Annotated in this window: 51 protein-coding genes and 1 pseudogene (1 of these 52 cut by a window edge); 24 read left to right on the forward strand and 28 right to left on the reverse strand. The window is 70.3% G+C overall.

Features of this window, described 5'->3' with window-relative positions; genetic code table 11:
* On the forward strand, positions 1-189 hold the 3' portion of the coding sequence (locus tag FOF48_RS14870; RefSeq protein WP_143901993.1) for an outer membrane beta-barrel protein. 447 nt of this gene lie to the left of the window's left edge; 189 of the gene's 636 nt are visible here — the last part of the coding sequence; its start codon lies off the left edge, out of view; it ends in the stop codon at positions 187-189.
* Positions 190-313: 124 nt separating this feature from the next.
* Complete coding sequence (locus tag FOF48_RS14875; RefSeq protein WP_143901995.1) at positions 314-1,153, forward strand: FHA domain-containing protein; 840 nt, start codon at positions 314-316, stop codon at positions 1,151-1,153.
* A gap of 18 nt (positions 1,154-1,171) precedes the next feature.
* Here FOF48_RS14875 and FOF48_RS14880 read toward each other — a convergent pair whose 3' ends face one another.
* The 5 genes from FOF48_RS14880 to FOF48_RS14900 all read right to left on the reverse strand — a co-directional run bounded on the left by FOF48_RS14880 (position 1,172) and on the right by FOF48_RS14900 (position 11,252).
* Positions 1,172-1,612 (reverse strand): PH domain-containing protein, encoded by a 441-nt coding sequence (locus FOF48_RS14880; protein WP_143901997.1) that lies wholly within the window; start codon positions 1,610-1,612, stop codon positions 1,172-1,174.
* Positions 1,613-1,675: 63 nt separating this feature from the next.
* Positions 1,676-2,854 (reverse strand): lipopolysaccharide assembly protein LapB, encoded by a 1,179-nt coding sequence (locus tag FOF48_RS37535; protein WP_143901999.1) that lies wholly within the window; start codon positions 2,852-2,854, stop codon positions 1,676-1,678.
* A gap of 143 nt (positions 2,855-2,997) precedes the next feature.
* A complete protein-coding gene (locus FOF48_RS14890; protein WP_143902001.1) occupies positions 2,998-4,308 on the reverse strand; it encodes an adenylosuccinate synthase in 1,311 nt (436 codons plus the stop codon).
* A 12-nt stretch (positions 4,309-4,320) separates the two neighbouring features.
* A complete protein-coding gene (locus tag FOF48_RS14895; RefSeq protein ID WP_143902003.1) occupies positions 4,321-8,010 on the reverse strand; it encodes a UvrD-helicase domain-containing protein in 3,690 nt (1,229 codons plus the stop codon).
* Positions 8,007-11,252 (reverse strand): PD-(D/E)XK nuclease family protein, encoded by a 3,246-nt coding sequence (locus FOF48_RS14900; protein WP_143902005.1) that lies wholly within the window; start codon positions 11,250-11,252, stop codon positions 8,007-8,009. Before FOF48_RS14900 ends, FOF48_RS14895 begins: the two co-directional genes overlap by 4 nt.
* A gap of 448 nt (positions 11,253-11,700) precedes the next feature.
* Between FOF48_RS14900 and FOF48_RS14905 the strand changes: the two genes are divergently transcribed.
* From FOF48_RS14905 to FOF48_RS14920, 4 genes are all read left to right on the forward strand, one after another.
* Complete coding sequence (locus FOF48_RS14905) at positions 11,701-12,609, forward strand: phosphatase PAP2 family protein (protein ID WP_186001911.1); 909 nt, start codon at positions 11,701-11,703, stop codon at positions 12,607-12,609.
* Between the two features lie 162 nt (positions 12,610-12,771).
* Positions 12,772-16,194, forward strand: a complete 3,423-nt coding sequence (locus tag FOF48_RS14910; protein ID WP_143902007.1) for a response regulator — start codon at positions 12,772-12,774, stop codon at positions 16,192-16,194.
* Positions 16,191-17,030: a protein-glutamate O-methyltransferase CheR gene (locus FOF48_RS14915; RefSeq protein WP_255442178.1), complete on the forward strand. Its 840-nt coding sequence runs from the start codon at positions 16,191-16,193 to the stop codon at positions 17,028-17,030. Before FOF48_RS14910 ends, FOF48_RS14915 begins: the two co-directional genes overlap by 4 nt.
* A 170-nt stretch (positions 17,031-17,200) precedes the next feature.
* Positions 17,201-18,346 (forward strand): hybrid sensor histidine kinase/response regulator, encoded by a 1,146-nt coding sequence (locus tag FOF48_RS14920; protein WP_255442179.1) that lies wholly within the window; start codon positions 17,201-17,203, stop codon positions 18,344-18,346.
* Here FOF48_RS14920 and FOF48_RS14925 read toward each other — a convergent pair.
* Together FOF48_RS14925 and FOF48_RS14930 are read right to left on the reverse strand one after the other, a co-directional pair.
* Positions 18,336-19,271: a metallophosphoesterase gene (locus FOF48_RS14925; protein WP_143902010.1), complete on the reverse strand. Its 936-nt coding sequence runs from the start codon at positions 19,269-19,271 to the stop codon at positions 18,336-18,338. The genes FOF48_RS14920 and FOF48_RS14925 overlap by 11 nt on opposite strands.
* Before the next feature lie 84 nt (positions 19,272-19,355).
* Entirely contained in the window at positions 19,356-22,280 is a 2,925-nt protein-coding gene (locus FOF48_RS14930; protein ID WP_235685669.1) for a choice-of-anchor D domain-containing protein, read from the reverse strand.
* Between the two features lie 437 nt (positions 22,281-22,717).
* On the opposite strand from FOF48_RS14930, the gene uvrA reads away from it, so the two are divergent.
* Both uvrA and FOF48_RS14940 read left to right on the forward strand, forming a co-directional pair.
* Positions 22,718-25,591, forward strand: coding sequence for an excinuclease ABC subunit UvrA (gene uvrA, locus FOF48_RS14935; protein ID WP_143902014.1), 2,874 nt, complete (start codon positions 22,718-22,720; stop codon positions 25,589-25,591).
* A gap of 23 nt (positions 25,592-25,614) precedes the next feature.
* On the forward strand, positions 25,615-27,057 hold the full coding sequence (locus FOF48_RS14940; RefSeq protein WP_143902016.1) for a POT family MFS transporter: 1,443 nt from the start codon (positions 25,615-25,617) through the stop codon (positions 27,055-27,057).
* 23 nt (positions 27,058-27,080) lie between these two features.
* Here FOF48_RS14940 and FOF48_RS14945 read toward each other — a convergent pair whose 3' ends face one another.
* The 5 genes from FOF48_RS14945 to FOF48_RS14965 form a co-directional block, all read right to left on the reverse strand.
* Positions 27,081-28,709: a phosphatidylserine/phosphatidylglycerophosphate/cardiolipin synthase family protein gene (locus FOF48_RS14945; protein WP_186001912.1), complete on the reverse strand. Its 1,629-nt coding sequence runs from the start codon at positions 28,707-28,709 to the stop codon at positions 27,081-27,083.
* Positions 28,710-28,853: 144 nt separating this feature from the next.
* A complete protein-coding gene (locus FOF48_RS14950) occupies positions 28,854-30,242 on the reverse strand; it encodes a peptide MFS transporter (RefSeq protein ID WP_143902020.1) in 1,389 nt (462 codons plus the stop codon).
* A gap of 169 nt (positions 30,243-30,411) precedes the next feature.
* On the reverse strand, positions 30,412-33,354 hold the full coding sequence (locus FOF48_RS14955; RefSeq protein WP_255442180.1) for an ATP-binding protein: 2,943 nt from the start codon (positions 33,352-33,354) through the stop codon (positions 30,412-30,414).
* Positions 33,351-34,136 carry a methyltransferase domain-containing protein gene (locus FOF48_RS14960; RefSeq protein ID WP_186001913.1) on the reverse strand — a complete coding sequence of 262 codons (786 nt, stop codon included), beginning with the start codon at positions 34,134-34,136 and terminating at the stop codon, positions 33,351-33,353. Before FOF48_RS14960 ends, FOF48_RS14955 begins: the two co-directional genes overlap by 4 nt.
* Complete coding sequence (locus FOF48_RS14965; protein ID WP_235685668.1) at positions 34,136-36,598, reverse strand: PilZ domain-containing protein; 2,463 nt, start codon at positions 36,596-36,598, stop codon at positions 34,136-34,138. The genes FOF48_RS14960 and FOF48_RS14965 overlap by 1 nt, the downstream gene beginning before the upstream one ends.
* A gap of 373 nt (positions 36,599-36,971) precedes the next feature.
* On the opposite strand from FOF48_RS14965, the gene nadA reads away from it, so the two are divergent.
* Together nadA and FOF48_RS14975 are read left to right on the forward strand one after the other, a co-directional pair.
* Positions 36,972-37,904 (forward strand): quinolinate synthase NadA, encoded by a 933-nt coding sequence (nadA, locus tag FOF48_RS14970; protein ID WP_143902022.1) that lies wholly within the window; start codon positions 36,972-36,974, stop codon positions 37,902-37,904.
* Between the two features lie 86 nt (positions 37,905-37,990).
* Positions 37,991-38,602 (forward strand): hypothetical protein, encoded by a 612-nt coding sequence (locus tag FOF48_RS14975; RefSeq protein WP_143902024.1) that lies wholly within the window; start codon positions 37,991-37,993, stop codon positions 38,600-38,602.
* A 51-nt stretch (positions 38,603-38,653) separates the two neighbouring features.
* Here FOF48_RS14975 and FOF48_RS14980 read toward each other — a convergent pair whose 3' ends face one another.
* Positions 38,654-39,028: a metallothionein gene (locus FOF48_RS14980; protein WP_143902026.1), complete on the reverse strand. Its 375-nt coding sequence runs from the start codon at positions 39,026-39,028 to the stop codon at positions 38,654-38,656.
* A gap of 170 nt (positions 39,029-39,198) precedes the next feature.
* On the opposite strand from FOF48_RS14980, the gene FOF48_RS14985 reads away from it, so the two are divergent.
* Both FOF48_RS14985 and FOF48_RS14990 read left to right on the forward strand, forming a co-directional pair.
* Positions 39,199-40,761 (forward strand): hypothetical protein, encoded by a 1,563-nt coding sequence (locus FOF48_RS14985; RefSeq protein WP_186001914.1) that lies wholly within the window; start codon positions 39,199-39,201, stop codon positions 40,759-40,761.
* 23 nt (positions 40,762-40,784) lie between these two features.
* A complete protein-coding gene (locus FOF48_RS14990) occupies positions 40,785-41,963 on the forward strand; it encodes a hypothetical protein (RefSeq protein ID WP_143902028.1) in 1,179 nt (392 codons plus the stop codon).
* 21 nt (positions 41,964-41,984) lie between these two features.
* On the opposite strand, the gene FOF48_RS14995 is transcribed toward FOF48_RS14990, so the two are convergent.
* The 3 genes from FOF48_RS14995 to FOF48_RS15005 all read right to left on the reverse strand — a co-directional run bounded on the left by FOF48_RS14995 (position 41,985) and on the right by FOF48_RS15005 (position 47,050).
* Positions 41,985-42,791, reverse strand: a complete 807-nt coding sequence (locus FOF48_RS14995; protein ID WP_201756142.1) for a hypothetical protein — start codon at positions 42,789-42,791, stop codon at positions 41,985-41,987.
* Between the two features lie 158 nt (positions 42,792-42,949).
* Positions 42,950-45,724 carry a serine/threonine-protein kinase gene (locus tag FOF48_RS15000; RefSeq protein WP_143902030.1) on the reverse strand — a complete coding sequence of 925 codons (2,775 nt, stop codon included), beginning with the start codon at positions 45,722-45,724 and terminating at the stop codon, positions 42,950-42,952.
* Between the two features lie 237 nt (positions 45,725-45,961).
* A complete protein-coding gene (locus FOF48_RS15005) occupies positions 45,962-47,050 on the reverse strand; it encodes a hypothetical protein (protein ID WP_143902032.1) in 1,089 nt (362 codons plus the stop codon).
* A gap of 159 nt (positions 47,051-47,209) precedes the next feature.
* Here FOF48_RS15005 and FOF48_RS15010 point away from each other — a divergent pair, with 159 nt between their 5' ends.
* The 3 genes from FOF48_RS15010 to FOF48_RS15020 are packed head-to-tail and all read left to right on the forward strand — an operon-like array spanning position 47,210 to position 49,343.
* Complete coding sequence (locus FOF48_RS15010) at positions 47,210-48,028, forward strand: glycerophosphodiester phosphodiesterase (RefSeq protein WP_143902034.1); 819 nt, start codon at positions 47,210-47,212, stop codon at positions 48,026-48,028.
* Between the two features lie 12 nt (positions 48,029-48,040).
* Positions 48,041-48,790 (forward strand): deoxynucleoside kinase, encoded by a 750-nt coding sequence (locus FOF48_RS15015; protein WP_143902036.1) that lies wholly within the window; start codon positions 48,041-48,043, stop codon positions 48,788-48,790.
* A gap of 34 nt (positions 48,791-48,824) precedes the next feature.
* Complete coding sequence (locus FOF48_RS15020; protein ID WP_143902038.1) at positions 48,825-49,343, forward strand: acyl-CoA thioesterase; 519 nt, start codon at positions 48,825-48,827, stop codon at positions 49,341-49,343.
* 73 nt (positions 49,344-49,416) lie between these two features.
* Here FOF48_RS15020 and FOF48_RS15025 read toward each other — a convergent pair whose 3' ends face one another.
* Positions 49,417-49,800 carry an iron-sulfur cluster assembly accessory protein gene (locus FOF48_RS15025; protein ID WP_143902040.1) on the reverse strand — a complete coding sequence of 128 codons (384 nt, stop codon included), beginning with the start codon at positions 49,798-49,800 and terminating at the stop codon, positions 49,417-49,419.
* A 100-nt stretch (positions 49,801-49,900) separates the two neighbouring features.
* Here FOF48_RS15025 and FOF48_RS15030 point away from each other — a divergent pair, with 100 nt between their 5' ends.
* Positions 49,901-50,233 (forward strand): rhodanese-like domain-containing protein, encoded by a 333-nt coding sequence (locus FOF48_RS15030; protein WP_143902042.1) that lies wholly within the window; start codon positions 49,901-49,903, stop codon positions 50,231-50,233.
* 23 nt (positions 50,234-50,256) lie between these two features.
* On the opposite strand, the gene FOF48_RS15035 is transcribed toward FOF48_RS15030, so the two are convergent.
* Positions 50,257-52,479: a serine/threonine-protein kinase gene (locus FOF48_RS15035; protein WP_143902044.1), complete on the reverse strand. Its 2,223-nt coding sequence runs from the start codon at positions 52,477-52,479 to the stop codon at positions 50,257-50,259.
* Positions 52,480-52,509: 30 nt separating this feature from the next.
* Here FOF48_RS15035 and FOF48_RS15040 point away from each other — a divergent pair, with 30 nt between their 5' ends.
* The 6 genes from FOF48_RS15040 to FOF48_RS15065 all read left to right on the forward strand — a co-directional run bounded on the left by FOF48_RS15040 (position 52,510) and on the right by FOF48_RS15065 (position 58,772).
* The gene (locus FOF48_RS15040) at positions 52,510-53,310 is read left to right on the forward strand and encodes a hypothetical protein (protein WP_143902046.1); all 801 of its coding nucleotides are present in this window, start codon (positions 52,510-52,512) and stop codon (positions 53,308-53,310) included.
* A 224-nt stretch (positions 53,311-53,534) separates the two neighbouring features.
* Positions 53,535-54,809, forward strand: a complete 1,275-nt coding sequence (locus FOF48_RS15045; RefSeq protein WP_143902048.1) for a hypothetical protein — start codon at positions 53,535-53,537, stop codon at positions 54,807-54,809.
* 13 nt (positions 54,810-54,822) lie between these two features.
* Positions 54,823-55,542: a VTC domain-containing protein gene (locus FOF48_RS15050; RefSeq protein ID WP_143902050.1), complete on the forward strand. Its 720-nt coding sequence runs from the start codon at positions 54,823-54,825 to the stop codon at positions 55,540-55,542.
* A gap of 7 nt (positions 55,543-55,549) precedes the next feature.
* On the forward strand, positions 55,550-57,262 hold the full coding sequence (gene tmk / locus FOF48_RS15055) for a dTMP kinase (RefSeq protein WP_143902235.1): 1,713 nt from the start codon (positions 55,550-55,552) through the stop codon (positions 57,260-57,262).
* 5 nt (positions 57,263-57,267) lie between these two features.
* The gene (locus FOF48_RS15060; protein ID WP_143902052.1) at positions 57,268-57,969 is read left to right on the forward strand and encodes a DUF4956 domain-containing protein; all 702 of its coding nucleotides are present in this window, start codon (positions 57,268-57,270) and stop codon (positions 57,967-57,969) included.
* Positions 57,966-58,772 carry a hypothetical protein gene (locus FOF48_RS15065; RefSeq protein WP_143902054.1) on the forward strand — a complete coding sequence of 269 codons (807 nt, stop codon included), beginning with the start codon at positions 57,966-57,968 and terminating at the stop codon, positions 58,770-58,772. The genes FOF48_RS15060 and FOF48_RS15065 overlap by 4 nt, the downstream gene beginning before the upstream one ends.
* Positions 58,773-58,833: 61 nt before the next feature.
* Here FOF48_RS15065 and FOF48_RS15070 read toward each other — a convergent pair whose 3' ends face one another.
* From FOF48_RS15070 to FOF48_RS15090, 5 genes are all read right to left on the reverse strand, one after another.
* Positions 58,834-59,682, reverse strand: coding sequence for a hypothetical protein (locus tag FOF48_RS15070; protein WP_143902056.1), 849 nt, complete (start codon positions 59,680-59,682; stop codon positions 58,834-58,836).
* A 370-nt stretch (positions 59,683-60,052) separates the two neighbouring features.
* Positions 60,053-60,508: a hypothetical protein gene (locus tag FOF48_RS15075; protein ID WP_143902058.1), complete on the reverse strand. Its 456-nt coding sequence runs from the start codon at positions 60,506-60,508 to the stop codon at positions 60,053-60,055.
* Between the two features lie 219 nt (positions 60,509-60,727).
* The gene (locus FOF48_RS15080) at positions 60,728-62,197 is read right to left on the reverse strand and encodes an IS66 family transposase (RefSeq protein ID WP_143902237.1); all 1,470 of its coding nucleotides are present in this window, start codon (positions 62,195-62,197) and stop codon (positions 60,728-60,730) included.
* A gap of 58 nt (positions 62,198-62,255) precedes the next feature.
* Positions 62,256-62,621, reverse strand: coding sequence for an IS66 family insertion sequence element accessory protein TnpB (gene tnpB / locus FOF48_RS15085; protein ID WP_143902060.1), 366 nt, complete (start codon positions 62,619-62,621; stop codon positions 62,256-62,258).
* Positions 62,622-62,624: 3 nt separating this feature from the next.
* Positions 62,625-62,939: an IS66 family insertion sequence element accessory protein TnpB gene (locus tag FOF48_RS15090; RefSeq protein ID WP_143902062.1), complete on the reverse strand. Its 315-nt coding sequence runs from the start codon at positions 62,937-62,939 to the stop codon at positions 62,625-62,627.
* A gap of 77 nt (positions 62,940-63,016) precedes the next feature.
* On the opposite strand from FOF48_RS15090, the pseudogene FOF48_RS15095 reads away from it, so the two are divergent.
* Positions 63,017-63,367: pseudogene (locus tag FOF48_RS15095) on the forward strand (transposase); the annotation flags it as partial.
* 157 nt (positions 63,368-63,524) lie between these two features.
* Here the strand turns inward: FOF48_RS15095 and FOF48_RS15100 are convergent.
* From FOF48_RS15100 to FOF48_RS15120, 5 genes are read right to left on the reverse strand one after another with little or no spacing between them, the layout of a single operon-like run.
* Positions 63,525-63,929 (reverse strand): DUF6086 family protein, encoded by a 405-nt coding sequence (locus FOF48_RS15100; RefSeq protein WP_221938235.1) that lies wholly within the window; start codon positions 63,927-63,929, stop codon positions 63,525-63,527.
* Positions 63,920-77,782 (reverse strand): RHS repeat-associated core domain-containing protein, encoded by a 13,863-nt coding sequence (locus tag FOF48_RS15105; protein ID WP_143902066.1) that lies wholly within the window; start codon positions 77,780-77,782, stop codon positions 63,920-63,922. Before FOF48_RS15105 ends, FOF48_RS15100 begins: the two co-directional genes overlap by 10 nt.
* Before the next feature lie 8 nt (positions 77,783-77,790).
* On the reverse strand, positions 77,791-78,636 hold the full coding sequence (locus tag FOF48_RS15110; RefSeq protein WP_143902068.1) for a peptidylprolyl isomerase: 846 nt from the start codon (positions 78,634-78,636) through the stop codon (positions 77,791-77,793).
* Entirely contained in the window at positions 78,633-109,865 is a 31,233-nt protein-coding gene (locus tag FOF48_RS15115; RefSeq protein WP_143902070.1) for an Ig-like domain-containing protein, read from the reverse strand. The genes FOF48_RS15110 and FOF48_RS15115 overlap by 4 nt, the downstream gene beginning before the upstream one ends.
* A gap of 28 nt (positions 109,866-109,893) precedes the next feature.
* Positions 109,894-110,799 carry a peptidyl-prolyl cis-trans isomerase gene (locus FOF48_RS15120; protein ID WP_186001916.1) on the reverse strand — a complete coding sequence of 302 codons (906 nt, stop codon included), beginning with the start codon at positions 110,797-110,799 and terminating at the stop codon, positions 109,894-109,896.
* A 179-nt stretch (positions 110,800-110,978) separates the two neighbouring features.
* Here FOF48_RS15120 and FOF48_RS15125 point away from each other — a divergent pair, with 179 nt between their 5' ends.
* The gene (locus FOF48_RS15125) at positions 110,979-111,935 is read left to right on the forward strand and encodes a peptidylprolyl isomerase (protein WP_143902074.1); all 957 of its coding nucleotides are present in this window, start codon (positions 110,979-110,981) and stop codon (positions 111,933-111,935) included.
* Positions 111,936-112,483: the final 548 nt, after the last annotated feature.

A 112,483-nucleotide genomic window follows, 5' to 3' on the forward strand; every position in this document is an offset into this window, starting at 1 on the left:
CCGGTGGGCGCGGGCCTGCGCCTGCACATGGGCAGCTTCACCGCCGACGCGCGCGTGAACTACAACTTCCTGTTCGACCAGGAGTTCGCCCTGGCGGTGCCGCCATCCGATGTGAACCTCGGGGGCGACGAGACGTTCAGCAAGGGCGGCCGGTACGTGGGGACCCTCAACCTGGGCGCCACCTTCTAGCGCGCGGCGGTCCGCCGTCCCGTCCTCCGGACATGGGGGGCCGGGGATGGATGGGAGCGCCCGGGCAACCTCGCGAAAACGCAGCGCCCGGCGGCAGGCGTGACGCTTGCTGCCGGGCACTCGCATGCGCTTCGAATTCGAGCACCTGGGCACCCCCACCCCGTTCGAGCTGACCGAAGGCCTCCACCAGTTGGGCGGTGGCCCGGAGGACCATGTCCACCTGGAGGGCCTGCCTCCAGGGCTGTTGACCCTGCGCATCGAATCCCAGCGCCTCATGGTGGAGGCGGTGCGCAGCTTCACCGTGAACGCGGTGCGCGTGCTGCCCGGCGTGGCGCGACTGGTGCTCCCAGGGGAGGTGCTGGGCCTGCCCGACGGCATGTGTCTGCGGGTGCTCGCCGAGCCAGGTGCCCCCGAGCGAGGCGTGGGCACCGTCGCGGTGCTCAAGGGCCTGCTGACGGATTCGGAGACCCGCCCCTCCCGCGCCGCCACCCTCACCTGTCTGACCGGCTTGGACGTCGGACGCGCGCATGCGCTCGCGGAGGCCTGCACGAACATCGGCCGGGGCGAGGGTGTGGCGCTGCGGCTGCGCGACCGCGCCGTGTCCCGGATGCACGCGCGGATCCTCCGCGAGGACTCGGGGTTCGTGCTGGAGGACCTGGGCACGCCCAACGGCGTGTTCCTCAACGGCGTCCGTTTGGAGGCGCCCGCGCGGCTGGCGGATGGCGACGTCGTGGAGTTGGGGCGCTCGCTGCTCCGCTTCCAGGCGGCGTTCGATGATGCATCGGGCGCGAACCCAGATGCTCCGGAGCCCGTGGAGGACGCGGCAGCGGCCCGGAACGGGGCTCAAGCGCTGCTGCCTCCCGAACGAAGGCCCCCTCGCTCGGACGGGTGGATCATCGCCCTGGGCGTGCTGCTGGCCCTGAGTGGACTGGTGCTCACCTACGCGCTGACAGCGGCCGGGTGAGGCTGTGCGGCGCGGGCGTCACGCGGGCAGCGGGGAGAGGCCGGCGCGCTCCACCAGGAGCCGAGCCAGGTACCGGTGGTGACGGAAGAAACTGGTGAAGTGCACGAAGCCCTTGCTGCCCCGGATGGCGTAGACCGTCACGGGACCCGGGAGCACATCCAGCTTGCGGATGTCCGCGAAGGAGAAGCGCCGGGTGCGCACCATGCCCCGGCAGGTGATTCCCCGGGCGTCCACCTCGATGCGGGTGCGCCCGTAGTAGGTGACCGACACCGCGAAGAAGACGACGAAGAAGGCCGCGGACAGGAACGTCTCCAGCGGCACGCCGTCGAAGTGGAAGAGGTAGACGAGCACCCCGACCCACAGCAGGCCCGCGGCCGCCATCACCGCGGCGAGCACACGCCGGGGGCGAAAGACCTGCTGCGACTGCTTCCCCTCCACCGTCCGTTCGCGTCCGTCCATGACCTCAAAATAGTGGCCTGGACAACCCCTCCAGCAGTGACTGTCCGCCTACCTGCCAGGCGGTCAGCGCAGGCGCTCGGCCTTCTGGCGGGATTCCTCCTTCAGTTCAGGACGGACATCGGAGGCGGTGGAGCGGGCATAGCGCTCATAGAGGTCGCGCGCTTCCAGGTTGCGGCCCAGGGCGCGGTACGCCTCGGCGAGCCCGTACAGCGGCGAGGCCGAGTCCGGCTCCAGCTTCAGCGCGAACTGATAGTCGGCCGCGGCCTCCGCGTAGCGCCTGAGCCCGATGTTGGCGCTGCCCCGCGCGATGTAGGCCACGGTCAGCAGCGGCTCCTGTTGCAGGGCCTGTGTCAGCGTCTGGAGCGCGGCCGCGTAGGCGCGCTGGCCGATGTGCTGGACGCCCTGCTCGTAGGCGCGACGGGCCTGGGCTCTCGTCGTGTCCGCCACCGGACCCGAACCGGGAGCCTGGCCCGTGGCCTGCGGCGACGTGCCGGACTCCTCCTGCTTCGCGCGCGCCCGGGCGATGTTGTCCTGGGCGCTCTGGCGGATGGCCGCGTCCTGGGTGAGGCGCGAGGCGTGCTCCCACTCCTCGATGGCTCGCCCGTAGTACCCGAGCACCGCCAGCGCGTTGCCCAGCTTGAAGCGCGCCTCCACGTGGTCCGGCGCCGCGTGCTCCGCGTCGAGGAAGGCGAAGGCCGCCTCTCGGTAGCGGCGCTCACGCATCAGCGCATCCCCGTCGCGGATCCGCGTGGCCGCCAGCACCGGCTGCGACGTGCGCACGGGCTCGGGGCTCCCCCGCTGCGTTTCGGAGGCAGAAGCCTGCGCCCTTGAGGCGGGCTGCGCTTCGGCCCCCGCGGCCTGCGTCCTCGCGCCCGGCTTCGCTTCGGGGACAGAGGCCTGCGTCATCGACACCAGGGCAGCGGGCTTCGCTTCCGAGCCAGGAGCTTGCGTCTTCGCGGCGGGGGCAGCGGGCTTCGCTTCGGGGACAGGGGCCTGCGCCTTCGCGGCGGGGGCAACAGCCGGCTTCGCTTCGGAGCCAGGAGTCTGCGCCTTCGCGGCGGGGGCAACGGCCGGCTTCGCTTCGGGGACAGGAGTCTGCGCCTTCGCGGCGGGTGCACCGGCCGGCTTCGCTTCAGCGGTCGGAGTCGGTGCACCCGTGCCCTGCGCCCAGGCGGACGTCGCCGCCGTGCCAAGACACACCACCGCCGAGACCACGAGCTGGAACCTGCGCGTGCGAACCATGTCCCTCTCCCGTCCTCGCCCCCGGCGGGCCAGGACCACTACCGCTACCGCCGGTGTCCATCGGCGGACACCGGCGCCCCGGACGGACCTGCGAGGACCCGGAAGGCCCTCCCCACAAGCCCGCCGGGCATCCGCGATCCTTCCTAGCTGCGGAAGGGGTTCTGCAGGAGCACCGTCTCGCCGCGATCCGCGCCCACGGAGACGCACACCACGGGCACACCGCTGACCTCTTCCACCCGGCGCACGTAGCGCTTGGCGGCTTCCGGCAGCTCGTCGAAGGTGCGCACGCCGGCGAGCTTCTCGTCCCAGCCGGGCAGCGACTCGTAGATGGGCTTCACGCGCGCCAGGTCCTCGTAGTCACCGGGCAGCTCCGTGACGCGCTGACCATCCAGCTCGTACGCATTGCAGATGCTGAGCGTCTTGATGCCGCTGAGCACGTCCAGCTTGGTGAGCGCCAGACCCCAGAGGCCGTTGACGCGCACCGCGTAGCGCAGCACCACGCCATCCAGCCAGCCGCAGCGGCGGGGCCGGCCCGTGGTGGCGCCGAACTCGTCGCCCACCTTGCGCAGCCGGTCTCCCAGCTCGTCGCTGAGCTCCGTGGGGAACGGACCTCCGCCGACGCGCGTGGTGTACGCCTTGCTGATGCCCATCACCTTGTCGATGGCCGTGGGCCCCAGGCCCGAGCCCACCGCGGCGTTGCCCGCCACGCAGTTGGAGCTGGTGACGAACGGATAGGTGCCGTGGTCCACGTCCAGCAGCGTGCCCTGCGCCCCCTCGAAGAGGATGCGCGCGCCGCGGCGCACCTGCTCGGAGAGGAAGAGCGACACGTCGTGCACGTAGGGACGCAGCCGCTCGCCCAGGGCGGAGAACTCCGCCAGGACCTGCGGCGTCTCGATGCGCGGCACCTCCACACCCGCCTGGGCGCAGAGCTCCTTGAGCTCATCCAGGGCGGCGGGCAGGCGCTCGTCGATGCGGCGACGCAGGCGCTCCGGGTGGAGCAGGTCGCGCACGCGGATGCCCCGGCGGGCCACCTTGTCCTCGTAGGCCGGACCGATGCCCCGGCCCGTGGTGCCAATGGCGCTGCCCCCGCGCGCCTTCTCGCGGAAGCTGTCCAACAGCTTGTGCCACGGGAAGATGACATGGGCGTTGTCGGAGATGAGCAGCTGGGCGTCATCCTTCAGGAAGCCGCGCGGCTTGAGCGCGTCGATCTCCCCGACAAGGACGGCGGGATCCACCACCACTCCGTTGCCAATGACACACGTCTTGCCCGGGTGAAGGATGCCCGAGGGAATCAGGTGCAGGACGGTCTTCTGTCCCCCGACCACCAGCGTGTGCCCTGCGTTGTTGCCGCCCTGGAAACGGACGACCACCTGGGCATGCTCGGTGAGCAGGTCGACGACCTTGCCCTTCCCTTCATCTCCCCACTGCGCTCCGATGACGACGACGTTCGGCATGGTGCCCGCCGCTTAGCACGCGGGAGGGGCCGGGTGACAGTGTTCCGCGAAGCCGCAGTGGAGGGCCTGGCAGGCCGCTTTGTCCCACCCCGGCCAACCTCCCGTGGATTCCTCCTGGACCAGCGCCCGGACACCCTGGGCCAACCGCCGCACCGCCCCCGCGTCGGCGGATCCGGCCGGGAGGAATTCCGGTTCCGGAGACGGCTCGCCCAGGAAGGCCACGCCCACCCGCACCGGGACCCCCTCCCGCACCATCCGCGCCGCCGCCAGGGCCAGGACTGTCAGCTCGTGAGCGCACGCGGCCGGCCCCAGGGGGTGGCGAGCACCCGGGCGCAGGAGCACCGCCACGGCCTCGCCTTCGGGTGACTCCCACAACAGGTCGACCGCCCCCTCCACGCTGGCGCCGTCCTCCAGGTCCAGCACGAAGTCCAGGCTCCGGTGGATGGAGGACGAGGGCGTGGCCGCGAGCCGCCGCGCGAAGGCCGTGCCCAGGAAGCCCTCCACCGAGGTCAGGACAGCGGACAGGCCCTCCTCCTCTGGATCCCGCCCCGCGTCGCGCAGCAGACCCTCCAGGTGCGCGCGACGTTCCGCTGCCTCCACCTCCGGCCCCGCGAGCGACAAGTCCACCTCTCGCAGGAGCCGACGGACGAGCTGATCCGGACGCTCCACCGGCAGCCAGCTGTCGGGTTCGACGAAGAGCGGCGCCGCGCTCGCGGGTGACTCCCACGGCTCGGATCCGACCGCGAGCCCCAGTCGGTGGAGATGGTGGTAGCGGCGTGGACACGTGAGGAAGTCCTGCACCGCGCGCATGGAGGCGACCACCGGTGAGCCCTCGCCCGCGGGCTCCACGTGGACCAGCGCGGAGTCCTCGCCCGCCGCGTCCGTGGACAGGCGCTCCAGCGCGGACTCGACGCGCAGCCGCGCCTGCTCCCGCTGTTCGTCGGTGGGGGGCTCCGGATCCGCGGGTGGAGGCAGCTGCTCCACGTTCACGTCGACGGCGAGCGCTCGCAGCTCCGGATCCACGTCCAGACGGCGATCCACGCGGTGCCACCACGTGTCGGTGCCCGCGCGCTTCTCCTCGCCTCCCGACAGCACCAGCAGGTCCCTGGCGCGCGTGAGGGCCACGTAGAGCAGGCGCAGGTACTCCGCGTCCTCGCGGGCCTTCAGCTCCGCGCGCACCGCCTCGAAGCGCTCGGAGGTGAAGCTGTCCAGCGAGTCCGGCATCCACGGCCGCAGCGCCACCCCGAACGAACGTTCGAAGGACGCGCGGGCCGACGTGACGCGCCTGCGTCCGCCCATCCCGGGCACCACCACCACCGGCCATTCCAGACCCTTGGCCCGGTGGATGGTCAGCAACTGCACGGCGCGAGGGTCGCCTTCATCCAGCAGGTCCGCCTGCGCCTCGTTGGGGTCGGAGTCCGCCAGCTGGCGCAGCTCCCTGGCGAAGGCCACGCACCCGCCCGTGCCGCGCTCGTCCCGGCGCGACGCCAGCGACAGCAGCTTCTCCACGTTCGCGCTCGCCTGCTCCGCGTAGGGCGAACCCGCCAGCGCCTCGCGGTAGCCCGTCGCCTCCAGCGCCGCCTGCAACAGGGCGTGCACCCCCAGCCGATCCCGCTCCCTCCGCAGCACGGGGATGAGCTCCAGGAAGCGCGCCAGCCGTGCCTGCTCCCGCCCGGACATCGCGGCGCGCACGTCCATGTCCACCAGCCGCGGCGACCCGAGCGACAGGGGCAGGTCCCCCGCGAGCCGGAACAGCGATGCATCCGACAAGCCCACCAGCGGCGAGCGCAGCACCGCGGCGAACGCCAGCGCGTCATCCGCGTCCGCGAGCAGCGCCAGCAGCGAGGCGAGGTCCCGCACCTCCTGCGCCCCGTAGAAACCACGGCCGCGCAGCACCCGGTGCGGCACGCCGTGGCGGATCAACGCCTGCCGGTACTCCTCCAGGTGGGTGAAGGTCCGGAAGAGGATGGCCACGTCGCCACCGCGCGCGGGCCGCAGGCCCTTCTTGTCCTCCGCCATCACCGTCGCTGGAGCCCCGGGCGCGAGCATCACCCGCAGCCTGCGGGCCACCGCGTCGGCTTCGTACTCGCGCAGCTCCGGCGCGGTATCCGCCTCCGGCAACGCAAGCCGCTCCACCCCGGGGCCCTCCGCCAGCGCCGGACGCGTGGACGACAGGTCGTCCGTCGCCGCGTCGTAGATGACCTCAAACGGACGGGGCTCCGCGTCGCGCGCCACGAGCAGCCCGGCGAACGCGCGGTTGAGGAAGGTCAGGACGCCCGGCAGCGAACGGTAGTTGTTCTGGAGGAAGCCGCGCGCGCCGCCCTCCGCTTCGATCTTGTCCGCCAGCACCTTGAACACGGACACGTCCGCGCCGCGGAACTCGTAGATGGACTGCTTGCGGTCCCCCACCGCGCATAGGAACGCGGGCTCCAGCGGCAGCGCGGCCACCAGGTCGGCGTCCGGCGTCAGCTCGCGAGGACCGCCTTCGCGCCGCTCCGACAGCAGCAGCACCAGCTCCAGCTGAAGCCGGTTGGTGTCCTGGAACTCGTCCACCAGCAGCGCACCCAGCCGCTCCTGCACCTGCTGGCGGAACTCCGGATGGTCGCGCAGCAGGTCGCGCGCCTTCACCAGCAGCGACGTGAAGTCGAACACGTTGCGCCGCGACAGCTCCGCGTCGTGCCGTGCCTCCACCTGCCCCAGGAGGTCGCGGAAGGTGGCCTCGAAGGGCGCCGTGCGCCACGCGGCGTACGCATCCTCCAGCCGCCGCACCGATCCGTCGCTCTTGCCCTTCACCCTCCAGAGCAGCTCCTTCAGGCACGCTCCCGCGCCCTTGCGCAGGTTCGCCAGGTTGCGCGGCTCCGACAGCAGCGCGTTGCGGAGCGAGGGGAAGTGCTCCGGCTTCAGGAACGTGTCCGGCGTCATCCCCACCAGCGCCCGCTCGCATACGGACAGCAGGGAGCTCCACTCGACCTTGAGGTCCTGGGCCCGGGCCTCGGCGCACAGCCGGTGGCAGTCCTGGATGAGCCCTTCGAGCTGTGCCTTGTCCGCCGCGCCGTCGCCCACGCGCGCCGAGGCCGCCTTGAGGCCCTCCTCGCGCAGCTTGCCGTAGACGTCCATCAACGCGGCGACGAGGCCGTCGGAGAACCCGGAGCCGGAGAAGCCCAGCTCCGCGCACAGCTCGCGCACGCGCGCATCACCGCCCTCAAGGGCATCCAGCACCACGCGCTCGGTGACGTCTTCCAGCAGGCCCGCGGACTCCAGCTCGTCCAGCACCTCGAAGGCGGGATCGATGCCCACCGAGGGCGGGGCGCGGCGCAGGAGCTGGCCGCAGAGCGAGTGGAACGTGCCCACCGTCGCGGCGCCCAACTCCTCGCGCACCTTGCGCCAGGCGTCCTGCGTGGGGAACGGACGCTCCAGCCGCGCGAGCGACGCGCGCAGGTCCTTCTCCGCGTCCAGGGGGACGTCCCCCTGGGCCAGCATGTCCAGGCGCTCCCGGACGCGCCTGCGCATCTCCGCCGCGGCCTTGTCCGTGAACGTGAGCATGCACAGCCGCGACGGCCGCAGCGCGGCGACCGCCTCCCGCGCCCCCGCGAACAGGTGCAGCGTCATCGTCACCAGGCTGTACGTCTTGCCCGCGCCCGCGCCCGCCATCAGGGCCAGGTTCTTCTCCAGCGCGAGCATGTGGGGCGCGGTGTCGCTCATCCGCTCCCCTCGTCCGTCACGCGCCGCTCGGTGATGCGGCACACCGCGCGGTAGCCACACCGGCCGCAGTCATTGGGCCGCGCCGGGAAGTCGCCCTTGCGCAGGCGCTGGACCAGCGTCTCCACCGCGTTGGGCAGGTTGAGTCCGGCGGCATCCGCCACGCGCTGGCGCACCTCCGGGTCGGTGGACAGCAGGTCCTCCAGCTCCGCGGGAGGCAGCACGTCCGACAGGTGGATGGCCGCGCCCGTGCGCAGGGAGAACCACGCCGCGTTGCGCGCGCCCACGTGGCCCGCCTCGCGCGCGGCGTAGAGGTACAGCGGGAGCTGGAAGTCCGAGCGCAGCAGGTTCTCCTTCAGCGTGCGCTTGTCCAGGCGGCCTGTCTTGTAATCGATGACGCCCACTTCCACGCCGGCCGTGTCCAGCCGGTCGATCTGCCCTTCGAAGACGATGGCGTCGTCCGCCACCATCAGCTTCACGTCGCTCCAACGCGGATCCTTCGCGGCGGGACCGAACTGCAACTCGAAGCCCTCCGGGACCAGCGGGTCGAACGGCAGGCCCCGCCCCTGATCCGCGAGGATGCGCCGCACCATCGCCTGCGCCTTCTCGCCCGCGAGCTTCCACAGCTCGTGGTGGCCCACGTGGTGGAGCTCCGCGAAGTGCCGGCTGGCCTTCTTGACCGCCTTCTCCAGCACCTCCTCGGGGATGTCCTCCGGCGCCTGCCCCAGGAGCTTCTGGTCCTTGAGCGCCTGGAACACCTCCTCCATCACGCGGTGCCAGAAGGTGCCGCGCCCCCGGGCGTCGAAGTCCTCGCCGGGCACCACGGGCTCGGCCACCTTCAGCCCGTACGCGACGAAGCCCTGGAACCCGCAGTTGCCGAAGCGGGCCAGGGCGCTCGCGGACAGCGGGCGCTCCAGGCCGAAGTGGAAGGTCTCCCGCAGCTTCTTCTCCAGCTCCGGCCCCTGCACCCCACCGGTGAACTCCCCGGGCGGCTCCTCCTCGCGGCCGAAGAAGCGCAGGCGCGCGGCCTCCATGTGGGCCAGCTCGCGCGCGGTGCGGAACCAGTCGTCCGTCCCGAACTGCTCCTTGAGCAGGGGGCCCGCCGGATCCGGCTCGGTGACGCGGAGGCTGGGGAAGGACAGGCCCGCCAGCGCCTCCAGCGCCACGGTGCGCCGCAGCTCCGCGCGCGTCAGCACCTCATCCAACGGCAGCACCGGCGGCAGCGTGCGCGTCGCCCACGTGTGGCCCGTGAGCCGCCGCACCTCCTCCAGGAACGCGGAGGGCACCTGCTCCTGTCCGCCCGCGGCCTTCGCCGCGAACGACAGGCTCAACGACCCCTCCGCCGCCGCGAGCGCGCTGGCGAAGAGCAACCGGTCCTCGGTGAGCCGCCACGGCGCGCGGTCGTCGAACTCGCCTCCGGTGAGGCGGAACACGTCCCGGCCCAGGTGCTGGTTGAGCGCCACGCGCTCCGCGTCCCCCAGCAGCGGCGACGGCGGATCGCGCCCGGGAAGCCGGCCCTCCGTGAGCCCCGCGACGAAGAGGTGGCGGAAGGTGCGGCCCGGCACATCGCCCAGGTCCAGCACCTCCACCGCGCCCGTGGCCGAGCCCCGCGCGGGCAGGTGCACGTCCCGCAGCGCGTCCGACAGCCACCGGCCCAGCGTGCGGCGAGGGATGCGCGGCCCACCGCCCGCTGCGCGCAGCGAGCGCAGCAGCGCTTCCACCCGCTGGCGGAACGCCGCGAGCGCCGCGTCGTCCCGGGCCCTGGCGTCCTCGATGCGCGCGCCCAGCACGCCCGGCGCACGCGGCTCCCGCGGCCCGGCGGAGTCCAGCAGCCCCAGCCGCTCCACCACCTTCCACCACGCGGAGATCGACTCCGCGGCCGGGGCCTCGTGGGGGATGTGCCGGCATTCGTCGATGAGCCGCATCACCCGGTCGCGCAGCGCGCGCACGGCCATCACCTTGACCGCGTCCTCCTTGCGCTTGCCGCCCTGCGCGGCCATCCGGCGCGCGAGCCCATCCAGCCGCACGTCGTAGGCGCCCTTGCCCCGCGTCGCGCCCAGCCGGTCATCCCGCGCGGCGGCGAGCGCGAAGAGCGCCGCGGGCGCGTCCGGCCCTCCTCGCGACAGCGAGGGCACGTAGCGGCTGGAGACGAGCTCCGCCACGCGCTCCGCCGGGAAGCCGTCCTCCGTCAGCACCGGCAGCTCCAGCGCCAGCCGCACCGGCCCCGCGAGCGCGAGCGGTTCCCCCCAGGGCAGCCGCACCGGCACGCCCAGCTCCCCCAGCGCCTCCGCCAGCCACCCGGCCTCCGAGCCCAGGTCGCGGTACGCGATGGCGATGTCGCCCGGCGCGCTGCCCGCCGCGATGAGCCGCCGCACGTCGCGGGCCACCACGCGAGCCTCCTCGCGCGCGGACGTCGCGTTCCACACCGACAGCCCCTCCACCGCGCCCTTCAGCACGTCGCGCGCCGCGCGAGGGGAGAACAGGTGCCGCCCCAGGTCCGTGAAGGGCCGGCCCTCGAAGGTGACGTCCGCCTTGAAGAGGTCCACGTGGGGCATCGTCTCGCCCCGGTTCTCGAAGGCCCGGAACAGCGCCGCGAGCGCCGCGTCCGCCACGGGCGAGCCGCCCACCGGCGTCTCCACGCGCAGCGACACCCGCCGCGCCTCGCACGCCGCCGCCAGGCCCATCAGCAGCTCCAGCTTCGACGGCCGCACGTCATAGACGCCGTGGAGCACCAGCCCCGTCACCCCATCCCAGCCGGCCGGCCACGCGCCCCGGGCCATCGCCTCGCGCGCGCCCCGGAGCACGTCTTCCCGGTCCGCGAGCCCCAGCTCCGCCAGCCGCTGCTCATAGAGGTGGTAGAGCCGGGCCAGGACGCGCGCGCGGGTGCGGCGCTCCGGCGGCAGCACCTCCGCGGCATCTTGAAGCTCGCGCGCGGAGAGCCGGCCCGCCTTCAGGTCCAGCAGCACCTCCGCCGCGGCCCGGGCGAACGCGGGCTCGCGCACGTAGTCGCCGAACGGCGTCGCGCCCAACAGGCTCCCCAGGCCCGCCACCACCGCCCGCGCCGTCATCGCCGGACAGGGGCGCCGGTTGAGTTCGCCCGCCCCACCCAACGCGTGGACGAAGTCGCCCCACGTGAGCAGGTGGGTCCCCACCGAAATCCCCCGCGCACGCCCCTCCGCCCGCAGGGCGGCCTGACGGCGCGCGGCATCGGGGAAGACGTGGAGTGTGCGGCCAGGACGGGACATGCGGGGCGAGGACTCTAGAACGGCCAGGGGCGCCGTTTTCATGCTCCTTTCGCTGCATTCCCACACCCTCACCCGTTGTCCGCCCGCCTGCTGACCTCTGGAACCCGGGAAGTCCAAGGACGCGGGGCTTCCACCCGACCTGGGACAGCCCCGCTCAGCCCGGGGTCCTTCCGCGCAAGGCCCGCTTTTTCAGCGCGCGGAGAGGAACGCGTCCACCTCGCGAGCAAGCAGCGCGGGTGCGCGGACGTGGGCCACATGGGGCGCTGTCCCGCAAGCTCGCGCGAGCCCCTTGGGCGCGGCGCCTTCGTCAAGCCGCGCGGGTTCGCGCCAGGAGCACGTGAGGGCGCTGAGCGCTCAGGAGCACGCGGGTCGGCGTGTCCACGATCGCGCTGGGCGCGGATGTTGAGTCCAGGCATCCGGGATTGCCGGAAAGGGTGGGAGCCCCCTTATGCTCCGGCGCCTCATGCGCGCCTCCTGCCGGACCCTCGTCACTCTCTGCCTGCTGCTCCTGACGCCGCTGTCGCCCGCGTTCGCGCAGGACGCGTCGGACACGCCGCGCGCGCTGCGCTTCGACTGGACGCGGGACGGCATCATCACCGGCACCGCGGGCGTGCTGTGGATCTCCAGCGAGACGGTGTTCAAGGACAGCCTGGCCCCGGCGCGGTGCCACTGGTGCGACCGCGCTCCGGACGGCACCGACACGCTCAACCGGCTGGACCGCTGGGGCCGAGGCATCCGGGGAGGCACCGAGGCGTCGCGCAAGCGGGCGAACACATGGAGCAACCTCATCGGGTTCGCGGGCCTGCCCCTGGGAATGCTCGGAGCGCAGTACGCCGTGGGCCGCTCCAGCAACGCGTCCGGGGAGCTCTTCGCGCAGGACGCGACCATCATGGTGGAGAGCGCCGTCCTCTCCTCCGTCGTCAACCAGGCGGTGAAGTTCAGCGTCGGCCGCGAGCGCCCCTTCGTCCACGCGCTGCCGGAGGCCGAGAAGGCCCTCACCGCCCACCCCAACGACAACAACCTGTCCTTCTACAGCGGACACACCAACCTGGCCTTCTCCCTGGTGGTGTCCGCGGGCACCGTCGCCGCGATGCGCGGCTACAAGCACCAGGGCCTCATCTGGGGCGTGGGGCTCCCGCTGGCCGCGTCCGTGGGCGCGTTGCGCATGGCCGCGGACAAGCACTACCTCACCGACGTGCTCACCGGCGCGGTGGTGGGCTCCGCGTTCGGCGTCGCCGTGCCCTTGCTCCTGCACGGCCGCACGGACGACGCCTCCTCGTCCGCCGCGCGGCGGTCCTCGCTGTCGCTCAACCCGGCCATCGGCCGGCAGATGGTGGGCCTGACGGGCTCGTTCTAGGCCCGCAGGGCCGCCGGCCGCGCACAAGCCGACACTTCGGCCTCCACGCCCCCTGGAGGCACGCGGCCGGCATGGTAGGCGATCCGTTCACCTTCGTCGGACGGGTCCCTCCGTGCGCTCCATCCTGATCGTCCTCCCTCCGTGCTCCTCGGGGCGGTGCCCATGAGCCCGTCCCACGCGAAGGACGCACCGCGCTTCGGGCCGGCCCTGCCCCCATCCACGTTCGCGGGCTTCGCGGTGGCGGCGGTGGCCATCCTCGCCATCGCCTTCCTCTCCTACCGCACCCTCCAATCGCGCGCGGTCGCGGGCGAGCTGGTGACGCACACCCTCTCGGTCGTGGAGCAACTGGAGGGCCTGCTGTCCGCGATGAAGGACGCGGAGACCGGCCAGCGCGGCTTCCTCCTCACCGGCGCGGAGAGCTACCTGGAGCCCTACCTGGGCGCGAAGAAGTCGCTGCCGGGCCAGTTGGAGCGCCTGCGCGAGCTGACCCGCGACAACGGCCTCCAACAGCAGCGCCTGGAGGCCCTGGAGCGCGCCGTCACGGAGAAGCTCGCGGAGCTCCAGCAGACCATCGACCTGCAACGGCGGGGAGAGAGCCGCGCGGCCATCGCCGTCGTGAAGGAGGACCGCGGCATCGCCGCGATGAACGCCCTCCGCGCCGTCGTCCGGCAGATGGCGACCGAGGAGCAGCAGCTGCTCGCGGAGCGCACCGCCGAACTCCAGGCCTCCGCCACGCTGTCCCTCGTCGTCACCTGGGCCGGCTCCGCCCTGCTGTTCGCGCTGATTGGCATGGCGGCGTACATCGCGTCGCGCGACTTCCGGGCCCGGAGCATCGAGGCGTGGGTCCAGGCCGGGCACAACGCGCTCGCCACGCGCATGCAGGGTGAGCAGCGCCTGGACCAGCTGGGCGACAACATCCTGCGCGTCCTCGCCGACACGCTGGATGCCCAGGTGGGCGCGCTCTACCTCGCGGACGCCACGAGCCGCTTCCGCCGCGTCGCCAGCCACGCGCTGCCCGCTGACTTCGCGACGAAGCACGCCACCCTGAGCCCCGGCGAGGGTCTGGCCGGACAGGCCCTCAAGGACGGGCGCGCCATCCACCTGCGCGACGTCCCCGAAGGCTACCTGCCCATCGCCTCCAGCCTGGGCCACGGACGACCACGCCATGTCCTCATCGCCCCCGCCCAGGTGGACGGGCAGGTCAACGCGGTGGTGGAGCTGGGCTTCCTGCACCCGGTGTACCCGTCGGACCTGGAGCTGCTCCGACGCGTGTCCGACTCCATTGGCGTGGCGGTGCGCGCCTCGCATGATCGCACCCGCCTGGAACAACTCCTGGAGGAGACGCGGCGGCAGGCCGAGGAGCTGCAGGCCCAGCAGGAGGAGCTGCGCGTCTCCAACGAGGAGATCGAGGAGCAGAGCCGCATCCTCAAGGAATCCCAGACGCGGATGATGACCCAGCAGGCGGAGCTGGAGCAGACCAACGCCCAGCTGGAGGAACAGGCACGCCTGCTGGAGACCCAGCGCGATGACCTGGCCCTGGCGCAGGTGACGCTCACCCAGAAGGCCACGGAGCTGGAGCGCACCAACCGCTACAAGTCCGAGTTCCTGGCCAACATGAGCCATGAGCTGCGCACGCCGCTCAACAGCTCGCTCATCCTCGCGAAGCTGCTGGCGGACAACAAGGAGGGCAACCTCACCGCCGAACAGGTGACGTTCGCGCGGACCATCGGCTCCGCGGGCGACGACCTCCTGGCCCTCATCAACGACATCCTGGACCTGTCGCGCATCGAGGCGGGCAAGGTGGAGGTGCGGCCGGAGCCGGTCGCGATCCAGCGCCTCGTCGAGAGCCTGGGCCGCACCTTCGAGCCCGTGGCGAAGCAGAAGGACCTGCACTTCTCCTTCACCGTCGCACCGGACGTGCCCCCCACCCTGGAGACGGACCCGCAGCGGCTGGGGCAGGTGCTCAAGAACCTGTTGTCCAACGCCTTCAAGTTCACCGAAGCCGGCGAGGTGGCCTTCACCATCGCCACCGCGGGCCCGGGGCTCGTGGGCTTCTCCGTGCGCGACTCCGGCATCGGCATCCCCCGCGAGCTGCACGACGCCATCTTCGAGGCCTTCCGGCAGGCCGACGGCAGCACGCACCGCAAGTACGGCGGCACCGGCCTGGGCCTGTCCATCTCGCGCGACCTGGCGCGCCTGATGGGCGGTGACGTCACCGTGCGCAGCACCCCGGGCGAGGGCAGCACCTTCACCCTCACCCTGCCCCTGCGCCCGGGCGCCGCCATCCCGGTCCGAGACGCGGCGGCCTCCGCCCGCCCGGCGCCTCGAGCCTCCGCCCCGCTGCCGCCCCCTCCCGCCGGCCTGGAGGACGACCGCGAGCACCTCACGCCCGGCTCGCGCGTGCTGCTGGTGGTGGAGGACGACGCGCGCTTCGCCCGCATCCTGCGCGACGAGGCGCACGAGCTGGGCTTCCAGTGCCTCCTGGCCTCCACCGCCACGGAGGGCCTCGAGGCCGCCGTCGGCCACCAGCCCCACGCCATCCTGCTGGACATGAACCTGCCGGACCACTCCGGCCTCTCCGTGTTGGATCAACTCAAGCGCAACCCGCGCACGCGCCACATCCCGGTGCACGTGCTGTCCGTGGAGGACCAGACGCGCGAGGCCCTGGAGCTGGGCGCGGTGGGCTTCGCGCTCAAGCCCGTGCAGCGCGAACAGCTGCTGGACGTCTTCCGCAAGCTGGAGACGAAGTTCACGCCCGGGACCCGCCGGGTGCTGGTGCTGGAGGACGACGCCCGCCAGCGCGAGAGCATCCAGAAGCTGCTGGAGACCGAGGACGTGGAGGTGGAGGGCGTGGCCACCGCGAATGACGCGCTCCAGCGGCTGCGCGAGCGCACCTTCGAGTGCATGGTGATGGACCTGCACCTGCCCGACCTGAGCGGCCACGAGTTCCTGGAGCGGATGGCCGCCGAGGAGGGCGTGTCCTTCCCCCCCGTCATCGTCTACACCGGGCGCGCGCTCAGCCGCGACGAGGAGCAGCGCCTGCGCCGCTTCTCCCGCTCCATCATCATCAAGGGCGTGCGCTCCCCGGAGCGGCTCCTGGATGAGGTGACGCTGTTCCTGCACCAGGTGGAGTCGCGCCTCCCGCCGGATCGCCAGCGCATGCTCCAGGCCGCGCGCGACCGCGAGTCCGCGCTGGAGGGCCGCCGCATCCTGGTGGTGGAGGACGACGTGCGGAACATCTTCGCCCTCTCCAGCGTGCTGGAGCCCCGGGGCGCGAAGGTGGAGATCGCCCGCAACGGCCGGGAGGCCCTGGCGCTGCTCACGAAGAGCCTGGCCCAGCCGCAGCTCGCGGTGGACCTGGTGCTGATGGACATCATGATGCCGGAGATGGACGGGCTCACCGCCACGCGAGAGATCCGCAAGCGCACGGAGTGGAAGAAGCTGCCCATCATCGCCCTCACCGCGAAGGCCATGCGCGATGACCAGGAGCAGTGCCTCCAGGCCGGCGCCAACGACTCCATCGCCAAGCCGCTGGACGTGGAGAAGCTCCTGTCGCTGCTGCGCGTGTGGATGCCCAAGGCATGAGGACGGGCATGCTCGACGTGGCCTCGAAGGACTTCGACATCGAGCTGCGGCTGCTGCTCGAAGCGCTCTACCTCAAGTACCACCACGACTTCCGTGGCTACGCGGTGTCGTCGCTCAAGCGACGGCTGGCCCAGGCCGCGGAGCACTTCGGCTGCGCCACGCTGTCCCAGCTCCAGGACCGGGTCCTGCACGAGCCCCCGCTCTTCCCCGCCCTGCTCGACTACCTCACCGTGCAGGTGAGCGAGCTGTTCCGGGACCCGTCCTACTACCGCGCCCTGCGCGAGCAGGTCGTGCCCGTGCTGCGCACCTACCCGTCACTCAAGGTGTGGATCGCCGGGTGCAGCACGGGAGAGGAGGCCTGGTCGCTGGCCATCCTGCTGCGCGAGGAGGGGCTGCTGGAGCGCACGCTCCTCTACGCCACGGACATCAACCCCACCGCCCTCCAGCGCGCGGAAGCCGGCGTGTACGCGGTGGACCGCATCGCGTCCTTCACCCAGAACCACCGGCTGTCGGGCGCGCGCACGTCACTGTCGGACTACTACACGGCCGCGTACGGCGGCGCGGTGTTCGACCGCTCGCTCAAGGCCCACATCGTCTTCTCGGACCACAGCCTGGCCACCGACAGCGTCTTCGCGGAGGTGCAGCTGCTGTCGTGCCGCAACGTGCTCATCTACTTCAACCGCGAGCTGCAAGAGCGCGCGCTGGGCCTGTTCACGGAGTCGCTCTGCCACAAGGGCTTCCTGGGCCTGGGGGCCCGCGAATCCCTGCGCTTCTCCTCGCACGAGTCCGCGTTCGCCCCCCTCGTCCCCGAGGACCGGCTCTACCAGAAGCGCTAGGAGGAGCCCTTCGTCCATGAGCCCCCCGAGCCACCGCTCCGAGCATCCCCCGGGCCGCGTCGACGCCATGGCCGTGGGCGCGTCCGCGAGGACGCCAGCGGACGCCGTGCTTCCTCTTGAACAGATGCCCGACGTCCTTCAGGCAGGGGGAGCGGGTGGTGCTATCTGACGTGTCCGTCCTCAGCAAGGAGTCGCGGCCCGTGGCCTCCCGGGTGAAGTGCCTGGTCGTCGATGACCTGGAGGAGAACCTCCTCGCGCTGTCCGCCGTGTTGCGGGGCGACGACGTGGAGGTGCACTGCGCGCGGTCCGGCGCCGAGGCGCTGGAGCTGCTGCTGCGGCACGAGTTCGCGCTCGCGCTGCTGGACGTGCAGATGCCGGAGATGGATGGCTTTGAACTCGCGGAGCTGATGCGCGGCTCGGAGCGCACCCGCGACGTGCCCATCATCTTCGTCACCGCGGGCACGGGCGACCCCCGGCGCGTCTTCAAGGGCTACGAGGCCGGCGCGGTGGACTTCCTCTACAAGCCGCTGGAGGCGCACGTCCTGCGCGGCAAGGCGGGCGTCTTCTTCCAGATGCACCGGCAGAAGCAGCAGCTGGCCCAGCAGCTGGACACGCTCGCGGAGACCCTGCGCCTCAACGAGATGTTCACCGCGGTGCTGGGCCACGACCTGCGCAACCCGCTCTCCGCCATCCTCACCGCGGCGGACCTGCTCCAGCGCCGCTCGGAGGACGAGGCCGTGAAGAAGACGGCCACGCGGATGCTCGCCGCGGGCAAGCGCATGGGCCGGATGATTGAAGACGTGCTGGACCTGGCCCGCGCGCGGCTCGCGGGCGGCATCCCCCTGAGCCGGGGCGAGACGGACTTCGGGCAGCTGCTGCAGCGCATGGTGCAGGAGCACCAGACGGCGTGGCCTCGGCACCGCATCGAGGTGCAGCAGGACGGCGACCTCGTGGGGGACTGGGACGCGGACCGGCTGGCGCAGGTGGCCTCCAACCTCATCGGCAACGCGCTCCAGCACGGCGACGCCGCGGAGCCCGTGCGCATCCGCGTGGACGGCACGCGCGACGACGCCCTGCGCTTCACCGTCACCAACGCGGGCGTCATCCCGCCCGGCCTGCTGCCCTTCCTCTTCGATCCCTTCCGGGGAGGCCAGCAGCAGCGGGGGCGCAAGGGCGGGCTGGGCCTGGGCCTCTACATCGTCCAGCAGATCATCCAGGCCCACCAGGGCGGCGTGGAGGTGCACTCCGGCACCGGGCCCTACACGGAGTTCCGCGTGGAGCTGCCGCGCAAGGGCGTGGACGTCGTCAAGCTGTAGCGCCGTCGCCCCGGGGCTCGCTGTCCGTCCCGTTGCCAGGCCCGGACTCCGGCACTCCCGGGGGCAGCGTGTGCAGCCCCCAGCGCTGCCCCGCCTCCCAGGCGGTGACGCCCGTGATGCCCCAGCCGGCGCGCTGGGCCTCGCGGCCCTCGAACTCCAGCCAGAACACGGAGGTGTCCGGCCGGGACGCCTGGTCCATGCAGGCCACGCGCGACGGCGCGCGCCCGTGCGACTCCAGCGACACGGCGAAGGGCTTGTGGGAGTGCCCGCAGAGCACCCACTTCGGTTGCACCGCGTCCACCAGCTTGCGCGTCACCGGGTTGCCAATCCACGGCGACGGCAGGGGGCGCGGCGGCGAGGGCGGCTCGTCGCGGGCCTTCTGCACGATGCCTCGGGGCCACTCGTGGACGAGCAGCAGGTCCACGTCGCGCGCGGCGGACACCCGCTCCACCTCGGACGCGCGGAAGTAGCCCGCCTGCTTCGAGGTATCCAGCGACGTGGGGCGCCGCAGCGGCTGATCGATGAAGCGCGGCGCGTGGATGCCGGACAGGTACGCCACCCGCAGGCCGTCCAGCTCCCGCAGGCCCGCGCGGCCCAGGTAGTGGACGTCCGGGGCCAGGTCTCCGCCGTCCTGCAGGTCGTGCAGCGCCTCGAAGTCCTCGTTGTTGCCGCCAATGAAGTACAGCGGCCGCTTCACGCGGCGCAGGCCGTCCGCGTACTCGGCGAACTCCGCGGGCATGGAGCGCTTGGCGGCCTTGCGCCGGTGGTCGTCCGCGCGCCGGAAGGCCTCCACGTCCCCCACCGCCAGCACCAGGTCCACCCGGCGTCCGCGCGCCTGCTCGAGCGCGTCCAGCCAGGCCTCCACCCGGTGGAAGCGTCCGTGGATGTCACCCAGCGCGGCGACGAGGAGGGAGTCCTGCGGCATGCCCTTCACTCAAGGCCCCCCGCCGCGCGCTGTCGAGTCATCCCCCGCCGTGTCTTTCCAATGACGGACGATAGGCCGTCCAGGCTAGGGGCATCCCAGCGGATAGGTGATTTCCACCAGGGCCCCGGGGGCCGGCGCGCGCGACCGGTCGAAGATGACGGCGTTCGCGCGCCCGTCGTAGGACCACCCGCCCGTCGCCGGGACGCCGTCCACCCGGACGGAGATGGCGCCCGGGTTCGCGGGCGACTCCGACAGGGGGAAGGTGCGGTTGGGGCCGAAGGCGCTCTCCGACAGCTTCTCCAGCGACGTGGCCCAGTTGGGCGTGCAGATGCTGTCCACCACGCCGCCCAGCTTCCGGGCGAGCTCCATGTAGCGGGTGCCGGAGCTGCTGGAGGTGGGGCAGGTGGACAGGTCCTCCGGGCCCACCACGGCGTTGAAGGTCACCTTGGAGGGGTCGTTCCCCTTCAGGGCCAGGAAGTACGTCTCGTAGAAGTCCACCGGCTGCGAGCTGAAGTCCTCCTCGTCCGACAGCGCGATGATGGCCAGCTTCGCGTCCTCGCGCAGGAAGCCGCCGTTGCCGTCGTTCGGCTGGGGCGTGCGCGGGTCGTCCAGGTTGTAGAGCAGCGGCTCCGACAGGGCGCGGTACGCGGCGTCCAGGCCCTGCTCGTTCCAGTGGCACACGCCCACGTGCGTGTTGTTGGCGAAGACCTGCGCCGCGTTGGGCGTCTGCGGCGTGATGATGCGCGGGCTGGAGTTGTCCACCGGGAACAGGCGCCCGTTCTCACCGCCCTGGGCGCCGCCGGGGCACTCGGACCAGCCGCCCGGAGAGGGATCCAGGCCGGTGGTCGTCACGCCGATGCGGTAGTCCACGTGCGCGGCGGAGGCCGCGGTCAGGAAGGCCGCGAAGTTCTCCCCCAGGCTCTGCTGCTCCTCCATCATGGAGCCCGAGTTGTCGACGACGAAGAGCACGTCCACGCGCGCCTCCGCGTCCTGGATGAAGCGGTCCGTCTGGTTCGTCTTCGCGAGCCCCCGCCCCACGAGCCCCGCGTTGAAGACGGAGCCATCCTTGAGCGTGAAGCGCACCGTGGCCGCGTCGTCCCCCTCCTCCGCGGGCGTGTACTTCGCGGTGAGCTTCGCCCGCCCGCCCGCCGGAATCGTGGCGGGCAGCGGCCCCGCCACCGAGAACTCCCCGCCGGGCTGCGACAGCGTCATGCCCGCCACCGTCACGGCGTCCGTGCACTGGTTGTAGGCCACCAGCTCGCGGGTGCGCGCACCGCACGCCAGCCGGGCGGTGCCGAAGTCCACCGTGGTGGGCTGCACGGAGAAGCACCCGTGCACGCCCTGGCCTGACAGGTTCACCAGCGGGTGGCCCCGCGTGGGGTGGCTCACCCAGCCCTCCGCCAGCCCCTGGAAGTCCCCGTCCGCGGGGGGCTGGAAGCGCACGACGAGCGTCGCCTTCTTGCCGGGCGCCAGCACGCCGTTCGCCACGGGCTCCGCGCGGAACGCGGGGTCCGACCCGGACGCGAGCTGGAGGGCCGACAGGTAGCAGGGCTCCACGCCCGTGTTGCGCAACGTCACGCCCAGCGCCATCTCCGACCCCACCGGCACCCGGCCGAAGTCCAGCGACGCGGGCAGCAGGTACTCACACGGAGGGAAGGTGCGCCCCTCCCCGGACAGCGTCACCCCATCCGTGGCGCTGGAGCCACCCTGATGGGTGGTGACGGCCAGCTGACCGCCGCTCGCGCCCGTGACGCCCTCGCGCGGGCTGAAGGTGATGCCCACCTTGAGGTTGGCGCCGGGCGCCAGGGGCTGGCTCGCCGGCGGCTGCGCGAGCGTGAAGTAGCCCCCCGTGTGCGTGGTGAGCACCAGCTGGCTGACGGCGACCTCCTCGCGGCAGCGGTTGTGCACGGTGACGTTGCGCGTGGCCGTCATCCCGAAGGCCACCTGCCCGAAGGACAGGTGCGCGGGCGTCACCTCCACGCACGACGCGCCGCCCTCCCCCGTCAGCGAGACCTTGGGGCCCGGCGTCGTCGTGGACGGCTTGCGCACGGCCACCTCCACGCGGCCGTCGCGCACCCGGCCCGTCGCCACGGGCTTGAAGGCCACGCGCAGCTCCACCATGGCCCCTGGCAGGAGCGCGTCGTTGGGGAGCACCGGCGCGCTCACCACCTGGAACACGCCCGACGGATCCTCCAGCAGCGACGCGCCTTGATAGCGCAGCATCTCATTGCCCTGGTTGCGCACGGTGATGCGCGCCTCGGCGGTGGCGCCCACCGCCACCCGGCCGAAGTCCACGCGCAGCGGCGTCACCTCCAGCATGCTGGCGACCCCCGTGCCCGTCAGCGTCACCAGCGCGGGCTCGCAGCCGTCGCACACCGTGACCTGCAGGGCCGCCTGCGCGGTGCCCAGCCGCACCGGGCTGAAGGCCACCGGGACCTTGCGCGTCTCATGCGGCGCCAGCGAGGACGGCAGCCCCGCCCCCGCGGAGAATTGATCCGCGTCCGCGCCCGCCACGGACAGCACCAACGGGCTCTCCACGTCGGAGGGGTTGCGCACCGTCACCTCGCGCATCTCCACCAGCCCCAGGTTCACGTTGCCGAAGTCGAGCGCCGACTCCGTCACCTCCACCAGCGCCTTCACGCCGCGCCCGTTGACGGGCACCTGCGCGGCCGCTTCACCCGAGGCGTCGGTGAGCACCTCCACCTGCCCCTGCACCGCGCCCTCCACGTCCGGCGTGAAGCGCACCTCCAGCTCGTGCTCCGCGCCCGACGACAGCGTGAAGGGTTCGAAGGCGGGGATGCTCACGTTGGCCAGCGACGAACGGGCCCCCTCCACGCGGTACGACGCGCGTCCCTGGTTCGTCAGCCGCAGCGTCATCGTCTTCGTGCGGCCCACCGCGGCGGCGCCGAACTCCAGGACCTCCGGCCGCGCGGCGAACCCCGTATGGGCTTGCTGGAAGGTGGGCCGCTCACACGCCGTCCACGCCGCCACCGCCAAAGCCAACGACATCCATCGCAGTCCACGCATACGGAGTCCCGTCTTTCCCACATACGGCACCGGTGTCCCCCCACTCAGCCCTGCACGTGGATCCGGCCGTCGTGGAAAGGTGCAACCCAGGTGCCTGGGCGCTCCAACGAGGCGACGTCACACCGCCAACACGGCAAACAGGCGCCCACTCAAGGGAACGACCCTAAACAAGCAAAACGTGCGATTCGACATTTCGTGGAATCGACTGAAAAAGCTTCACAAACGGTGGCTGCTTCACCGACCTCCTGCCCTCGTGTGCCGTGAGACGGCTGGGAGGGGGCGGTGGTGTGTGCAGGACGGCCGCGCGCTGGCCTGGACGGAGGGATGCGGGGGGCGGCGCCCGGTGTTCCCCCAGAATCCTCCCGGGCGTACGCCTTTGCGTGCACCGGAACACCCTTTCAGTGATAAAGCGCGCCCCCATGTCCGAGCCCGACGTCATCTCCATCCGTGGTGCCAGGGAGCACAACCTCAAGACCGTCTCCCTGGACATCCCGAAGAAGAAGCTCGTGGTGTTCACCGGCGTGTCGGGCTCCGGCAAGAGCTCGCTCGCGTTCGACACGCTCTATGCGGAAGGCCAGCGCCGCTACGTGGAGAGCCTCTCCTCTTATGCCCGCCAGTTCCTGGGGCAGATGGAGAAGCCCCGCTACGACACGCTGCGGGGCCTGTCGCCCACCATCTCCATCGAGCAGAAGGCGGCCAGCAACAACCCGCGCTCCACGGTGGGCACGGTGACGGAGGTGCACGACTACCTGCGCGTGCTCTACGCCTCCATCGGGGTGCAGCACTGCCCCAACTGCGGCCGCAAGGTGGGCAAGCAGAGCGCGCAGCAGATCGTCGATGAGATCATGAAGCTGCCCGCGGGCACCAAGCTGCAGGTGCTGGCGCCCATCGTCACGAACCGCAAGGGCGAGCACAAGGACCTGCTCGCGGAGGCGCAGAAGCGCGGCTTCTCCCGCGCGCGCGTGGACGGGAAGCTGCGGGAGCTGGAGGAGCGCATCGAGCTGGACAAGAAGTCCAAGCACGACATCGCGCTCGTCATCGACCGGCTGGTGCTCAAGCCGGACCTGCGCACGCGCCTGACGGACTCCGTGGAGACGGCGCTGCGCGAGGGCAAGGGCACGCTCATCATCACGGATGAGAAGGGCACGCCCGCGTCCGACCGCGTGATGAGCGAGCTGAACGCGTGCCCCGCGTGCGGCCTGTCCTTCGGGGACCTCACGCCCGCGTCGTTCTCCTTCAACAACCCGCTGGGCATGTGCACGGACTGCAACGGCCTGGGCACCCGGCCGGAGATGGACGCGGACCTGCTGGTGCCGGACCAGGGCCGCAGCATCCGCGACGGCGCCATCGAGCCGTGGGCCAGCGGCATGAACCGGGGCGAGGGCTGGACGGCGGACTTCGTGGAGAGCCTGGCGGGGGCGTTCAAGATCGACCTGGACGTGCCGTACGCGAAGCTGTCCAAGCGGGAGAAGGACGTCCTGATGAACGGCGTGAAGGGCAAGTCCTTCACCGTGCAGTGGGGCGACAGCGGCCAGTACACCATGGAGTGGGAGGGCCTGCTCGCGCGCACCATGCGCAACTTCAAGACGACGACGTCGGAGGCGCGCAAGGCGGAGCTCCAGAAGTACTTCAGCGACAAGCCCTGCCCGTCCTGCAAGGGCGAGCGCCTGCGCCCGGAGAGCCGCGCGGTGAAGGTGCACGAGCGCACGCTGGTGGAGCTGAGCCGGCTGACCATCACGGACACGCGCGCGTTCCTGACGAAGCTGGACTTGAGCAAGCAGGAGGAGAAGATCGCCCAGGAGCTGCTCAAGGAGATCCGCAGCCGCCTGTCCTTCCTGGTGGACGTGGGCCTGGGCTACCTCACGCTGGACCGCACCGCGTCCACGCTGTCCGGCGGCGAGAGCCAGCGCATCCGGCTGGCGTCGCAGATGGGCAGCGAGCTGACGGGCGTCATCTACATCCTGGACGAGCCCTCCATCGGCCTGCACCAGCGCGACAACGGCAAGCTGCTGACGACGCTCAAGCGGCTGCGCGACCTGGGCAACTCCGTCATCGTCGTGGAGCACGACGAGGAGACGATGGAGGAGGCGGACTACCTGGTGGACTTCGGTCCCGGCGCGGGCGAGCTGGGCGGGCAGGTGGTGTCCCAGGGCACGCCGAAGCAGGTGATGGCGGACGAGAACAGCCTCACCGGCGCGTACCTGTCCGGGCGTCAGGAGATTGAAATCCCCGAGTCGCGCCGCGAGCCGAACCCGAAGCATCAGATCTCCATCGTGGGCGCGACGGAGAACAACCTGAAGAACGTGGACGCGGACATCCCGCTGGGCATCTTCACGGCGGTGACGGGCGTGTCCGGGGCGGGCAAGTCCACGCTCATCAATGAAATCCTGTATCCGGCGCTGGCGCGGGCGCTCTACGACAGCCGCGAGCCCATGGGGAAGCACAAGGCCATCAAGGGCCTGGAGCACCTGGACAAGGTCATCGACATCGACCAGCGGCCCATCGGGCGCACGCCGCGCAGCAACCCGGCCACGTACACCAAGGTGTTCGACGCCGTCCGCGAGGTCTTCGCGATGACGCCGGAGGCGCGCACGTTCGGCTACGGCCCGGGCCGCTTCAGCTTCAACATCAAGGGCGGCCGCTGCGAGGCGTGCGAGGGCGACGGCGTGAAGCTGGTGGAGATGCACTTCCTGGCGGACGTGTACGTCCCGTGCGAGGTCTGCAACGGCAAGCGCTTCAACGAAGCGACGCTGCGCGTGCGCTACAAGGGCAAGAACATCGCGGAGACGCTGGACCTGAGCGTGCGCGAGGCGATGGACCACTTCAGCGCGCACAAGGACATCATGCGCGTGCTCCAGACGCTGGGTGACGTGGGCCTGGGCTACCTGCGGCTGGGCCAGCCCTCCCCCACCCTGTCCGGCGGCGAGGCGCAGCGCATCAAGCTGGCGCGCGAGCTGGCGCGCGTGGCGACGGGCCGCACGCTCTACATCCTGGATGAGCCCACCACGGGCCTGCACTTCGAGGACATCCGCAAGCTGCTCTCCGTGCTCAACCGGCTGGTGGAGGCGGGCAACAGCGTGCTCGTCATCGAGCACAACCTGGATGTCATCAAGAGCGCGGACTGGCTCATCGACCTGGGGCCGGAGGGCGGCGCGGGCGGCGGGCAGGTGCTGGCCACCGGCACGCCGGAGCAGGTCGCTCGGGTGGAGGCCAGCCACACGGGCCGCTACTTGAAGCACGTGCTGGGCAAGGCGCGCCGGGCCCGCATTGGCAAGCGCGTGGACGCGGCCTGAGGGGCCCCGGTAGGGTGGAGGTCATGGCCGAGACCTCCTCCCCGACCAACCGCTTCCCGCCCCAGATTCCCTACATCATCGGGAACGAGGCCTGCGAGCGCTTCAGCTTCTACGGGATGCGGAACATCCTGACGGTGTTCTTCATCGACTACCTGTTGCGCACGCACGTGCCCGACGTGGGCGCGCGCGAGGCGCAGGCGAAGGGCCTGTTCCACCTGTTCATGGCGGGGGTGTTCTTCTTTCCGCTCATCGGTGGCTACCTGGCGGACCGCTTCTTCGGGAAGTTCCAGACCATCTTCGCGCTGAGCCTCGTGTATTGCGCGGGGCACGCGTGCCTGGCGTTCTTCGAGGACAACGCCACGGGCTTCTACACGGGCCTGACGCTCATCGCGGTGGGCAGCGGCGGCATCAAGCCGTGCGTCGCCGCGATGGTGGGTGACCAGTTCACGGCGGGCAACAGCCACCTGGTGAAGAAGGTCTTCGCCATCTTCTACTGGACCATCAACTTCGGTTCGTTCTTCGCGTCGCTGTTCGTGCCGCTGTTGATGACGAAGTTCGGGCCGGCGGTGGCGTTCGGCGTGCCGGGCGTGCTGATGTTCCTGGCGACGGTCATCTTCTGGGCGGGCCGCAAGCACTACGTGCTGGTGCCGCCCACGGGCCCCAACCCGCACTCCTTCCTCAAGGTGGTGGCCAGCGCCTTCAAGGGCGACGCGCCCCGGGGGGGCCACTGGCTGGACCGCGCGAAGGCGACGCACCCGGCGGAGGCGGTGGAGGGCGTGAAGGCGGTGTTCCGGGTGGCGGGGCTGATGCTGCCCTTCATCCCCTTCTTCTGGATGTTGTTCGACCAGAAGGCGTCCACCTGGGTGGTGCAGGCGCGCTCGATGGATCCGCACGTGGGCAGCCTGGTGTTCCAGCCCAGCCAGATGCAGTTCATCAACCCGCTGCTGGTGATGTTGCTGATTCCGTTCCTCACCGCCGTCATCTACCCGCTCTCCCAGCGGCTGGGCTGGGAGCTGACGCCGCTGCGGCGCATGCCCCTGGGGCTGGTGTTCGGCGCGGTGTCGTTCCTCATCGCCGGCTTCTTCCAGGTGGCGATGGAGGGCGGAGCCACGCTGAACATCACCTGGCAGTTGTTGCCGTACATCGTGCTGACGGTGGGGGAGATCCTCGTGTCCACCACGGGCCTGGAGTTCGCGTACACGCAGGCGCCCCGGGAGATGAAGGGCACCGTGCAGAGCGTCTGGCTGGTGACGAACACGCTGGCCAACGTGGCGGTGGCCATCGCCGCGGCGCTCAACGTCTTCACCGGCGCGGGGCAGTTCTTCTTCTACGCGGGCATGGCGCTGGTGGCCGCGGTGGGCATGGCGCTGGTGGCGCGCCGCTTCGTCGTGCACGACTACTTCCAGGCGGACGCGAAGGCCCCGGTGGCTGGCCACGCGCCGGCGGTGGAGCCCAAGCCGGCGTAGCCCACGGGGACCGGGGCCCGCCGTCAGATGAAGGTGTGGTTGATCTTCTTGTACGACGGGTCGTCCGGGAGGACGCGGGGGAAGTCGTTGACCGTCAGGGCCACGAGCCCGTGCGCCCTGGAGGGGACGTCCTCCTTCCGCGCACGGACATAGCGGCTGTCCGCGATCCACGCGCACTTCGTGGGGTTGTAGCCGTCCACATAGTGGCCATACAGCGCGTCGCGGATGCTCCGGGCCGAGGCCTCGTCGCGGATGAAGGCGCTGAGCTCCCCGTCGTAGACCATGCTCCGGTAGGTGAAGTTGGCGGAGCCCACCACCGCGACCCGGTCATCGAACAGCGCCAGCTTGGAGTGGATGTAGATGGCCGTGTCGCCATGGAACGGCGCGAGGAAGCGCACCCGGTCGCCCTCGAAGCCCTCCAGTGACAGCAGGGGCACCGTGGTGGAGGTTCCCCCCTGAGGGTGGAAGGTGAAGCTGTCCTTCTCCAGCCAGGTGTTGCTGACCATCGACGTGATGCTGCGCAGCGTGCTCCACGCGTTGAGGCTCTCGTTGATCTTCCAGACGGAGCAGTCGTCCCGCGCCACCCGCTTTCCCGCCACGGTGACGTGCGTGCAGCCCGCCAGGGACAGCTTCGCGAAGGAGATGTAGTTCAGGTAGTCGAAGGGGAACGGGTTGCCCTTGTAGGGATAGGGCACCATCACGCAGACCTTCGGCGGGCGGGGCTTCTTGAGCCGGGCGACCAGCTCGGTGACGAGCGTCGGGTCACTGAAGGCGAAGCCCTCGAAGTAGATGCTGTCCTGGGCCTTGCGGATCTCCTCCACCAGCAGGGACTGGATGTCCGTGGAGCGGCCCAGGTAGCTCTCCGAGTTGGTGGTGGCGATCTGCACCGACACCTTCTGGCTCTTGTGCAGTTGCTCATCGCGCCGGGCGCGCGGCAGCTCGTCGTACTCGGTGGGGTCGCTGATGGGCGACGTCGCCCTGCCCGCCTGGCCCGTCAGGGTGCCGACCTCGTAGAAGCGCTTCTGCCAGCGGCGCAGCCACTCCGTTTCGATGTCCACGGCGCCGGGGCCCCGGAGGAGCAGCGCGGTGTCATGCACCGTGTTCTCCAGCGGGGGTTCGCCCATGCCGCCGCCCTCGTCCCCGTCGTGGGCCTCGTTGTCCCAGTAGAAGTTCGCCAGGTTCAACCCGCCAATGAGCGCGGTCAGCTTCCCCGCCACGCTGAACAGCGCGATCTTCTGGTGGACGGACGAACCATTCCACCCGTTGTAGACCTCCAGCAGGCAGCGGATCCGTCCGTCCGGCCGCTTCTTGTTCTTGCTGTCGTAGCGCCCCACCTGGGCGGCCGTCTTCTCGTTCACGGCGAGGATGCCGGCGCTCATGTTCTTGTCGAAGCGCACGTCGAGCCGGGCCGGGCACCACATGATGAGGTCCACCGGGTGGCCCTGGTCCGCCACCCCCTTGAGCTTGGGGACGAGCGTCGTGCCGCTGGGAAGCCGGAGGTCCTGGCTGATCTCCCAGTAGGCCAGCCGCACGTAGGTGTCGGGCCCCGGCTCCGCCTTCGCCACCGTGTCGAGCAGGTCCTCCAGGGCGCGGAAGAAGTTCTCCCCGTCGAGCACCAGTTGCACCGCATTGCCTTCACTGACCGCATTCATCGTCGAACGCTCCACCGGTGGACGCCACGCAGTGAGCATAGGCGAGCCCCTGAGCAGGGACGTGGGGCGAGGGAGAAATAGACAAACGCCGGAGTGCCCCAGGGGCGCTCCGGCGTTCGTGCTGCTCACGGTGTCCCGCCCGGCTCAGGTGGCCGCGTGCGCCGCCCCACCCTGCTGCGGGGCGGCCGGCACGGGCGTCACTTCATCCGTGCCGTGCATCATCCGCTTCAGCATGGGGGCGAGGAACAGCAGGATGACGCCCGCCAGCCCCGCGCCGATGACGATGGTGAGGAACACGCTGAACTCACCCATCTTCTCCGAGTAGCCACCCAGCACGCCGGACAGCTTGTTGGCCACCGCGTTCGCCAGGAACCACACGCCCATCATCGCGGAGGTGACGCGCTGGGGCGCCACCTTGCTCACCATGGAGAGGCCCACCGGCGACAGGCACAGCTCGCCCATGGTGTGGAACAGGTACGCCATGATGACCCACCACGCCGCCGCCTTGCCGTCGCCCGCGCTCTCCTTGGAGGCGCCCAGCATGAAGGCGAAGCCCACCGCCACGCAGATGAGGCCCAGCGACATCTTCACCGGGATGCTCAGGTCCTTGCCCCGGGCCGCCAGCGCGCTCCACAGCATCGCGAACAGCGGCGCCAGCGCCACGATGAAGAAGGAGTTGAAGTTCTGGAACCAGGTGGTGGGCACCTCCCAGCCGAACATCACCCGGTCCACCTTCTGGTCCGTGTAGAGGTTCATCAGGCCGCCCGCCTGCTCGAAGCCCGTCCAGAACGCCACCACGAACAGCGCGATGATGAAGATGACGATGATGCGATCCCACTCCTCGCGGGAGAAGGTGTGGCGCTTGCCATCCGACGTCGCCGTCACCGACGGGGGCGGACGCGGCGCGGGCTCCAGGCCCACGTTGCCCAGCAGGCGGCGGGAGAAGGCCATGAAGACGATGACGCCCAGGGCCATGCCCACGCCCGCGGACCCGAAGCCCCAGTGCCAGCCCACGCGCTCACCCAGCGTGCCGCAGATGAAGTTGCCCAGCACCGCGCCCAGGTTGATGCCCATGTAGAAGATGGTGAAGGCACCGTCGCGCCGGCCGTCCCCCGCGGGGTACAGCCCGCCCACCATCGTGGAGATGTTCGGCTTGAAGAAGCCGTTGCCGATGATGAGGAAGCCCAGCCCCGCGTAGAAGATGGAGACGCCTGGCAAGGCCAACAACAGGTGGCCGATGATCATCAGCACACCGCCCAACAACACCGCCTTGCGCTGGCCGATGTAGCGGTCCGCGATGTAGCCGCCCAGGATGGGCGTCAGGTACACGAGGCCCGTGTACGTGCCGTAGAGGCTCAGGGCATCCGCTGTGGACCAGCCAAAGCCGCCCCGCACCTTGTCGGTGAGGAAGAGCACCAACAGGCCGCGCATGCCGTAATAGGACATGCGCTCCCACATCTCGGTGGCGAACAACAGGTAGAGGCCCGGGGGATGCCCCTTGCGGGCCTCGCCCGCGGCGACGGTGCTTTGCATGCCGTGAGTTCCTCGAACGGATTCTTGTGAGGGGGAACGAAAGACGCGCGACTGTAACAGAGTCATGCCAACAGCGAGGACAGAGGACACCGCGCGTGCAGGGGAATTCCCGCTCCCTGCGCGAGCAGCCCCTCGGGCCCCCGTGTCTCCCGTCCCGTGGCCGCGTGCGTCAGCTGATGCGCCGCGACCAGCGCCCCCAGCCTGACGTCCCGGCACCCGCACCAAGGGTGGAGGTCGCCGCCAGCGGCTCCGCGTGCGCCGGGCGCAGGGGCAGCCGCACCTCCACCCGCGTGCCCTGCCCCATCTGGCTGGAGATGTGGATGCGTCCGCCGTGCTGCAGGACGATGCGACGGCTGAGCGCCAGCCCCAGGCCGGTGCCCTCACCGGCCGCGCGGGTGGAGAAGAAGGGCTGGAAGAGCCGCTCCAGGTCCTCCGGGCGGATGCCCACCCCGGTGTCCACGATGGTGACGCGCGCCTCGTCGCCCTCCTGCGCCGTCTCCACCAGCACGCGACCGGTGGAGCCCACCGCGCGCAGGGCGTTGTCCAACAGGTTGAGCCACACCTGGTTGAGCATGCCGGGGTCGCCCCAGATGGGGTCCGCGCACTGGTAGGCGCGCTCCACCACCACGTCCGGGGGGATGCGCCAGCCCAGCACGCTGAGCGTGGAGTCGAGCGCCTGATCCAACCGCACCGCCACGGGCTTCTCCGCCGTGCGCACGAAGGACAGGAGCGACTCCGCCAGGTGGCGGATCCGCTGGCCGCACTCCTCCATCACCTCCAGCATCGCCGGCCCCATGTTCGGGTCGCCGCCGGACTGCCGGCCCTGGAGCACGTCCTTCAGCGGGATGAGCGCGTTCATCAGCCCGTTGAGCGGGTTTCGCACCTCGTGCGCGAAGCCGGAGGTGAGCAGGCCGATGGCCGCCAGCCGCTCGTTCTCCGCCGCTCGCACCGCCGCCTCGCGCAGACGCAGCTGCGTCTCCACGCGCGCCAGCAGCTCTCGCGGGCTGAAGGGCTTGCCCAGGTAGTCATTGGCGCCCGCGCCCAGGGCCTCCACCTTGGCGGCCACCTCCTGGCGCGCGGTGAGCAGGATGACGGGCAGGTCCACCGTCTGCGCATGGGCGCGCAGCTGCACCAGCAGGTTGAGGCCGGACAGCACCGGCATCATCACGTCCGACACCACCAGGTCCGGCCGCTCCTCCAGCGCCCGGCGCACGCCCTCCTCGCCGTTCGCCGCCTCCAGCACCCGGTAGCTGGGCGCGAGGATGTCCGCGATGAAGGCGCGGATCTCCGCGTCGTCCTCCACCACCAGGATGCGGGGGGCCTTGGAGTCCGCGCGCGTGTGGTCCTGCGGCTCCGTGGGGCGCTGCGTCCCCGCGACGGTGGCGGCCAGCACGGTGGCGAAGCGGCCGGAGCTGCGGCGCTCCCGGCGCGCGGGCAGGTCCGTGACCCGGCGCTCGCGCAGGTCCTCGCGCAGGTGCTGGGTGCCCTTGGGCAGCCGCACGCGGAAGCTGCTGCCCTGGCCCGGCGTGCTCGACACCTCGATGCCGCCCGAGTGCAGCTCCAGCGTCTCCTTCACCAGCGCCAGGCCAATGCCGCTGCCTCCGAAGCGCCGCGTGCCGGACGTGTCCGCCTGGGCGAAGCGGTCGAAGATGACGGACAGGTCCGCGGGCGCCATGCCCTGGCCGGTGTCCACCACCTCCACGTGCACGCTGGCCTCGTCCTCGCGCAGGCGCACGGCGATGCTGCCCCCGGGCGGCGTGAACTTGAGCGCGTTGGACACCAGGTTGTGGAACACGCCCTCGATGCGCTCCACGTCCACGTGCACCGGGGACAGCGGCCCGCCCTCCAGCGTGAGGTTCAGCCCCTGCTTCTCCGCCACGGAGCGGAAGGGCAACAGCTGCGACGTGAGGAAGGCGTGCAGCTCCAGCGGCTGGTAGCGCAGGCGCACCTTGCCCGCCTCCAGTTGCGCCAGGTTGAGCAGGTTGTCGATGAGGCGCAGGAGCCGCTGCGTGCTGCGGTCGAGCGTCGTCAGCTGCTGGCGCACCGACGTGGGCAGCGACTCCGGCTCCTTCTGGAGCGCGTCCAGCGACAGGAGGATGAGCGTGAGCGGGGTGCGCAGCTCGTGGCTCACGTTGTCGAAGAACTCCGTCTTCAGCCGGTCCTGCTCGCGCTGCTTGATGAGCGCCGCCTCCAGCTTCGCGTTGGCTTCCGACAGCTCCCGCGTGCGCGCCGCCACGCGGTCCTCCAGCGCCACGTTGCTGCCGAAGACCTCGTCGTAGCGCTGCTGCAGCTCGCGCAGCGAGCCCATGTTCGCCTGCGCCTGCGCGGCGAGCAGCTCGTCCTTGCGCTTGAGCTCGCGCCGCCGGTCCAGCCACCCGCCCAGCGCGAAGCCGCCCACGCCCAGCGACGTCACGGAGAAGAGCGCGTCCCCCCAGCCCAGGTGCGTGGCCAGCAGCCCGCTCACCATGCCCAGCAGGAGGCCCAGGTAGTGCCCCCAGAGCGTGGGCGGATCCGTCCAGGTGAGGTGGTAGCGGCACGCCTCGCCGCCCAGCACCTGGCACTCCGTCTCGCGCACCTCCGCGGGGGCCAGGCCCCAGATGGTGGGGAAGGACGCGAACTGCCCCATGCGCAGCTCGCAGATGTTGCGGGTCTGCTCCGGGGTGCTGCTGCGGTAGGACAGCTTGAGCCGCTTGTGCTCCAGCAGGTCCACCGTGAACATGCCCACCCGGTTGTAGCTGGGGGAGAAGTCGATGGTCTGTTTGTAGCAAGCCTTGGGGGAGCCGAAGGCGCGCAGCATGTAGAAGACGAAGCCCAGCGCCTGCGGTGACGCGGTGAACAGGCCCGCCTCGCGCATGAAGCGCGAGTCGCCGGACTCCTCGCGCAGCGCCGCCGCGGCGCGCTCCAGGAAGCGCAGCGAGACGTAGTTCGTCGGCGTGCGCATGTAGTCCAGCCCCAGGCTGAACCCGTGCTCGCGCCACACCTTCGCCAGGCGCTCGGCGCCGTAGCGGTGTTCGAAGTACAGCAGCAGCGTGGACGTGGCGCGGACGCTCACCTCCGGGGCGTTGTCCGGCGACACGTCCTGCACCTTCACCGCCGGCAGGCGTCCACTCACGTTTTGGTTCCTTCGGTGACCAGCGTCACCGCATATTTCAGTCCCTCCGGGTCCGCCAGCATCTCCAGGAACGCCTCGCAGTGCGCCTGATAGGCGGCGGGGCCGCCCAGGGCGGGCACGGCCACCGGCGCCAGGGCCTCGAAGCGCGTCTTCCAGTCGCGCAGCAGCCGCGCCTCCGCGGCGCCCGGCGCCAGGTAGAAGGGCATCAGGTGCACGCGCAGGTCGGTCAGCCCCGCGCGGCGGAACTCCGAGTAGAGCTTGCGCCCCACGTACAGGTCGAACCCCCGCGCCTCCAGCGCCTCCACGATGCGCTGCGTGCCTTCGCGCAGGGCCTCCGGGAACGGCCAGTTCTGGAAGCCCAGCCCGTCGATGTCGGACACCACGACCCGGCCCCCCGGCCGCGTCACGCGGACCAGCTCCGCGAGCGCCACGCTCCGGTCCGGCAGGTATTCGAAGACGTACTGACTCCACACGTAGTCGAAGGCGTCCGAGGGCAGGCCCGTGGTGCGCACATCCGCCTGGACGAAGGACAGGTGGGGCCGCTGGCCATTGCGCGCCCGCGCCTCGTCGATGCGGCCCGCGTGAAGGTCCACGCCGGTGACATGGCCGCCCTCCCCCACCACCTCCGCCATCAACTCGGCGATGCCTCCCGGGCCGCAGCCCGCGTCCAGCGCCCGGTGCCCCAGCTTGAGGCCCGTGCGGTGGAGCATCGCGCGCGTGTCCTGGGCCTGCTGCTGCTCCCAGAGGCGGCGGGACTCGTCAGCGGATTCCATCAGGTACATCACCGCGCCTCCTGATCATGCGCCGGGACCGGGGACGGGGACGGGGACGCGGCCGGGACCGGGGACCGGTGCGGCGCGCGCCGGGTGGGCACCTGCCGCTCGAAGAGCGAGCGCCAGGCCTCGCACCAGCGCCGCACCATGGAGCGGTGGAAGGTCCACTCGGAGAAGCAGCCCTGGTCCACGAACCCCGCCTCGCGCAGCACCGGCACGTCCAGCGCGTCCACCATGCCCAGCGCCGAGCGCCGGCCCCGTTCGAGCGCGTGCGCCATGCACCGCCCCGCCAGCGCCGCCACCGCGTCGCGCGTCAGGGGGTGCTCGCGGTCCGCGACCACCAGGTTGAACCCGTTGGTGACTTCGATGAGGCTCAGGCCGGGCGTCGCCTCTTCCTGGAGCGCCATCGCGACCGGCCCCGCCGCCCCGTCCACCACGAACATGCGCCGCTCCCGGTGCAGCCCCGCCCTCCGGAAGCGGTCTCCCAGGGCGGACTCGGCGCCCGGGTCCGCGCGCAGGTCCTCGCTGAGCAGGCGCACCATCTCCCCGCGACGGCGCAGGTACGACTCCAGCCACTGGCGATCCTCCGGCCCCGCCTCGCGCACGGCTGGCAGCACCCGCTCCGCCGCGACCGGCCTGGGCCCCAGGTCCGCGCGCAGGTAGTGGAACTGGCGCAGGTGACACAGCCCCTGGCCCTCCAGCACGCGCGCCAGCCAGGTCCCCAGCCGGTGCGGCCAGCGGTTGTCGGTGCGCCACATGTAGCGGATGAACTCCACGTCCTCCATCGCCTCGCCCACCTCCACCGCCAGCGACGTCAGCTCACTGGAGATCTGCTCGCCCCGCCGGACCCCCGGCAGCACGGCCAGGTGCTGCACCAGCCAGGTGCCGGAGTACATGCGCAGGCCGTTGACGTGCCCCAGGAGCCGGTGCGGGTCCGTGAAGACGAGCGAGCGCCCCAGGTCGCGCGCGCGGCCCAGTCGTTCGTGGGTGGCTTCCAGGACGGGCAGGACGCGGGACTCCTCGCCGAACGGGTGGTCCGGGTGGAAGGTGTAGCGGGCGTCCTCCATCATCCGCCAGAGGTCCGGGAAGCGGAACTCCGTGCCGTCCTTCACCTGGGGCGCCCGCGCCGACACGAACGCGTCCACGATGGCGTCGCGCACCGTCCGCGGCATGTCCAGGATGCGCACCCCACAGCGGTAGGGCCTGAGGCGCTGATCATGCCGGGCCTCGAAGGGGACGACGTCCACCGAGCGCACCTCCACCCGGCACGCCACCTCCGTGCCGTCCGGCAGCAGCAGCGTGGTGTCCAGGTGCGAGCCCGCGGGCAGCACCTCGCACGACGCGTCGATGGGGAAGGCGAAGCCGCGCGCGCCCAGGTCCAGCACCGCGCGGGTGATGCGCTGGCCGCCGAAGGGCGAGGTGAAGCGCACGAGGAAGCGGTGGTGCGCGCTGGGGCGGAAGCGCTGCTGGTCGCGCCGGTTCTCCACCGACAGCGAACGGGGCAGCCCCAACACCACGCCGTCCCGCGCGACGTGGAGCATGCTGGTGACGCCCGTGTAGCGCTGACCGCCCATCTCGAAGGAGAGGTGGACCACCTCGCCCACGCTCGTGGGCATCGCCGGGGAGACCTGACCGCGCAGGTGCCCGCGCTCCTCCGACGCCTCCACCGCGGCGGACTCCAACCGGAAGTGCGCCGCCTGGCGGTCCGGAGGGTGCAACCACAGGGGCAGCTCCCGCCGGAGCGCCTTGCGCAGCGCGGCCTGCACGGCCACCGGGTCCCGCAGCGTGCGCGGCGGGGCCGCCGTGGCCTCGCCGGGTCCGGGCCGCCAGGAGAGGCCCACGCGAAGGAAGGCCTGTGGCCCCTGCTGGACGGGCGTGGCGTGGCGCACGTACGCGCGGGCCACGTGCAGCACGGGGCGTCCGTCGCGAACCATGGACAGCCCCTCCAGGGGCGTCCCCGGAAGGAAGGCCGCCATCGACGCGTCCATGGGCACGAGCAGCGCGGCGCCGAAGTGGCCCAGGTCCTGGCACTCCGCGACGAAGGACCGCCCGTGCAGCAGGAAGTCCACCCGCATGCCCGCGTCCAGCGACACGCGCGTGGAGGCGCGCAGCTGGAGGATGTCCCGCAGGCGCGCGCTCAGCTCCCCTTCCGTCAGCGCGTCGTCCACGGTGCTGAAGACGTGGCCCTCCGCCGCCGTCTCCACCAACTCCTCCAGCCCCTGCTGATCCGACCGCGCGCAGACGAACACGCAGACGGCCTCCGGCGCGGCCCGGTCCACGTGGCGCAGGAAGCGGCGCGCGTTGTCCGCGGGCGCGATGATCAACGTGGGCACCGAGGACTCCATGCGGCGCGTGGCCTCCAACTGCGAGCCCACCGCCGCGACCCGGTGCGCGCCCAGCGCCGCCACCAGCGCGCCACGGCGCGCTTCGTCGGGGTGGACGATGAGGACTTCGTGAGTCGGCACGCTCATGGATTTTTCCCGACGCGCAAGAGCCACTCCGGCGCCCGTGCATGGCGCCATTCCCGTCGACGCGGGGCTCGCACGCGCCCCGTTCCCGCCATCCGCATGTCTTGAGTGTCCGAGCCCGGTGCTCTTCCGCTGCCAGCGGCCACGCTGCGACGCCCTCCCGGTGAGCCGCCGGCAAACAACCACCGCGTACTTTACCTGCTCCCATGGATTAGGTGATGTACGCGGGGGTGAGAGACTTTTCGGAATAGGTTAAAGCCGCGGAGTCATCCGGGACCCCCTACTGGGTAGGCCGGACGGCTGGGGTGTGGTGGAGCGCGCTGGCCCCCGCGTCGGGCGGCGGTTACAGAATGCGCGGGCGACGAGGAGGCCCCCCATGGGCGAGACGGTGGACTACGAGGCCGGCATCCGGGAGCTGAAGCGCTCCATGAACGCGGTCATCCTGGCGCACTACTACCAGGAGAGCGAAGTGCAGGACGTGGCTGACTTCGTCGGCGACAGCCTGGCGCTCGCCCAGGCCGCGGCGCGCACGGAGGCGGACGTCATCGTCTTCTGCGGCGTGCACTTCATGGCGGAGACCGCGAAGATCCTCAATCCGACCCGGCAGGTGCTGCTGCCGGACCTGAAGGCGGGCTGCTCGCTGTCGGACCGGTGTCCGCCCGCGGCCTTCAAGGCGTTCAAGGACAAGCACCCGGACGCGTTCGTGGTGTCGTACGTGAACAGCTCCGCCGCGGTGAAGGCGATGAGCGACGTCATCTGCACGTCGTCCAACGCGGTCCGCATCGTGAACCAGATTCCGAAGGACCGGCCCATCCTCTTCGCGCCGGATCAACACCTGGGGCGCCACGTGATGAAGGAGACGGGGCGCGACATGGTGCTGTGGCCGGGCAGCTGCATCGTCCACGAGATCTTCAGTGAGAAGAAGCTGGTGGGGCTGAAGGTGGAGCACCCGGACGCGGAGGTGGTGGCCCATCCGGAGTGCGAGCAGCAGGTGCTGCGGCACGCGGACTTCATCGGGTCCACCAAGGCCATCCTGGACCACGTGGTGAAGAGCCCGAAGTCGAAGTTCATCGTGGTGACGGAGGCCGGCATCCTCCACCAGATGAAGAAGAGCGCGCCGGACAAGACGTACATTCCCGCCCCCCCGGACAACGGGTGCGCGTGCAACGAGTGCCCGTACATGCGCCTCAACACGCTGGAGAAGCTCTACCGGTGCATGCGGGACCGGACCCCGGAGCTGGTGCTGCCGGCGGACCTGCAGCACGCGGCGCTCGCCCCCTTGCGGCGCATGCTGGAGTGGTCGGCCTGACGAGGCGTCCAGCGGACTGTCGTCCGCGTCCCAGGTTTGGAAACTCGCGTCTTGCGGATGGCGGGCCCAAGTGCCATGGAAGAAGCGTGGCCTTCCGATTCCTCGCAATTCCTGCCCACCGGCTGGTGGACTTCCCCAAGACGCTGCCGGACGACGAACGCCTCGAGCCGGACCTGCCGCCGGTGCTCGAGGCGGTGGAGCGCGCCCTCGCCGGCGCCGAGTTCCGCGACCTGAAGGCCAGGGACCGCATGCGCGCCCTGCTCCAGGGAGACCGGCCGCCCGCGCTGGGTTCGCCGGGCAAGGGCTTTGGCCCCAGCGCCGTCTTCGCCCAGCCGCCCCAGGACCTGCCGGCGCTCCTGCGCATGGCGGACGAGCTGGAGCAGCTGGCGCGGCGGGAGGCAGGCGAGCGCGCCCTGGTGTGGAAGTGCGGCGAGTGCAGCGCCCGCTACGCGGTGCCGGTCGCCCTGGTGCGCCAGGTGTCCATCCGCTGTGAGCGCTGCGGCCACCCGGTGCAGCTGTCCTCGCAGCAGAGCCTGGGCGAGGAGGCCCTCATCGACCCGTTCCAGGGCGCGGTGAACACCAGCCGGTACGAGCTGGCGGCCTTCTTCCGCGAGGCGATGGCGCGCGGCTGGCCCGTGCTCGTCGCCGAGGGTGGAACCCCCGCGCCGCGCGGCCGCTCGTCCAGCACCGCGGCCTGAAGCCGTCCGGGGCCCACGCGAGGGCCCCGGTGACGCACCTTCACTTCAACTTCAGATGAAGACGCCCGCGGACGCGTCGTAGCGCGCCTGCTGGAGTTCCTGCGTCGCGGGACGGCCGCGCAGCGCATCCGTCACCTGACGCGGCGCGGCGCGGCCCGAGCACTTCGAGCATTCGCACTTGCCGCGCTTGCAGGTGCAGTCCGCCTTGCTGCCGCACGAGCACTTCGCGGTCAGCAGCTGGTCCAGCTCCTCCAGGGGGCGGGGCGCCTCGTCCTGCTTCGCCTGGGGAGGCGTCGCGGAGGGCGGGGCCTTGTCCTGGGAGGCGGTCGCCTTCGCGTGGGCCTCGCAGGCATGGGCGGTGGCGGGCAACAGCCACAGGCCGCCCAGCAGCAATCCCGCGGTCATCAACGTCGCGCTGCGTGCCATGTCCGCTCTCCTTCGCGAGGACCGGTGAAGGCCCCCGCGAGTCCGGCCTATACCCCAGCCCACTCCCCCTGCCAAGGCATTCGCGCGCACCTTTACCCACCTATCAACAGAGCACACGGTGCGCTCGCCCGGCGCGGGGGCGCGCGCATACAGTCCGCGCCCTCCTGCCCGTGACGAACCGAACCGCCCGCATCGCCTTCGCCGCCGCGCTCGTGCTGGGCGCGCTGCCCCTCTGGGTGTCGCGCGTCCTGCCCATGGTGGACCTGCCGCAGCACCTGTACCTCATCTCCGTGCTGCACCGGCTGGATGACCCGACGACGCTGTACCCCTCGTTCTTCGAGGCGCGGCACGCGCTGACGCCGTACCTGGGCTACTACTACCTGGTCAGCGCGCTCAACTGGCTGCTGCCGCTGGAGGTGGCCAACCGCGTCTTCCTCACGGCGTACGTGGTGGGGATGCCGCTGGGGATGGCCTTCCTGCTGCGCGCCCTGGGCCGGCCGTCCTGGCCCGCGCTGCTCACGCTGCCCCTGGCGTACGGAGACAGCTTCGGGTGGGGCTTCATCAACTACCTGGCGGCGCTGCCGCTGACGCTGGTGTGCTGTGGCCTCTTCGTGCGGACGCTGACGGACGTGCCGCGCCGCCGGGCGTGGGGCGTGGGGCTCGCGGCGTGCGTGGTGGCAGTACTGCTCTTCCACGTGCAGGCGTTCGGGTTCCTGGCGTTCGGGCTGCCGTGGCTGCTGCTCACCACGCCGGTGCCGGAGGACGCGGGGGCCACCACCATGGGGGCCCGGCTGAGGGCCCGCGTGCCAGCGCTGGCGGGCGTGGTGCCCGGCGTGACGCTGTTCCTGGCGTGGGTGGTGCTGCGCTTCGGCGACCCGCCGGACATCCAGCCCGGGGCGCCGTGGAAGGCGTGGGGGCCCACGTTCTCGCCGCAGAACCTGGCGTGGAAGGGCTTCGCGCAGAACCGCGCGGAGTTCCTCCAGGTGCTGGCCAACACCTTCCACGACGGTTCGGACCGGTGGCCGCTGTACGCCGTGGGCGCGGTGGCGGTGGCGGGCTGGGTGCTGGGGCTCTTGCGGCCGGGGACGCGCCGCGAGGGACCGGTGGCGCGCTGGCGGCTGCTGGGGCTGGGGGTGCTGGCGCTGGCGCTGTTCTTCCTGCTGCCCTTCGACATCCGGGGGTACGTCTACTACCTCAACACACGCTACGCGCACCTGGCCGCGGCGCTCCTGGTGGTGAGCATGCCGGCCACGCGCGTCGAGTGGCGGCGGCCCCTGGGGCTGGCGGCGGCGGCGAGCGCGCTGCTGCTGGCGTTCGTGATGGGCCGGGGCTTCCGCGACTTCGCGGAGGAGGCCCGCGAGTGGGACGCGCTCGCCGACGTCACCGGCGCGCGGCCGAAGGTGATGGGGCTGGTGTTCGACGCGGGCTCCCGGGTGGTGCGCTTCCCCGTCTTCCTGCATGGCGCGGCGGAGCTGGCGCGCGAGCGCGGTGGCGTGCCCAACTTCACCTTCGCCAGCACGCCGCATTCGCCCCTGCGCTACCGGGGCGAGGTGCCCCCCACCTTCCCCTCCGAGTGGCGCCCCCAGGAGCTGGACTACGCGACGCAGGGCGTCTGGTACGACCACTTCCTCGTGCGCGGAGCGCATCCCTCCCGCGTGTTCGGCGGACGACTCCAGTCGGAGTTGGTCATCGTGGGACAGTCCGGGAGGAGCTGGCTGGTGCGGCGGCGGTAGCGCGTGAAGTAGAAACCCGGCGCATGAGCCCTGTCTCCACCGAGCCCCGCCCCCTGCTGGACGCGCTGCGCGCCGGCACGCCCCTGCCCTCCTTCCCCGAGGCGGACGTCGAGCAGGCCCGCGGGCTCGCGAACGACGTGGCCGCCGCGTCCGCCGCGTCCGTGGAGGCCCTGCCGGAGCCCCTGGCGGGCGCGGTGCTGGAGGCCGCCGTGCTGGCGGGGCACGCGGCGCTGCCGGAGGCCCTGTCCGCCTCGTCGGTGAAGCCGCTGGCCAAGGCGGCGAAGAAGGCGCTCTACCGGCTGCGCTCGCGCGGCGTCACCCCGCCAGAGGCGCCCAGGGAGGCGCCGCCCTCCGCGGCTCCGGAGACGCTGCCGACGCTGGTGACGGTCATGTCCTCCACGGGGCAGTACGGCCTGCTGCTCACCCGCGTGGTGCGCGGCGGCGTGGAGCTGCTCCAGGTCATCGCGTCGGATGAGCAGGGGGTGCAGGAGCTGACCCGCACGGAGCAGAGCCGGGGCGACATCCGCCGCATCCTCAAGCACGGCCTGCGCAACGGCTTCGGCATGGAGGTTTCCCGGGAGGAAGGGGCCCGGCTGCTCGCGGAGGCCGCGGCCCTCAACCTGCGTACCCGCACGCCCTTCCCGCCCGACCTGGAGGCCGCGCTGCGCCACCACGGCGTGCAGCCGCTGGAAACGCCCGAGCCCCTCCCCCCCCCCGAACCCGAGGACGCGCGCCGGGTCCTGGAGGGCGATCAGCTCCACGCGACGGCGGAGATCGCGGAGTGGCTGCCGCCCGACGCGCAGGTGCGCGGGTTGATGGATCAGATCCAAGCGCTGGCCACGAGCCCGCTGTCCTTGAGCGCCGCGCAGCGCCAGGAGCAGGTGCGGCAGCGGGTCCAGGACGCGGCGCGGGCCTTCTTCACCCCGGAGGTGCGCCAGCGCTACGCGCGCCGGCTGTGGCGGATGGCGGCCTTCTTCGACGCCACCCAGCGGGCCCTCCAGGCGGACATCGCGAGGGGCGAGGCCCGCCGGCTCTTCCACGGGCTCGACGAGCCGTTCTCCCGCTTCGCGGAGACGCTCTTCGCCAAGGTCGTGGCCCTGGCCGCGGCGGGCGCGCAGGCCCAGGCGGCCCCGTCCGCCGGAGGGCCGCAGGCCGCGCCCTCGGACGAGCGGCGCGGCCCGGGCGGCCTCATCCTGCCCTGACGACCCCGGGCTGGGCCTGCCTCAGGCCTGCTCCGTCCGGGCGCACAGGAGCAGGTCCAGGTTCTCCCGCTCCCAGGCGAGCGCCCGCTGGTAGTCGTGGAAGCGCTTCTCGTGCTCCATCAGCTCCGGCGGGTGGATGCAGCGCCGGCCGTCCTCCCCCCGGCGCGCGCGGTAGACGTGGTGCAGCATCTCGTGGAAGACGATCCACTCCACGAAATAGCGGGGCACCAGCGGCTGGTCCAACGCCGGGTGGATGCGGATGACCTTCGAGTCCGCCGAGTACGAGCCCATCTTGATGCTCTTGCGCGGCCCCTTCACCCGGGGCGCCGGCCCGTAGGTGATGGCCGCGTCGATGCGGCTCTGGAAGTAGCGCTCGTTGAGCTTCTCGTAGATGCGCCCCAGGTCATGGTAGCGCCCCACCGGCGACAGCCGCAGCCGCTTGCGCATCTGCGCCGGTGACAGCCGGCGGATGAAGATGCGGTTGCGCTCGATGTACCGGTCCAGGAGGGCGCTGGCATCCGCGTCCCCCTTGCGGACGAAGCTGGCGAGCGCCTGGAGCACGTCATCCGGCGCGGCCAGGAACATGTGGTGCAGCCGCAGCCGCCACAGCGCCCGCTGACGCTGGAAGGTCAGCATCGTGTGCGTGTTGTCGTGGATCTCCACCGCCACCTTGCCCCGCAGCCGCGTGCGCAGCCTCCGCTCCAGCACGCGCCGCCACACCTTCACCAGTCGGTTGGGCTCGGGGGCGACCGGGAGCTGCCGGGCCACCCTCCCCGCGGGGTAGGTCCTCTGTCGGTTGATGTTCTTCTGCTTCTTCGCGCGAGCCATAGAGGGGGCGGAGTCTACGGACCCCTCTGACATGTGTAAACGCGCCCGCCTGGTGGAAAGCCAAGGAATTCCAACGACTTAAGGGCACTCAAGCTTACCCGGTCCTACGTGTCCTCCGCAGGGTGCGGATGCCGCATACGAGCAAGTGGCCGTCCTGATTAGCGTCGCCTCCGGCAGGGGACCCGGAGCGTCTGGAGTTCCCCGGCTACAGGTCGGACATTGTAGGTCTCAATCCCCCGAGGTGCCCTCTTTCCCGGACATGTGTACTGGACGCGAAGCGGGCCGGGGGCCAGGGCGACGACCTCGTTGATGGGCAGCTTCCCGCCCCCCGGGCGGCCCAGCACCGTGCGGACCGGGGCCTCGAAGCGGACGTCCACGGTGGTGGGGGGGACGGGCGTCTCGGTGGGAGCCGCCGGTTCCGGGGCCGGCGGGACCGGCACCTCCGGAGCGCTGGTGGCCACCGCGAGCCCCGCATCCGGCGCTCCGGCGGTGTCCGCGAGGACGGGCTCGGAGGGCGGCGGTGTCGCGGCCTCGCTCGGGGCGGGAACGGGCGCGGGCGGCGAGGGCGGATTCGCGGGCGCGGCGCCGGTGGGGCCGGGGCGCGGCGAGCCTCGCATCGCCGGCACCTTCGCCGGCGCGGGAGGGGCCTGGGCCTCCGGGCTGAAGACGCCCATCAACCAGGCGACCCCCACGCACAGCACGGCGAGCAGCAGCGTGGCCACCACCAGCACCACGACGGTGCGCGAGCGCCGGGGCGGCGGGGCGGCATCGGAGGTGTCGAGGCCCTCGTCGTCGTCCGCTTCGTCCTGCACGGGGGCGCGCACGGGCCTGCGGGGCGGCCGGCGCGGCGCCTGGAAGCCGACGGTGGACTCGTCGTCATCGGGATCCAACGACTGGACGGGCGTCGGGTCCGTGAGGCTCACCCCGGACGCCCCCGGGTCGGTGGAGAAGCGCTCCTCGTCCTCGGGCGAGGGACGCGGCGGAGGGCGGACGTTCCGCGGCCCCACGGGTGGCGCGGAGCGGTTCGCGTCGCTGGAGGGAGTGCTCTGACGCCTCGGGCCCGATGCCTGCGGCCCACGGCTGTCCTCCCCCGTGCCCCCCATGCGGCGGGGACCGGACGACAAGGGCTCGGAGCGGCCGTCCTCGGCGGGCGCCATGCCCGACCGGCGCGGGTTCGAGGGCGGCGGCGTGTCGCCGTCCTCCTGCGCGTAGGACGGTGTCCGGCGGGGTGAGGGCGCGAACGGATCGTCCGCGCCACCGCGTGGCAGGGCCACGCTCGACGGCGAACGACGCGAACGATCTCCCCCGGGGCCAGAGCGCGCGGTGGGCTCCGGGGGACCGCCTCGCCGCACCGGCAGGGGCGCGGGAACGACGGCCCGTGGGCGGCGCGCGCGCTGGGGCACGGTGGAGTCAGCGTCGTCCTCCTCCGCCTCGTCCCAGACCTCTTCCTCCTGCACGGGCTCCAGGTTCCGGCGAGGCGTGGGCGCGCCGGGCATCGTCCCCACGGCGGTGGACTCTCCGAAGTCGTCGTCCTCGTCGTCGCCCTGGCCCGTGGGCAGGTCGCGCGGCAGCGCCATCTGCGTCTCGGGCTCCCCCTCCTCCGCGTCCCAGGTGCGCAGCGCCGCGGCCTCGCTCGTGGGCCTGCGCGAGGGAGGCCGCGCCACGAGCCCCACGGGCGTCAGCGGCGATCCCCCCCGGCCCTGCGACCCGGAACCGGCCAGCGGCAGGGTGCGGGCCCCGGTGTCCTCGTTCAGTGGCAGGGTGCGGGACGCGGTGTCCTCCGCCTCGGCCAGCGGCAGCGTCCTCGCGGCCGTGTCCTCGAGCCCCGCCAGCGGCAGGGTGCGCGCGGCCGTGTCCTCCGCCCTGGCCAGCGGCAGCGTCCTCGCGGCCGTGTCCTCCGGCAGGTCGGGCACCGGCGGCGGCGGAGGCGTCCGCAGGGACGGCAAGGGCACGGTGGGCTCGTGCCGGCCCGCGCGCTTCGCCGGGGGGATGTGGAGCACGGTGCGCTCCTCCGCCTCCCCCAACAGGCGCGCGATGTACTGCGCGACGTCCAGGCTCTGCTTGAGGACGCCGGAGGCCAGGAAGGCCTCCAGTTCCACGCGTACATCGGAGGCCCGCTGGTAGCGCTGGGTGCGGTCCTTCACCAGGCAGCGCATCACGATGCGCGACAGGGCCGGCGGATAGTCCGGGCGCACCAGGTGCGGCGGCGTCGCCTCCTCGTGCCGGATGGCGTAGAGGATGCCTTCGGTGGTGGGCCGGTGGAAGGGCTGCTTGCCGGTGGTGATTTCGTAGAGCATCACCCCGAGCGCGTAGATGTCCGCCCGGTGGTCCAGCCGCTCCTGCATGATCTGCTCGGGCGACAGGTAGAGGAACTTCCCCTTGATGACGCCCGGCTTGCTGCGCTCCATGAACGCGCCGGCCTTGGCGATGCCGAAGTCGACGAGCTTCACGCGCCCGTCGTAGGCGAGCATCACGTTCTGCGGGCTGACGTCCCGGTGGATCAGCTCCAACGGGCGGCCATCCACGCCCCGGCTGAAGTGCGCATGGTCCAGGCCCGCGGCGATGCTCGCGCAGATCTTCGCCGCGACACCGTACGGCATGGAGGCGCCGAACTTGGCCTCCTCCACGAGCACGCGGCGCAGGTCGACGCCCTCCACGTACTCCATGCAGATGAAGATGTTGTCGCCCTCCTTCCCCAGCTCGTGCACCTGCACGATGTTGGGGTGGTGCAGCTGGGCGGCGATGCGCGCCTCGTCCAGGAACATCTGGACGAACTCCGGCTCCTCGGAGAGGTACGGAAGGATCCGCTTGATGACCACCAGCGTGGGGTCCGGCGGCTTGTGCGCCAGGAACAGCTCCGCCATCCCGCCCAGCGCGAGGCGCTTGATGAGCAGGTACTTTCCGAACGGGGTGGCCGTCTGAGGCGAGCTCAAGGACGTGGAAGGTGTGGGCCGCGGGTGGAACTTTGAACTGTGTCCGGAGCCTACCTGCATTCCTGGCCCGGGGGGAGCCGTCGGACCCGCCCGGACGAGGACTGTAGGCAACCCGGAGGAGCCACGCGAACTTTCGCGCCGCCCTTCCCCAGAAACACGACCGCCCCCCACGGACGGGCCGTGGGAGGCGGAAGGTCAGTCGGACCGGGGACTGCCCCCGGCCGGAGAGGCGTACGACTACGGCGCGGGGGTCACGACGCCCGGCAGATCGTCACAACCCTGCGGGATGATCGTGTAGGTGTAGCGCAGGTTGGTGCCCGGCACGCCGCTGTCGGAGGTGTTGTTGCCGCAGCCGGTGATGTCCGAGCTGCCGTTGGTGCAACCCGCGAACGTGTAGGTGTCCCAGACGCCGCTGATGCCGTTGGGGAACGTCACCGTCCCGCCATCCAGGGCCGCCTTCTGGTAGTCGCAGCCCACCCTCGAGCCGCCGTCGCTGTAGGTCTCGTCGCGGGTCTTGTCGTGGTAGACGAGGATGCCGTCGCCGACCTCGAAGCCGTAGTAGATGGTGCCCGCGTCCTCGTTGTCCAACCGCATGAAGGCGGTGGGCGTGGGGTTGGTCAGGGTCAGCGGACCCGCCAGGTGGACGCGGGTGCCCAGGAAGGGCGCGGCGTTCTGGGCCAGCGCGACGGAGGCCTTCAGGGCCTCCACCGTCACCTCGTTGGCCGCGGGCCGGGCCTCCACGCCCGCGTCACCCTTGACCGTGACGATCAACTTCTTCGCGTTGCGGTAGTCGTTGGCCAGGTGGTGGCGGCGACCGGTGAACGGCGAGTAGTTCGGCTCCGTGCCGAAGTAGCCCTCGATGTCGAGGGTGTTGCCCGGCAGCGGCCGGTACATGTCCGGCGTGTCGTCATAGAACTTGCTGATGTAGAGGCCCTCCTTCGGGAAGGCCGGATCCGTCACCCAGAAGAACGAACGCCACTGGCCGGTGCCCTGGTCGCTCAGCTTCTCGTAGTGGATGTCGGTGACGACGACGTTGCGCAGCGTGACCAGGGTGTTGAACGGCACCTTGCGCGCCGCGGCGATCTGCCCCGTCGTGCCCGCATCCGTGCCCGCGTCCGTCCCCGCGTCCGTGGTGGGGCCCGCGTCCGTCCCCGCGTCCGTGGTGGGGCCCGCGTCCGTGCCCGCGTCCGTGCTGCAGACGCCCGTACATCCAGCGTCCGACGAGGGGGTCGGATCTTCCGTGTCGCGACCGCCACAGCCAGCGGCAGTCACCATCGCCGCGGTGGCCAGGAGGGCCATGGCGCCCAGCTTCTTGCGCAGTTCCATTCGTATCTCTCCGGGGGTTGAGGGGCGCCGCGCTTCTTGAAGTCCGACGCCAGTCGGGCTGAGGATTCGGGCCCTTATACCGGTGGCTCACCAGGGCCGGCAAGGAACGGACAGCGGCCCTGCCTGTGACATCGTGGTGAATTCAGGAATAGGTGGATCATGCTGCCGCGCGACACGTTCTTCCAAGGGCTGAAGCCCACACTGCACATCGCGCACCGCGGCGGAGCGCTCGTCGCGCCGGAGAACACACTCGAGGCCTTTGGACTCGCGGTGCAGGTGCACCGCACGGACATGCTGGAGCTGGATGTGCACCTCTCGCGCGACGGCGAAGTCGTGGTGGCGCACGACGAGACGCTGGAGCGCTGCACCAATGGCGAGGGCCCGCTCGCGGCGCTCACGTTGGAGGAGCTGCGGAGGCTGGACGCGGGCTACCGCTTCACGCCGGACGAAGGACGCACCTTTCCCTTCCGGGGCCAGAGCGTGCGCCTGCCGACGCTGCGCGAGGTGCTGCGCGCGTTTCCCACCTTGCGCATCAACGTGGAGATCAAGCCCGACGTGGCCCACGCCGAGGACGTGCTCGCTCGCCTGCTGACCGAAGAGGCGGCCCTGGGCCGCGTGTGCCTTGGCAGTGAACAGGACGCCATCGCGGAGCGGCTGGTGCGCGTCCTGCCCGACGCGTGCCACTTCTACCCGCGCGACGCGCTGGCCGCCTTCGTCCTGGCGCTCAAGGCGGGCGAGGCGCCGCCGGAGGACGCGCGCTACACAGTGCTCGACATGCCGCTGTACTTCGGCGAGGTGCGGCTGGTGGACGACGCGCTCCTGAAGGCCGCGGCCGAGCGCGGCAAATGGATCAACGTGTGGACCGTGGATGATCCGGCGGAGATGGACCGGCTCCTCCAGGAAGGGGTGGGCGGCATCATGACCGACCGGCCGGATCTGCTGCGCCAGCGAATGGACGCCTCTGGAAAGCCGGGTTAAGCCCTCGGCTCCATGCCCCGCACCACCGCCCGCGCGCGTCCGGCGACCCGCACCGAGCCGCCCTCGTCCAAGGCGCCGCCCCCGGCCAGCTCCGAACCGAAGCCCTCCGCCCGCAACCGGCTCAAGGTGAAGGTGCCCCGCGCGAAGCGCTTCGTGGCGCTGGCGGGCAACATCGGCGCGGGCAAGACGACGGCCGCGAAGCTCATCAGCCAGGGCTTCGGCTTCGAGCTGTTCGACGAGCCCGTCATCGACAACCGCTTCCTGCGGGACTACTACGGCGACATGTCGCGGTGGTCGTTCACGCTGCAGCTGGAGTTCCTCATCCGGCGCGTGGAGCACCACGAGCTCATCCACTCCGTCAGGAAGAGCTGCGTGCAGGACCGCACCCTGTACGAGGATCCGGAGATCTTCGCCAAGTACCTGCACGGCCTGGGGCACATGACGAACGCGGAGCTGGACCTGTACTACGAGTACTTCCAGCGGCTGTCGCGCCACATCGTCCGGCCGGACAAGGTCATCTGCTTCGACGTGCCCTCCGAGGACGTGCTCCTCCAGCGCATCCGCACGCGCGGCCGGGCGGAGGAGAAGGGCATCGGGCGGCAGTTCCTCAAGGGCCTCAACGGCTACTACGCGGGCTTCCCGCAGGTGCTCCAGGAGAAGTACGGCGTGGACTGCCTGGTGGTGGACGTCTCCAAGCAGGACATCCGCCGGGGCCCGGGCCGCGAGGAGTTCATGGACCGCGTCTCCGCATTCCTGGCCTGACGCCGCGCCGTTTCGTGCGACGCTGCCAAGCGCCATGCACGACCTCAGCCCCAAGAGCCCGCGCGACTCCGAAGTGGTGATGACGCAGCTCATCCTCCCCCCGGACGCCAACAACCTGAACGCCGCGTTCGGCGGGAAGGTGATGCAGTGGATCGACATCTGCGGCGCCGTGGCCGCCCAGCGCCACTGCCGTCAGGTCGTGGTGACGGCGTCCATGGACGACCTGCACTTCCATGCCCCCATCCGCGTGGGATGGATCGCCCTGCTGCACTCGCGCGTGCTCGCGACGTTCCGCACCTCGTTGGAGGTAGGCGTCACCGTGCACGCGGAGAACCCGCTCACCGGTGAGCGGCACCTGACCACCAGCGCGCTGCTGACGTTCGTGGCGCAGGGCCAGGACGGCAAGGGCGTGCCGGTGCCGCCCCTGCTCCTGGAGTCGGAGGCGGAGCGCCAGGCATTCCAGGAAGCCGAGGCCCGCCGCGCCCAGCGCCGCGGCCGCGGCCAGGAGGAGCAGTCCTGGATGAAGGTGATGAAGCCCGTGGCCGGCGCCTGAACGCACGAAGGGCCGGGGGCACGCCTGTCTGGCGTCCCACCCCGGCCCTTGGGTCCCCCGTCGCCTGGAAGGTTCAGGTGGTGAACGACGTGCCGCAACCGCAGGACGACTTGGCGTTGGGGTTCTCGAACTTGAAGCCCGCGCCGGTGATGCTGGTGACGTAGTCGATGTGCGTGCCCGACAGGTACTGGGCGCTCAGCGCGTCGGTGGCGATCTTCACGCCGTCCTGCTCCCAGAGCTGATCCCCGGCCTTCGTCTCCTTGACGAGGTTCAGGTCGTAGCCCAGGCCGCTGCACCCGGAGGGCACCACGCGGATGGAGAAGAAGTAGCCCTGGAAGCCCTGGGCCTGGATGACCGTCTTCACCTGGGCGAGGGCGGCGGCCGTCAGGACGACAGGCGCGGTGGCGGCGGGCTGGGAGGCCGGCGTGGAGTCGGCGACGACGGTAGAAGTATCCATGTGCTTCAATCTCCTCGTGAACAGCGCCTCATAACGCCCTGGCGCCCGAAAAGCCAAGGGACCTCAAGGGCCCGTCCTGGCACAACACAAGATAGCCCCCATGCCCATCCCTGAAATCACCCCCGCCGAGCTGGCCCGGCGCCTGGCCGGCCCCCCTGAGTCGCGCCCCGTCCTGGTGGACGTGCGCTTCGCGCACGAGCACGAATGGGTGGCCCTGCCCGGCTCGGTGCTGATGCCCCTGCCGGAGCTGGAGGACTTCCACGACGCGCTGGAGGCCCTCAAGGGCCGCCCCATTGTCGTCTACTGCCACCACGGGGTGCGCAGCCTGGACGGCGCCGCGTACCTCCTCGACCAGGGGCTGGAGGCGGTGTCGCTCCAGGGCGGCATCGACCTGTACTCGCGCACCGTGGACCCGTCCCTGCCGCGTTACTGACCGCGCCAGGAGACGGGCCGGAACTACAGCGACGTGTCCAGGTTCAGCGTCTGGTCCGTCACTTCGTTGGGGCTGACCTTCGCCTCGAACGTCACCGGCTCCTTCAGCTTGGCGCCGCGCAGCTCCAGGATGTGCTTGCCCTCCATCAGCTTGAGCGTCGTGCTGGCGTTCCCGATGAGCTGGTTGTTCCGGTAGACGGACAGGCCCGTCACGCTCTTGGGGAGGATCTTCAGCTTGAGGGTGCCCTCCTTGAAGCTGCGCTCGAAGGTCTTGAGCTCTCCGGGCTGGCCGAACGCGAGCTCCTCCGAGTCCTCCAGGTAGATGCCCTGGGCGTCGTTCTCCAGGATGAGCGTGTCCTGCAGGTGGGCGCCCGCCACGCGCGTGAGCGGCGCGGTGCCCAGCACCGTCACCGGCTCCGGGCTGTTGCAGCGGTCCGTGTGCCGCACCGACACCTTCACCGGCTGGTTCGTGTTCACCGTGAGCCACACGCCCTGCGCGTCCGCGGCCTTGGAGGTGAGCGCCAGCATGATGGGCTCGCGGAAGAGCACCAGCACCGCGAGCAGGCCCACCACGAAGCCCACCATGGCCACCGTGCGCACGCTCCCGCTCTTGGGCTTCGGCGGCTCTGGCAGCGCGGGGGCGCTGGAGCGGGACGGACGGCGCTCGCCGGAGTCGTCTTCCTCCACCGGGGCTGGGGGACGGGCCCGCGGGGCATCCACGCGGCTGGAGGTGCGGCGGCGCGGCGCCTCCACGGCGGACGGATGGCTGCTGCTGGTGCGGCGGCGCGGCGCGGGCGCGGGCACCGTGTCCGGGTCATCCTCCGGCGGAGGCAGGCGCGTGCGCTCGTCGTCCTCCAGGTCCATGCGGTGCACGCCCGAGCGCGAACGCACGGGCGGCTCCGACACCGGCACGGCGCGCGACATCGTGCGCCGGGGCGGCGGGGGCGCGGGGACGTCGTCGTCCAGGGACTGGCTGCGCAGGTCCGAGCGCGAGTTGGTGCGCGCCACCTGCGTGACGCCCGGATTGCTGGAGGACGTGCTGCGGCGCACCGCCGGCTCCGACGCGCTGGAGCGGCGCCGGGGCTGGGACTCCACGCCGGTGAGCGACGGCGCGTCGTATTCGTTCGGGTCATCCACCAGCGCGGGCGCGATGCCCGTCGCCCGGCGGGGCGCCGAGCCCGTGCGGGTGTTGCCGCGCGAGCGCTCGCGCTGCTGGGACGACTCGCCCGGCGGCGCCTCCCAGCTCATCTCCGGGGGCGGCCGGGGCGGCGCCGTGTTGGAGTCCTCGCCCACCGGCACGAACTGGCCCTGCCGCAGCTCCTCCTCCAGCCGCTCCGCGAAGAGCGTCTTCATGAGCTCGGAGATCTGCCCGGACGTCACCAGCCAGCGCTCGTTGACGAGCAGCTCTTCCAGCGCGGTCTGGAACTCCCGCGCGTTGTCGTAGCGATCATCCGCGCTCTTCGCGAGCGCGCGCATCACCACGTGGTCCATGTCCCGGGGCACGTCGGCCACCTCGGACGGGGACGGGATGGAGCACTCCATGGCGGCCTGCAGCGTCGCCAGCTCCGAGTCCTTCTTGAGCGGCCGGTGCCCGGTGAGCATCTCGTACAGCACCAGGCCGATGGCGAAGATGTCCGCGCGCCGGTCCAGGTGCTTGCCCCCGGCCTGCTCGGGCGCCATGTACGCGAACTTGCCCTTGATGGCGCCGGACTTCGTCATCGACGCCTGGTCCGCCGCCTTGGCGATACCGAAGTCCACCAGCTTCACCGAACCATCGAAGCTGATCAGGATGTTTTGCGGGGAGATGTCCCGGTGCACCACGTTGAGCGGGCGCCCCGCGTCGTCGGCGCGGCTGTGCGCGTAGTAGAGGCCTTCGCACGCGGACGCGACGATGCGGATCGCCAGCGGCCGGGCGATCCACTGGTTCATCCCGCTGGCCTTGCGCATGACCCGGCCCAGGTCCTCGCCGTGGATGAACTCCATGGCGATGTAATAGGTGCCGTTGGCCTCTCCGAACTCGTACACCTGCGCGATGTTCGGGTGGTTGAAGCGCGCGGCGATCATCGCCTCGTTCTTGAACATCTCCACGAACTCGCGGTCTTCGGCGAGGTGCGGGAGGATGCGCTTGACGACGACGTCCTTCTGGAAGCCCTCGATTCCGGTCTGACGCGCAAGCCAGACTTCGGCCATGCCGCCCGTGGCGAGCTTCTTGAGGAGCTGGTATTTCCCGAATGCTTGAGGGTTCATCCCGGGTACTCCCCGGGGGGAGCGGGCTCAGTGAAGGGTGACAGGGCAGCGCATCTTAGGGGACAGCGGCCGTCGAGGCAAAGGCGCCGGGCCTCCTTCCTGGGGTGGGTCGTCGCGACCTGCCTGCTGGCCCTGCATGCCGCCGCGGCTCCGGCGCCGGATCAAATCCAGGTCGAGCGGAAGGGCGAACTGCTGTCGCTGTCCTGGAGGGACGCCGAAGACCAGCTGACCGGCCTCCTCACCCCCGCCCTCCCCCGCCCCGGCGAACCGCTGCGGCTGACGCTGTCGGTGGGAAACCTCCAGGGGCCCCCCTTCCAGGGCGCCGTCACGGTCGCGTTCTCCCGGGAAGGCGTGCCCGGTCAGGTGACGCGCACGCTGACGCGTGACGCGGTGGGCTGGAGCACGGAGTTCGTCCCCGACGCGGCTGGCATCTGGGACGTGGACGTGCGCTTTCTCACCACGAGGCCGAAGGCCCTTCACGCACGGTTCACCGTGAGTGAGCCCCCGGTGCCCACCTTCGTCTGGCGCACCCTGCTGGCGATCGCGGCGGCGGGACTCCTCGTGCGAGTGCTGCGCGCCGTGACGCGGCGCGAGGGGAACGCGGAGCCGCCCCCGGCCGAGCCAGCCTCTTCCGCGCCCGCGACCTCCGAGCCGCCCGCGTCTGATCCGGTGGCCGCCGAGTCGCCCGCTCCTGCGGCCTCCGAGCCGCCCGCGGCCGAGCCGGCCCCTTCCGCGCCCGCGACCTCCGAGCCGTCCGCGTCCGCGCCGATGGGAGCTTCACCCGGGGCCCCTGCTGTAGCCCCGCCGGTGGATCCACCAGTGGATCGGTAACACCGGCTTTCTTACAGGCCGTCCCTACAGTCCTCCCCCACCCCGCGAGAGAAAAAACCTTCTCACGGCGGGTCACGTCACATCCATGTCACGAGGCATCCGGACCGACAGGCGCGCCTGGGTGTCCGGTAGTCCACCGCCTCGCGTTGGGCACCGGGGTTGCACGGGTGGGCAGGCAGCAAGCCGGACGGCGTGGGCATTCCTCGGGCGGGGAGACAACGGGCATGGGCGGGAGGGGGCTGGAGGAAAAGCGGTGGCGGTGGGGACTGCTCGTCGCGGTCCTCCTTGGCCTGCCGGCGGTGGCGGGGGCTGAGCCGGTCCCGGACGAGGACGCGGAGCCGGAGGACGTGGAGCCCCCGCGACGCATGTCCGAGGAGGACGGCTCCTCCAACAAGGACGGGCTGGACGGCGCGGTGGCGCAAGCGATGCCCCCCGGTTCGCGGCAGAGCCCGGTGATGGACGCGCCCGATGAGGTGGGCGACCCGAGCGCTCCAGTGCCGGACGCGGCGGTGCCAGGCACGAAGAAGAAGCCGAAGAAGGACACCGGCCCCAAGGCGGAGACGCTGGGCGAGGCACCGGACGAAGCGGACAAGGCGGACGACAAGGGCGCGCCGAGGCAGCGCATCCGAGTCTTCGGCCGCGTGTTCGCGCAGGCGCGCGCCGACGAGCGCGTCCAGTACGCGCGCAACCTGGGCATCGAATCGGCGCGAGTGGGCGTGGCCGCGTCGCTGTCCAACCTGGATGCGGAGGTCAGCGCGGATCTCGCGTCCAAGACGATCCTCAAGGACGCCTTCGTGCGGCTGGCGGACGACGCCAAGCGAGTGCGGCTGTACGCGGGGCGCTTCAAGTCGCCCTTCCTCCAGCGTTCGCAGGAGTCGGCCTGGCTGCTGCCCATCCAGTCGCGAGGGCTGGTGGAGGACTACCTCACGGAGACGAACGGGCTGGGCGGCCGGCGGCTGGGGCTGATGGGCGAGGTGCGGATCAAGGAGGCGTGGGGCCTGAAGCTCTCCACGGGGCTCTTCGAGGGCGGCAAGGACGCCGGAGGGAAGCGGCTGAGCGAGGACGCCTCCGCGCGACTGAGCGCGCAGCCCTTCAAGTTCCTGACGGTGGGGACCAGCACGTACCTCACGCAGGTGCTGGACGGGACGCAGCAGTACGCGACGGCGGCGGACGCTGAGTTCGAGCGGTGGGGGCTGGCGTTGACGGGAGAGGTGGCGGCGGGACGGCTGACGTTGGGACCGTTCCGCTCGCAGTCGGTGCTCGCGTCCTGGACAGTGCCGGTGGGCCATCAGGGCTGGGCGGTGCAACCCGTGGTGGGAGCGGAGGCACTGCAGTTGCACGGTGGAATCCAGGCACAGGGGCATTCGGTGACGGGGGGCCTCAATGTGTTGCTGGCGGACTCCTTCAAGGCGCAGTTCCAGGCCGAGCGAGCGCTCCGTCCGGGGGACGTGGCGCCCGCGCTCGAGCTGTCGGTCCAGCTCGCCACCCGCTTCCGCTGAGGGGAGGTCGGAGATGATCTCATTCGCTGAGGGCGAAGTGACCAAGCTGCGCCGCGAGTTCAAGCGCGTGCTGGAGGGCCCCGAGGCCAAGGGGGTGTGCACGCGGCTGTCGCAGGAGCTGGGCGGATACCTGCCACCGCCGACCCGCATCGTGTCGGTGTACTTCGACAAGGAGGGCTTTCCGCTGGCGGAGCGCGCGGTGCTCACGCCGGACAACTGCATCAAGGTGAGGACGAAGGAGTACTCGCCGGACGTGGGCGCGGCGGGCCGCGAGCGCGTGGTGTTGGAGGTGAAGCGCGAGCGCTCCGGGCTCACGCAGAAGCGGCGCGTCTGGGTGCCGCGCGCGGAGCTGAGCCGGGCGCTGCACGGGGGCGTGAGCCTGTTGCCGCTCATCGCGGGAGGAAGCCTGTCACCGGTGCTGGCGGTGACGTACCGGCGGCACGTGTATCAGGTGTCGCGGACGTGGCGAGTGACCGTGGATCGGGACATCGGCTTCCACGAGGTATCGCCGGAGCTGGCGCTCGCGCCCACGGCCTTGACGGTGGAGCGGCTGGGCCTGCCGGCGTTCGAGGACGCGCGGGTGGTGGTGGAGGTGAAGCACCTCGGGGCGGAGCTGCCCGAGTGGCTGGCGGCCCTCAATCCGGGGGGCACGACGGCGTACAGCAAGTTCGCGGAAGGCATGGCGAGGGTGCATGGCTTCGCCGCGGATGGGGTTGGGGCTGCGAGGGGATAGAGGCACCGTGTTCATCGACTTCGAAGGCATTGACGGCAGCGGCAAGACGACGCTCTCCAACCTGCTCGCCGCGAGGCTGAAGCGGCTGGGTTACAAGGTGGCGCACGCGCGCGAGGGTGGCGAGCTGCAGTCCCCCACTGCCCGGCGCATCCGCGAGCTGACCCGCGACGCGCGGCTGTTGGAGATGGGCCCGCGCGCGGAGTTCTTCCTCAATCTGGCCCGCGACGCGCAGCAGTTGGAGGAGGTCATCGCGCCGGCGCTGCGAAGGGGCGACGTGTGCATCACCGACCGGTACCTCTACTCGCAGCTGGCGCTGACGGGGGGAGGCCGGGGCGTGAAGGAGGAGGCGCTGTGGCCCGCGTGCGAGCTGGCGTCGCAGGGGCTGTGGCCGGACCTGGTCGTCCTGGTGGACGTCGACCCCGACCTGGCGCGCCTGCGCAAGCGGCTGGGCAAGGTGCAGAGCGGGAAGACCCACGACACGGACAGCCGCAAGGGACTGGCGGGCGCGGGGCTGGCGGTGCGCGTGCGCGAGGCGTTCCTGGCCCAAGCCCGGAGGGACCCCGCGCGGTGGATCATCCTGGAGAACAATGATCAGCCGCTGCGCGTGCTGGAGCAGCGGCTGGTGGACGCCGTGGTCGCGAGGCTGGAGGGGCGTGAGCAGCCGGTGCAGCGGCTGGTGCCCGCCCCCACGCCTCCGCCGCCGGGGGTTGCGTCGGTGGACGACGTGGAGGCGCGCTTCTTCCATGCGCTGGATGGGCTGGAGGTGCGTGAGCCGCAGCTGGCGGCATGGCTGCTCAACGGCATCCCGGGCGCGCCCGCGCACCAGCGCCGGCTGGCGTACGCGGAGCGGTTCCCGGGGCTCGTGGCGCGAAGCCTGATGGGGCTGGATGACGAGACGGCGTGGACGCTGCGCGACGTGCTGTCCGCGAGCGTGCCAGTGGATGTCGCGGAGGGGCTGGGCTTCGTCGCCTCCCCGCGGTCGCACGCGCTCCGTCAGCGGCTGTATGCGCAGGCGCCGGAGGCGGTGCTGGAGGGACTGAAGCGACAAGACTCGCCCGCGTCGTGGGCGCTGCGCGAGCGGGGCCTGAAGGACGGCCACCTGGGCGCTGTGCTCCTGGGACTCCTGGGAGTGGACGGTGAGGAGTCGTGGGTGGTGCGCGAGGCGGGCATGCAGCGGAAGCGCTACGCCGAGGTCGCGCGAAGCCTGGGGGGCCTGGCCACGGAGCGCGCGGACGCGCTGCGCGAGGCGCTGCTCAAGCATGACCGGCTGGCGGTGTTGAGGAGCACCACGGGGCTGGAGACGCCGGTGGCGGTGGGGCTGCGCGAACAGTTGGAGAAGGGGGCGCTGAAGCTGGTGCTGCGTTCGCTCACCGGGGTGGACTCGCCGCGCGCCTGGGCGATGCGCGAGCGGGGCGCGAAGCTCACGAAGGAGGCGCTGGACTCCGTGGATGGCATGGCGGATCCGCGCGCATGGAAGCTGCGGGCGCAGGCGGTGGGTCGGTGGCCAGCGACGGTGGTGTCCTCGATGCGGGGCCTGCCGCTGGTGGCGGAGACGCGGGCGCTGCTGGACCGGGTGTTGGCGGAGCAGGCCGGGAAGCTGCCGGTGCTGCGCAATGCGTACGCGGTGGTGGCGCAGGCCCGGGCGTTGGAGCCGGCGCAGCGCGCGACGAGACCGTTGTTGGAGTCGTCCGACGCGGATGAGGGGCGGAGGGAGGTATGACGCCCATGGACGGTCCGTTCGCGGCGTTGTTCCAGGACGTGGAGCAGGAGCTATCGGCCCTGTCGATGGGGGCCCTCCTCCCCCGGCTGGTGGCGTCGGCGCTCATCGGGGCGCTGCTGTCGTCGCGCCCCTGGCGGCGGGTGCTGGGCAAGCCGCTGCCGAGGGTGGAGATGGTACAGGCGCAGATCCTCCTCTGCGCGGCGGCGGCGGTGATCACGGCGGTGATTGGCAACAGCGTGGCGAAGGCGTTCGGGTTGGTGGGCCTGGGCGGGTTCGTGCGGTTCCGCTCGGGGCTGAAGGACCCTCGGGACGCGGCCATCCTGTTCCTGGTGATTGGCCTGGGCATGGCGTGTGGCCACGGGAACCTGGTGGTGGCGTTGGTGGGCACGGGCTTCGTGGCGACGCTGCTGCTGTTGCTGGACCTGTTCGAGAAGAAGGTGGTGGCGGCGAAGCAGCGGTTGGTGTTGTCCGCGCAGTCGGACGATCTGGTGCGCGCGGAGGCGGCGCTGCGCAGCGCGCTGGGGGAGCGCAACGTGCTGGTGAAGAGCTGCGCGTTGGACTTCTCCGCGCGGCGGTTGGAGTTGGAGGTGGAGGAGCCGGAGCCCGGGACCCTGGCGGCGGCGTTGGGGCGGACGGAAGGGGAGCCCTTGCGGGGGCTGCGGTGGACGGCGGTGAGCGCCAAGGGCGCGCAGGAGGAGATGGCATGAAGTTCAGGAAGCTGGCGGTGCTGTTCGCGGCGTGCGGGGCTCTGGCAGCGTGCGGTGGCGCGGGAAGCCTGCCCACGGGGAACAATCCGGGCGCGCCCACGACGAATCCGGACGGCTCGGTGGACCTGCCGGGAAACCCGGTGGACCCGGGCTCGGGGACGACCAAGCCCGATCAGCAGGCCGAGTCCACCTCGCTGTGGCCGCTGACGACGGGCTCGACCTGGACCTATCGCATCACGGACCCAGCGAACGGGGTGTTCAACAAGGTGGTGACGGTGCGAGGCACGGAGACGGTGCCTGACACGTCGATGACGGCGGTCAAGGTGCACAGCAAGCAGGACCGCACGGCGACGACGGGCACGGTGTACGAGGAGAACTCCTGGCAGTTGGAGCTGACGAATGGGCTGGTGGTGAGGCTGCGCGAGGAGGACGTCACGGACGGCCTGCCGACGAAGACGACCACGTGGTCCCCGGCGATGATGAAGTCCCTGTCCGCGACACCGGCCTCCGTGCCCTGGGAGCACCAGGACAAGGTGCGGGAGCTGATCACGTATTCCGCGGGAGGAACGGAGGGGAAGGAGCCCGTCTACGTCTGGAAGGTACTGGAGAAGGACGTGGCGGTGACGACGCCCGCGGGCACGTTCACCAACGCCATCAAGGTCCAGCGCGACAAGCTGAACAAGAGCGGCGAGGTGAAGGAGGAGAAGCAGCGCATGTACTGGCTGGTCCCCGGAGTGGGCAAGGTTCGCGAGGAAGGGGAACGGACGGAGGAACTGGTGTCCTACGACGTGAAGAAGCCGTAGGCCGGTTCACCATTCAAGAGACTGCCTCGCGTGCGGAAAACACGTCGCGAGGGAGTCTCATTCAGTACCCACCGATCTTGGGCGGATTGTTCGCAATCCAGGCGTCCGTTATCGAAAACAAAATCGGGTCTCCAGTCCTGCGAGCAAGCTCGGCAAGCGCTCTCCCCGCATCTGCGAGACTCCAGCCTGAAGAATTCAGCGACATCCAAGCGCCCGAATAGTTTCCAGCCCGCAAACAGCCGTCAAAAACTTCTCGCTGCCGGTTCGACCTGAACCATTCCGGAGCATCAGGCTGGGCTGCGATCACGGCAGCGACTTCCCGCTCCCCTTCCAATCCCGCGAAATGGGTCAAATCTCGCTTACCAACCACATTGAATTTAGTGGGAAAATCCCCTGGATACAGCCGCTCGTCTTCAAAACAAGAGACTGGAGGATCGTGTCGAAACTCAGGCCTCTTCAATAAACCATACAACAAATCACCAGACTCCCAGGCAATTCTCTCCAATCCCTCAAGATCATCAACCTCCGCGACCCTCGCAAATTCTCTCAACCCATCCGTAACCTTCTCATCCGACACAACTTCATTGAGAGCAATCGTCGTCAACAGCTGCGTCAAGTCTCGCGCATACTCAGTAACCCGGCACCCGCCCTCAACGCCCACATGCACCATGGTCGTCCTGCGTTCCATACCCCAATGCCACCAATAGCCATAGTACGAGGGCCCTGATTGGCTACTCCAAAGAGGAATGAGGGCAGGAGGGAACCCATAGTAATGAAATGGAACATCGGCCACCTCATTCGGCAACCTCAACTCACCAGTCAAATACGCAACTGCCTTTTCAGGCAACCCCAAGCCGCGCAACACCGAAACATACTTACCACAATTCACGACATATTCATCATTATTCACGGACTCATCCCTCCACTACTTCCGCCTGCAGTCGTCCCAGAACTCCTGAAAGGAGGCAGCGGAGTTTGCGGCGCCCCAAGATCCAATGCATGAAGAGGACTGACAGGCTCCTCAAAGAAACTCCCGCCATTATCACCATCAGCATTCGCCATCCAATGAATGAGCGCATGTTGAGCACGCGTCGCCACTGGCAAGAGCTTTCTTGAAGTCAAAGATTTTTCCACAACCCATTAGAGACACTCAAACCCCCGGCGCAAGCCCACCCGCCGTCGCCTGCGGAGCAGCACCAGACATCATCATGGCCTGCTCCCCCCTGAAGAAGCAACGCCACAACGACGAGCCGCAGCATCAAACCACCCCTCATCAACACTCACCCCCCGGGATCCGAAATACCCTTTGCATACAAAACGGGATCCAACTCACCACACATCCACCTAGAACAAACATACGCCAAATTCCCAACCCAACGAGGACGCGCCCGTTCCTCGAAGACACGCCTCAACACCAAAAGCGCATCCCCCTTCAGCTCGGGCCACCTAGCAGCGACTCGAGCAATCGCCATGATCACCGGCCCAAGAACATCTTCACCCTCATCCAACATCTCAACAAGACGAGGAAACGACGGGAAATAAGCCCAGTGAACCGAAACAGAAAGCACTGCCTGCCTTCTCCAATCAGCATCAGGGCAACCAAAATACGCCAAGGCAAGTTCCATCACATCATCACCAGGAGCAGCCCCCTCCACCCCTCCCAAGTCAGACAGCCCTCGAAGGACCTCAAACTCATCATCCGACTGCAACATCGCCCTGAAGTATTCATCATTCATTGATTCGACATCCCCTTACAGGCTCTAACAAACATCAGGACAGAGCCGTCGTAGGAGCATGACGCAGCAGCCGAGGACGAGGAAGCCGAAGTGGACGTCGTCCCTGCGCTCATCGCGGACGCGGAGCCGGCGGAGCGTAACCGTCCGGCCGACGACGTGCCGGAAGGATTGAAGGCGGACCTCGGCCGTGCTCGGCGAGCGCCGCGAGGAGTGAGCTGTTTAGCGACAGAGCTGGAGGGGTGAATCCGGTGGGCCAGCAGCGCGTCGCCACTTCCACTCGTGGGGTAGCAGTTCACCGATGCGCGAGTGAGGGTGTGTCTGCACGCGCAGCAGCACGTCAGCGAGGTAGGCCTCGGGATTGACGCCGTTGGCCTCGCAGGTGGCCACCAGGGCGTAGAGGCCTGCGAGGTTGGCCCCCGCGGCCTCATGGCCGACGAAGAGGAAATTCTTTCGGCCCAGGGCCGCCTTGCGCAGCGCGGCCTCGGAGCGGTTGTTGTCCAGGGGAAGGCGCGCGTCGGAAGCAAAGCGCGTCAGGGCGTAGCAGAGGGCCTGGCCCATGGGGCCCTTGGGCAGGTGGCGCGGGGCCTGTGCTTCCATCCACGCGCGCAGTGTCGTGAGGATGGGGAAGCTTTGCTGCTGGCGCAGCTCGCGGTGCGCGTCGGTGCGCACGACGCCCGCGTCACGAGCCAGGGCCTCCACCCGGTAGAGGGCGAGGATGAAGTCCAGGGCCTCGCGGGCCTCGGGCGCGGTGGGCAGCGCCTCGAAGAAGCGGCGACGCACGTGGGCCCAACACCCGACGCGCACGCGCCCTTCGGGCAGCGTCACCGCGTTGTAGCCGGTGTACGCGTCCACCACGAGGGCCCCCGTGGTGCCTCCCAGGACTTCCTTCGGCGTCTTGCTGGCCCGGCCCAGGCTGAAGCGGTAGCCGATGAGCCACTGCCCTTCGGGCGTCTGGGTGAGGAAAGTCCAGAGGTAGCCCTGGCGTGTCTTCTTCACGTCCAGCACGCGCACGGGCGTCTCGTCGGCCCACACCACGTCCGCGGACGCAATGCATTGCAAGAGGTGCTGGCAGAGAGGCATCAGCACCGAGGCGGCCTGGTGGAAGAGGTCCGTCAGCGTGCTGCGGCTCATGGGCACCCCACCGCGCTCAATCCGCTGGGCCAACCGGTGCAGGGGCATGGCGTCCGCGCACTTCGACGTCGCCACGTGGGAAAGGAAGGCGGGGCCGTACTCGCCCCGGTCCACCACCCGGGCTGGAGGCGGAGCGGTGACGACGCCCCGGCCGCACGCGCACGCGAGGACTTCCTGCACGTGCACCTGCTTCTCGAAGCGGGCCGGCATGTACTCGTACACCACCGAGGTGCGGCCCTTGCCCAGGGGCTTCAAGTCCTCGCTACCGCAGGCGGGGCAGTGGCGCTCCTCGGCAGGCACCGCGTGGCGAATCTCCCGCGCCGGGGCCTCCTCGGCCTTGCGGGCGGCCCGCTCTTGCCGCTTCTGCTTCGCGGCCTCCGCCCGGGCCGCCGTCGAGTCCTCGTCCCCGCGCAACTCGGCGGCCACCGTGGGCAGCTTCTCCGCCCTACGGCCGAAGACGTGGCGCTCCAGCGTCGCCATCTTCGCCTCCAGCGACGTCAGGCGCTCCTTGAGTTCCTCCGCCTCCTCGCGCCAGGGGCAGAAGTGGTCCTGCGGCAGCTCTCGGGGCACCTGGCCTCAACACGCCACCGCCGTTCAGCGTCCCGGGACAGGTGCGTCAGGTGCCCGTGCGCCCGGGAGGCGTCCAGGCGGGCGGGCGTCGTACGTGCGCCACGTCGATGCCGTCCAGCAGCATGGCCAACTGCGTGGCGTCCAGCGTCACCGCCTGCGCGCCCGCGTCCACCGGCGGTAGCCGGAATCTCCCCGCCTCCAGCCGCTTGTAGAGAAGCACGAAGCCGCCCCGGCTCCACGTCAGCACCTTGATGCGGTCCCCTTTGCGCGAGACGAAGGCGAAGAGGTGCCCCGAGTAGACGTCCTCGCCCCAGGCCGTGCGCACCAGCGCCATCAGCCCGTCAATCGACTTGCGCATGTCCACCGGCTCCACCGCCAGCACCACGCGCACCGACGCAGGCAGGGCGAACACGGCTTAGCGCCCCAGCGCCGCGACGAGCCGGGCCACGTATGCCACGTCCGTGCCCACGGCGAAGCGCACCCGCGCTCCGCCCTCGGCCACCACCTCCAGCAGGGACTCCGTCGCCGCGGGACTCGCCGCCACCTGCACCGGCAAGAGTCTCACCGGCTCGGCTCGTGTCGTCGCGGCACGTCGTGCCCGGTACACCCACGACTGCAACGTGCTCAGCCGCACGCCTCGCTGCGCGGAGAACGCCTTCTGCGTCAGCCCGCTCGCCTCGAAAGCTTCCGCGACGTGCGCCCACTCCGGCTTCTCCACTGGCTTCGACATGCACCCCAGGGTCCACCGCGCCGACGCCTCACTCAACGCCTCTCAGCACGTCGTTGGCCGGACGGATACCGGTGATGATGCTCGAGGGGATGAAGTCCCGAAACGCACGTGCCTCCGTGGGTGCGGACAAGGGCTACGACACGAGGGACTTCGTCGCGGATTGCCGGCGCATGGGCGTGACGCCGCACATTGCCCAGACGACGGACCCGCGACATCGCTCGGCCATCGACCGGCGAACGACGAGGCCCGTCGGCTACGCCACCAGCCAGCGGATACGGAAGCGAATCGAAGAAGTCTGGGGCTGGATGAAGACGGTGGGCGGCTTCCGAAAGACGCGTTTCAAAGGCAGGGAGCGGACGGAGTTGGCGGCCTACCTGGTGGGCGCCGCGTACAACCTGGTGCGGATGGCGCGGCTGGCTGCCGCATAGCCACTCGCGCCCGCCGCCTCCCCCTCCAAGATATGGTTGAGATTGAAGTCAACGAGAAGCCCGGCCTCGTGCCAGCAAACCAGGCTTCTTCAACAGCCCGCTAGACCGCACGGACACTCAACCACTCAAACGACCGCACCGACACTGACACACGGCATCAATCAAAAAGCCCCTCATAAATAGGCCCAACCCGATACTTTCCGGACACCAGCACCTCGCCCCTACGAGCAAGACGTTTCGTGTCCTTCCCCATCAAGGTCGCAACCTCTGGAGCACAAGCAACCAAGATCCCATACGCCACCGCAAACACTCCACCCATCAAACTCTTCGAAGTCTCCTTCCCCTCCGAGTCCAATTCCCTCACAAGCACCAAGATGAACACCCCAAGCAAAACTGGGTCGACCATCACCTCGTCGGCAACCACATCGCCAATTCCACTCTGAGTCTCCACTGCCTTCTCCAAGGCTCGCACCTGAGAAACGAATAGCCGAGCTATCCTAGGCGACGGATCCCACACCACATTATCTTGCCACTGAAATAGCACTCCCACACTCACCTCCATCGAACCTTGATTTCAACATCTGGGTGTTGCATCCGAAGAGCATCCAGCGCAGCTTCAACGGCACCCCTGAACTCAGGCGTAACATCAGGATTTGTGAAATCCAATCCCAAGGGAGCATTTTCATATCCCGGCAAAAACTGCCTTGCCTTGATGTATTTTGCTATTTTCCCCTTCGACCCCAAAATATGCTTGGCCGCCCAGATGGCAGGATCTGGCACCATATTGTCACCTGCATCCTTCAGCTCCCAAAGGACCCCTTTCTCAATGCGATCGATATCAGTGATTCTATTTCCGGTAGCAGGATCGTACACATTATGTTCCGTCGCCCCATCAAAAGGTGTTGAATTTTGATTCTTAGGTCGAGTCTTCCCCTGTTTTTCAGCAACACCTGCCTTCTCCCCACGACTGTCGCTCTTGTGATCCGAATCACCCCCTTGCGCCATAACATAGGGAAGCATTGCCGATGGCGGTCTAAAGGCAATTCCAGGTCCAGCCATAGCAGTGGACTCAGCAGCATGACCTCCGCTGAAAGCAAAGTCCATGGGAGGTGCCGAGGGCTTTGACGGCAGGACTGACCGCAGCTCAAGAACCTGCACTGCGACTTGGGCCGGCTTATGAACCATCTGATAGGACTGCCGAATTTCCGGGGCGAGGTTCTCTCCCTCCGCATTAGGGTGTAAGGCACCGATTACAGCCATTGAAGCACCAATGCCAGCACGCAAATGCTCGTCTTTCAAAACCCACAGACGAAACGCAACTGCTGCTTCGCTTTGCGAACGATAATAAACTGCAGCATTTTGAATAAACTTACATGACCGGTAATTCTCCCGATACTCAGCCGTGGAATCACTCCACTCACTATCATGCAAAAGCAAGTCATCCACGAACCCAGCACCACAGGCGCCCACGGTATCTGACACAGCATCACGACCATCGGGGTCTGTATATCTCAGCGGATTCCCTGCAGCATAGAGCCACGAATTCAGCTCATTGGGCGTAGCCAGATATGACACACTCCCAATAGAGTCCTCGGAGAGGAAACGACCTATTCCCGTATCGAGCCACCGCTGCTGGGCGTATGTAAGCCCTGATTCAGCGTCCCAGGCGTGGCCGGTGTACCCGGGGCTCCCCTGAGTGGATGTGGGGGCCGTGCCGTTGCGGTAGGCGCCCCAGGCGTCGTACCGGTGCTGGGTGCCCGCTCCTGTCGCAGCGTAGCGCCCCACCGCACTGCCCAATCCATCGTGGGCAATGCGCTCGGCGCCCACAGCCACCGTCATGCCTCCGCCCTGCGTGTAAAGCAGCGCTGGCTGCCCCGCCAGACGCTCCTCCACCAACGCGCCTCCAGCCCACTGGTACGTCGACGTCTGCGCCCCTGTCGTCCGGGCCACCCGCAGCCCATCCCAGCCGTACTGGTATTGCGTCGTGACGCTGCCGCCCTCCCCCGCCACTTCGGACGCCACCGTCACCTTCGTCAGCCGTCCCGCCGCGTCCCAGCCATAGTCCTTGCGAGCCCCGCCCCGTTGCTCCGACTTCACCCGTCCTACCGGGTCCGTCACGTACGTCGCCAGCCGCTGCTGCGCCGGGTTCGGCTCCAACTCGTTGAAGAGTCCTTCCAGTCCACCCCTCGCGTCCAGCCCATAGCGCCAGTGCCGCTGCGCCACCGCCGTGCTGAATGCGTCCGGCGTCAACCCTCCCGAATACCCGGCCGCCGTCTCCTTCTCCTCCAGCCGCGTCCCATCCACCGCAAGTCGGTACAGCACCGCCCGCCCATCCTCGTACTTCACCCCCGTCAGCCGGTCTGCCCCGTCGTACCCGTACTCCGTCCGCTTCAGCATCCCTCCCGGAGCATCCCGGTAGTCCTCCGTCATCCGGTTGCCACGGGCGTCGTACGTGTATTCGAAGAGGCTCTTCAGCCCCACCGCCGTGGCCAGCGTGTCGCAAGCCGCATCCGCGCTCGCGTTGAGCACCGCCTTCAGCCGACCGCGCCCCTCGTAGCAGCGGCGCTCCACCAGGCCGCCGCCCTTCACCGACAGCAGCCTCCCGCCTCCGGCCTCCCACTCGAAGTCCGTCGTCCCCGCAGGGCCAATCGTCGAACTCAGCCGCTCCAGCGAGTCATACCCATACGTCACCACTCCCGCCGGAGACGTCACAGTCAGGCGTTGCCCACTGGGCCGGTACGTGTAATCCACCGCATCCGTGCCGCGTGCCTGTCGCGTCAGCAACCGCCGCGCGTCATACGTGTAGACATTCGCCAGGGTCTGCGTTCCTCGCGTCTCCTCCACTCGCCACGGCTGGTCCGCCGCCGTGTACGCCAGCGCCACCGCCGTCAACTCCGTATTCGGTGCGCTCGCAGCCCCGGGCTGGTACGCCACCCGCGACGGACGCCCACGGCCGTCCATCAGCGTCACCACCGTGTCGTGGTTCGCATCCACCTGCGTGGACACGCCCCCACTCCACGTCGTCAGCCACGTCGACGTCCCTCGCGTCCGCTGCACCTGACGCCCCAGGGCGTCATAGGAGAAGGTCTGCGCTGGCGTCGGACTGCCCGTCGGAGGCTTCACCTCCGTCAGCCGCAACAGCCCGTCGTACCCATATACAAAGGCACCCACCGCGGGATGCTGCGCCCCCAGCAACTCGCCTCGCGCCCCTCGCGAGTACGTCCACATCTGACTCTCACCGGGACTCTCCGCCCCGTACGTCACCGTCTCCAGCGTCCCGTTCGCGTCGTACGTATAAGTCGTCGCATCCCACGCGCTGGCCTTCCCGTAGCGCGCCAACAACTTCAGGCCTCGCGGACTGTACTCATAGTGCGTCTGTCTTCCATCCGGATGCGTCTGGTCCGTCACGCGCCCCGCGGCGTCATAGCTGTACTGCGTCGTCTCGCCGCCGTAGGACTCCGTCTTCAAAAGGCCATTCACATACGCGTACGTCGTCGCTGGCATCCCTGCCTTCTGCTGCTTCGCCAGTACGCCCGCGGCGTCGTAATCCCAGACGTCCGCATACCCTCCCTGCTTCAGCCACACCACGTTGCCCAGCGAGTCCACTTCCGCCTGCGCACTGCGCGTGTCGCTCTGGACCCCTGCGGTGTCCACGGTCGTCGTCGTCGAGGTGCGCTTCACCCACGCTGTCGTCGTCTCATACCGGTACGACGCGCCCCCCGACGCCCACGTCTCCTTCTGCTCCAACACCCGACCACGGTCGTCCCGCGAGTCATACGTCGTGCCCGCCGTCCACCCCGTCCCCTCCGTCACCACCCGTGACTTCTCCCACGGCCCCTCCCACGCCACCGTCACATCCCGGCGGGCCGTTCCACCCGCCACGCTTTCCTTCACCAGGCGGTCGCGCGCGTTGTGGCGCCGCGTCGTCACGATGGAGCCGCCAGCTCCCAGGACCGCCGTCTCCATCGTCTCGTGGGTGTCCGGGAGATAGGCATACGTCCACTCCATTTTCGGCGTCGTTCCATAGGCCGCCACCGTGCGCACCGCCGGCCTCCCCAACCCGTCGTACGTCTGCGTGCTCTCGTAGCCAGGGTGAGGACCGAGCTCCTTCTCCACCCGGCCCACGTTGTCCCGCACGTATGTCTTGGTGAAGTTCTCCGGGTCCTTCACCCGCAGCAGTTGTCCCGCCGCGTCGTAGGTGCTGAGCGTCACCGCCCCCGTCGGAGACACGTGCCGGTACACGTCTCCCCGCTCCGTATAGCGGTACGTGTCCACCGCCGCGTGGCCGTCCACATCGCGCCGTGTCTCCAGCACCCGGCCCGCCGTATCCATCAACTGCGTCTGCGTCTCCGTGCGCGGGCCGCTGCCCGTGTCGATGGTGCGCGTCAACGTCACCAGCCGCGCGGGGTCGTCATACGTCCGCGTCTCCACCAGCGACAGCGAGCGGCCATTCGACGTCTGCACGGTGCGCGTCGTGCGCGTCAGCCGCCCCAGCACGTCCGAGTACTCCATCTCCTCCACGAGCCCCAGCTCCGCGTCCTCGACCCGCGTCACCCGGCCTGCCGCGTCGTAGAGACGCTCCTCATGGACCGCGCCGTCCACCCGCTCGCTGTCTGTCTTCCTCGGACGCCCCATCGCATCCAGTCGCGTCAACGCCAGCGCGTGGTTTCCCGTGGCTCCCTGCACCCGGCGCACCACGTTGCCCTGCGCATCCAGCGTCACCGACTCCGTGTCGCCGTCCCCCCAATCCCACGACACCGCTCGGCCCGCTTCGTCGTAGGCCACCTTCGTCTCTCGCTTCAGCGCATCCGTGATGACCGTGGGATGCCCCTCCGCGTCCAGCGTGTACTGCATCTCCGTGACGCCATTGACCGTGACACGAACCAACCGGCCCGCGCTGTCATGGACGTTGACCCGCACGTCGCCCTTCGCATCCGTCGTGCTCTTCAGCTGACCATTCTCATACGCATACGAGGTCGTCACGATGCGCGCGGGGTCCCCCACACGCATGGACTCACTCATCAACTGCCCGTCCTCGTACGTCATCGTCCGCAGGTGCGCGGACGTCGTGCCGCCCGCCTCCGCATCCGCCTGTGCCAGCGTCTCCGTCACCGTCAGGACCGGCTTGCCCTCCGGCGACTGCGTCTCCGCGTACGCGTATGTCCACTGCTCCGGTGGCGTCCCGGACCGCTCCAGCGTCAGCACCCGCCCCAGCCCGTCGTACGTCCATGCTTCGTAGACGCCTGTCTCCAGCTCCTCGGAGCGCAGCACCCGGCCGTACGCGTCGTACGTCACCATCCGCGACAGGATGCCCAACCCCGTGGCCCCCTCCAGCGACGTCACCGTCTTGCGCGCCTGGCCCAGGCCGTTGAAGTCGTCATTGCGCACCGTGCGGCCCTGCGCGTCCGTGAAGCGCTTGAGCAGACCGTCCGCGTCGTACTCCGGCGCCTGGAACACCGCCTTCGTGCCCTCGGCGTTGGACAGCGTCAGCTCCGTCAAGTCTCCCGTCGCGTTGCGGGGGCTCGTGATGCTCGCCGACCCCAGCCCCACCTTCACCGTCGACGTCGTCGGCAGGCCGAAGCGTGCATCCAGCTCGAAGTGCACGAGCTTCCGGTCCACCCCCAGGCCCGCCACCGGCAGGCTGTTGTCCGGCCCCTTCGTCAACACGGCGTCCGTCAATTGCAGACTCGCGTCGGACATCATGTTCATCACGCGCCCGGTGGGCGACTCCGAACGGTCCACCACCACCTTCTGCCCCTTCGTGTCGCTCGGCCACTGCTGCTTCGTCTGCCCCGCGGGCGTCTGACTCGTGGACACGTTGTTGGACGTGTTGAGCTGCAGGTCCACCTGTACGTTGTCAGGCCGCGTGACGGAGCGCTTGCCACCCGTGCCGTACGCCATCGTCAGCTTCCCGCCCGCCATCCCCGTCTCCACCACCTCCGACACCACCTCGCGCGTCGACACATGCGGGTGCGGCGCCCGCGGCGACTGCCGCAGGTACCTGGCGGACCACTGCACAGGCCCCACCGCATCCTCCGTGGCGCCATGGATGAGCCGCGCCACCGACAGCTCGTTGAGCGCCGCCCAGCGCGCCGTCGCCCCCAGCGACTGGGGCACGGGCTCGTATTCGTAGCTGTAGATGAGGAACGGGCTCCCCGGCCTCCGCGCCGCCCGCGTGAGGTTGCCAACCCCGTCACGCGTGAACGTCGCCGTGTACGTACCTCCCATGCCTCCAGCCAGCGTCACGGTCTTCAGCCACTGGAAGCCCTGGCTGCGCACCATCAACCGCAACAGCGGAGAGACGCCGGGCGCCTGCAGGTCCACCGGCTCGTAGCCGAAGGCCAGCTGCACTTCCCCCGACTCTCCCCGCCGCGTCGCCGTCGACACCAGGTCCGACGACGGCAGATATGCGAGCGTCGTCCAGCCCTTGCCATCGGCGCGCCTGTGCGCATCACCGAAGCGCGTGAGCAGCCAGCGGCGCTTGCCCTCGTCCCAGGGGCCCATGGCCCTCCGGTTGAACTCGAAGCGCTCGCCCCGAGGCGTCGTCAGGACGACGGTGTCGCCCTCGGACGCCGCCACCGGCGCATCCACCGTCAGCGTGAAACCGTGCGTGTTGTCCGTCGTGCACGCGCTCGCGTTGCCCCGCGACGCGGGCTCCGACGACGGTGGCGTCACGCAGCCTGGGAAGCCGTAGGCCTGCCCGTTGACGACCACCACGTACCGGCCAAAGCGCTCCTCGCGGACGAAGCCCTCGAAGTTGTGACGCCAGCCCAGGCCCAGCGGTGCGAGCTCGTTGTCCTGGTTGTTGTACGTGCGCGAGAACCCAAAGGCCCCGTTGAGGAACGGCACGGAGAAGTCCTCGTGGGAGAACGACAGGTGCCCGTCCGACGCGCTCACGCCAGACACCGAGGCCTGCCCCACGGCCCGCGCGTTCGCGGCGTTGTAGGAGCCCTCGGGCTTGCCCAGCGCCGTTACCGTCCGTTCGCCAGCAGCGAGGCTCGCCGCGGACTCCAACACCAGGTACACCGGCCGCGCACCCAGTGGACTACCCGGCATGCTCGCCAGGTCGGACGGCAGCGCCAGTTGGAAGCGCCTCGCCCCCGACGCCGAGGCCTGCGGCGACAGCTGCAGCTGCTCGCGTACGCGGCCGCGCTCCGTCTCATCCACGTTGAACGACCCGTCCACCGCGCGTGACAGCAGCGCCTCCTTGAGGAGGTTGCCCATGGACTGCTCACAGCCAGGGGTGCTGCACAGCTTCAGCACTCCCGCGCTGAACTGCTCCGGCTCCACGAAGAAGTTGCTCATCGCCGGGCGGCCCACCGGACGGCCGATGGCCGCCGTGCCATCCGCGGCGTCCGGCTCCACGGCCGCCTCCGCCAGGTACTCCGTCGACGCCGCCAGCACGTCCTTGCGTGACGCGAGCCCGAAGAGATTGAAGCGGTAGAGGACGTTCTCCGCGTTCCCGCTCAGGTACAGCTCCAGGTACAGGATGTCGCTCGCGCTGAGCACCTCCGCCAGGTACTCGCCCCCGCAGTTGGCCACGAGGGTGTGGGCCACTGCGTCCACCTTCAACGGGCAGTCGATACCGAACGCGTCACTGCCCAGGCGCACCCGGTAGTCGCCACTCAGCGTGCCCGCGCGACCCGGGTCCTCCGGCTCCATCAGGTGGGCCAGGAAGTCATACGCCAGGTCGCGCTCCGCCGCGGCCGGCTCCGCCACCTGGGACAGGTCACGCGACGAACCGTCTCCCTTCGCTTCCACGCTCGTCGGCTTCAACCCGAGGATGCGGAACTCGTGCTCGCGCGCCATGTCGTACTGCTCGGACAGCGCACCCTTCGTGTCGTAGCGCTTGAAGACGTTCTTCAGGACCAGGGCCTGCGCCGGCAGCCCCGGCGGGTTCGTTCCCCGCGGGCTCGGCTCCTCGAAGTGCGGCGGTCTCGCCACGTCCTCGGCGGGGCTCACCCAACCGTCGCCGTTTTGGTCGCGCTCCAGCAACCGGCTGCCCACGATGTGCAGGTAGTAGTTCGCGCTCAGCAGGCTGTTGACGGTCTCCGTCTTTCCATCCGCGTTGAGCCTCCTCAGCGCCGCCTCCACGTGCACCGAGTGCTGCCCCGGCGCCACGGGGAAGGTCGTCACCGCGGGCTGCTCCACCGCGCTGCCCGTCACCCGGACGATCTGCCCGGCCAGCGGAGGCACCCCCGGCGGCACGTCGCTCAGCTCCTGGTCATCCTGGAGGCACGAAGCCAACTGGAGGGCCGACGCGGTCGCCGGCAGCTCCGAACAGAACACCTCCAGCGGCACGCCCGCGTCCGCGTCGTCGTCCGTCAGCAGGCCCGGCGCGCACGCGCCGCCGTCCGCATGGAGCCCACGCACGCAGGTGCCCCCGTCCGAGCCCCCATCCGGAGCGCCCGCTCCCGGGCCCGCCGCCAGTCGACGCTCCCGACGGACGCGCCAATGGGTCACCACCTGCACGTAGTCGTCGCGCGTCGTCCCGGCGCCGCCCGTGCGGATGAGGTGCTTCTTCGCCGCCTGCGGCACCCCGTCGTCCTGTGCGCGCCGCTGCACCCGCACGTCGATCTCCGGCGGATACAGGTCCACATCCCCGGGGATACCCAGCTCCTGCTGCGTGCAGTGGGAGATGGCGAAGGTCTGCGAGCCCTCCTGAATCTGGAGGGGACCGTTCGCGTCCGCCGGACACTTGCCGTCCACCCGGGCGTTGCGGTTGATGGCCGGCACCGTCACCGTCGCCATGCCTGAATAGCCCGTGGCGTGGTTGACGGCGAACACCACCAGCCGGTCTCCCTCCGACAACCGGAGGAAGCCGCTGTTGCTGTCAGTGCACTCGTTCTTCAGGAACAGGCGCTCCTCCGCCGTCCTGGCGCCCTCCACCGACAACTGCTCGCACCGCGTGCGCGTCGCCCGCGAGACGGAGTTCGTCGGCCCCAGCCGCAGCCGCGAGTACTGGCCCTGCGGCACTTCCGGCGGGTTCGCCGGATCCGGACACGCCTGGACCGACGGACGCGTCACCGCGTAGCGCGCCAACGGATGATCCAGGTCCCCTTCACGGAAGAAGTGCACCTCCGTCGTGGCGACGTCGGCCTCGGAGATGCGCAGCACCTCGCCTGTTTGAGGATCCCGCTGGGTCGGTGCCGCGCCCGCGCACACCGCCGGGATCCGCTGCCCATCCTTGTGCTTGAAGGTGATTCCGCCGTGCAGCAGCCGCACATCCACCAGCACGTCCGCCCGCGTCGCGCCCCCTGGGTACAGCCAGAACATGGGCGAGCAGACGGGGAACGAACCGCCCACGCTGTCGAAGCGCGTGTTGCCCTCCGCGTCCAGCCGCGCCACGAACCGGGGCCCCAGCGGGATGTCCGCGCAGGCGATGCTCTGCGTGTTGGGCGCGGGAACCTGCACGAGCGTGCTGTACTTGCCCGCCTCGCCCGTCTGCGCCGCGGTGTCGTTCACGCTGGTGATGTCCACGCGCACGCCCTGGAAGCGCGCGGCGCCGTGCAGCGGGTCCGCTTCGCCTTCGGAGCTCACCTCCGAGCGCCGCAGGAGCAGCGTCGCTCGCTTGGGGATGCCCACTCCGCCATCGACAGGGAGCGGCGTCAACGTCGCCTTCAGCTCGATGGCGCGCGTGTCGAACCGCGTGGCCCCCGTCAGGACGAGCGTCGTCGTCCCGGGCGCCAATGTCACCGCCGTGGCCAGCGTCGCTTCACTGGACTGCTGGACCGTCCACGTCGCGCCCGAGCCCGGCGCGAGTGGCGTGCCGTCCGGGGAAACACCCGAGAGGCTCGCGGTGACCATTTCGCCGCCCGGGTCCGCGAGGGCCGCGTTGGCGTCATACCGCGCGACGAAGCCGATGCCCTGCGTGTACGGCAGGTCCACCTCCACCGTCTGTCCGAGCGAAGCCTCCGCGGGCGCCGTCAATTCCAGGCGCGTCTCGTCCTCCGCGGGCGCGCGCACCACGCCCCACGCGTGGGCCGTCCCCCCAGGGAAGGAGTCCATCGCGCTCAGACCCAGCGGCACGAGGCCCAGCAGCCCCTGGGCATGGGCCTGCGCCAGGATCAAGCCGGCCACTTCCTGCCAGAGCGAGCGCTGCTTCGGCGGGGACGTCCGCAGGCCCAGCCCGCCGTCCGTCGCCCCACCGCCGCCCGTCGTTCCCCCGCCTGACTGGGCCAGCGCGGCCTCCACCTTCAGCTGCTGGGCGGGGGTGATCTCCATGTAGCCGAAGAACTCGAACGAGGACGAAGCCACCGGCCCGTCCGACACCACCGACTTGCGGTCCGTGCTCACGTGGGCGAAGCCGACGCGCTTGAGCGCCAGGCGCCGCTCATCGAACGCGATGAGCACCACCATGCGTCCGGCCGGCAGCTGCGTGTCCTCGGGGAGCGGGAGCGTCAGCGTCACCGGCTTGAGGAACTGCACGCGCTCGGGCCCCAGCTGCCACAGCGCCGCCAGCGATGCCCGGTCCTCCATGGGGACCGGACGGCCATGGGGCGGCAGCTCCGTCACCGTGAGGGTGCCCTCCGCCGAGCCATCCGCGAAGGTCAGGCCCCCCTCGGGCACGTCGAAGCGCAGCGCGCCATGCACGCCGTTGAACGTCAACGCCCCTCCGACCACGCCGTTCACCGGCTGCGCCGAGGCGCCCTCCACCGGGAAGAGCATCAGGGGCCGGTCCTGCGTCTCCTGCTCGGCCGACACGAAGAGCGGGCGACGAACCGTGGGCAACGACCGGCCATCCGAAGTGGCGCCTCCCTCGTAGCGCACCACCACCTGCTGACCGCCGCGAACGCCCATCAGCGCCCAGTTGCCATCCGGCCCCGTGCGCGTCGACTGGCCTGCCTGCCCCACCACCTCCACGCGCACGCCGGACAGCGGGAACTGGCGTTCGTCCAGCACCACGCCGCGCACCACCGTCAACGGACGGCGGACGGTGAACTCGCTGGCGAACGCCGTGGACTGATCCGGCCCCGTCGCCGCCTGCGCATCCTTGACGCTGACATAGATGCGCTCCCCAGCCGGGAGTGCCTCGCGCGCGACGAACGTCACCGTCTGCCCGCCGGGCGCCACCGAGTAGCCCCCCTGGAGCTTCTCGCCCCGCGCCCGCACCTCGAAGTGGCTGGCCACGGTGGCCGCGTCCACCGGCTTGTTGAAGGACACGCTCACGAGCGCGTCCGTCTCCACTCCCGTGGCCCCTGGCGCCGGAGCCACGCCGGACACCGCCAGCGGCTCATGCTCCACGTCGCGGTAGCGCACCCCGACGCTCGCCCGGCTGGACATGCCGTTGGCGTCCGTCGCCACCACTTCGATGGTGTTCGGGCCCAGGGCCAGCGCCACCTTCAGCGCGTAAACCCCTGGAGACACGAGCGTGGCCGGGAGCGAACCGATGGCCACCGTCACGGGCGCCGTCCCACCGCTCACCTGGACGCGTACGTCGATCTGATCCGAGTCCGCTTCGGTCCCATCCGCTGGCGTGAGCACGGTCACCTGCGGCGGCACGCTGGCGATGTTCAGCACCTGGTTGAGCACGCGACGGTTTCCAGCGAGGTCCTCCGCCACGATTTCAATGGTGTTCGCCCCCACCTGGAGCGGCACCGGCACCGCGAAGCTGCCAGCCACCAGGGTCACGGGCACGCCCGCCACCGTCACACGTGACAGGTGCGCATCACCCGCGGTCCCCTTCAGCAGGTACGGGCTCTGCGTCACCGTCGCGGGGTTCGTCGCAGGGGCCGTGATGTCGAGCCAGGGCCGCGTCCGATCCACGGACACCTCGCGCACCGCCGAGGCCACCCGCCCCCGCGCGTCCGTCACCTCGACCGTCAAGGTCTGGGGCCCTTCCAGAAGCCCGACGGAGGCGCTGAAGTACCGCGCCGCCACCGTCGCGGCGAAGCCATTGACCGTCACCTGGAGCGGCAGCTCACCACCCTCGACCTGGCCCGTCACCGCGAAGCGGGAGCCCCCCAACACCGCGCCCTCGTCGGGCGCCGTCACCACCAGCCTCGGAGCAGGCTGCGGCTCCGGAGCGCCCGCATCCAGTTCGAACGGAGGCCCCGCGTCAGCGCCCGTGGAACCACCGTCCTGCGGGCCCTGCGCCCCGCCATCCTGCGAGGGCTGCGTGCCCGCATCCTGACCGGGAGGCACGCCCGCGTCGCCGCCCCTGGGCATCCGGAGGAGCTGAAGCGTCCTTTGAACGCTCGCCCCGCCCCTGTCCGTCACCCGGATGACGACGGTCCGCGCTCCGACCTCGACCGCGAGGACATGGGCGAAGGTCCCGTCGGCGTGGACGACCACCGGGCTCCCATCCACCGTCACCACCGGCGTGTCGGTGGGGTCGGGAACAGAGGCTTCACCGCGAACCGTGACGCTGCTCTCCGTGAAGACGTAGCCGTCTGGCGGGTCCGTCACGATGAGCGTGGGCAGTGCCGTGGCGCGCGTCACCGTGCGCGAAAGAGACGTGACGTTGCCCGCGGCGTCCGTCGCGATGAGGGTCAGCGTGTTGACGCCCGCCGCGAGCGCGGCCTGCGTGGAGAAGGCCCCCTGAGCGTCGGGGGTCACCGGAATGCCAGCCACCGTCAGCGTCACGGGGGTCGCGTCCGCCACCGTCCCCGAGACCGTCACCTCGGCGGTGCTCACGACCGCGTTGTCCACCGGGGTATCCACCGCCAGGACCGGAGGAGACGTGTCGCGGTGGAGCTGCACCGGGAGCGTCCCCGTGCTTCCCAGGTTGTCGTACGCCACCACCTGAAAGACGTTGCTGCCCTCCGTCAGCGACACGGTGGTACGCCAGTTCCCATCCTCTCCATGGACGAAGGAGGTCTCCCCCACCTTCACATCCCCCACGGTCTCGTCGTCCGCCACATGGACGACCAGCTCCACGGAGGTTTGATTCGTCACCGTGCCGTTGGTGGGGGACACCAGTGTCAGCACCGGAGGTGGATTGATGGTGAAGCGGATCAGTTGGACGTTGTAGTTGTACGCGGCGTCACGGGCCACGATGTACAGCGTGTGGGGACCGAGGGCGGTCACCACCATGCCGTTGCTGAATTCACCAGAGTCCAGGCTGACGATGAACGCCTCGATATAGGGACTGGTGACCTCCACCGTGATGGTCACCGGACCGGGATACATCTGCTGATCCGCGACGCCCGTGACCACCACGGTGGGGGGCTCGGTGCGAATGGCGAAGTGGATCCGCTTCAGCGCGACGCGCCCCTGGGCATCCTCCGCCCTGACAAGCAGGTCGTAGTCGTCCTGAAGCGAAACCGGGTCCCCGCTCTGGAGAGGCAGACCATTCAAGATGGCGGTGGTGACGACAGGCGCCGCTCCTCCAGTCGCGCTGAAGACAGGGGTCACCGGTCCCCTGGTGACGAGCCCCTCGGAGACACCGCTGATCTCGAGCACCGGGGACTCGCTGTCCAGCACGACCGGCCGGCACTCGCGGCGGGTGTTGCCACAGCTGTCATGGATGGTGGTGGTGACAGCGTTGATGCCTTCGGTGAGGGCCATCTCGAACTGGAAGCCGTCATGCCCCACGAGCCCCGCGGTCTGTCCGTTGACCGTGACATCCTTCGTATCGATGCCAAACCGGCCGGAGAAGTGGGCGGGCGATGACGTGAAATACGCGCCCGGCTCCGGCTCGTACAGCATCAGGGAGGGGGGAATCGCGTCCGCGTCGAACACGGCCACCCGGGCGCTGCCGCCGCTGCTTCCCTGCACCTCCAGCCTCAGGGTGTTGTTGGCCTGAAGCGGGACGGCCGCGGCGAACGTCCGCCGTTCGGCCACGGGAACATTCGCGAGCAGATCCACGCCATTGAGCAGCACCTGAGCCGTGGTGTCCTCGCCCACCAGGTCCACCATCACGATGCCGAGCGTCTCCGAGCTCTTCCAGTCGAAGGAATCCTCCTTCAGGGGATCGCTGACCACCTGCGCCACGAGATTCGACAGGACGCACGGCAGGTTGGTCAGCGCCGCGACCGAGGCCCGGACCTCTCCGCTTCCAGTGGCTGACACCGTCAGGAGGCTGGGCGCGCCCAGCACCACCCGGCGCACCGCGAGGGGCGTGCCGGGAGCAAGCGTCAGCACCGCCTCGCCATCCAAGGTGACCTGCGCGGTCTGCACGCCATTCAGGCCCTGACCGTCGCCGTTCTGGACCACGAGCAGGGCCTGCTCCCCCGCCGCGCCGGGAATCTGCGCGCTGCCCTGGGTGCCGCCCGAGACCACCAGGGTGCCGCCGCGCCACGACGTATTCGTCGACACCGGCTCCACCGACGAACACGCCTGGGCGAGCGCCGGAGTGAGCGGCGCCCGGGACACGAACACAGGCGCCGCTGGCGCCACCGGTGCGTCCTGCTTCTTGCTGCAACCCGCCACCACCGTCAGCGCCAGGGCTCCCCAAAGCCACGCGCGTCGCATCCCCCTGCTCATCGCGACTCCCCCTCGGTCCGCCCAGACGCCTTCCCGGTGGACAGCCGCTCCGGGTAGCGCTTCACGGTGATGTCCTTGCGAAGCTGCTCCGTCCGCTCCTGCACGGCGTCGTTGCGGGCCTGCGCCGCGAGCACGCCCCGCACTTCCTCGAAGGAGGGCACCACCGTGCGCGGAGCTTCCAACGCCTTCGCCACATGCAACCCGAAGGGCGTCGTGAACGGGGCGGAAGGCACACCCGGCTTGAGCTCCGCCACCGCCGCGAAGAAGCGTGGATCCACCTGGCCCTCGCGCAGCACGCCCAGGTCTCCGCCCTGACTGCCCGTGGCCGCATCCTCCGACGTCTCCCTGGCCACCACCGCGAAGTCCTCACCTCCCACCAGCCGCGCATAGACGCGGTTGATGCGAGCCTGCGCCGCCACGCGCTCCGCTTCGGTCGCCTGCGGCTGCACGTAGACCACGATGTGGGCCACGTGCACTTCGCGCCGGGCCAGGGAATCCTTCTGGGCCGCGTAGCGCTGGCGCAGGGCCTCTTCCGTGGAGGCCTTCGCGCCCACGGACTCTACATACGCATGCGCGAGCACCTCGCGTCTCGCGGCCTCCAGACGTGCCGTGAGCGCCGGGTCCTTGAGCAGACCGTCGCGCCGAGCCGCCTCCGCGAGCAACGTCCGGTCCACCACCGCCTCCAGCGCGGCCTCTGGCGTCCCCCCCGCCTGCTGTTGCAGCGCGACGTCCGCGAGCAACACCGGCGTGTCCCCGACCCGCGCGACCTCCTCCCGCGATCCACACGCCCCCAGCCCACACACCGCCAGCACCAGCACTCCCCAAACCAGCCCCGGCTTCACTGTCCGCCTCCAGAGGACTGACGGACGAAATCGCCCGCGCAGTCACCGTCACCACAACTCCAGACATCGTTCCGAGCCGCCGCACCACCGCCGACCGACTCCAGCATCGCATGCCAGCCCCAGCGGGACTCCCAGTCCCCGCCGGGCAAGGACATCCTCTCCGCGCCGGCCAGGACCGAGGCCAGGAGCGGTCCGGAAGCCGGCGTGAGCACGGCCTCCACATCTTGCGCCTGTTGCTTCTGAGTCGCAGGAGGCGCCGCCGGGCGCCGGACCTTCGGAGCAGCGGTTCCGGAGCCCGAGGACTCACGGTCCTCGGGGGGCATTCCGCGCCCCATGGACGAAGAGCCGTGGTCGCGCTCCCTCGCCCTCATCGACGGGGCGATGTCGACGCACCGGTGCGCGGCGCCATCCGCCGCGCATGTCTGCGACGCGTTGCAGCTGAACCAGGGGCGGCCCGGATCACAGGGCTCGTCCCACGACAGGACGCCTGTGACGTGCATCGTCGTGTCACGCGTCCCGCTGACGATGATGAAGGCGGACCTGTCCCCATCGACGTAGAGCCTGTTCGTGCTCGGCACGCCGCCGTCGGCCAACGCCTGGACCTGTGTTCCTCCCGCGAGCGAGGCGCTGTCGGGCGTACCGCCCGCGAGGTCACTCCCCCCGGGAATGCCACCATCCGGCAGGCCGCCATCTGGCAGGCCGCCATCTGGCGCTTCCTCGGAGAACGCGCTGCGCATCAAGGACGGGTCCACCGCGACCTTGCAGGTCTGGTCGGAGAAGGCGCAGCCACCACTGCGCAGGGATACCGTGGCGAATGGAGCGTCGACGTAGACGTAGCCTGAGCCCGGCATCCGCACACCGAAGACCCGGTCGGGCGCGGCGGGACCGCACTTCTGCTCTTCATCCTTGGTCGCGCCCACCAGGGAGACCAGGGTGAACTCCGAGGTGACGACCAGGGGCGCGGCGCAGCTCTCACCGTCGCCCCCTCCCTCCACCTCGCCCGCGGCGGATCCACATCCCGGGTCCTCGGGCCAATCCTTTCCATTCACCCGGTCGTCATCGACGTCATTCGAGCACGCCGGCGGAACCGGGGGATCCGTTTCGTCGTCATCTTGAGGAGAGGAGCACCCCGGATCCGCCGGGTAGTCGATCAGCTCATCCTCGTCATTGTTGTTCTCGGAGTCGCTGCACTGAGCCATCCGGCAGCGCATCTCTCCATCCGTGGGCAGGCAATACGACCCGGACTCGCAGGCGAACCAGGGTTGGGTCGGGTCGCAGGTGGTCCCATCGTAGAGGGTCCCCGAGACCTGCAGCTGGGCATCCTCGGAGCCACTGACCACGAGGAAGTAGGTGCCGGCCTCCAATGACTTCGACACCCTCCCGGTCACCCCGTAGTCATTCGGATGATCGAAGTACCCTTTGCCGCACCTCAACTCGGAGGTCTCGAGGGGGCAGACCGAGCGCAGCGCGACGTTGGCGTAGTCCGCCCTGGCCGTGAAGGCGCCGTCGCCGGGGAAGTGGAAGCCGTAGACACGGTCAGGGGCAGGGACCGAGCAGCTTGATTCGAAGTCCGTCGACGCGGTGGTGAGCGACACGGACGTCAGCGCGGCGGTGATGACCGCCGGAGCGGCGCAGCTCTCTCCATTGCCCGGGACCTCCTGGCCCCCAGCCGCGAAGCCACATGCCGGGTCGTTGGGGAAGTCCATCAAGCCGTCCCCATCGTCATCCACGTTGTTTCCACAGATGGGCAGCGGATCCGGGTCCTCCTCCGAGGTGTCCTCCGGCGACGTGCATCCTGGATCGTAGGGGTAGTCCACCCGCCCGTCCGGAGGTGAATCGTTGTCCTTGCCGTCCATGCAGGCTGGCAGGTTGCAACGATGAACACCGTGGACGTCCGGCTCACAGGTTCCAGCGACGCAGACGAAGTCCTGCGAAGCCGGATCGCACTTCGCGTCCTGGCCCAACTGCGCGCTGAGGAGCTTGAGAGTGGACGGGCCGGTTGTTCCCAGTGGGTACTGGACGAAGATCCGTGCATCAGCAGACAGGTTCTTCACCGTCTGGATGCCTGTCTTGCAGTCAGAAGTCGGATCCTCGCACGCCTCCGTTACGACCGCCGGCGTCTGGGTTTCAAAAGTGAGCCTCTTCACGGGCCCGTCGAAGGGCAGCGACACCCAGGTTCCCGTGTTGACACCCGTATACCCGGAGCACCAGGGGGCGCCCGGCGCGGCCGCGGGCTCCAGGTAGGTCAACGGGATTCCGGCCGGCACAGGAAGCGCGCACCACTGTCCCGCGCCTGCCGCGAGCACGGGCAGGGTCTTCATGGCCGTCGCACGGAGTCCCGACTGGTCCTCCGCCTCCAGTTCGACCTGGACGGTCCCCTCCACATCCCAACGGAGGGGAAAGGCCACGTAGTCGCTGGGGGACGAGGTGATCGCATACAGGTCGCCGTCCACCCGGAACGACACCCAGGACACCGGCGTCAGCTCATCCGACAGCAAGCCATGGATTTGCATGTTGCGCCCGGCGACCAGGTAGCTGGTCGCGACCGTGACGCTGGGGGGGAAGTTGAGGCCCACGGGGTAGGTGGCAACCGTGCTGTCGCTCTCCCCCAGGGCGTCTTCTGCCGTCGCGGACAGGTTCGCCGTGAAGGGAGGCACTCGAGCAGTCGCGCACAGCGACTTGCAGGAAGCGCTATCGCAGCCCAACGACTGAGCCAGGAGCGTTCCGTTCAGGCGCAGCTCCACGCGAGTGAGCTTCGAACTGTCGGACACCTGCATGCAGAACTGCTTGGAGTACCCCTCGTACAAGGGCCCTGTCACGGTGGAGAGGGTCACCACCGGCTTCAGGTTGGGCAGGGCCTGCACGGTCGCGGTCTGCCGGCTCTCCCGGCCACCGCGATCCACAGCCACCGCGGTGAGCGACACCACGCCGGAGGGTCCGGCCGCTGGCAGCACGAACTGTGTGTACAGCAGCCCCTGGGCCGTGGTGGCGACCTGCACTCCATCCGCCAGCAGGCTCAGAGAGGCGAGATCTCCGTCCGGATCGGAGGCGTTCACCGCCACCGTGACGACGTCACCCGAGCGGGCCGACGACGGCGCGGAGAAGGAGGTGATCACCGGCGGCTCCCCGTCGGGCTTGACCGTGTATTCCACCGTATTGCCCAGAGTGCGCCCCTGCGGGTCTCTCACCTGCAGCGTCAGCGAGAGCTTCTGGGCCACGCGCTCCTGCGGGATGCGCAGGACATAGCGCACGCTCTTCCCGCTGCCATCGGAGGCCAGGACTTCGTTCGTCGCGACGGGGACCCCGTCCATCAACAGCTCCAGCGTGTACGGACCATTTCCCCAGTAGTAGGGGGCGCTCTGGATGACGTTCTCGAATGGCAGGGCACGAAGCACGGCCGGAAGACCGGTGGGCGCCACCGTGAACAGGGGCGTCGGATTGACGCTCACCTGCCTCTGGACTGAAGCAGTCCGGCCCGCCGCATCCACGAGCTCCGCGCGGAGCATCTCCGTCAAGGGGGTCTGCACCAGGGGCATCCGGACCGTCAAGGTGACGCCCGGATTCTCACCGCTCGTGATGGCCTCTCCCAGGTTCCTGTCCCCCAGCAGCAGGCGGACTGTCGCGGGAGAGACGACCCCGGTCGCGTTCAGAGACACCGTGGCCGCCTGCCCCGACAGATAGGACGCGCTGACAGTGCTGAAGGCAATGCCCAGCGGCTGCTGCGGCACCGGAGGCGCCGCCACCCGGATGTTCACGGGCGCGGAGAGCGTGGACGTGCCATTGGCGGAGCGCACCCGTACCTGGAGCGAAACCTCGGTGCCCACGGCGCCATCCAGGGGCACCGACATTGGCGACTGCGGATCGACGTCATCCAGGATGCCCAAGGAGCGGCCGTTCACCAGGAGCTCCGCGGTGTTCATCCCAAAGCCAGAGGCCGCGCTCATCACCAGGTACTCCGACCCAGCGGCGACCTCCGCGCCCGGCAGCGGCAACGCGATGCGGACCGACGGCGCAGCGCGCAGCGAGTCCACCGGGAAGCGGCGGACCCCCAGGTAGCCATCCGCGACAATCAGGTCCGACCCCACCACCACGGCGTCATCCGCGCGTCCCGCGGGCACCGCTCCCACCAGCCGGGGAGCGTCCGGGTCCGTGAGGTCGAAGAGCTGCACTCCCCCAGCCGCTTCGCTCACGATGGCCAGGCGGCCATGCAGGCGGAGCCGCGTCACGGCCCCCACGGTGGGCACGGTCGCCCGCCGCACGCCGCCGGTGTCCGTCACCTGCCAGGTCGTCAGCCCCGTGGCGTTGCCTGTCACCAGCAAGCTGTCGTCCAGCGCCAGCGCCAGCACCGGGAGCTCCGCCTGCGTCGCCCAGCGACGCAGGACTCCGGAGCCATCCACGCCCACCAGGGTCCAGCCCGCCGACCCCAATGCCACCGCCGCCTTCCGCTCGTCGCCCGAGATGTCCAACGTCCCGACAGACAGGGTGAGCCCCGTGGCCCCCGTGTCCGGAAGCAGCGCGAGGCTCGACACCCTCTGCGCCTTGATGCCCCAGAGGCGGCCCGGAGACACGCTGAAGCGTGAAACCTCACCCAGTTGGCTGAGCCCCGTCACCACGTCGATGGTCCCATTGCCTCGGTCCACCACGCGGTAGACCACGTTGCCGTAGAGGCTGAAGAGAGACCCGCCCGCCTGCTCGAGCTGCGTCGTGTTCGTGAAAGCAAAGCTCTTGAGGACCTCCAGCGTCCCCGGCTTGGACAACCCCAACTGCCGGACGCCCGCGCTCCCCACGGCGACGAGCACGCCGTCGTGGAAGGCCGTCAACCCCAGCGGAGCAGGCGCCACGGAATAGGTGGCGGAAGGCGTGGTGGCCACCGCTTCCTCACGTCCGGGCAGCGCTCTCAGCTCCACCCCGGCGGCACCCGCCGCCAACATCACATCTCCAGAGACCGCCAGATCGCGGGCCTCCAGGGAGGACGCGGCCACCAGGGCCACCGTCATGGGCTCACGCACGTCCGCGATTCGCAGGAAGCCGTCCTCGCACAGGACATAGGCGCGTCCATCCACCACCTGCATCGCGCGCGCCGGAGCCCCGAGCGGAGCGGAGAACGAGCCCCCGTCCCAGAACTCCCGGACGCGGAGGAAGCGATCCGTGGCAACCACGAGCCTGTTCCCATCCCGCTTCGCGGCGATGACAGACTCCCCTGCCGGCAGGTACAGGTTGGCGGGCACTGGGGTCGCAGGCCAGCTTCCGACCCGGAACAGCATCTGGACCCGATTGACGTCGAGTCTGGCGAGGTAGCCATCCCGTCCGCCCGCGAGCAACGTGCTCGAACCCCAGAGGTAGGAGGCCGGGGTCAGCACCGGCCGTGCGGGATCATGAAGGTCGATGAAGCTCGGGTACTCCAGGGGAAGCGATCCCTTGGAGGCGTAGGCCGTCCCCGCGAACGTGAAGACCTGCTCCAGGGAGCGCTCGACGTGCCCGACACGCCGGGGAGCCGTGGCGGTGGACACGTCCACGATGTCCAGGCCCAGGTCCCCGTAGGCGAGGAGCACCAGGTTGCCATGGACCGCCATGGAACGCGGGGGCGAGGCGGACGTGAAGCGGCCCAGGTGGGTCAGCGAGGGCACTGGCCCGCGCGTCAACTGCCCCACCTCGAAGCCCGTGGCCGTGCGGACATAGACGCGGTCCTCGAGCACTTCGATCTGCTCGGCGCCCGCGAAGTCCTGCGCGAACAGCGAACCCGGTTGGGGCGCGAGAGGCGCCACGACCTTCCACACCGTCGGCGTCAGCGACGGCGTGAGGCCCGCGCGGTCGGTGACCGTGACCTCCAGCTTCAGCTCCACACCCGGCTGGGTTTCCGGCGGCACGACATAGCGGAGCCGGCCGCTCCCCGTGGCGACGACAGTTCCATCCCGCTTCAGCACCTGCTGGATGCGCGCCACTCCACCCGCGTCCTGCGCCGTCACCGTCGACATCAGCGGGCTCCCGGCCGCGATCCGTCCCGCGGTCGGCTCCACCGTCACCGTCACCAGCGGCGCCGTGGTGTCGTCCACCACGATGAGGTCCTTCGTCCGCGGCGCGGACTCACGCCCGGAGGTGTCCACCGCGATCGCTTCGATCCTCACGGACGTGCTGCCTGTCACCTGCGGCATCAGCAGCGAGGCCACATAGGGTGCCGCCACCACGCGCTGCTGCTCCACGGCCTGCAGGTCCGGCCCGATGACGCGGAAGCGGACCTCCCTGACCGTCGCCGGAGAGGTCGTGGCGATCACCCGCACGCGCGTCCCCTCCAGGATGGAGGTCGACTCCACGGGCTCCAGCGCGCTCACGACCGGGGCGGTCCCCGTGTCGTCGAGGACCTGGAGTTGGGCGGACTTCGCCGGGCCATGGCGGCCCTGCGCATCCACCGCGACGGCGGTCACGGTCACCGTGCCATCCTGGGCGACCTGCGGCGCGCGCAGCACGCCTGCCCATGCGGGCGCGGTGAAGACAACAGGCGCACCTCCCGCCACCGACACCTCGACGCGGGCCACCTGATTCGGCGACGCCGCCACCGGGCGCACCTGGAACTCCGTGCCCTCCAGAACCCCGACGTCAGGAACCTCCAGCGCCACGAGCACCGGCCCCGCCCCAGCGTCCACCAGCGACACCGGCTGTGAGGCCTGGGCCCCGTTGCCAGCCAGGTCCCGTACCCTCAAGGACACCAGCGCCTCACCGACCGTGAGAGGCAGGTCCACCGACGCGGGCAGGACGTTGTCGAGCGTCTCCACGACGCGACCGTCGACCAACAGTTCGGCGGTGAAGGCATTCAGTGGCTCCGCGCCATCCGCCCATGTCGTCGTGAGCGCCAGGCGCGCGCCCGGCGCCGCGGTGGCAGCCAGGGCGAGTGTCAGCTGGGGCAGCCCGGGCCCACGCCCCAGGGCGAGCCGGGACAGCGTCGTCCCCTTCGCCGCGAAGACGGTGTTGCCCGAAGCCACCAGGCGTCCCTGCACTTCCGGGTACCGGCCCGCCACCCGCGGCGCCGCCCGAGCATCCAGCACCGTCAGCCCGGCATCGGAGCCCGCGAGCAACCATGGTCCGAGCGTCGCCACGGACGTCGCCGTGCCACCAAGCGGCTTCTCCCCCACCAGCGACAGCGTTCCATCCGTGAAGGCAAAGCAACGCGCGCTCGCTCCCACCACACAGGCCCGCTCGGAGCCCAGGGCAGTGACGGCGATGCCCTCGGTCTGCACCCACGCCACCCGCTTCGGCGCGGGAGGAACCGTCAGGTCGACCGCGGACAGATAGCCCCCCGCCAGCGCGTAGAGCCAGTCGCCCTGAAGTGCCAGCGCCGTGACGTTGCCCATGGGCAGGCGTGCACGCAGCGCGCCCGCCGGGTCGTATGACTCCAGTCCCTCATCGGTTCCGATGACGAAGCCACCGCGGAACGCGCCCACGGACGTGGGCTCGCGGCGCAGTGTCACGCTTCCGACCGTGGACAGGTCCTCCGCGTCCAGAAGCAGCAGCGTTCCCGCTCCCGCCAGGCGCGACACCACGGCCACTCGTTCACCCCGGACGGCGAGCCCCGCGGGCTCACCTTCCAGGCTCCGTCGCGACGCCAGCGTTCCATCCGCTCGCGACCGGCGCTCCACCGCCGCGCCGCCACCCGCGTCGTCTCGGAGGACGAAGAGTTCGTCTCCCTGGAGCGCCAGGGCCTTCACGGTGTCGACTCCGTCCAGCACGGAGCGCGACGCAGGGCCCTGCGCGAAGACCGCCAGGATCCCCTCGGATGCGGCCGCCACCGTGCCGCCCAGCCCCGAAGCCTGAGCCGCCACGCGGACCGGGGCACCTTCAGGCCCCAGCGGCAACACATTCCCCGTCGAGCCTGTCGAGACACCCGCATCCGCGACAAAGAGCTGCTGTTGGACGAGGGCGCCCACGCTCGCCGTGGCCAGCGCCGAGACCGATGCGCCACCCGCGAACACTGGCCCCTCCAACTCCACCGGCAACACGAGGGTCGGCGGCAGGGCATTGCTGTCCTGGACAATGATCTGCCGGAGCGACGTGGCCTCGATCCCTGCGTTGTCGCGCACCAGGGCCTTCACCGTGGCGCGGCTTCCCCCAGCCCCCACCGCGGGCGCCGTGAAGTTCGCGCTCCACGGCGGCGAGGTCAGGACGCGCTCCTGGGCATCCAGGGCGAGCACCACGTGCTTGATTCCGGCGGACGCGGCCACTTCGGCGCTCACGCTCACCTGGGTCCCCTCCGTGTAGGTCCATTCGCCCGCCGGAGAGACGAGGGAGATCATCGGTGCGCTGGCGGGCTCGACCGTCACCGTGAGCGACGGGGCTGTCCCTTCGTTCCCCCGGGCGTCCAACGCATGGGCCACGAACGTCACCGGGGTCGGCGCTGTCACCACGGGCGCGGTCCAGCGCGTCGACCAGGTCGGTCCAGTCAGCGTCTCCAGATCCACCCCATCCTTCGTGAAGCGGACGGACTTCACGGCGTTGTTGTCCGTGGCACTCACGCGCAGCTCCACCGCACGCCCCGAGGCCACCCGCGTATCCGCCGCCGGCGACAGGAATGCCACCACGGGCGCGGTGATGTCCGGCGTCACCGTGAGCAACACGGGCGCGGCGCTGCCCACGAGCTGTGCATCGTCCACGGCGCGGGCCGTGAGCGCGTAGGTTTCGGGTCCCGCCCCCACCCGCGGCGCCTTCAGGGCGTAGGTCAGCGGGCCGGTGGGATTCGTGACGAGCTTCAGCGACGCCTCATCGAGCCGCAGCTCCAGGCTCCTCACGCTTGAGTTGTCCGTGGCGACCACCACCACGTCGAGCGACGCCCCTTCCTCCAGGGTGAGCTGCGCGACCGCGGGCGCGGTGAAGGCGACCGTCGGCGGCAGGTCGTTCACCACCTGCACGGTGATGGCATCCGTCTGCTTGACGTTGCCCGCCGCGTCCTCGGCCCATGCCACCAGCGCCGAAGAGGAGCCCACCTTCCCCGTGGGCCAGGTGTACGTGAAGATGCCGTTGCTCCCAGCCACGGCGACCCCGTCCACGAACAGCTTGCGTGCGCTGATTTGACCGGAGTCATCCGTCGCGCGGACCTCGAAGGTCCAGACCGTCTGGGCGCTGAAGCGGTCGCCGTTCACCACGGGCAGGCCGGAGCCCTTCGCGATGAGCTCCACCGAAGGAGGCACGCCATCCACCGTGCGGAACGTCACCGTGCCGCCCTGCACGAGGGCATTGCCCACCAGGTCGGTGACGCCCTGCACGCTCAACGTGTACTGCGTCGTCTGCTCCAGGGCCGCGGACGGCACCAGGGTGAGGCTCCGTCCATCCGGGGCCACCGTCACCGTCGCCGCGACCTCGAGCCCCGTGAGGGTCCGCCGGAGCGTCGCCTGCGCTGCGCTCGCCGGGGCGATGGGCTCGTCGAAGCGGACCGTGAACCGAGACGCCACGGGCACGCTCTGTCCACCCGACGCGCCGGACGGCTCCCACGACACCACGGCGGGCGGACGCAGATCCGCGCGACTGACCAGCGCGCCCAGTGACACCGCCGCGGTCCCGGGCTGCTCCAGCCGCAGCGCCACGGGCCCGGCGGCCCCCGCGGCGAGCTCCACGGTCAGCGAGGTGCCCGTCAGGGCGACGACCTTCACGGGGGCCGTTGCCTCGAAGACCGCGAGCCCGCGCGTGAACCGCCCACCCGTGAACGTCACGGTGCCACCCTCGAGCGGAACCACCGCGGGCATGACTCCGCTGACGAACGGCTGGGCGACATAGGTGAACGCCCCGTCCCATCGCAGCCAGGGCTGCGTGCTGGACTCCAGCGCCACCGTCACCGGACCAGCCACGTCCGCCGCCGGCGTGTGGACGCGCAGCGCGGTATCGCTGCGGCCCGCTTCCGGAACCACGCCCGTGCCGCCGAAGTAGACCTTCGACACATTGTCCAACTGGAAGCCGGTGAGCAGCACGGACGTCCCACCCGCCACGTCCCCATGGTCGGGAAGGATGGACGTGAGTCCCATCGTGGTGCCCTCGGCGCCGCCGACGACCGGGAAGCGCCAGGGGCCTCGCAGGGTACCCCCGACCGCCCCGGAGCCCGCCAGCTGCGCCTCGGCCACGTAGACGGTTCCCGCCATCAGCGAAGGCACCGGCGTGTAGCCGCGCAGGTACCCCGTGCCGACAGACGATCCCGGGACGGGAGTCGAGCCGGCCACGGACTTCACCACCAGCGTGCTCGCCGTTGCCACCGACGGGGAGAGGAAGGGCGACAGCGTCATCGACACCGTCCCTCCGGGAGGCAGGTCGCCACCCGGCGCCGGCGATGTCGTCACCGCCACGGGATAGGGCAGGTGGAACGTCTTCATCGTGGACGCATTCGCCGCCACCGCGACGCCGCCCACCACCAGGGTGCGCGCATTCGGCAGCCCGCTCGCCGGGGCCCAGGTGCGCTCCTGGAACACGCCTGCGTCAGGCGCCGTCGTGTCCACCCAGGACAACCGCGTGCGTCCCCCCACCCACGCCCACGGCCCCGAGAGCGCCACGGACAGCGCGTCGTTGCCAGCCGTCTGCGAGTCCCAACCGCCCACCAACGCAGGCTCCCTGGGCATCGTGGCATCCACCAATCGGATGCCGGTTCCCAGCCCCAGGAGGACCTGGTTGCCCTCCACGGCCATGGACCACGCGGGCGCCGGCAGGTTGTCCACCTGCCCCAGCGTCTCCAACTGACCGCTGGTGAAGTCCCTCAGCTCCAGCCGCGACACGCCCCCCTGCTCCACGAGCAGTGCCAGCGCGCCCTGGACCCGAGCAAGGCCTCGGAGCATGCCGCCCGACAGGGTGGTCTGCGCGACCACGCGCAGCTGTCCGTCCACCCGGCCCAGCAGCACCACCTCATTGCCACCCGCGACCGCGACATAGGCCGCGTCTCGCGAGGCCACGACGGCCGTCGGCACCACGCCCTCGGGCACGAGCAGCACCCGCTCCTGCTCCTGCGGCGAGCATGCGCCCGGATCGACGCTGGCGCAGTTGCCCAGCGCGTAGCGCACCAGACGCCCGGGCCCCACGAGGTAGGCCTCGTCACCGCTGACCGTCAGGGCCGTGGCATTGGCCACGCCTGGGACGTCGTTCGGAAGGTCATACAGCGTCTCGTTCAGAGCCAGGCCGCGCACGACCAGCCTGCCACCCCGCGCCACCAACAACGTGCTGCCCACCCGGGCCATCGCATCCGCGCCCAGGGACGACGATCCCGTCTCCTCCAGCGTGAACGTGAAGGGCGTGGACCAGAGCGCACTCTGCTCCGTGGTGTCCGGGCCCGGCGTCGCCACGCGGAGGGGAACCGACCCCGTGAGGTTGTCCGGCACGCGGACGCGCAGCTGGGTCGCCGACAGCAGCTCGACCGATGGCGCGAGCACCGTGCCGAAGTACACCCGGCTCCCACCGTACAGCCCCTGTCCCGTCAGCGTGATGAGGCTCTGGCTGTTGAACTGCGCCGACGTCGCCGACACCGCGGTCAGCACCGGCGGCGCCAGGTAGCGATAGGCTCCCAGCCGCGAAACGGAGAGTCCTCCGGGGTTCACGATCTCGACCGCGGCGGGTCCGGCCACGCCCGCGGGCACCGTCACCTGGACGCTGCGGCCATCGCCGGACACCTCCACCTGTGTCGCGGGGGCGCCGCCGAACGTCACGCCGCAGCCAACCGCGAAGTGCTCACCCGTCAGCGTCACGCGATTGCCGCCCGCCTCCAGTCCGTGAGCCGGGAACACCCTCGTCAGCTCCGGCAGCTCCGCCGACACCAGCGAGGCCGTCTTGAAGCGCACATCCACGTCCGTGCCCAGCGCCCCACCGGACAGGTCCGCCAGCGTGGCGCCGACGTGCAGCCGGTATTGGGAGGACGGGCTCAGCGGTGAATACGGTTCCAGGACCACGTCCGCCCCACGCGTTGTCGCCACCACCCGCCGCGCGACAGCGACCGCCGCATCGCCGTTCGCCGACACCTTCGACAACGTCACGCCCTGCGCCGTGTTGACGTCGGCGAGGGTCGTCACGTGCACCCGGGGGGCCGTTCCCACCGACACCGTCTCACCCTCGGAGGGCGTCGTCCCGACGACCTCCAGGTGGTCCAGCTCAACGACCGACAGGGAGCCAGCCAGCGTGGCCGACGACGAGGGCGCCTGCGACAGCGGCAGCTCCACCGGCGAGCCCTGCCCATCCAGGAACAGCGTGCCCACCAGCAGGTAGTCACCCGCGAACGCCGCCGTGCGCGCATCGCCCACGACCTGCAACCGCTCCAGTGCCACCGGCACGCCACCCACCGGCACGGCGAAGCGCTGCACCTTGCCGCCGCCCCCGGACACGTACGCCACCCCGCCCGCCACCCAGGTCTGCTCGGCCGACATCCAGGTCCGCCCCAGCGGATCCGTCAGGACCAGCACGCCTCCCGCCGCCGGATGCGGCGGGTCCGCCAGCTCCACCATCTGCACCTGACGCGCCGTGCCCAGCGACGCGAATACGCGCGTGCCGCTCACGGCGAGGTGTCTCGCCGGCATGGACAACGGGAAGCCGTCGCCCAGTTCGGACAACGCCCCGTTCGCCGCGTCCAGCACGTGCAGCCGCGGCGTCGCCGGATTGCCGTCCGCCACCACCAGCAGAGACCCGTACAACACCATCGCCCTGGCGCCACCGGACAGGAGCCGCTGGCCCACCGGCAACGGTTCCGCCGTCTCTCCCAGCCGGTACATCGAAACGCCTGTCCCATCCGCGACGAACAACAGGTCGTCCTTCACCAGCACGTCGAACGCCCCACCCGTCACCGGAAGGGACGGCTGCGCGACCGGCGAAGCAGGGGTCGCGACATTCCACCGCAGCACGCCCGCGGGCCCCGCCGCCACGTAGAGCGCGTCGCCTGCCTTCGCGAGCCGCCGCGCCCCCCCCGCCGCGCTGAAGGTGAGGGTCTTCTCCTCGCGCAGGATGGGCAGCTCGTTCAGCCGCGCGATGAGCAGCCCGCCCTGCGTCGTGGCCCGGGATGCCTCGTACACGACCGAGCCATCCGCGTTGGTGAGGGCCGTCTCTCCGCCCAGCGCGACATACGCCGTGCCTTCGTCCACCAGCACGTGCGCCACGGGCAGGGTGGGCAGCCGCGAGACCGCGCCCGCTCCATAGAGGAACGGCAGCGGCTGGGACGCGGGCTGATCTGGAAGCCCCAGCGTCACGTCCACCAGCCCGGAGGCATGCGGCGGCGCCTTCGCCTCCGCGCGATCCATGGAGGACACGCGCACTTCGAACGACTGTATCCCGCCGAACGTCACCGTCATCCCCGGCTGGAAGCCGTGACCGGTGAGACTCACCACGACGCCGCCTTGCTGCGGCGCCTGCGACGGCGTCATGGCGACCAGTTGGAGCAGATCCCGGTAGAGGAAACCGCCCAGGCGCCGAGCCATCAGGCCTGACGGCTCGTCGATGACCTCCACCATGGCGGGCCCTGCCATCGCCGCGATGGACGGGGGAATCCGCACCTGCAGCGCGCTGTCGGAATACGACGTCACCTCCGCGTCCTGGCCGCCTACCCGCACCCGGGTGCCGGGCACGCCCGCCAGCGGCGCACGGAATCCGCCACCCTCGAGCGTGACGGTGGTGGTGACATTCGCCCGCCCGGAGGCGGGCTCCAGCCGTGTGATGACCGGCTGACGCGCGTCCAGGCCCGCGATGGTGAAGACGGCCTCCACCGGCGATGCCAGAGGCCGCGTGTCGAAGCCCTTCACGCCCGCCGTGATTCTCACGCGGACCTGGGACCCCGGCGGGAAGGCCACGTTCGGAGTGAAGATGGACGTCGAGCCGCGCGTGGCGAACACGGTCTCGTACGAACCCGCCGCACCGACCCAGCCCGAGCCCTCGTTCACGCTCACCTGGAAGGTGTTCTCCGTCACGCTCTCCTTCACGACCGGAAGGCTGAAGCGCGCTTGGATGGACCGCCCGGTCGGCACGATGCTGCCCGCGGCGGGCTCCAGTTCCACCGCCAGCAGGTCCGACGGCGGCACCTCGATGACGGTGCTGCGGCCAGCCGTGGCTGCGAACAACGAGCCACCCACGAAGCTCAGGCCCACCACCGGGCTTCCCAGGTCCGACGACTGGAGGACCTTGGGTGCGGACTCGTTGGACAGGTCGAAGACGTACAGCTTCGTCCCCACCGTCACGTAGGCACGGCCCGAGCGCACGAGCAGGCGGCTCGACACCAGCTGCTCATACGTGCGCACCCCGGAGAACACCGAGATGTGTCCCACCGACGCGCCCGTCCGTGTGTGGATGGAGAGCGTCAGGCCGTTGCCCTTGCCCGCGGCCACGGACGAGGTGAGCGTGTAGAAGCGATCCACGCCCAGCTCCAACGCCAGCACGTCGGCGTTGAGCGACACCGTGTCCTGGTTCTCCAGCCTGGGTCCGCCGCCATGGAACACCTGCACGCCGCCCCACGCGGCGCCTGGGTCCGTGACGCCCACGTAGATGAGATCCCCCTCCACCCGGACGCTCGTCGCGAGCGACCCTCCCGTGGACGCGCTGGCCGTCAGGAACGGCGCCTCTGGCCGAGACACGTCCACCGCCTGGAGCCCCATCGCGTCCACGGCCAGGAACGCCAGGGCACCGGAGAGGTCCAGCCCGCGCACCGCCGCCTGCGTGGAGAGCCCGCCCAGCCGCAACGGGTGCTCCTCCACCTTCACGTCGAAGAGCTCCAGCCCGAAGTAGCCGCTGTTGGCCACACCTACCGCGAGCTGATCGCCCCTCAGGGAGATCTCCGACGCCACGCGGGGCGGGAAGCCCGGCAGGTCCAGCGACGAGCCCACCGGCAGGTCGTACGAGAAATAACCCACCTGCACCGGGGTGCCGCCGGGGCGGGCGAGCCACACTGGCACCAGCGCCGGGTGGTCCACCGCGGGCGTGATGAACTTCAGCGAGGACAGGTCTCGAACATCCACATCCAGGTTCTGCGACCCCACCACGTCACTCCAATGGGGCGCCACGAAGACGCGCGTTCCTGGGGCCAGGGCCCGTCCCGACAGGGACACCGACACGGCCGTTCCGCCCGCCACAGGACCGTGGTCCGGGACGAGGCTCACGCCAATCCCCTCCAGGGGCTCCAGGTAGAGCACGGACGACGGCAGCACCGCGACCGGGCCCCCGGCGTTTCGGACCTCGAGGTCCGCCGGGCCCGCCACGGTGGTCGCCGGAGCCACCACGCTCAACTGACCGTCGCTGTCGACGGTGAAGGTCGCGGGATTGCCCCCCACGAAGACGGCGGACGTGCCAGTGAAGTGCGTCCCCGTCACGGTCAACGGTGTGCCTCCAGCCAGCGAGGCGGACGGCGGCGTCACCGCGACAAGCGTCGGGGTCCGGCTGCCGACAGCCGCCGTGTGGAACGCGAGCTGGAACGGGATGAGCAACGCGCCGCCTCGCTGATCCGTCACGGACGAGGCCACGGACAGTTGGTAGTCGCGGTCCGGCAGCAGGTCCTCGTCCGCATGGACCGTCAACACCGCGCCATCGACCGTCAACGTCACGTCCACCGTATCGCCGGGCTGGCCATTCGTGCCAGGCAACAGCCGCAGCACGACGCTGCTGTCCGTGAAGGACGGCGCGGCCAGGGGGCGGTTGAAGCGCACCGTCAGCGCCGCGGCCTCGGGCGGGACGAGCGCCCGGCGCTCGGGCTCCATCCCCGTCACGTAGAGGAACGGCACCGACAGCTCCGTCAGCTGATTGCGTCCGGCGAGCAACAGTCGGTCCTCCACCGCCACCACGTCCAGGGCCGGCTCCACATTGCCGCCGCTCACCAGCTTGGGCTGGAGCGGATCCGCCACGTCCACCAGCACCACGCTCCCCTCCGCGGCCGCGACGAAGAGCATGTCGCCCAGCAGGCGCAACCGCTGCGGGTGGCCAGGGGTGTTGGACATCGCCTCGTCGAACAGCAACGTCCGCACCAGGGACGGGTTCTCCGGGTCCGACACGTCGAAGAACAGGAGCCCCTGGTCCGCCGCGGCGACGATGGCGACATCGCCCACCACCACCACGTCCGTCAGGGCCGAGTTCGCGGAGATCGACTTGGACGTCGCGCCCGGCCTCGACGAGGCGAAGACGTGCAGCCGTCCGTGCGGCGTGTATCCCTCAAACGGATTCGCGTGGTCGCCCCCGGCATGGCCCTTGAGCGTGTTGAACGGCGGGGGCGGCAGCTCGAACGGATCTCCAGACCCCGTCGAGCAGTTGAAGGCACCCTCGTGCGAGCCCGTGACCACGAACGCACGGCCATGGGCGAACGTCGCGCCGAAGACGTCCTCTCCCAGCGCCAGCTCACCCACGCGCATCGGGTCGCTCGGCACGCGCGTGTCGAACAACACCATCTTTCCGTCGGTGCCGTGCGCCTTCGGACTGCCGGGGCACTGTGCCTTCGGGTCCAACGTCAGGGTGGTGCTCAGCAGCCAGGCGCCCGTGGGCGTCGGCAGCACACGGGTGGCGAGCGGCGGCGTGTCCGCGCTCCCATTGTCCAGCGGAGCCCTGCCCAGCAGGGTCAACCGCAGGCTCTGGGACGCATCCAGCACGGCCAGACCGCTCTGCCCATTCGCCACGAGCAGCTGTCCGCCCCGGACCGCCACATCCAGCGAGTCCGGCATCACCTCCACGTCCGGAGGCTCCACCTGCCCCAACAGGCCCATGCGCGTCGCGAAGAAGCGATCCACGAGCACGTCCGGAGGCTCCACGATCTGATTGCCGGACGTCCGAGGACGGCCGGGCTGCGAAGCGTCGAACACCAACGCCCGGAAGGACTCGGGGATGCGGCCCTTGCCGGTGAGCGCCCCCTCATACGTCTGGAGGAAGGTGTTGCCATTGCCGCTGGCACCCGCCGCCGCGAACACCTGGAGGGGGTCCGCCGGGTTGGCCACGAGCGCGTGAGGCGAGGCCGCCACCACGCTCTCCTCCCCGGAGAACGCCAGGCCATAGCCCACCTCCGACGTCGAGCGCACGCGAGACAGCCCATCCGGCGACACCAGCGTCACGTCCGCCGCGCCAAAGGAGCCGGGCGGAGCCAGCGCCGTCAGCTCATGGAACGAAGTCACCGCCACGTCCCTGGCGGGCAAGCCCCGCACCAGGACCCGCGTGGAGCCCAGCGCGTCCGCCCACTCCGGCAGGAACCCGTCGCCCGACACCCGCACGGTGCTGTTCCCGCGCGGATTGAGGAAGCGGGGCATGGCGCTCCCCACGCGCAGAGGCGCCACGTACAGGAAGCCGCCCGCGCGACGCGCGGAGAGGCCAGACAACTGCACCAGCTCCACATCCGCCAGACCCACGGCGCCCGGGGGCGTCTTCACGCGCAGCCGCGTGGTCGACCACTCCTGAACCTCCGCCGTCACCCCGCCCACCTTCACCATCACACCTGGCTCGAAGCCGCTGCCGAGCACCTCGACGCGGCTCCCCCCGGACGTGGGCCCCACGCGGGGCACCACCTGGGAGATGACCGGCACGCGCCCCGCCGCGTCCGCCACGCGGAACGACAGCGAGAAGGGCGCGATGAGTGACGCGGCCCCTGGCGTCTGGAGGGCTTGAGACACATGGAGCTGCATCGCGGCGCCCGCGGGCAGCGGCGCGGAGGGCCGGAACATCAACGTGCTGCGCTGGGCACTGGACGTGCCCACCTCCAGGGGCAGTCCCGGCACCGGCACGCCATTGGCCGTGAGCGAGAAGGCCGACTCCGCGGTGTCGGCCTTGATGGCCGACGAGAAGAAGACAGTCACGGACGGCAGGTCCGTGGCGACCACGTCCCCCTCCGCCACGCTCGCGCCAGAAACGGACAGCTCCGCCGCGTCGCCGAACTCCAGCGACCAGCCGAGGATCCCGCGCTCGCGCACGCTCACCAGCCGGCCCCCGGCCGTCGCCACGGCACGGGCGTCACCGCCCTGGGTGCCGATGACGTGGTAGAGCAGCTTCGGATCGAGCAGGTTGTTGAGGTCCACCACCGCCACACCCGCGGCCCCCGCGGCCACATAGGCCAGACGGCCCGCGAGCCGCACGTCCCAGGCGAAGCCCTTCACGTCCAGGCTGGCGAGGCGCACCGGCACCGGCTGCGACACGTCGACCAGCACCAGCCCCGCATCCCCCGCCGCCACCACAGCCACGTCCCCCAGCATCCGCACGCGCTGGGCGGACAAGGCTTCGGGCAATGTCGTCAGCACGGAGGGCATCGCCGCGACGTTCCACACCTGGAGCTGTCCCGGCCCCACCTTGAAGTCGGCCGTGCGAGCTCCCGTTCCCACCACGGCCCGGCTTCCCCATGCGGCCACCGCCTGCGCACCCGCGCTGACGTCCGCGGTGTGCACGGGAAACGCCTCCACGGACACGTCGAACGAATGAAGCCCGCTGGCCGCGGCTGCCGCCATCAGCCGCTCGTCCCTCACGTCCACGCCGAACACGCCGTGGGTGCCCGCGCGCACCGTCCGGAGGATGGACACCCTCGTCGCTGGATCATCCACGTCCACGACCGCGACCGAGCCCCCCTTGGCGACACCGTTCTCGTCGCGCGACACGAGGCCGACATAGAGCAGGTCCTTCGTCGCGGCCGTGCCTGGCACGTACGCCACGGAGGTCGCCTCGTCGGGCAGGTCCAGGTGCGCGACGACGCGGTCATCCCGGCCGTCCTTGTCCTGGTCCACCAGGCCGCCCCGCTGATCGAACGGGATGTCGTCGCCGTCGTGGTGGTACCGCCCCGACAGGCTCACGACGTCCAGTGAGCGCTCTCCCACGACGAAGGCCCAGTCATCCACGACCACCACGTCCCGGAGCGCGCGGGCCAACGGCACCGCGGAGCCCATGGGCTGGTCGAAGGTGAAGCCACCCGCCAGGGTGTCCTCGACGAAGACCTCCGGGGTCGCCGGGTCGAACTGACGGATCGTCACGTCCGCAGGACCCCGCAGGCCATTGGGCGTGAACGCTTCCAAGAGCCCCAGGCCCAGCACCCGCACGGAGTCCGCGGGACGGCCACCGAAGCGCACCTGCACGGTGCCGTTGGGAGAGAAGCCCTTGCCCGAGAGGAGCACCCGCGTGCCCCCGGTGGTCGGCCCTCGCGCGGGCGTGACCGCCAGCAGGTCGAGCGGATCCACGTAGAGATAGGCGCCCAGCAGCTCGACGTGGCTGCCGCCGCTCCGCTTGACGGTGATGGTGGCGGCACCCGCCGCCGCTCCCTTGGGAGCCTTGATCCGAGCCTGCTTGCCTCCATCGAACACCTCGAGCACGTCCGCCCGGACGCCGTTGAAGCTCACCTCCAGCTCCCGGTCCGACTGGAAGCCCTTGCCTTGGAGGAGGACCTCCGTCTGGACGGAGGTCGGGCCCTGGCGCGGCGACACGCTGTCAACCACCAGCGGCGCCTCGTCCGTGTAGAGGACGGTGGTGAACTCCGCCACGTAGCGGCCCGGCATGGGCGCGCCGTCCGCCGAGGAGAGGAGTCCCTCGACGCGCAGCTGATACGTCCTGCCGGTCAACAACGGACCGGCAGGGTGCACGGTCACCGTTTTCCCCGCCGCGGTCACCGTCGCCCCCACGGAGGTCCCCTCGGCGGAGCCATCCAGCAGGACCAGCCGGACGGTGCTGGCATTGGCGTTGGATACCGGCAGGTTGAGCGCCACTGTCAGCGGATCCGTCACGAGGACGTCATCCGCGCCATCGGAGGGCTGGCTGCCGGTCACCACGGGGAAGGGCATGGTGACGACACTGACCGCGTCCTGGGCCACGGGCTGGCCCACGCGCCCCACGGTCTGCTGGACGGTCGCCACGATCAGTCCTCCAGCCACCGCCACGTCGGACAGCTTCGACGCCGGGTACAGGTCCACCGCGTTCACGGACTGGGGCAGAGCGGGTTCGGAGGCCAGGAGCACCTGCACCAGCGCGGACGGCCCGTAGGCGGAGGCCACGCTCAGGTGCGGTCCCATCGCGACGCTCGTGAACTTCATGCCGCGCACCAGGGGAACCACCGGCGACGCGTCCCGGGGACGCGAGAGCTGGGCCAGCGAAAGCGTCCGCAGGGCCTCGGACGACACCCTCAAGCCGTTGCGGCCGGACAGGGCCACGTCCGAGGTGCCTCCTGTCAGCTCTCCCAATACGGGGAGCCCGGGCTTCGCGAGGTCCACCACCAGCAACCGTTCATTCGCTCCCGACTTCGCGGTGAGGACCGCGACGTGCCCGGACACCTGCACGTCCTCGATGGAGGGCGACAGCATCTGTCCACCGAAGAGGAACTGCGTCACCGAGCCCAGCAGCACGGGCCGCGCGGAGTCCTGCAGGGAGTACAGCACCACGCCGCCGTTCCCCGCGGCCATCAGCGCCAGGTCTCCCGCGATGGCCAGGCCCTTCGCCTGCCCCACCGACGGGAAGGCCGCCTTGAGCTTGGGCTGGCTGGGGTTGGCCGCGTCGAAGACGAGCAGCGAGGGCCCTCCCTCGCCCACGACGTCCACGTAGGGCAGCGTCGCCCCGTTCGCCACGACGTACGCGTAGTGGCCCCGGATGGCCAGGGCCGCCGGTTGATACGGAGGAGGGATGCCAACCAGCCCCTTCAAGGCCGCATGCGCGGGGTCGGACACGTCCACCAACGACAGCGCGCCGTGGACGCTCTTCTCCAACATCTGCGCGGCATCCAACGCGGACACATAGACGTTCGATGGGGACAGGACCCACGCCACCCCCTCGGACAGCGCCAGCTTGATGGGCGGCTCCGAGGACAGCTTCCCAGCCGGCCGCAGGGGGCCATCCACGCCGGGCACATAACGGCCCACGGAGGACGCCACCGCCAGGTCCGTGTACAGGTAGGCCCCGGGCGCGACCACGCGCTTCTCATCCGGGTTCGTGACCACCACATCCGCGGGACCGAACGCCCCCGGAGGCACCTCCACCGTGAGCAGGCCCGGTGACACTACGCGCACCGCCGGGGACAGCGTGCCACCCACCTTGACGGTCGCGCCGCGCTGGAAGCCCGCGCCGATCACCTCCACCGTGTTGCCGCCCGCGAGCGGACCGGTGGCCGGCGACACGAAGTCCACGTGCAACACCTTGAGGTAGAGGTACCCGCCGAACAGCGACCCTTCCAGACCATTGGGGTTGACGACCGTCACGGTGGCCGCGCCCTCTTCGGCGCTGGGAGGTGCCTTCGCCCTCAAGAAGAGGCCGCTGTCGTCGACCGTGACCTCGGTCGCCTCCGCGCCGGAGAAGAAGACCCGGGCGCCGGGCATGAGGTTCGTCCCCGTCAGCTTCACGAGCGTGCCGCCCTCCTGGGGTCCCGACGAAGGCAGGAGCTCCGAGACGGTCGGCGGCTCCGCGTTCGCCATGCGCGTCGTGAAGCGCGTCCGGAAGGCCATTCCCAGGGTCCAGCCCTGGCTGGACGCCAGTTCGGGCCCCACGGTGAGGAAGTACTCCGTGGCCAGCGACAGCTGCGACGTGGGACGCACGCGCAGCCGCCGATCCGTCACCTCCACCGTCACGGGAACCGGCGGCCCCACCACGGGATCTCCCGCGCGCAACACCACCGTGCCCTCGAGCAGGCTGGCCTGCGAGATCGCCTCCGACAGGAAGACGTCGATCTTCGCTCCATTCAAGGCATCGGCGGACACCGGCATCTGCCGCGCCCCGTCCTCCGGGGTGACGGACGTCACGACCATCCGCTGGAGCCCGAAACGCACGAGTTCGCGGTCCATCACCGTCAGCGCTCCGCTCGCGGCCCCCACCACCTGGGAGGCACGCGGCAGGTTGGCGCGCACGAGCGTCTGCGCGGTGCCCTGCGGGGGGAAGGTGGACACCGACAGCATGCCCTTCACTGGCTGCGAGTCCTGGTCCGTCAGCCCGCTGGTGGCGAGCACGAGATTCCCCGACACGCTCACCGATTCGAGCCCCGTGGCCAGCAGGTCCTTGCGAGCCGGAGCGTGCGACAGCAGCGACACGAGCCGTGGCGCCTCCGGGCGCGAGAAGTCCACCTCCGCCAGATACGCACCGGCGCCCTGACATGCGACGAACGCACGCGAGCCCACGGCCGACACCGCGCTGGCCGCGCCGGGCACCGCGACGAAGCTGCGCTCCGGCGACACCATGGGGAGCTTGGGATTGCGCAAATCGAGGATGCGCAACCCACCGCTCCCAGCGGCCACCAGCAACAGGTGGCCAGACACGAAGACCCCCTGCGCGCCCTCCGCGCCCACCACGGGAACCGTCCGCACGCGCTGCGGGAGGTTCGGGTCGGACAGGTCCACCACCACCACGCCCGCGGTGCCATTGGCGACGTAGGCGAGCCGGTCCTTCACCGCCACGCCCCGGACGTCCGTGCCAGGAAGGTCCACGCTGCCCAGGACCTTCATCTGCCCCGGATTCACCACCGACAACAGCGGCGGGATGTACTGGCCCTGCAGCGTGTGTCCCGGCGTCAGCACCAGCGCGTGCGTGCCGTAGAAGGCGACCGCCGCGGGGGGAGCCGTGAAGGGCACGTAGGACGACTGTTGGATCGCCCCCGTGGAGAGCTGGGCGTAGACGAGCGCATTGCCCTGGAGCAGTTCCAGGCTGTTCAGCCCCTGCGCGCCCACCACCACCCGGCCTGTCTCGTCCGCCGCCACGGGGCCCAGCCGTCCGGAGCTGAAGGGACTCAGCCGCGCCAGCGATGGCTGCAGGCCCAGCTCCACCTCGACGGTCGGTGAGGTTCCCTTGTTGCCTGTCGGATCATCGGCCGTGGCGTAGAGGGGCAGCAGCTGCCCGGCACGGTCGTTCGGCAGCAGCGCGCTTCGCGAATACAAGGGCCGGCCCGCGGGGCCTGGCTGCGACTGCGTCGTGGAGTCCACGAACGTGCCATCCACATAGAACGCGACCTCGCTCACCTGGACGTTGTCGCGGGCGGCGGCCTTCAGCACCAGGAGGCTGCCGCCGGTCACGACGTCGCCCGCGGGCGGATCCACCCACTCCACGTCCGGAGGGACGGTGTCGCTCACGGTGCCCACGTCCACCGGGGCGGACTCCGTCTCCTGGTTGGCATTGTCCACCGCGACCGCGGTGATGACGAATCGCCGGTTGCGGCTGCCCACGGGGGCGACGAACGTCCCCACGTAGACGTCGGGGGCTCCCGGAATCCCCGCGGGGTGCTCGGCCACATCCACCCGCTTGCCGTCCACCAGGAAGATGACCTTCCGGATGCCGGTATCCGGGTCCAGCGCCTTCGCTTCGATGCGGACACGGCCGCCGTCGAAGACGTTCGTTCCGGCGAGCGGCTTCTGCAGCACCACCGTGGGCTTCTGGTCCTTCTTCACCAGCACGTCCAGCGGGGCCGACCACGCCTCGCGCCCCGCCACATCCAGCACGTGAGCGCGCAAGCGCACCGTCTGGTCCACCTGCGCCGCCGGTGCCTCGTAGGCGAAGGTGAAGGGCCGCAGGTAGCGCCGCGCGACCTCCGTGGCTCCGGCTTCCGGCCCCGCGTGCAGCGACACGTGCGCGACGCCCAGGCTGGCGTTCGACACGACCGCGGTGAAGTCCGAGGCCAGGCCCACCACCACATCGCTGGATCCCTGGAGTGCCACCGCCAGGGGCTTCTCGTTCACGACGGTGAGCTCCGAGCGCGCCTGCTTCTCGTTGCCGGAGGTGTCCACCGCGCGAGCGACGAACGTCAGCGCCGTGTCGGGGGCATTCTCGGGCCTTGTGGGCACGCGGTAGGTGAAGCGGTACGGCGGCACGGGTAGCGTGGCCAGCGGGGTGAGGGGACCACTGCCCTCCTGCACCGAGAAGACCACCGCGGCGACGCCGACGTTGTCCTCGGCCACGACCTCCAGGTCCACGTTCATCCCCGCGACGATCTCCGAGTGGTCCGCGGGAGTGAGGAAGCGCACCGTGGGCAGCTGGGCGTCCGCTTGGACTTGCAGGGTCACCACCGGAGCCTCGGCCACGTGGCCGAACGTGTCCTTCGCGCGGGCGCGCACGGTGAGGGGGTGTTTGGCGGAGCCGTACGGCAGCGGCACGCGGAACGAGAAGGGCTTCTCCGTGGCGGTGTAACGCAGGGGGCCCGTCACCCCGCCCTCGACCACCGCCTCGACCCACGCCAGGCCGACGTCGTCCTGCGCCGCCAGCACGAGGCCGAAGTCCCGACCCTCGGTGAGGATGTCGCCATCATGCGGCTGGGCCACCGCGACCGTCGGGGGAGCGTCCTCCCCCACGGGCAGCACCACCACCTGGCTGAAGACGGCATGGCCGTACGTATCCACCGCCTTCGCCTGGAGGGACAGCGTCTGTGCCCCGGGAGGCACCGTCACCAGGAAGGTGAACGGGGGCTGGTACACGGGAGGCAGGTCCTCGTCGTTCATCCGCAACTGCACCGACGCGATGCCCACGTCGTCCTCGGCGGCGACCGAGACCGCGACGCGGCTGCCCCTGACGACAGTCCGGCCATCCGGTGGTGACACGATGGCCACCGAGGGTTCGCGGTCGCGGACCACCCGGATGGGCTGGATGAAGGACGCTGTCTTCCCAGATATGTCCCGGGCTTCCGCGGCCACGAAGTAGTCCATGTCCACGCTGCCCAGCGAGGGCAGCGCGGGCGCCACCGCCTGGGCGGTGATGAGCGGCGCGTAGATGTCCACTTCCGAGGACGGGAACGCGTTCTCCTGTGGGAAGCCACCGGCGGTGTGGAACACTTGGAGCTCCGCCATGCTGGGACCCGCGAGCAGCTTCACCTGCTCCACGAAGACGTTGTCCCAGGCCGCCGCCGACACGCGGAACGAGGTCTTCTCCACCACCGCCTGGCGGAGCGTGGGCAAAAGGACCTGCACGGAGGGGCTCTTGTCGTCCGCCACCACGAGGGTGGACCGCTCGACGACGGAGGCGTGGCCCTCCTTGTCCGTGGCCACCACCCGCACATCGAAGTACGTCTGCGAGCGCGATGGATCCAGCGCGAGGAAGCCGGGAGGCAACCGGACGCGGCCGCCATAGGATTTCAGCCTGGAGATGTCCCGGTAGGGCGAGTTCTCATCGCCGGCGACCAGTGCCTGGAAGGCGGCTCGCACGCGGACGTCCACGGGAACCGGCAGCCCGTTGATCAACCCGTCCTGCAAGACGGGAATGGGCGCGCCCTGCGCCCCATCGATCTGGAGCGCGGACTGGCCGTTGAGGAAGAACTCCACCTTCGCGACGCCCGTGTCGTCGCCCGCGAGCGCCTGCACGAAGAGCTGGATGCTGCCTTCGACGAGGGTGGCGTTCTGCTCGGGCGCGGACAGGGCGAGCGCTGGCGCCTGGGGCTTGCGCCCCTCCACCACGAGCCGGGCCATTCCCACGTTGCCAGCCGTGTCCGTCACCGTGACGCGCAGCACGGAGGGAGCGCCGTCCCACGCCACGGGGGGCGTGAACGTCACCGGATGCGACACACTCGCCTGGGCCGGCGCGACCGTGCGCGAGACCGGGGGGGCATCGCCAAACGCGGTGGTGATGAGCGCCACCCCCACGTCATCCGAAGCCTCCAGGGTCAGGGTGGCCGGGATGCCCTGCACGAGCCGCACGAGCCCGCTGTCCAACTCCGTCGCGGACACCGACTCCACCGCGGACTCGAGCTTCACCCACCGCACCGTGGGCGCCGTGTCCGCGCGCACATGCACGAAGGCCGGAGGCGACAGGAACGCATTGCTCGCACGGTCCCTCGCCACCACCGTCAAGGCCACGGGAGCCCCGGTGGCGGTGGGCTGGAGCACCAGCGTGCGCTGCGCCGAAGCGGCGGGGCGCGTGAACGATTCGCGGACCGCGCCATCCACCAACAGCTCCGCGGACTCCACCTCCACGTTGTCGCGGAAGGACACGAGCACGGAGACGGGCATGCCCGCCACCACGGAGCCCCCGTTGGACGGCTGGAGCACCGCGGCCACCGGGGCCTCCAGGTCGGGCTGCACGCTGACCGTCCGGACCGCGCGCGCGCGGTGTCCCTGGCCATCCCCCGCGAAGGCGGTCAACACCGCCGTGCGAGGCGCCCAGCCCAGCGGAGGCCTCAGGGCGAGCTGCGGCTGCAGCGCGCGGCCCGGCAAGGACGCGATGACGTTCCAGCGCGCGGTCGCGAGCCACGTCCCGGCCGCCACCGCCCGCACCTGCACCGAGCCCGCGTCATAGACGAGCTGCGTCCGGCTGATCTCCACGGCCGCCCCAGGCGCGCCGCCGGATGACAGCTCCACGTCGATTTCATCCACCGTCAGGGCGGCCGGGAAGCCCAGGTCGACCTCGTAGGACGGCGCCTTGAACTCCACCTCCCGGTGCCCCGCGCTCAGCGTCGCGAGGAAGGTCTTCACCTCCGGAAGGGCCTCCGCTCCAGCGCCCAGGCGGTAGCGGTACCCGACGCGCGCCTTGAGCGACTGGCCGGACGGCGGCGCGACCACCTTCAACTTCGCGCGGCCCGGCTGGTTCCCCAGCCCCGCCGCTGGGGGCACCACGCGCACTCGCCCTGAGGTCACCTCCAGTTGGGAGGTGCGCCCTTCGCCCAGGGACCAGGTCAACAGGGAGGCGAGCCCCGCGCCGGTCGCGCCCGGCGTCGCCACGTCGAACGCCTCTGGTGCTCCGTCAACGGGGGTGGCCTCGGACGTCGCCAGCACCGCGAAGCCGGACTCCACCTTCACGTCGTCCCGCAGCTCGGCCTGGAGGGACTCCGAGCGCTCTTCGGTGAGGACCGCGCCCGCCGCTGGGACGAGCCACGACACCGTCGGCGCGGCGTCCGGCATCAGCACGCGGGTGAGGACCTGCTCCGTCGCCTTGCCCGTCGCATCCACCGCCCGAGCCGAGAAGACGAGCGGACGGGAGCCGGAGGCCAGCTGCGGCAACGCGACGCTCACGGTCGCAGTGACCGTCGCTCCCGGGGTGATGGCCGGCAGCGTCAACGGGGTGTTGTCCAGCCGGGCTTCGAGTGTCTTCACCTGGCCGTCGTCACTGGCCTGAAGCACCAGCTCCACGGTCGTGCCCGCGACGCACGTCGTGTCATCCGGCGTCTTCCGCAGGGACAGCGTCAAGCGGGGCGCCTCGCGGTCCACCTTCTCCTTCACATCGAGCGTCACCTCGGTGTCGGCGGAGTTGCCGGCGGGGTCGAACGCGCGCGCGATGAGGTGGTGCCGCGTGGGGCTCAAGGTGGGCAGGGACACCGTCCCCGCGTAGGTGCCCACGTACTCGCGGCTGAGCAGGATCGTCCCCGGCCCCAGGGGGTCGGGGGTCCGCACTTCGTCGAAGCGTTCATCGACGTTCGGCAGCGACACCGCGGGCGTCAATGGGTTCCCGTCCACGAGGATGGCCACGGAGGACACCCGCACGTCATCGCGGACCTCCACGCGGACGCCCAACGTGCCCCCGGACACGACCTCCACGGTGCTGGCGGACGGAGCCACCCGGCTCACCCTCGGCTTCTGGGTGTCAGGCGCCACGGCCAGGGTGACGGTCACGGGCTGCGAGTCCTGCGGCTTCGTGTCCCTCGCGATGACGCCCACGGTGGCGGGTTGCCCCAGGTGGACGATGGGCGCCCGGACCACCACGGTCTGGGGCTGGGTGACGTTCCGAACCGGCCCCGTCTCGGGCAGCGTGCCCTGGAGGATGCCGCCAGACACGCCCACCCAGCCGATGACGCCGTCGTCGTCGCCGAGCGACACCGTCATGCGAACATCTTCGCCCTCTTTGTAGGGGCTGCCGGGAGGCGGGGCGAGCACCGTCACGGTGGGCGGCGCGTCCTCGACCACGAGCACCTTCAGCGTCCGCTCCGCGGTCCGGGCTGGCGAGCCCTGCGACCCGAGGTCCGACGCCACGGCGCGCAATGTCACCTCCTGATTCGCATCCCCTTCGGCCAGCGGGACCTGGAACGTGTAGACCTGATAGAGCCCCTGCACCTCCCCGGTGGTGAGGCGAGCCACCCGGGCCGCGCCTCGGTACAACTCCACCCACGCCACGCCCACGTTGTCGGAGGCCACCACCTCCACCTTCAGCGAGCGCTTCGCGAAGACCCTCGCGCCCTCTCCAGGCGAACGGAACCCCACGAGCGGCGCCTGGTCGTCCTCGACCAGGTGGATGATCCGGGTCGCCTCCGCCTGATGCCCACCGGAGTCGGTGGCCACCGCGCGGAGCGTCTCCGTCCGGGCTCCGCCCGTGAGCGGGAGTTCGAAGCGGTACGGCGCCGCCACCAGGGACGCCACCCGGGTGGCCCCCAGGTAGAGCTCCACCTGCTGCACGGCCACGTCGTCCGTCGCGTTGACCAGCACTTCCAGGGACGTGCCAAGCGTCGCGGAGGTCTCCGCGCCCGGCCGCACGAATGCCACGCTCGGCGCGCCATCCGCCTTGGACTGGAACAGGATCTCCGGCGAGATGCCCACATTGCCGGCGGCATCCGTGGCATGCACCCGCAGCCGGTGGCTTCCCAGCGTGGCGATGGACGCCTTGGGGAGGATGAAGTGGGTGATGAACGAGCCTGACGTGGCGCCGTTGCGGGCCGGGGCGGAGTCCGTGAAGACAGGCTGGACGGCGCTGTCGAGGAAGAGCTCCACCTTCTTGACGCCCACGTCATCCAGGCCGGCCGCGGTCACAAGCAGATCCTGGGTGGTGACCACGGAGGCGTTCATCAGCGGCGTGACAAGGGACACCGAGGGCGGCAACAAGTCCGGGGACGCGGTCAACCTGCGCGTCACGGCGGTCTCCATGCCAACGGAGTCTCGCGCCACCGCCTTGAAGACCAGGGTCCTGCCCACGGCGTCCACGGGCACGAGCACCTCCGCGGCGTACGGGGCCGCGCTGGACAGGCCCACCACCACTCCGTCGACGTACCAGGTCACCTGCAACGGCGGCGGCGAGTCGTCCGACACGTCCGCGGTGAGCAGCACGCGGGAGCCCGCGAGGATGGGGTCGGAGATCCCGGGGCTGACGATGTTGATCTGCGGCGGGCGGTCCGCCTTCACATGGGCCCGGAACCCCACGCTGCGCGCGTTGCCGCCCACATCGATGGCCTGCACCGCCACCTGCACGTCCGACCCCAGCAGCGAGGTGGGGGGCGTCCAGGTGAAGGTGAACTCCGTGGACCCGGAAGGCGATCCTTCGAAGGACGCCTTCGCGAGCCGCTGGGTGGCGACCGTGGCCCCATTGACCATCAGGCGCACGTCCACCCCGAACGCCAGCGCGTCGTCCGCCACCGCACCGCTCACGAGGAAAGGCGCGCCCGCGGTGACATCCACGGGCGACACGGCGGGTGTCTTCAGGGTGACGAGGGGCGCGGAGTCCGCCGCGACACGGACGGGGAGCGACTGCGCGGGAACCGGAGCGCCGAAGCCGTCCACCGCCTCCGCGCGCAGGATGACGCCGGTGCCGGCCGCCGTCAGCGGAGGGATGAAGGTCACCTCCCAGAAGGGCACCAGCAAGAGCTGATCCACGCCCTTCTCCGACTTCAACGTGCGAACCTCCACCCGGGGAGCGGAGGCCAGCCCGAGCGGCGCGCCATCCACGGTGAAGCGGACGGACTGGAAGTCGCTTGGGGACAACGAGCCCTGCCGCCAGTCGCCGCTCGTCACGCGCACCGTCTGGGGCAGGCCGGCGACCAGCACCTGACCCGCCTCGGGCGCGTCGTACACGAGGGTGCGGCTGCTGGGCGCCGGCGCGCCGGTCACCGGGATGCGCAGCTCGGCGGCGGCGCTCTCGTGGTTCGCGGTGTCCACCGCCACGGCGCTCAGCACCAGGATCGCCCCCACCGTGGAGGGCGCCTTGACCTGGAGGGTGAAGGGCGCTTCGGTGTCCGTCACGGTGGGAACACCGTTGACGCGGAACTCCACCCGTGTGACGCCGACGTCGTCGGTCACCAGGGCCTTCACCTCCAGCTCACCTCCAGCCACCACGGAGCTGGGCGCGCTCAGCTTCACCTCCGGAAAGGCGTCCCGCGCATCCACCCAGAGCGACACCTCGGCCTGGTCCGGGTACTTCGCGAACACGCGCGTGGGCTGGGCCTGAAGCGACGTGACGCGACCTTCCGAGGACACCTGGAGGCGTGACGCATCCTCGGAGCGCCACTGTGTTCCCAGCGCGGAAGGTGAGAGGTCCACGCGCTGGCCGTTGGAGAGCGTCCCCACCAGTCGCAGTTGCAGCGAGCCTCCCACCCTCTCGATGACCGCGGGCGCCTCCGACGGCACGGGGACGACCTCCAGCGACGCCAGGGTCGCGCTGGAGTCCACGAGGACGGGCACCTCCGCGGTGAGCCCCGCGTAGTGCACGCGCACCACGGTCTCCCGCGCCGAGCCGGTGGCCCGCGCCACCACCTGACCATCACGCGTGACCATGGCCACGGACGGGTCGTCCGACTCATAGGTGGCGCCGCTGGCCCCGCCGCTGACGTCCACCTCGCCCGCGATGGCGAAGACCGCCGTCACCTTCAGTGGCACCCGCTGCCCGAAGCCCTCCGACAGCAGCAGCGACGTGGGGCTGGCGCGCAGGAACAAGACCGGATCGAAGGCGGCCGAGTCGGTGAACTCCACCGTGGAGGTGTGCACCGTCCGGCCGAACGCATCCACCAGCGCCACGTCCGCCACCACCACGCCATCCGAGGGGATGCGCTCTCCCTGCACCGGCACCGCGAAAGCCACGCGGCCTGGCGCGGCCACCCGGGGGCGCGCGACCAGCCGGCGCCCCACCGCGAACGCATGCGACTCCACCTCCGCGAGGTCGCCCTTCACGGTGCGCAGCAGGGCCGCGGACGCGCCCAGCACCGTCAGCTCCGCGCGCGCCACGCTCCCCTGGAAGGCCACGTCCACCAACAGCTGACCGGTGTCCACCGACGCCCGGGCCCGCACCGCGTCCGGCGCGAAGGCTGGCGGCGGATGGGTCGCATCGAGCACGACCTGCACCGCGGTCGCCGTCGCGCCCTCGTCAGCCACCGGGGTCGCGGAGACCACCAGCCGGCCGTCCGCCGGAAACCCCTGCGACAGAGGAACGAGCACGTGGAAGGGAACCGCGCCGGCCTGATCGCGCGACACCATCACGCGCGCGAGGTCGACGAAGACTCCCTTCGTGGCGGAGGTGCCCTGGAGCGTCACGGCCACCTGGGACGCGCCGCCGTCGACCTCGAAGCCCAGCTCGACCGAGCGGGCCCCTGGCTGGATCGACCTCAGGGGATAGACGGACGCGACCGAGGGCGCGGCCTGGGCCAGGGCGAGCCCCGGCATGGCGCAGCCCAGCACGAAAATCATCGCCGCCAACGCCCGCAGGCGCGGTGTGGAGAAACGCTCCATGGGTACTTCCCCCTCTCCCGCCGACGCGTCAGGGACGCGCCGTGACCTCGACCTGTACGTCCGAACCACTCCGCAGCCGCGCGCGCAGCGCATCGAACACCTTGCGCTGCCGCACCGGCGCCAGCCGCCCCTCGACCTCCGCCCGCACTTCCTCATACGGAGGGACCCGCGCGGGCCGGCGCTCCAGCAGCTGCACCACCGCGAAACCTTCCTCGGTCTCCACCACCGGGGAAACCTGCCCCGGCGTCCTCAGCGCGAACGCGGCCGCCTCCAGCCGCCGGTCCGGCAGTTCGCCCCGGGCGAACACGCCCAGGTCGCCGCCACGCGCCCGCTCCGGGCCATCCCCGCTCGCCTGCACCTGGGCGAGCGGCTCCTTCTGGAGACGCCGCGCGAACTCCTCCGCCCGGGTGCGCGCCCGGGCGCGGTCGCCCGCGCTGCCCTGCCGTTCGAAGCGGGCCAGCACCCGCCCCAGGTGGATCCGCTCCGGCTGTTCGAACTCCTGCCGGTTCGCGTCGTACCAGCCTCGCAACTCCTGCTCGGTCGCGGCGCCAGCGGATCGCTCCTCCTGGGTCAGGAGCGCCTGCACGATGAGCCGCTCCTCCAGCTCACGTACCTGCCGGGCGATGTCCTCGCGTCCCGCCAGCCCCTGGCGCTTCGCCTCCGTCACCAGCAGGCGCTTGTCCACCAGCGACCAAGCGAATTCACGCTGACCGGCCTCGCTCGCGAACTGCTCGCGCAGGGCTGGCGGCAACCGCCGCGATTCGCGCTCCCACTCCTCCCGGGTGACGACGCCTCCGTCGAAGCGGGCCACCAGTTCGCGGGGAAGCGGTGCCTTCGGGCCGGCCGACGCCGTCGTTTCGAGAGGCCGTCCTTCACAGGAGCTCAGCGCGAGCAGCAACAACGCGCGGTGGAGGGTGTGAACAGGCGATTGCAAAGGATTCCTCTGAGACGGAGAAGACAGCCACAGTGTGCACGATCTGGCGTTTGAGCAGCAATAGCACGTGCCCCTGACGCGTTTGAATTCACCGCCGCCTCTTTGTTACGGTTCCCCGTGACTCGCAGCCGGGCGTTGGGGCCCAGGCTCGCCGGAATTCCCTCCAGGGATTGCATTTCATGAATATCGCCAAAATTGCTGCCGCCACAACAACAGCCCTGTTTCTCCTGAATGCATGCAAGGGTTCAGGAATGTCACAGGAGGGGAGCACAAATGACCCAGTGGTGGCGCGAGTGGGCTCGGGTGCAATCACCGCGAGTGAATACAAAGCAAGACTCGAAGAGCAGCCGCCCCTTATCCGGTCCCGCTACGGTTCGCTGGAAATGAAGAAAGAGTTCCTTGACACGCTGGTCCGCTTCGAAGTGCTTGCGCAGGAAGCCCGCCGTCAGGGGTTGGAGAAGGATCCTGAGTTCCAGGCAGCAGTGGAGAAGCTGCTGGTCCAGCGGCTGGTTCAGAAGCAGGCGGCGAGCGTGACGACCGTGCCCCCCACGGACGACGAGGTGCGCAAATACTATCAGGAGCACCTCACGGAGTTCGTCCGGCCCGAAAAGGTACGGGTAAGTCAGGTGTTCCTGGCGTCCGCGGAAGGGGACGCCAAGCGGGCCGCGGTGAAGGCGGAGGCGGACAAGTTGGTGGCGGAGATCCGCAAGCAGGAGGCGGGGCCGGTGAAGACGGCGTTCGCGGAGCAGGTCCGGAAGCGCTCGGACGATGCGGCCTCTCGGGATGCGGGAGGCGAACTGGGCCTGTTGACACAGGAAGAACTGGCGGCGAAGTGGGGCCAGCCCGTCGCGGATGCCACCTTCGGACTACAGACCCTCGGCGAGGTCGGACTCGTGGCGTCCTCGCGCGGGTTGCACCTCTTGAAGCTGACGGCCCGGCAGCCGGGCTTTTCCCAGACGGTGGACCAGGTGAAGCCGCGCATCGAGAGCCGCCTGATGGTCGAAAAGCGCTCGCGGGCCATGGATGATCTGATGGCGGGGCTGCTGGGCAAGACGAAGGTGGAGGTCGATGAGAAGGTATTGAGCAGCCTTTCTGTCGACAAGGATGGCGTGGGCAACGCGCAGTCTTCGCCCTGAGGAGGACAGCGGCCCAGCCTTTCCATCGCGAAGGCAGGGCCCCCTTCGCCCTTCCCTGCTGGCAAGCCGAGGAGGGCTTCGTCGACCCGCTCTTCGCTTCGGCGAAAATAGCGAGCCCTGCGTCGGAAAGACGAAGCGGGACAAGGCGACGACGGTCATGGCCGCTGCAGACGGAGCTGGTCCTTCTCTCGCCATTGCGCGGCGAGCGCTTCTCCCCACGCAACCAGCCTCTTCGGAAGCACCCTCGACGAGAGCCTCATCGACGAGCTTCCCCGCGACTCATCGGCGACAAGGCCTATGACGCTGAGTCGCTCGGCGATCGGCTGTGGCACGAGCAGGGAGTGAAGTGGATTGCTCCTCAGCGCCGGGAGCAAGCCAAGGGCCCAGGATGGGCGCGAGATGCGCCAATACCGTCGACGCCGGAAGGTGGCGCGGCTCTTTGCCTGGCTCCAAAACTTCTGGGCGTGACCCGGCGGATTCAAGCGGTCGTCGCAACGCCTCTTGGTTGAAGTGAACGTAGATGAGTGTTCAGCACCTCGGAAGGTGTC

Origin of the sequence: Corallococcus sp. Z5C101001 (assembly GCF_007352635.1) — a bacterium.
Classification (GTDB): domain Bacteria; phylum Myxococcota; class Myxococcia; order Myxococcales; family Myxococcaceae; genus Corallococcus; species Corallococcus silvisoli.

Excerpts from the sequence above, each read along its gene's own strand:
- FOF48_RS15020 (WP_143902038.1), top strand. The coding sequence starts at position 48,825 with ATGCACGACCTCAGCCCCAAGAGCCCGCGCGACTCCGAAGTGGTGATG.
- FOF48_RS14930 (WP_235685669.1), bottom strand. The coding sequence starts at position 22,280 with ATGTCGTTGGCTTTGGCGGTGGCGGCGTGGACGGCGTGTGAGCGGCCC.
- FOF48_RS15100 (WP_221938235.1), bottom strand. The coding sequence starts at position 63,929 with ATGGAGGTGAGTGTGGGAGTGCTATTTCAGTGGCAAGATAATGTGGTG.
- FOF48_RS14940 (WP_143902016.1), top strand. The coding sequence starts at position 25,615 with ATGGCCGAGACCTCCTCCCCGACCAACCGCTTCCCGCCCCAGATTCCC.
- FOF48_RS15060 (WP_143902052.1), top strand. The coding sequence starts at position 57,268 with ATGGACGGTCCGTTCGCGGCGTTGTTCCAGGACGTGGAGCAGGAGCTA.
- FOF48_RS15010 (WP_143902034.1), top strand. The coding sequence starts at position 47,210 with ATGCTGCCGCGCGACACGTTCTTCCAAGGGCTGAAGCCCACACTGCAC.
- FOF48_RS15065 (WP_143902054.1), top strand. The coding sequence starts at position 57,966 with ATGAAGTTCAGGAAGCTGGCGGTGCTGTTCGCGGCGTGCGGGGCTCTG.
- FOF48_RS14905 (WP_186001911.1), top strand. The coding sequence starts at position 11,701 with ATGCTCCGGCGCCTCATGCGCGCCTCCTGCCGGACCCTCGTCACTCTC.
- FOF48_RS14995 (WP_201756142.1), bottom strand. The coding sequence starts at position 42,791 with ATGGCTCGCGCGAAGAAGCAGAAGAACATCAACCGACAGAGGACCTAC.
- FOF48_RS14980 (WP_143902026.1), bottom strand. The coding sequence starts at position 39,028 with ATGGCACGCAGCGCGACGTTGATGACCGCGGGATTGCTGCTGGGCGGC.
- FOF48_RS15075 (WP_143902058.1), bottom strand. The coding sequence starts at position 60,508 with ATGAATGATGAATACTTCAGGGCGATGTTGCAGTCGGATGATGAGTTT.
- FOF48_RS14890 (WP_143902001.1), bottom strand. The coding sequence starts at position 4,308 with ATGCCGAACGTCGTCGTCATCGGAGCGCAGTGGGGAGATGAAGGGAAG.
- FOF48_RS37535 (WP_143901999.1), bottom strand. The coding sequence starts at position 2,854 with ATGGTTCGCACGCGCAGGTTCCAGCTCGTGGTCTCGGCGGTGGTGTGT.
- FOF48_RS14925 (WP_143902010.1), bottom strand. The coding sequence starts at position 19,271 with ATGCCGCAGGACTCCCTCCTCGTCGCCGCGCTGGGTGACATCCACGGA.
- FOF48_RS14990 (WP_143902028.1), top strand. The coding sequence starts at position 40,785 with ATGAGCCCTGTCTCCACCGAGCCCCGCCCCCTGCTGGACGCGCTGCGC.
- FOF48_RS14965 (WP_235685668.1), bottom strand. The coding sequence starts at position 36,598 with ATGAGCGTGCCGACTCACGAAGTCCTCATCGTCCACCCCGACGAAGCG.
- FOF48_RS14945 (WP_186001912.1), bottom strand. The coding sequence starts at position 28,709 with ATGAATGCGGTCAGTGAAGGCAATGCGGTGCAACTGGTGCTCGACGGG.
- FOF48_RS15025 (WP_143902040.1), bottom strand. The coding sequence starts at position 49,800 with ATGGATACTTCTACCGTCGTCGCCGACTCCACGCCGGCCTCCCAGCCC.
- FOF48_RS15090 (WP_143902062.1), bottom strand. The coding sequence starts at position 62,939 with ATGTCGAAGCCAGTGGAGAAGCCGGAGTGGGCGCACGTCGCGGAAGCT.
- FOF48_RS15045 (WP_143902048.1), top strand. The coding sequence starts at position 53,535 with ATGGGCGGGAGGGGGCTGGAGGAAAAGCGGTGGCGGTGGGGACTGCTC.
- FOF48_RS15105 (WP_143902066.1), bottom strand. The coding sequence starts at position 77,782 with ATGCGACGCGCGTGGCTTTGGGGAGCCCTGGCGCTGACGGTGGTGGCG.
- FOF48_RS14900 (WP_143902005.1), bottom strand. The coding sequence starts at position 11,252 with ATGTCCCGTCCTGGCCGCACACTCCACGTCTTCCCCGATGCCGCGCGC.
- FOF48_RS15030 (WP_143902042.1), top strand. The coding sequence starts at position 49,901 with ATGCCCATCCCTGAAATCACCCCCGCCGAGCTGGCCCGGCGCCTGGCC.
- nadA (WP_143902022.1), top strand. The coding sequence starts at position 36,972 with ATGGGCGAGACGGTGGACTACGAGGCCGGCATCCGGGAGCTGAAGCGC.
- FOF48_RS14950 (WP_143902020.1), bottom strand. The coding sequence starts at position 30,242 with ATGCAAAGCACCGTCGCCGCGGGCGAGGCCCGCAAGGGGCATCCCCCG.
- FOF48_RS15125 (WP_143902074.1), top strand. The coding sequence starts at position 110,979 with ATGAATATCGCCAAAATTGCTGCCGCCACAACAACAGCCCTGTTTCTC.
- FOF48_RS14915 (WP_255442178.1), top strand. The coding sequence starts at position 16,191 with ATGAGGACGGGCATGCTCGACGTGGCCTCGAAGGACTTCGACATCGAG.
- FOF48_RS15050 (WP_143902050.1), top strand. The coding sequence starts at position 54,823 with ATGATCTCATTCGCTGAGGGCGAAGTGACCAAGCTGCGCCGCGAGTTC.
- FOF48_RS15015 (WP_143902036.1), top strand. The coding sequence starts at position 48,041 with ATGCCCCGCACCACCGCCCGCGCGCGTCCGGCGACCCGCACCGAGCCG.
- FOF48_RS15035 (WP_143902044.1), bottom strand. The coding sequence starts at position 52,479 with ATGAACCCTCAAGCATTCGGGAAATACCAGCTCCTCAAGAAGCTCGCC.
- FOF48_RS14960 (WP_186001913.1), bottom strand. The coding sequence starts at position 34,136 with ATGTACCTGATGGAATCCGCTGACGAGTCCCGCCGCCTCTGGGAGCAG.
- FOF48_RS15005 (WP_143902032.1), bottom strand. The coding sequence starts at position 47,050 with ATGGAACTGCGCAAGAAGCTGGGCGCCATGGCCCTCCTGGCCACCGCG.
- FOF48_RS14875 (WP_143901995.1), top strand. The coding sequence starts at position 314 with ATGCGCTTCGAATTCGAGCACCTGGGCACCCCCACCCCGTTCGAGCTG.
- FOF48_RS14910 (WP_143902007.1), top strand. The coding sequence starts at position 12,772 with ATGAGCCCGTCCCACGCGAAGGACGCACCGCGCTTCGGGCCGGCCCTG.
- FOF48_RS14880 (WP_143901997.1), bottom strand. The coding sequence starts at position 1,612 with ATGGACGGACGCGAACGGACGGTGGAGGGGAAGCAGTCGCAGCAGGTC.
- FOF48_RS14895 (WP_143902003.1), bottom strand. The coding sequence starts at position 8,010 with ATGAGCGACACCGCGCCCCACATGCTCGCGCTGGAGAAGAACCTGGCC.
- FOF48_RS15115 (WP_143902070.1), bottom strand. The coding sequence starts at position 109,865 with ATGGAGCGTTTCTCCACACCGCGCCTGCGGGCGTTGGCGGCGATGATT.
- uvrA (WP_143902014.1), top strand. The coding sequence starts at position 22,718 with ATGTCCGAGCCCGACGTCATCTCCATCCGTGGTGCCAGGGAGCACAAC.